Consider the following 114,400-nt stretch of genomic DNA (forward strand, 5'->3'; position numbering starts at 1 on the left):
CCCCTGCTCTTCGTCGTCCTCGGCATCGTGCTGGTGCTCTTCAGCCTCGGCTACGCCGAGATGAGCCGGCACGTCCACAACGCGGGCGCCTTCTACGCGTACATCTCCCGCGGGCTCGGCGGCACCGCGGGCGCGGGCGCCGCCCTGGTCGCGCTCGTCGCCTACAACTCCCTCCAGGTCGGCATCTACGGCATCTTCGGCTTCGAGGTCTCCGGCCTCCTCGCCACCTACGCCGACCTCGAGGTCGCCTGGTGGATCCCCTCGCTCCTGGCCGTGCTCGCGGTCGGCGCGCTGGGCTGGCTGAAGATCGACGTCAACGCGCGCGTCCTCGGCGTCCTGCTGGTCGTCGAGGTCCTGCTGGTCGTCGTCTTCGACATCGCCGCCGTCGCCGACCCCGGCCCGGAGGGCCTGTCGCTGCACGCATTCAACCCGGACACGCTCACCGGCGCCGGCGTCGGCACAGCCCTGTGCTTCTGCATCGCGGCCTTCCTCGGCTTCGAGCAGGCCCCCGTGTACGCGGAGGAGACCAGCAAGCCGCATGTGCTCGTGCCGCGCGTGATGTTCCTCGCGGTCACCGGCGTCGCCGTCTTCTTCGCCCTCAGCAGCTGGGCGCTCACCGTCGCCACCGGCCCCTCCGAAATCGTCGCCACCTCCCAGGAACAGAGCGCCGGCCTGCTGTTCTTCCTTACGGAGGAGCGGCTGGGCTCCACCTTCACCGACGTCCTGCACGTCCTGTTCGTGACCGGCATGTTCGCGGCGATGCTCAGCTTCCACAACGTCGTCGCCCGGTACGCCTTCGCCATGGGCCGCGAGGGCCTGCTGCCCGCCGCCTTCGGCCGCACCACCGGCACCAGCGGTGCCCCCGGCACCGGCTCCCTGCTGCAGACCGGCATCGCCGCGGTGCTGGTCGTCGCCTTCGCGCTCACCGACGACAAGCCGACCGGCGACCCGACCGCGCCCGTCCTGCACCTGTTCACCTGGGGCGGCAACATCGGCGCGCTCGGCGTGATCGTGCTGATGGCCATCGCGTCCCTGTCCGTCGTCGTCTTCTTCGTCCGGCGCGGCGCCGCGGGAGCGCAGGCCTGGCGGCTGGTCACCTCGGCACTGGCGGGCATCGCCCTGGTGGTGATCGCGGGCTACACGGTCAAGGACTTCGACGTGCTGGTCGGGGCCGGCCCCGACTCCTCCCTGAGCTGGATCCTGCCGGGCGTCATCGGACTGGCCCTCGTCGTCGGCCTGGTCCAGGGAGCGGTCCTGCGCTCCCGCGCCCCCCGGACGCACGCCCGCATCGGGCTCGGCAACGAGGCGTTCCAGCTCGAGAGGGAGGCCGAGCGCGCCTCGTAGCACCCATCTACGCGGCCTGGATCGCGGGCGCCACGCTGGTGATGCTGGGCACGGGCCTGCTGATGTGGTTCGCCGGTCTCACCCCGCTGGCCCGGCGCACCGGCGCGACGTTCGTGCACGACTGGCTGGCGCTGACCGTCGGCATCGTCCTCGCCGGGCACATCGGCATGGCCCTGGCGGACCCCGAGGCCCGCCGCGGGATGCGCACGGGCTCGGTCCGCCGGGAGTGGGCGCGGCGGGAGCACCCGTTGTGGCGCCCCTGACACGACGGGCCCGCCCGCTCCCCGGCGGGGAGCGGGCGGGCCTCGGATGCCGTGCGCCGTACGGGCCGGCTAGATGATCAGTGACAGCAGCAGGACGAACGCACCGGCGACCACGGAGATGATCGTCTCCATGACCGACCAGGTCTTGATCGTCTGACCGACGTCCAGTCCGAAGTACTCCTTCACCAGCCAGAAACCGGCGTCGTTGACGTGGCTGAAGAACAGCGAACCGGCACCGATCGCCAGCACCAGCAGGGCGGCGTGGGTGGTGGACATGTCGGCCGCGAGCGGCGCCACCAGACCGGCCGCCGAGACGGTGGCCACCGTCGCCGACCCGGTCGCCAGCCGGATCGCCACCGCGATGAGCCAGGCCAGCAGGAGTGCCGGGATCGACCAGTCCTCGGAGATGTCCAGGATCATCCGGCCCACGCCCGTGTCGATGAGCGTCTGCTTGAAACCACCACCCGCCCCGACGATCAACAGGATGCCCGCGATGGGCGCGAGCCCCTTCTCGACCAGGGACGAGATGCGCTCACGGCTGAACCCGGCGGGCCGACCGAGGGTGAAGATGCCGACCAGCACGGACGCGAGCAGGGCGATCAGCGGCGAGCCGATCACATCGAAGACGCGCTGCACGCCGTTCTCGGGATCGTCGACGACGATGTCGACGAGCGCCTTGGCGAGCATCAGCACGACCGGCAGCAGGATCGTGGCCAGCGTCGCGCCGAAACCGGGGCGCTTCGCGAGGTCCTCGGACGGCCGCTGCGGGATCATCCGCTCCGGGGCCGGGACGTCCACCCAGCGGGCGGCGTACTTGGAGAACAGCGGGCCGGCGATGACCACCGTCGGTATCGCGACGAGCACGCCCAGGGCCAGCGTGACGCCGAGATCGGCACCGACGGCGTCGATCGCGATCAGCGGGCCGGGGTGCGGCGGGACCAGACCGTGCATCACGGACAGGCCGGCGAGCGCGGGGATGCCGATGCGCATCAGGGAGTAGTTGCCGCGCTTGGCGACCATCAGCACCACGGGGATCAGCAGCACCACGCCGACCTCGAAGAACAGCGGCAGACCGATCACCGAGGCGATCAGCACCATCGCCCACGGCATGGAACGGCCGCCCGCCCGCTCGAGGATGGTGTCGACGATCTGATCCGCGCCGCCGGAGTCGGCGAGCATCTTGCCGAGGATCGCGCCGAGGGCGATCAGGACACCCACACCGGCGACGGTGGAGCCGAGTCCGGCACTGAAGCTGGCGATCACCTTGTCCAGCGGCGCCCCGGCGAACGCGCCGAGCGCCAGGGACCCGATGGTCAGCGACAGGAAGGCGTGCAGCTTGAACTTGGTGATGAGCAGGACGATGACGGCGATGCCCGCCAGGACGGCGATGCCCAGCTGAGCGTGGCCGGCCGAGGTGATCGGCTCGGGTGCGTCCGCTGCCAGCATCTCAACGCCGAGTCTGGTCACGGTGGTTCCCTTGTGTGTACGGGGACGGGGAGCGACCGGGGCGGTGGGGGCGCCCCGGGGGGAGGGTTCGGTCAGGGACCTACGGGGTGGGTCCCGGGAGCGTCTCCAGGGCGGTGACCGCCCGTTCGGTGATCTCCTCGGGGCTGCCCGCCACGTCCACGGCGACCCCGGACTCGTCCGGCTCCAGCGGCTGGAGCGTGGCGAACTGGGAGTCGAGCAGTGCCGTGGGCATGAAGTGCCCCTGCCGGTGCGACATCCGGTCCTCGACGAGCGCGCGGTCACCGGTGAGGTGCACGAAGACCACGCCGGGCGCGGCGGCCCGCAGCCGGTCGCGGTAGGCCCGCTTCAGCGCCGAGCAGCTGACCACCCCGCCGTGCCCCGCCCGCCCCTGCGCCCACGCGCCGATGGCGTCCAGCCAGGGGCGGCGGTCGTCGTCGGTCAGCGGGGTGCCGGCCGTCATCTTCCCGATGTTGGCCGGCGGGTGGAAGTCGTCGCCCTCGGCGTACGGGACGTCGAGCCGGGCCGCGAGCAGGGGACCGATGGTGGTCTTGCCGGTGCCCGCGACGCCCATGATCACGACGACATGGGGGGTGTTCATCGCTGCCTCACTGTCTGCTGTCTTCGTCGACGCGTGATGTCGACGGCAACTGAAGCTGATTAATAGGACAACTTCAAGAGTCTGTGACATATAAGTCTGACTTTTTGTTCGGGTGATCCGCCCCGTACTCTGAGTGCATGAGCACCACGGGCCGGGGGCTGCACGGCCGCGTTCTGGACACCCTCGGCCCCGAGATCACCGCAGGCGCGTACCCGCCCGGCAGCGTCCTGCGCACCGACGAGCTCGCACAGCGCTTCGACGTGTCACGCTCCGTGATGCGCGAGGTGGTCCGCGTCCTGGAGTCCATGCACCTGGTGGAGTCCCGGCGCCGCGTCGGCGTGACGGTCCTGCCGGCCCGCGAGTGGAACGTGTACGACCCCCAGGTCATCCGCTGGCGCCTGGCCGGCGCGGACCGGCCCCGCCAACTGCGCTCGCTCACGGTGCTGCGCTCGGCGATCGAACCGGTCGCGGCGGGCCTGGCCGCCCGCAACGCCACGGCCGAGCAGTGCGCCGAACTCACCGAGTGCGCCCTCGGCATGGTCGCCCACTCGCGCGGTCACCGGCTGGAGGGATACCTCTTCCACGACGTCGCGTTCCACCGCGTCATCCTGACCGCCTCGGGCAACGAGATGTTCGCCCGCCTCGGTGACGTCGTCGCCGAGGTGCTGGCCGGCCGCACCCACCACGACGTGATGTTCGAGGACCCCGACCCGGCGGCCGTCACCCTGCACGTCCAGCTCGCCGAGGCGGTCCGCGAACGCGACGCCGCCCGCGCGGAACGGCTCACCCGCGAGATCACCGAGGGCGCCCTCCAGGAACTGGACGTCCTCGCGCCCTAGGGGGCTGACGGCCTCAGCTCAGGAACTCCCCGTCGACGTACACCCATGCCCCGTCGACCCGCTCGAACCGGCTGCGCTCGTGGAGCGAGCCGCCGCGGTAGGACGCCCGGAAGGTCACCGTTCCGGTGGAGTGGAAGGCCGACCCGGCCTCGCCGCCCAGGATCTCCAGCCCGGTCCACCGCATGCCCGGGTCGAAGTCGATCCGTGCCGGCCGCGTCCTCGGATGCCAGGTCCGCAGCAGGTACGCGCCGTCCTGCCGCACGAACGCGCAGTACCGCGACCGCATCAGCCGCTCCGCGGTCGGCGCGGCGGCGGCTCCCGCGTGGAAGCGCCCGCAGCAGGCCTCGTACGCCTCCGGCAGCCCGCAGGGGCAGGAACGAGCGGTCATGGTCACCTCCGCGACAACGCCGTGAGGGCCGCGACCTCGCGGTCGCGGCCCTCACGCTTCATGTGTCCGAGGGGGGACTTGAACCCCCACGCCCGATAAAGGGCACTAGCACCTCAAGCTAGCGCGTCTGCCATTCCGCCACCCGGACAAGGTGTCTGTCGCGCGGGTTTCCCCCCGCGGCGACGACGTAAACATTACCAGGTGTTCCGGGGTGGCCGATCACCCCGCCCGCCCGCGTCGTCGTGTGAACGGCGCGTGACGGGCCGGACCGGGTCTTGGGGCGGGCCCCCGGGGAAGAGAGGATGAGGACGACCCACCAGCGGGACCACCAGCAGCGGGAGGAAGCACGTGAGCGAGACGGACACGGCCAAGGGCGTCACCGGTGAGGACGAGGTCGTGGACCTCTGCCGCGAGCTGATCCGGATCGACACCAGCAACTACGGCGACCACTCGGGGCCCGGCGAGCGCAAGGCGGCCGAGTACGTCGCCGAGAAGCTCGCCGAGGTCGGACTCGAGCCGAAGATCTTCGAGTCGCACCCGGGGCGCGCCTCCACGGTCGCCCGGATCGAGGGCGAGGACCCGTCCCGGCCCGCGCTGCTCATCCACGGCCACACCGACGTGGTCCCGGCCAACGCGGACGACTGGACGCACCACCCCTTCTCCGGCGAGATCGCCGACGGATGCGTGTGGGGGCGCGGGGCGGTCGACATGAAGGACATGGACGCGATGACCCTCGCGGTCGTCCGCGACCGGCTGCGCAGCGGGCGCAAGCCCCCGCGCGACGTCGTCCTCGCCTTCCTCGCGGACGAGGAGGCGGGCGGCACGTACGGCGCCAAGCACCTGGTGCGCGAGCACCCCGAGCTGTTCGAGGGGGTCACCGAGGCGATCGGCGAGGTCGGCGGGTTCTCCTTCACCGTCAACGAGAAGCTGCGCCTCTACCTCGTCGAGACCGCCGAGAAGGGCATGCACTGGATGCGGCTCACCGTCGACGGCACCGCCGGCCACGGCTCCATGACCAACGACGACAACGCCATCACCGAACTCTGCGAGGCCGTCGCCCGCCTCGGCCGCCACACGTGGCCGGTCAGGGTCACCAAGACCGTCCGCGCCTTCCTGGACGAGCTCTCCGACGCGCTCGGCACCGAGCTCGACCCGGAGAACATGGACGAGACCCTCGCCAAGCTCGGCGGCATCGCCCGCATGATCGGCACCACCCTGCGCAACTCGGCGGCGCCCACCCAGCTCGGCGCCGGCTACAAGGTCAACGTCATCCCCGGCCAGGCCACCGCGCACGTCGACGGCCGCTTCCTGCCCGGCTACGAGGAGGAGTTCCTCGCCGACCTCGACCGGATCCTCGGGCCGCGCGTGCGGCGCGAGGACGTCCACTCCGACAAGGCGCTGGAGACCGACTTCGACGGCCGGCTCGTCGACGCCATGCAGACCGCGCTCAGCGCGGAGGACCCGATCGCGCGGGCGGTGCCGTACATGCTCTCCGGCGGCACCGACGCCAAGTCCTTCGACGACCTCGGCATCCGCTGCTTCGGGTTCGCGCCGCTGAAGCTCCCCCCGGAGCTGGACTTCGCGGGCATGTTCCACGGGGTCGACGAGCGGGTTCCGGTGGACGGTCTGAAGTTCGGCGTGCGGGTGCTCGACCGCTTCCTGGACGCGTCCTGAGGCGATTGACCGATGAACCCGATAATCGTGCAGGCGTGCGGAGTTGACCGGGAAGGGTGAATGCGACCATAAGCTCGTAGCCTCATTACTTCCTCCTCGTTACCCGTGATGTGATCCGCGACTTTGGATCGCTTTGCCAACAAGGAGGAACAATGCTCAAGAAGGTCGTCGCTGTCGCGGCCGCCACCGGTGGTCTGGTTCTCGCGGGTGCGGGCATGGCCGCTGCCGACTCGGGTGCCCAGGGTGCCGCTGTGCACTCCCCGGGTGTCGTCTCCGGCAACGTCATCCAGGCTCCGATCCACGTCCCCGTGAACGTCTGCGGCAACACGGTCTCCGTGATCGGTCTGCTGAACCCCACCTTCGGCAACACCTGCATCAACGCGTGACGTCGTGTCTCGCCCTCTAGGGCATGCCCGCTGAGGGCTCGAGCCCGTCGGCCCCGGAGCGCGCGCCATGCGCTCCGGGGCCGACCGGTCTTCCGGAAACGTCGAAGCACCGGGAATCCGGCGGAACGCCTTTCCCGGAACCAGGTCGAAGGCAGGGAATTCAGCAATGCGACAGGTCACCCGCAAGGGCCTGATGACCATGGCGGCCGCCACCGGTGTGTTCGCCGCCGTGGGCGGGGCCGCCCACGCCGACTCCGGCGCGGCGGGCGCCGCGACCGGCTCGCCCGGCGTGCTCTCCGGCAACACGGTCCAGGCGCCCGTGCACGTGCCGGTCAACGTCTGTGGCAACACGGTCGACGTCGTCGGTCTCCTCAACCCGTCCGTGGGCAACGCCTGCGCCAACGAGGGCGGCGCGTCGTCCGAGGAGGGGCACGGCGGCTCCGGCGGCTCGCACGCCGACGGCCGCACGAGCGACTCGCCGGGCGTGGGCTCCGGCAACCAGATCCAGGTCCCGGTCCACGTCCCGGTGAACGTCTGCGGAAACAGCGTCGACGTCGTCGGCGCCGGCAACGCCACCGAGGGCAACGACTGCGCGAACGGCGGCCCCGGCCACGAGGAGCCGGGACAGCCCGGCACCCCCGAGCGGCCGGACACCCCGGGCGACGAGCCGAGCACCCCGGCCACTCCGGGCGACACCCCGCGCGGCAACCAGCCGGACACGCACCCCGTCACCCCGCCCCGGGCCGACGCGCAGCTGGCACAGACCGGCAGCGAAGTGCCGATGGGACTCGTCCTGCCGGTCGGCGCGGGCGCCCTGCTCGCCGGCGCGGTCCTCTACCGCAAGGCCCGCGGCGCCGCGTGACTCCGGACACACGGAGTGGGCCCCGCGACCGCGGGGCCCACTCCGTCGTGTGATTCCGGTCGGGTGCCCGGACTCACCAGGTGGCGCGCACCTGGCGGATGATCCGCCGCCGCAGCCGCACCCTGCGGCTGCCGTCACGCATCAGCGTCAGGCGGTACAGCTCCCAGTGACCGTACTCTGCGTGGTCCGTCAGCAGACGTGCCGTCTCCTTGCGGGACACCCCGCGCGGCACGTACACGTCGGCAAATTCGTATTCCGGCATCGCATCTATTGTGCGGGCCGGGCCCCGGTACGGATAGCGTCTGCACTATGTCTGATGCTGCGCAGCCCACCGCTGCCGAGGTACGCGCCGCCGCCGAGGCGGTGAAGACCGCGCTCGACCGCCACCTGGCCGCGGTCGAACGCCGGTCGGGGGAGGACGACCCGGCCGTCTACGAGGCGTTCAACCAGCTGGCCGCGGCCGCGGAGACGTACGACGAACTGCTCTACGACCGCTACGACGAGGTCACACCCTTCGAGATCCCCACGGCCGAGGACACACCGCCGTACACCGGCCCCGAGGAACCCAGCGCGGTCAGCGTGCTGATCCGCCGCGACTACGCCGTCGCGGAACCGCAGCGGCTGCTGGGGCACGCCCAGCGCATCGAGGCGGCGGACGGCGAGGGCCCGGGTGCGTCCGGGACCGTCCACGGCGCGCTCGGCCTGCTGTTCGGCGAGTTCGAGCCCGACGAGATCGCCTCCCGGCACAAGGAGTTCGGCCTGGAGGAGGGCGACTCCACCCTGTGGGTGACGGCATCGGACGAACCCGCGGACCCCGGCGAGTGGCTGGAGGCCCCGTTCGAGCAGGTGGACCCGCAGCACGTGGTCTGCCGCTTCGACGTCAGCGCCGTCTTCGACGACGACTCCGACGACGACCTGGAGGACGACCCTCTCCCCGGCCTCGACGAGGACGAGGACCTGGAACCACTCGACGCGGACCGCTGACCGCACCCGACGACGGCGGCGCCACCGGTGCCGCCGTTCGTCAGCCGTCCGCGCCGGCCGGGACCTGCGGCGCCAGCAGTGCCGGCAGCCGGGTCGTGCGCGGCTCGGCGGCCACCTCGGCCACGGCGCGCGGCAGCGCCTGCTCCACCCCGTGCACCACGGACAGGTGCCGGCCGGCCCGGCCGAAGGCCGTGTACACCCAGGGCCGGCTCAGTGCCTGGGCGGCGTCACCGGGCAGCACGACGACGACCGCGGGCCACCGGCAGCCCACCGCCTGGTGCGCGGTCAGCGCCCATCCGTGCCGCACGGAGCGCTCCACCCGCTCCGGCGGTACGACGATCTCCCCGCCCCCGCACGCCAGGTGCAGCCCGTCGCCGTCGGCCCCCACGACACGACCCGGCAGCGTGCGTCCCGGAGCGGGGGAGTAGGCGACCCGGTCACCCGGGTCGAACCCGCCGAAGCGCCCCGGTCCCGGATTGAGCCGTTCCTTGAGCGCCGCGTTCAGCACGCGCGTACCGGCGGCACCGCCGTGCCCGGGGGTGATCACCTGGGTCTCCTCCACCGGCACCCCGATCGCGCGCGGTACCGAGTCCGCCACCAGCTGCACGGTCCGGTGCACGGCCTCTCCCGCGTCCCGCACCGGCACGATCACGACCTCCTTGCCGGGCGCCGCCACCTGGTTCAGCTCGCCGACGCCGATCCCGGAGACCAGCTCACCGAGCGGCCCGGGGTCCGGCCGCCGGGAGGCGATCTGCGGACAGATCCGGGCGGCCAGCAGGTCCGCGAACACCCGCCCGGGCCCCACCGACCACAGCACCCCGGGATCACCGGCCAGCACCAGCCGCGCCCCGTCCGCCAGCGACTCCGTCACCAGCGCGGCGGTCTCGACGTCCAGCTGCGGAGCGTCCAGCACGACCAGCAGGTCGACGTCCAGCGCACCGTCGGCGTCACGTCCCGGCCCCTCGGCACCGGACAGCAGACCGGTGACGGTGGCGACACCCGGACCCTCGACCAGCGCCGCGAACCCGGCACGCCGGAGCGGACTGTGCGTGGCGGCCCAGACACGCAGCCCCAGGCCGTGCGCGGCGTTCAGCAGCGCCGCGGGGTCGGCCAGCGAGGCCTCCCCGCCGGTGTGCAGCACCAGTCCGTGCCCGGCGACCGCGCGGATCAGCTCACCGGCGGAACCCCCCGCCGTGGCGGCCGCGCGCTCCCACTCCTCACCCGTACCGTCCTGCTTGGGCACGGAGTCGATCAGCCGGGCCAGTCCGTCGGCGAGGCTCTCCTCGGCCATCGCGAAGCGCTCCAGCCCCACCTGCACCCGGACGGGCTGGTCCTCGTCCTCCTCGAGGGCGTCCTGGAAGACGAGTACGTCACCCTCCGCGATGGCGTTCTGCACGGCCTCGTCGGGATCCGGCACCCCCTGCCGCCCCAGCGCGTCGGTCAGCCCGGCCGTCCCGAGAACGGTGTGTCCGGCCTGCGCCGCCTGCTCGAGCAGCCACACGGTGATCGCGCGCCCCCGCCGCTCGTCGCCCGGCCCGGCCTCGGCACCGAGCAGCGCCCGGGCGAACCCGTCGGCCTGCTCGGGCCACACCCCGGCGATCCGCAGCAACTGCCAGGGATCGGCGCGCAGCACCTCCGCCGCCCCCTCGCCCAGCACGCCGGCGGCCTGCACGGCGAGCCCTTCCGGAGCGCCCCCCCGGACCAGCACCCCCCGCACATCCTCGACGGCGCCGGCGGCAGGAACGCCCGGAGGCACGGCCGGGGCCCGCCGCACGGGCTCGGGAGCGGCCCGCCGCGGCGCGGGCCGGGCCTCCTCGAACACGGCGGCGGCCGGCTTCTCGCCGCTCTCCACGGCCCGCACGGCGGCCAGCAGATCGGCGGCCGTGCCGCTCAGCTTGGCACCGGCCTCGATCGGCCCCTGCCGCTCCGCCCTCCGCCTCTCGATACGCTCCCGCTCCAGGCGCTGCGCGGCCAGTTCGGCCTCCGCCTCGGACACCTGCGCGCCCTCGGCGGGCGTGCCGTCCGCGCGCTCCGGCTCGGCGTCCTCCGGCGTCTCGGTGCTCACAGCGTGCTCCAGTCGTGATCGGGATAGCGGTGCACGGGCGCCGACACATCGTCCAGCGCCCGGCAGATCTCGTCAGGAAGACTAAGGGCCTCCACTGACAACGCCGCCGTGAGCTGCTGCGCGTTGCGCGCGCCGACGATGGGGGCGGCGACACCGGGCCGGTCCCGCACCCACGCGAGCGCCACCTGCAGGGCGGTCACGGCGAGCCCGTCCGCCGCCGTCGTCACGGCGTCCACGATCCGGCTCGCCGTGTCGTCGAGGTACGGCGCGACGAACGGGGCGAGGTGCTCCGAGGCGCCCCGGGAGCCCGGCGGGGTGGAGTCATTGCGGTACTTGCCGCTCAGCACACCCCGGCCGAGCGGCGAGGACGGCAGGAGCCCGATCCCCAGATCCAGTGCCGCGGGCAGCACCTCGCGCTCCACGCCGCGCTGCAGCAGCGAGTACTCCATCTGCGTACTCGCCAGCCGGGTCCGCGTCCCCGGCACCGCGAGCTGCCAGGTCGCCGCCTTGGCCAGCTGCCAGCCGCAGAAGTTGGAGACACCGGCATAGCGCACCCGCCCGCTGCCGACGGCGATGTCGAGCGCCTGGAGCGTCTCCTCCAACGGGGTGGCGGGGTCGTAGGCGTGCACGTGCCACACGTCGACGTGATCGGTGCCGAGCCGGGCCAGCGAGGCGTCAAGCGCCGTGAGCAGATGACCCCGCGAGCCGTCGAACCTGCGGTCCGGGTCGGGCACGCTGCCGGCCTTCGTCGAGATGACCAGATCCTCTCGGGGCACGAGCCCGTCCATCAGCCGTCCGAGCAGATACTCGGCCTCTCCGTCGCCGTACACGTCGGCGGTGTCGACGAGGGTCCCGCCGGCTTCCCAGAACGTCTTCAGGAGGTCCGCCGCGTCGTGCTCGTCGGTGTCCCGACCCCAGGTCAGCGTCCCGAGCCCGATCCGGGACACACGCAGGCCGGTACGGCCGAGATGCCTCTGCTCCATGAACGCCGAGATTACTGGCCGGAGGCGGAGGTGTGGGGGCCTGTGGACAACCGACTTCCGCGGGGCCCGCCGGGGGCTGCGCAGGGCGGGGTGCCCTTCCTGACGGGGTACGCGCCGCACGCGCCCGGAGCTTCCGGGAGGCGGCCCGCGGGAGCGGCGGGACGCCGACGGGAACGACGTGGCAGCCCGCGGTGTGCCGCCTACGGCGCGGAGGGGGCGGGGCGGGGGTGTGCGCCCGCAGCGGCCGGTGCGAACAAACGCCCCGCACCTCCACCGGCCGACCCGGTCGCGCCAGTCCGAGGACGGACACCCCCGACCCGACCCCGACCCACCCACCACCCGCAAGTGCCACGCGCACCCCCACCGGAGGGACAGGTGCGCCGCGGGCATCCCCCCATCCACCGGAGGTATAGGGTCGCCGCACAAGCGACGTTACTCATCGGTAAGGGGAGACGGCCATGCAGCTAGGGATCAACCTCGGCTACTGGGGTGCCGGAATGGACGCGGACAACCTCGCCGTGGCCCAGGAAGCCGACCGCCTCGGATACGCGGTCTGCTGGGCCGCGGAGGCCTACGGCTCCGACGCCGCCACCGTGCTCACCTGGGTCGCCGCCCAGACCCGGCGCATCGATGTCGGCTCCGCCATCTTCCAGATCCCCGCCCGCCAGCCCGCGATGACCGCGATGACCGCGGCCACCCTCGACTCACTCTCCGGCGGCCGCTTCCGCCTCGGCCTCGGCGTCTCCGGCCCCCAGGTCTCCGAGGGCTGGTACGGCGTCAAGTTCGACAAGCCCCTCGCCCGCACCCGCGAGTACGTCGAGATCGTCCGCAAGGCCATGACGCGCGAGCGCCTCTCCTACGAGGGCGAGCACTGGACCCTCCCCCTCCCCGACGGCCCCGGCAAGCCCCTCAAGCTCACCGTGCACCCGCAGCGCGAGCACATCCCCCTCTACATCGCCGCGATCGGCCCGAAGAACCTCGAGCAGACCGGCGAGATCGCCGACGGCGCCCTGCTGATCTTCCCCTCCGCCGACCACCTCGAGGACACCGCCGTCAAGCACCTCCGCGCCGGCCGCGAGAAGGCCGGCAAGACCCTCGACGGCTTCGACGTCTGCCCCACGCTTCCCCTCGCCGTCGGCGACGACAAGGACGTCACCACCCTCGCGGACACCTTCCGCCCCTACACCGCGCTGTACGTCGGCGGCATGGGCAGCCGCAAGCAGAACTTCTACAACCAGCTCGCCCAGCGCATGGGCTACGAGCGCGAGGCCGCCGACATCCAGGACAAGTACCTGTCCGGCGACAAGCAGGCCGCGGCCGCCGCCGTCCCGCACGACCTGATCGACAAGACGACCCTCCTCGGTTCCGTCGACCGCATCGCCGACCGCATGAAGGCCTACGCGGCCGCCGGAGTCACCACCCTGACCCTCGCCCCGGCCGGCTTCACCCTCGACGAGCGCCTCGCCTCGCTCCGCGCCGGCACCGAGGCCCTGGAGCGCGCCGGCCTCGCCTGACGGCCGCGCACCGCCGGGCGGCCCACCAGGGCCGCCCGCGCGCGTCCGCCCACGTACTCCTTTTGGCGGAGTTGTCCGGCACCCCCTGTTGCCGCACCCGGTCTCTCGGACTTGACTCGTTCTTTGCGGAACCGCAGCAGTGCGGCACCGCGAAGCCCGCGGAGAGGTGGTCCACCATGCTGTCGGCCAAGAGCCTTTTCCAGGAGATCATCGACAACGACGAGTCGTTCGCCCTCTTCTGCTCCATCGCCGCGAGCGGCGAGTCCCAGGGTGGGTGGGAGAACGCCCGCATCGCCGCGCTGGTCCCCGAAACCCAGCGCGAACTCGCCCCCAAGATCATCCGGCACGGCGCCGACGAGGACAAGCACGGCCGCATCTTCAACGCCTTGCTGAGGAAGCGCGGCCTGCGGCCCGTCCCGGTCCCTCCGGAGACCGACTACACGATGCTGCTGGAGCGGCACGGCATCGGCCTGGCGCACGACCGGCTCAGACGCGACGAGCCCCTCACGGTGCAGGACGTCGTCACCTACCTCGCCCACAGCAGGGTCACCGAACAGCGCGCCTCCGAGCAGATGGAACTGCTCCGCAAGCACTTCGCCGACCACCCGGACCTGGGGCGCGCGATCAGGATGATCTCGGACGACGAGGACAACCACCTCGCCTACTGCCACGAGGAACTGCTGCGCTTCGCGTACGCCGGACACGGCCGCGCCATCCAGCGCACCCTGCGCGAGTGCGCGCTGGCGGAGATCCGGGTCCACCGGGACGTGAGCCTCGCGGTGATGACCCACATGGGCCGCATCCTGGGCTGGCCCAGGTCCAGGGCGGCGGTGCTCGCCGCGGGTATCCACGCGGTGTACGCGTACGAACGCCTGGCAGGCTGGCGCCGCATGGTCTCCCTCAGCATGCCCGAGCGCCGCAACGCCCTGGCCGGCCCGGCCACCCCGGAACCCGAACTGGCCTGACCGGGCACGCCCGCACCCCGACCGACCACCCTCACTGACCACCTGCCCACCCCAAAACCGCCGGCCTACATCCACCCCCGCCGCTTGAACAGCCGGTACAGCAGCACCTCCAGCACCGCCATCACCACGATCACCACCGGGTACGACCACTCCCACCGCAACTCAGGCATGTGCTCGAAGTTCATCCCGTAGATCCCCGCGAGCATCGTGGGGACCGCGGCCATCGCCGCCCACGCGGAGATCTTCCGCATGTCGTCGTTCTGCCGCACGCTCATCTGCGCCAGGTGCGCCGAGAGGATGTCCGAGACCAGCCGGTCCAGCCCCTCCACGGACTCGTTCACGCGGGTGAGGTGATCGTGCACGTCACGGAAGTAGGGCCGCGCCCCGTCCTTCACGAACGGCACGGGCGCCCCGAACGTGCCCGCCCCCGCCAGCCGTGTCATCGGCAGCGCCAGCGGCCCGGTCGCGCGGCGGAACTCCAGGATCTGCCGTTTGAAGTCGTAGATCCGGGAGGCGGTGTTGCGCGACCCCCCGTCCGGGGTGAAGACCTCGGCCTCCAGCTCCTCCAGATCGGTCTGCAGCTCGGTCGCCACCTCCAGGTAGTGGTCGACGACGGCGTCGGCGACCGCGTACAGCACGGAGGTCGCCCCCTCGCCCAGCAGGTCGGGCTCCCGCTCGAGCCGGTCGCGCACCGCCTTCAGCGGGGCGCCCTCCCCGTGCCGCACCGTCACCGCGAACGAGTCACCGAGGAAGATCATGATCTCGCCGGAGGAGACGGTGTCGCTCCGCGGCTCGTACACCACCGGTTTGAGCACCACGAAGAGCGAGTCGTCGTACACCTCGAGTTTGGGCCGCTGATGGGCCTTGAGCGCGTCCTCCACCGCCAGCGGGTGCAGCGCGAACTCCTGCGCGACCAGGTCGAACTCGTCGGCCGACGGCTCGTGCAGCCCGATCCAGACGAAACCCCGCGCCGACCGCGCCTCGTCCAGCGCGTCGGAGAAGTCCTGGGGCCCCTCCGACCGTTTTCCCTCCCGGTAGATGGCACAGTCGACGATCACGAAGCGTCTTCTCCCTCCACAGCACGGACACCGCACACACGGGTGCGCCTACCCTGGTCCGCATGCCCACATTGCTCCTGGTCCGGCACGGACGTTCCACCGCCAACACCGAGGGACTGCTCGCCGGCTGGACGCCCGGCGTCGCCCTCGACGACCGCGGGGCCGCGCAGGCCGCCGCACTGCCGGACCGGCTCGCCGGACTGCCGCTGGCCGAGATCGTCACCAGCCCGCTCCAGCGCTGCCGGGAGACGATCGGCCCGCTGCTGGACGCCCGCCCGGGCCTGACCCCGCACACCGACGAGCGGATCGGCGAGTGCCACTACGGCGACTGGTCGGGCCGTAAACTCGCCGAGCTCAAGGACGAGCCGTTGATGGAGGTGGTGCAGGCGCACCCGTCGGCGGCGGCGTTCCCCGGCGGGGAGTCCATGCGCGCGATGCAGACGCGCGCCGCCGAGGCGGTGCGCGAGTGGAACACGCGCGTGGAGCGTGATCACGGTGCCGACGCCGTGTACCTCATGTGTTCGCACGGCGACATCATCAAGTCTCTGGTCGCCGACGCGCTGGGACTCCATCTCGACCTCTTTCAGCGGATCACCGTGGAACCGTGTTCCATCACCGCGATCCGCTACACACGGTTGCGTCCGTTTCTCGTCCGTCTCGGCGACACCGGCGACCTCGCCTCCCTGGCGCCGCGCGAGGAGACGCCCGCCGACGACGCGACGGTCGGGGGCGACGCGGGCGCACCGTGATCGTCGGCCGCAGTAGGGTGAAGCGACCGCAGCATGCGCTCCCGTTCGAACAGCCGCCCGTTCCCACGACTCTCAATGGAGACAGGACGTGTCCCGTCAGGTGTTCCTCTACGACCAGCCGGAACGTTTCGTGGCCGGCACGGTCGGACTGCCAGGGCGCCGTACGTTCTTCCTCCAGGCCTCCGCCGGCTCCCGGGTGACCAGCGTGGCCCTGGAGAAGACCCAGGTCGCCGCGCTCGCCGAGCGCATGGACGAACTGCTCGACGAGGTCGTACGCCGTAGCGGCGGCAGCGCGGCGGTGCCCGCCATGACGCCGACCGAGGTCGCCGACACCGCTCCGCTGGACACCCCGGTCGAGGAGGAGTTCCGCGTCGGCACCATGGCGCTCGCCTGGGACGGCGAGGACCAGCGCATGATCGTCGAGGCGCAGGCGCTCGTCGAGCTGGACGCCGACTCCGAGGAGGACCTCGCCGAGGCCGAGGAGCGGCTGCTCCAGGACGAGGAGAACGGACCCCCGATGCTCCGCGTCCGGCTCACCGGCGCGCAGGCGCGAGCCTTCGCCAAGCGCGCCCTGGACGTCGTCAACGCGGGGCGGCCGCCGTGTCCGCTGTGCAGCCTCCCGCTCGACCCGGAGGGACACGTATGTCCGCGCCAGAACGGATACCGCCGCGGAGCGTGAGCGTGACGGCCGCAGGCCCGGCCGCCGCGGCGCTGCTCGCGCGGGGCGAGCTGACCGTGCGCGGACGCATCCGCGAGGCCTCGAACGCGGCGCTGTACTGCACCGTCACCCACGAGGGGCACGAGGCCGCCTGCGTCTACAAGCCGGTCGCCGGGGAGCGGCCCCTGTGGGACTTCCCCGACGGGACGCTCGCCGGGCGCGAGGTCGCCGCCTACGAGGTCTCCCAGGCGACCGGGTGGGGCCTCGTGCCGCCCACCGTGCTGCGGGACGGCCCGTACGGCGAGGGCATGTGCCAGCTGTGGGTCGAGATGGCACCGGGTGCGGAACTCCTCGCCCTGGTGGACGGGGAGGAGCCCGGGCCGGGCTGGAAGGCCATCGGTCCGGCGGAGGTCGGTGAGGGCCGCACCGCGCTGCTCGTGCACGCCGACGACGAGCGGCTGCGCCGGCTGGCCGTGTTCGACGCCGTGATCAACAACGCCGACCGCAAGGGCGGCCACCTGCTGCCCACCGCGGAAGGGCTGCTGTACGGCATCGACCACGGGGTCACCTTCAACGCCGAGGACAAGCTGCGCACGCTGCTGTGGGGCTGGGCGGGGGAGCCGTTGACCCAGGAGGCCCTGGGGGTCCTGGAGGGCCTCAGGAGCGCCCTCACGGCCGCCGGCCCCCTCACCGCCGTCCTGGCCCCCTTGATCACCCCCGCGGAGATCGACGCCACCCGCGCCCGTGTCGACTCCCTGCTCACCACGGGTGTCCATCCGCGACCTGGCACCGACTGGCCGGCCATCCCCTGGCCCCCGGTCTGACGAGGGCGAAGGGCCGTCCGGCGCGCGACGTCGGCGCGGCGGAACCCGCCGCACGCCGCGCGGCGACGCGCAAGAGGGCCTTCTCGGTCATCCGGCCCGCTCCGGTTCGTATCCGGAACTCCGGTCCGGTTAGGCTCAGGGCATGCATGCCTGGCCCGCTTCCGAGGTCCCCGCCCTGCCCGGTCAGGGCCGCGACCTGAGGATCCACGACACCGCGACCGGAGGCACGATCAGCCTCGACCCCGGTCCCGTCGCCCGTATCTACGTCTGCGGCATCACGCCCTACGACGCCACCCACATCGGACACGCGGCGACCTACAACGCGTTCGACCTCGTGCAGCGCGTGTGGCTCGACACCAAGCGGCAGGTTCACTACGTCCAGAACGTCACCGATGTCGACGACCCGCTGCTGGAGCGGGCCGACCGGGACGGCCTCGACTGGACCGCGCTCGCCGAGCGCGAGACCGCGCTGTTCCGTGAGGACATGACGGCCCTGCGCATGCTGCCCCCGCGGCACTACATAGGCGCCGTGGAGGCGATACCCGGCATCGTGCCGATCGTCGAACGTCTGCGCGATCTCGGTGCGACCTACGAGATCGACGGCGACGTCTACTTCTCCGTCGAGTCGGACCGGCACTTCGGCCAGGTGTCGCACCTCGACGCCGCCGCCATGCGCCTGCTGTCCGCCGAGCGCGGCGGCGACCCGGACCGCCCGGGCAAGAAGAACCCGGTCGACCCGATGCTGTGGATGGCCGCCCGCGAGGGCGAGCCGAGCTGGGACGGCGGTTCGCTCGGCCGGGGCCGTCCCGGCTGGCACATCGAGTGCGTTGCCATCGCCCTCGACCACCTCGGCATGGGCTTCGACGTCCAGGGCGGCGGCTCCGACCTGGTCTTCCCGCACCACGAGATGGGTGCCTCCCACGCCCAGGTGCTCACCGGCGAGTTCCCCATGGCCCAGGCGTACGTCCACGCCGGCATGGTCGCCCTGCACGGCGAGAAGATGTCCAAGTCCAAGGGCAACCTGGTGTTCGTGTCCCGGCTGCGGCGCGACGGCGTGGACCCGGCGGCGATCCGGCTGGCGTTGCTCGCCCACCACTACCGCTCCGACTGGGAGTGGACCGACGGGGTCCTCCAGGACGCCGTGACGCGTCTGGAGCACTGGCGCGCCGCCGTCTCCCGTCCCGACGGCCCGCCCGCCGAGGCACTGGTCGAGGAGATCCGCGAGGCCCTGGCCGACGATCTGGACGCCCCGGCCGCGCTGGCGGCCGTCGACCGCTGGACGGTGCTGCAGGAGCAGAGCGGCGGCACCGACCCCGGCGCGCCGGGCATCGTCTCCCGCGCGGTGGACGCGTTGCTCGGCGTGGCGCTGTAGGAGCGCTGCGGCAGAGCGGCACACGACGGAGGGCGCCCCTTCCCGGGAGGGAGGGGGCGCCCTTCGCGTGGCTCAGTCCTCCGGCGGATCCCCGCCGTCCGCGTCGGACTCCGGCGTCGGCGGCTTGGGCGGCCGGGCCCGGCCGCCCGGGCTGTCCCGCCGGTACGACGTGCCGTCCGAGCCGTCCGCGGTGGCGTGCCCGCCGGACGGCCCCGACGCCCCGTCACGACGCCGCAGATACCGCTCGAACTCGCGGGCGATCGCCTCGCCCGACGCCTCCGGCAGCTCGGCCGTGTCCCGTGCCTCCTCCAGCGTCTGGACGTACTCGGCGACCTCGCTGTCCTCCGCGGCCAGTTGGTCCACTCCCACCTGCCAGGCACGCGCGTCCTCGGGCAGTTCGCCCAGCGGGATCCGCACGTCGATCAGGTCCTCCAGACGGTTGAGGAGGGCCAGCGTGGCCTTCGGGTTCGGCGGCTGCGAGACGTAGTGCGGGACCGCCGCCCACAGCGACACCGCGGGCACGCCCGCGTGGGTGCACGCCTCCTGGAGGATGCCGACGATGCCGGTGGGACCCTCGTACTTGGTCTCCTCCAGGCCCATGCGGCGGGCCAGGTCCGGGTCGGAGGTGGTCCCGCTGATCGGAACCGGACGGGTGTGCGGGGTGTCGCCGAGCAGCGCGCCCAGCACGACCACCAGCTCCACGCCGAGTTCGTGGGCGAAGCCGAGGATCTCGTTGCAGAACGAGCGCCACCGCATGGACGGTTCGATGCCGCGGACCAGCACCAGGTCGCGCGGTTTCTCACCGCCGACCCGGACCACCGACAGCCGCGTCGTCGGCCAGGTGATCTTGCGGACCCCGCCGTCCATGAACACCGTGGGGCGGTTCACCTGGAAGTCGTAGTAGTCCTCGGCGTCCAGCGCCGCGAACACCTCGCCCTTCCACTCCCTGTCCAGGTGCGCGACCGCGGTGGATGCGGCGTCACCGGCATCGTTCCAGCCCTCGAACGCGGCCACCATGACCGGGTCGATCAGCTCGGGAACCCCCTCGAGCTCGATCACCCAGCGCCTCCTTCCGACGTGCCCTCGCGTACGCCCCAACCTTACGGCGTGCCCACGGGGGCGCCCGCAGCCCCCTCACAGGGGGAGTGCCCCATCACTGCCCCGCGGGACACCGGGAAACACTACGGCAGCGAACTCCGGTCCCGTGGCGCCGCGGTGGGGCGGCGGCGGTGGCGGCGCGTTGTCTGAGGGCCCCTCAGGCGGGCACCCCCGAGCGGCGTGGAAGAGGGGCGGCCCCGCCGGCGCGGAACCGCCCCTCTCCCCGGGCCGGCTCCCGTGCGGGGGAGCCGGGGGACCGGCCGTCACTTCTTGTCGAGCAGCTCCTGGACGTCCGCGCGGACCTCGTCCGTGGCCAGGCCCCGGATCGTCAGCGTGGTGCGGCGGCGCAGCACGTCGTCCGCGGTCTCGGCCCACTCGTGGTCCCGGGCCCAGACGACCTGCGCCCGGATCTCCGGGGCGTCCGGGTGGACGCGCCGGCCCAGCGCCGGGTCCTCGTTGGCCAGCCGGGCGATGTCGAAGGCCAGCGAACCGTAGTGGGTGGCCAGATGCCTGGCGGTGTCCGCCGCCATCCGCGGGCCGGGTGCCGGCCCGTCGACCAGCAGCCGGTGGGCCACCGCGCGGGGGTTGGCCACACCGGGCAGCGGCAGCTTCTTCGGCAGCGAGGAGACCGGCTCGAAGTCCTCGCCGAGCGGGTGGCCCGGCAGCGCCTGGAGCTTCTGCATCACCGTGCGGCCGATGTGGCGGAACGTGGTCCACTTGCCGCCCGCGACGGACAGCATCCCGCCGCGGCCCTCGGTGACGACCGTCTCCCGCTTGGCCTTGGCCGTGTCGCCGGGGCCGCCCGGCAGCACCCGCAGACCGGCGAAGGCGTAGGTGATCAGATCACGGTCGAGCTGCTGGTCGCGGATGGAGAACGCGGCCTCATCGAGTATCTGCGCGGTGTCCTTCTCGGTGACCGCGACGTCCGCCGGGTCGCCCTCGAACTCCTCGTCGGTCGTGCCGAGCAGCAGCATGTCCTCCCAGGGGAGGGCGAAGGTGATCCGGTACTTGTCGATCGGCGTGGCCAGCGCGGCCTTCCAGGGGCTGGTCCGCTTCAGGACCAGATGCGCGCCCTTCGACAGCCGGATGGACGGCGCGGCGCCCGGGTCCTCCATCCGGCGCAGGTGGTCGACCCAGGGGCCGGTGGCGTTCAGCACGAGGCGGGCGTCGACGCCGAACTCGTCGCCGGAGATGCGGTCGCGCAGCTCGGCGCCGGTGACCCGGCCCTTGGTGAAGCGCAGGCCCGTCACCTCGGCGTGGTTGAGGACGACCGCGCCGGACTCGGCCGCCGCGCGGACCGTCATCAGCGCCATGCGGGCGTCGTTCATCTGGTCGTCGCCGTACACGGCCACGGCCCTGAGGTTGTCGGTGCGCAGCTCCGGCACGTCCTGCGCGGCCTTGGCGGGCGAGAGCAGGTGGCCGACGCCGTCGCCGAACGCCGAGAGCGCGGAGTAGGCGAAGACGCCGGCCCCGAGCTTCGCCGCGCCGTGCGGCCCGCCCTTGTACACGGGGAGGTAGAACGTGAGCGGGTTCGACAGGTGGGGTGCCACCTGGCGGGAGACCGCACGGCGCTCGAAGTGGTTCTCCGCCACCAGCTTCACCGCGCCGGTCTGCAGGTAGCGCAGACCGCCGTGGAGGAGCTTGGAGGAGGCGGAGGACGTGGCACCGGCGAAGTCGCCGGCGTCCACCAGAGCCACCCTGAGGCCGGACTGCGCGGCGTGCCAGGCGGTGGAGATGCCCAGGATGCCGCCGCCGATCACGAGAAGGTCGTACGACGCCTTGGAAAGCTGCTCCCTGGTCTCGGCCCGGCTCGGGTTGGAGCCGGAGGCCGGGTGCGTCCCCAGGGCAGGCACGGACTGCAGGGTGGACTGAGTGGTCATGCTGTTTCTTACTCCTCGTCCTCGAGCCAGCCCATGGTCCGCTCGACGGCCTTGAGCCAGCTCTTGTACTCACGGTCGCGGGTGTCCGCGTCCATGCGGGGGGTCCACTCGGCGGCCCGCCGCCAGTTGGCGCGCAGGTCGTCGGTGCTGTTCCAGAAGCCGACGGCGAGACCGGCGGCGTAGGCGGCGCCGAGGCAGGTGGTCTCGGCGACCATCGGGCGCACCACGGGAGCGTCCAGGAAGTCCGAGAGCGTCTGCATCAGCAGGTTGTTGGAGGTCATGCCGCCGTCGACCTTGAGGGCGGTGAGCTCCACGCCGGAGTCCTTCGTCATGGCGTCGGCGATCTCCCGCGTCTGCCAGGCGGTGGCCTCCAGGACGGCCCGGGCCAGGTGCGCCTTGGTGACGTACCGGGTCAGGCCGGCGATCACACCGCGGGCGTCGGAGCGCCAGTACGGGGCGAACAGGCCGGAGAAGGCGGGCACGAAGTAGGCGCCGCCGTTGTCCTCGACGGAGAGCGCGAGGGTCTCGATCTCGGCGGCGGTGGAGATCAGGCCCATCTGGTCGCGCATCCACTGCACCAGCGAACCGGTGACGGCGATCGAGCCCTCCAGGGCGTAGACCGTGTCCTGGTCGCCGATCTTGTAGCCGACCGTGGTCAGCAGGCCGCTGTAGGAATTGATGATCTTGTCACCGGTGTTCATCACCATGAAGGTGCCGGTGCCGTACGTCGACTTGGTCTCGCCCTCGGAGAAGCAGGTCTGACCGAACAGGGCCGCCTGCTGGTCGCCGAGCGCGGAGGCGACGGGGATGCCGCCGAGCAGGTCACCCAGCTTGCCGCCCTTGATCTCGCCGTAGACCTCGGCGGAGGAGCGGATCTCCGGCAGGACCCGCTTGGGGACGCCGATCGACTCGCAGATCCTGTCGTCCCACTGCATGGTGTGCAGGTTCATCAGCATCGTGCGCGACGCGTTGGTGACGTCCGTGACGTGCTTGCCGCCGTCGACACCACCGGTCAGGTTCCAGATGACCCAGGTGTCCATGGTGCCGAAGAGGATGTCGCCCGCCTCGGCGCGCTCCTTGAGGCCGTCGACGTTGTCGAGCAGCCAGCGGGCCTTGGGGCCGGCGAAGTAGGAGGCGAGGGGGAGGCCGGTCTCGCGGCGGAAGCGGTCCTGGCCGACGTTGCGGCCGAGCTCGCGGCACAGGGCGTCGGTGCGCGTGTCCTGCCAGACGATGGCGTTGTGGACGGGCTCACCGGTGTTCCTGTCCCACAGGACGGTGGTCTCGCGCTGGTTGGTGATGCCGATGGCCTTGATGTCGTCGCGGGTGATGCCGGCCTTGTCGATGGCCCCGGCGACGACCTCCTGGACGTTGGTCCAGATCTCCGTGGCGTCGTGCTCGACCCAGCCCGGCTTGGGGAAGATCTGCTCGTGCTCCTTCTGGTCGACGGAGACGATGCGGCCGTCGCGGTCGAAGACGATGCAGCGGGACGAGGTGGTGCCCTGGTCGATGGCGGCGATGAAGGGGCCGGCGGTGTGGGCGTCGGTCACTGTGTGCTCCTGCGAGTTCCTTGGTTACGGGGCTGTCTGTACGGCGCTTCTACAACGTTCGCGGTTTTCGGCCACCTGGTCACCTATGCGAAGGCGACGTTGTAGATACCGGCCGCGAGGGCACCGCCGATCAGCGGACCGACCACCGGGATCCAGGCGTACGACCAGTCGGAGCCGCCCTTGTTGGGCAGCGGCAGCAGGGCGTGGACGATGCGCGGACCGAGGTCGCGGGCCGGGTTGATCGCGTAACCGGTCGGGCCGCCGAGGGACAGACCGATCGAGACGACCACGAGCGCCGTGATCAGACCGCCCAGCACGCCGAGGCCGTTTCCCGCGTCGTTCAGGCCCTGGGTGAGCACGGCGAGCAGCAGCACGACGGTGCCGATGATCTCCGTGGCGAGGTTCTGCACCGTGTGCCGGATCTCCGGACCCGTGGAGAAGACGCCGAGCACGGGGCCCGCGCCCTTCTCCTGCGCCTCGACCGACTTCGCGGCGGTGGACTGCGCGCCCGGGCCGCCCACGATCTCCTTGTCGGTGAGGTGGGCCTGGAACTGTCCGTAGTACGCCACCCAGACCAGGGCCGCGCCGATCATCGCGCCGAGGAACTCTCCGGCGAAGTAGGTCGGGACGTTGCTCCAGTCGCCGTCCTTGACGGCGAGGGCCACGGTCACGGCCGGGTTGAGGTGGGCGCCGGAGAGCGGCCCCGCGATGTACACCGCCGTCATGACGGCGAAGCCCCACCCGAAGGCGATGGCGAGCCAGCCGGCGTTACGGGCCTTGGAGGCCTTGAGCGTCACGGCGGCACACACACCGCCGCCGAGCAGGATGAGTATGGCGGTACCGATGGTCTCGCCGATGAAGATGTCGGAGCTGGACACCCGCGACTCCTTTGTCCTTCGTCCAGGGAGCCGACCCCCGGGTCCCACCGGGGATTGGCGCCCTCAGGGGTGAGAGCGATGCCGGCCCTTGGCGTTGTCACACTCTAACGCGTATTGCCGTTAAGTGTTCGACAATGCCGACCGGTGGACGGGAGTCTTGCCCGGCGCCCCGCATGCGTCAAGGGTTTGGTAATCGAAAACGCGATCGTTATTGATCGCCCCGAGTCATCGATCTTCGCGGCGTTCCGTCGCCACGCGTACGGTGTGTGCATCCCCGGGCGTCACCCCGGGCACACCTGTGACCGGAACGCCGTACGGCACCCCGGTCCCTGTCCGTCCCCCTCAGAAGCGGCCGGCGCCCAGGTCCCGCGAGACCGCGCGGGCACAGTCCCGCACCGCCGCGACCAGCTCGGGCCGCAGCTCGCCGTCGCGGCGCAGCCGCTCCACGGCCCCCGCGATGCCGACGGCACCCACGGGCATGCGCCGCCGGTCGTGAATGGGGGCGGCGACGGAGGCGACGCCCTCCCAGGTCTCCTCGACGTCCGCCGCGTACCCGCGCGCGCGGGTGAGATCGAGAATGTGCTCGAAGGCGTCGAGGTCGCACACGGTGCGGTCGGTGAAGGCCTTGCGGTCGGCCTCCAGAGCCTCGCTGTGCGCCACCGGGTCGTACGCCGACAGCACCTTGCCCAGGGCCGTGGAGTGCAGCGGCTGCATGGCCCCGATCTCCAGGACCTGCCGGCTGTCGTCGGGCCGGAAGACGTGGTGCACGATGAGCACGCCCTGCTGGTGCAGCACCCCGAGGTAGACGCTCTCGCCGCTGGAGCGGGCCAGGTCGTCCGTCCACACCAGGGCGCGCGCCCGCAGTTCGTGCACGTCGAGATAGGTGGTGCCCAGGCGCAGCAGCTCGGCACCGAGCTGGTAGCGCCCGGAGGCGTCGTCCTGCTCGACGAATCCCTCCTGCTGGAGGGTGCGCAGGATGCCGTGGGCGGTGCCCTTGGCGAGACCCAGCGAGGAGGCGATGTCCGACAGGCCGAGCCGTCGCTCGCCACCCGCGAGCAGCCGCAGCATCGCTGCCGCCCGTTCGAGCGACTGGATGTTCCGTGCCATCGCCGTACTGCCTCCGTCCCCTTCGCCCGTCGACCCACGACGCGCCGCTGCCGCTGTTCGGCAATGCCGAACACTACCGGTCCATGTCGACCTCTCGCTAATGGTCGACCGTGATCGGTTCCGCAACTCCTCCTCCGAACAGCACCAGTCGGCCATCTTCGTCCGTCCCGTGGACGCCCTGAACATCGGGGCGCGGTCCCGGATACCCTGACGGCGTGCGCCCTGCCGGGAAGCACGCACCAGGAGCTTCCCGGGCAGCCGCAAAGCCGACAGCCGTCGCATCCAGAGGGAGCCCCTTCCATGGCCTCGTTGCCGCTGAACCCTTCCGCCGACAGCCGGACCCGTGCGTCCGCTCTCCGCGAGGCGCTCGCCACCCGCGTGGTGGTCGCCGACGGAGCGATGGGCACCATGCTCCAGGCCCACGACCCCACGCTCGAGGACTTCCAGAACCTCGAGGGCTGCAACGAGATCCTGAACCTGACGCGCCCGGACATCGTCCGTTCGGTCCACTCCGAGTACTTCGACGCCGGAGTCGACTGCGTCGAGACCAACACCTTCGGTGCCAACCTCACCGCCCTCGGCGAGTACGACATCCCCGAGCGCGTCACCGAGCTGTCCGAGGCGGGCGCGCGCATCGCCCGCGAGACCGCGGACGAGTTCGCGGCGCGGGACGGCCGGCAGCGGTGGGTGCTCGGCTCGATGGGCCCCGGCACCAAGCTGCCCACCCTCGGCCACACCACCTTCACCGCCATCCGCGACGCCTACCAGCAGAACGCCGAGGGCCTGCTCGCGGGCGGCGCGGACGCCCTGCTGGTGGAGACGACGCAGGACCTGCTGCAGACCAAGGCCTCCGTCATCGCCGCCCGCCGCGCCATGGAGACCGCGGGCTTCGAGGTCCCGCTGATCGTGTCGGTGACGGTGGAGACGACGGGCACGATGCTGCTCGGTTCGGAGATCGGTGCGGCACTGACCGCGCTGGAGCCCCTCGGCGTCGACATGATCGGCCTGAACTGTGCCACCGGGCCGGCCGAGATGAGCGAGCACCTGCGCTACCTGTCCCGGCACTCACGCGTCCGGCTGTCGTGCATGCCGAACGCCGGCCTGCCGGAGCTCACCAAGGACGGCGCGCGCTACCCGCTGAGCGCGGGAGACCTCGCGGACGCCCAGGAGACCTTCGTACGGGACTACGGCCTGTCCCTCGTGGGCGGCTGCTGCGGCACGACGCCGGAGCACCTGCGGCAGCTCGTGGAACGGGTGCGGGGCGTGTCCCCGGCGGAGCGCGACCCGCGTCCGGAGCCCGGCGCCGCCTCCCTCTACCAGACGGTCCCCTTCCGGCAGGACACCTCCTACCTGGCGATCGGTGAGCGGACGAACGCCAACGGGTCGAAGAAGTTCCGGGAGGCCATGCTGGAGGGCCGCTGGGACAACTGCGTGGAGATCGCCCGCGAGCAGATCCGCGAGGGCGCGCACATGCTGGACCTGTGCGTCGACTACGTCGGCCGCGACGGTGTGGCCGACATGCGGGAGCTGGCGGGCCGGTTCGCGACGGCGTCCACGCTGCCCGTCGTGCTGGACTCCACCGAGGTCGACGTCATCCGGGCCGGACTGGAGAAGCTCGGCGGGCGTGCGGTGATCAACTCGGTGAACTACGAGGACGGGGCCGGCCCCGAGTCCCGCTTCGCCCGCGTCACCCGGCTGGCGAAGGAGCACGGGGCCGCGCTGATCGCGCTGACCATCGACGAGGTGGGGCAGGCCCGGACCGCCGAGAAGAAGGTGGAGATCGCCGAGCGGCTGATCGACGACCTGACCGGCACCTGGGGCATCCGCGAGGAGGACATCCTCGTCGACTGCCTGACCTTCACCATCTGTACCGGCCAGGAGGAGTCCCGCAAGGACGGCCTGGCCACCATCGAGGGCATCCGCGAGCTGAAGAAGCGCCACCCCCGTGTCCAGACCACCCTCGGCCTGTCGAACATCTCCTTCGGTCTCAACCCGGCCGCCCGCATCCTGCTGAACTCCGTGTTCCTCGACGAGTGCGTCAAGGCGGGTCTGGACTCGGCGATCGTCCACGCCTCGAAGATCCTGCCCATCGCGCGGTTCAGCGAGGAAGAGGTCACCACGGCCCTGGACCTGATCTACGACCGCCGTCGTGAGGGCTACGACCCGCTGCAGAAGCTCATGCAGCTGTTCGAAGGGGCCACGGCGAAGTCGCTCAAGGCGGGCAAGGCCGAGGAGCTGGCCGCGCTGCCCCTGGAGGAGCGGCTGAAGCGGCGGATCATCGACGGCGAGCGCAACGGGCTGGAGCAGGACCTGGACGAGGCGCTCCGGGAGCGCCCGGCGCTGGACATCGTCAACGACACCCTGCTGGACGGCATGAAGGTGGTCGGGGAGCTGTTCGGTTCCGGGCAGATGCAGCTGCCGTTCGTACTGCAGTCCGCCGAGGTGATGAAGACCGCGGTGGCGCACCTGGAACCGCACATGGAGAAGACCGACGAGGCCGGCAAGGGCACCATCGTGCTGGCCACGGTGCGCGGGGACGTGCACGACATCGGCAAGAACCTGGTCGACATCATCCTGTCGAACAACGGCTACAACGTGGTCAACCTGGGCATCAAGCAGCCCGTCTCCGCGATCCTGGAAGCCGCCGACGAGCACAAGGCCGACGTCATCGGCATGTCCGGCCTGCTGGTCAAGTCCACCGTGATCATGAAGGAGAACCTCGAGGAGCTCAACCAGCGGGGGCTGGCCGCCGACTACCCCGTCATCCTGGGCGGCGCCGCCCTCACCCGCGCCTACGTCGAACAGGACCTGCACGAGATCTACCAGGGCGAGGTCCGCTACGCCCGTGACGCCTTCGAGGGCCTGCGCCTGATGGACGCGCTCATCGGCATCAAGCGCGGCGTTCCCGGGGCGCGCCTGCCCGAGCTCAGGCAGCGCCGGGTCCGCGCGGCCACGGTCGAGGTCGAGGAGCGCCCCGAGGCGGGGCACGTCCGCTCCGACGTCGCCACCGACAACCCCGTCCCCGAGCCGCCGTTCCGGGGCACCCGCGTGATCAAGGGCATCCAGCTCAAGGAGTACGCGAGCTGGCTGGACGAGGGTGCGCTGTTCAAGGGCCAGTGGGGCCTGAAGCAATCCCGCACCGGTGCGGGCCCGACGTACGAGGAGCTGGTCGAGACCGAGGGCCGGCCGAGGCTGCGCGGGCTGCTGGACCGGCTGCAGACGGAGAACCTGCTGGAGGCGGCCGTGGTCTACGGCTACTTCCCGTGCGTCTCCAAGGACGACGACCTGATCATCCTGGACGAGCAGGGCAACGAGCGCACCCGTTTCACCTTCCCGCGCCAGCGCCGCGGCCGCCGTCTGTGCCTGGCGGACTTCTTCCGCCCGGAGGAGTCGGGCGAGACCGATGTCGTGGGGCTGCAGGTCGTCACCGTCGGTTCCCGCATCGGCGAGGAGACCGCGCGGATGTTCGAGGCCAACGCCTACCGGGACTACCTCGAACTGCACGGGCTGTCCGTGCAGCTGGCCGAGGCGCTCGCCGAGTACTGGCACGCGCGCGTGCGCTCCGAGCTCGGCTTCTCCGGGGAGGACCCGGCGGAGATGGAGGACATGTTCGCCCTGAAGTACCGGGGCGCCCGCTTCTCCCTCGGCTACGGCGCCTGCCCGGACCTGGAGGACCGCGCCAAGATCGCCGACCTGCTCCGGCCGGAGCGCATCGGGGTCCACCTCTCCGAGGAGTTCCAGCTGCACCCCGAGCAGTCCACGGACGCCATCGTCATCCACCACCCGGAGGCCAAGTACTTCAACGCCCGCTGAGGCGTCCGCGACCCGCCGCGACCCGCGGCACGCGCCACATCAGGCATTCCGGGGGCGTACCACGTACACTGGTCGGTCCACCGCAGGCCGGTTCCCCTCGTGGGAACCGGCCTGATCGTCCCTCAAGGAGGTATGTGGATGACCAGTACGGTCCCCGCGCTCGGAACTCTCACGGCCGAAGGCTCGGCCCTCCAGGCCGTGCTCCTCGACATGGACGGCACCCTGGTGGACACCGAGGGCTTCTGGTGGGACGTCGAGGTGGAGGTCTTCGCCTCCCTCGGCCACACCCTCGACGACGCCTGGCGCCATGTCGTGGTCGGCGGCCCCATGACCCGCAGTGCGGGATTCCTCATCGAGGCGACCGGTGCCGACATCACCCTCGCCGAACTGACGGTGCTGCTCAACGACGGCTTCGAGGACCGCATCGACCACGCCCTGCCGCTGATGCCGGGCGCCGCGCGGCTGCTGGCCGAGCTCGCCGAGTACGAGATCCCGACGGCGCTCGTCTCCGCCTCCCACCGGCGGATCATCGACCGGGTGCTGCCCGTGCTGGGGCCGCAGCACTTCGCGCTGTCGGTCGCCGGTGACGAGGTGCCCCGCACCAAGCCGCACCCCGACCCGTACCTGGCGGCCGCCGACGGTCTGGGCGTGAACCCCGTGCGGTGCGCGGTCGTCGAGGACACGGTGACCGGTGTCACTGCCGCCGAGGCCGCCGGCTGTCACGTCGTCGCGGTGCCGTCGGTGGGCCCGATCACGCCGGCCGCCCGGCGGACGGTCGTGCACTCCCTGGAAGTCGTGGACCTGACATTCCTGCACGGTGTGATGACGGAAATGCGCTAGGCCTTCACCCAGCGTACGGCGGTGCGAGAAACGGAATTGACGCCACTCGGCCACCGGTGACGAGCTGTCGCCCGAAAGAATTCGTTCCGGTTGCCGGTGGCTGAATTTCGATACCACCGAACCCGTTTTCACATGTGAGGTTCACCACATGTAAGGGGGTCGACAACGATGTCCGGGTGTGCCGTCCGTCCGTTTTCTGACCTCATCGGTGCGCCCTTGTGTCCCGATTGGTGAGAACCTGCACTAATCCTTCCCCAGTCACCTTCGCCGATCCGTTCACACCCGGTTCCACTGCGTGATGAGCGGTCAACTCCGGCGGCCGCGAGCCCTCCTGCGGGCGCGGACTAATGTCTTCGCGAGAACCTCGCCCCATCCATGTCATCCGCTGCGGCAACCCTGCATGCCGGATACACGGAGTCGACAGTCCTGGAGAAACTCGAGCATGAACCGCAAGACTTTGGTGCTGGCGGCCGCGATGGGCCTGCTCGCGCCGGTGCTCGCCGCTTGCGGCGACACCGACAGCGGGAACGGCGACGGCGATGCGATCGTCGTGGGCACCACGGACCGGTTCACCGCATCGGAGGAGGACGGCCTCGCGCCCCTCGACCCGGCCTTCGCGTACGACGTCGGTACCTGGAACATCCTGCGGCAGACCGTGCAGACCCTGATGGTCCAGCCGCGCGGCGACGGCGAGCCGGTGCCCGATGCCGCCGAGTCGTGCGGATTCACCGACGCCGGCAACGAGCGGTACAGCTGCAAGCTGCGCGACGGACTGAAGTTCTCCAACGGCGACGCGGTCACCGCGGCCGATGTGAAGTTCTCCATCGACCGTGCCCTCGCCATCAAGTCCGACAGTGGCGTCTTCGCGCTGCTGTCCACCATCGACACCGTGGAGACGCAGGGCGACAGCGAGGTGATCTTCCACCTCAAGGCCGCCGACGCCACCTTCCCGTACAAGCTGTCCACCCCGGTCGCGGGCATCGTCAACCCGGACGACTACGAGAAGAACAAGCTGCGCGAGGGCTTCGACATCGGCGGTTCCGGGCCGTACACCCTCGACGCCGAGGTCGAGGACAACGAGATCGTCCGGGCCACCTTCACCAAGAACCCCTCCTACAAGGGTGCGTTGGAGGTGAACAACGACAAGGTCGAGCTGGTGTCCTTCGAGAGCTCCGAGTCCATGGGCGAGGCGCTGGAGAAGGGCGACATCCAGGTCATGACCCGCAACATGTCGCCGGAGCAGGTCCAGAAGCTCGGCAACGCCGGCGGCGGTGAGATCGAGCTGGTCGAGTCCCCGGGGCTGGAGATCCGGTACCTGGCCTTCAACACCAAGGCCGAGACCGTCGAGGACAAGGCCGTCCGCCAGGCGATGGCCCAGATCATCGACCGCAGCGAGCTGGTCGGCAAGGTCTACGGCTCCCAGGCCGAGCCGCTGTTCTCGCTGGTCCCCGCCGGCGTCACCGGCCACAACAACGCGTTCTTCAACAAGTACGGCGACCCGAGCCTGGCCAAGGCTCGCACCCTGCTGGAGAAGGCCGGCGTGACCACGCCGGTCAAGCTGACGCTGCACTACACGACCGACCACTACGGCCCGGCCACCAAGGCCGAGTTCGAGCAGCTGAGCAAGCAGCTCAACGACAGCGGACTGTTCGAGACGGACATCGAGGGCGTCCCCTGGAAGAAGTTCAGCCCCGACGGACGCAAGGGCAAGTACGACGTCTACGGCATGGGCTGGTTCCCGGACTACCCGGACGCCGACGCCTTCATCTCGCCCTTCCTCGACGAGGACAACTTCCTCAACTCCCCCTACGCCAACAGCGAGATCCGCAAGGACCTGATCCCGCAGTCGCGGCGCCAGGCCGACCGGCTGTCCGCCTCCGACAGCTTCACGGAGATCCAGGACATCGTCGCCGACGACGTCCCGGTGCTCCCGCTGTGGCAGGGCAAGCAGTACATCGCCACCCGCGACGGCATCACCGGAACCGCCTACGCGCTCAACTCGTCCTCGACGCTCCAGCTCTGGGAGCTCGGACGCGGCGTCAGCGGCTGACGCACCGGCAAGACCCCGGACCGCCCGGCGGTCCGGGCACACGGAACGACAAGGCAAGTGCACGTGAACCTGCGTAACCAGTGGCCGGTCCTGCCGATCGTGGCGGGGCTGGCCTCCGGCCTGTTGACCGGCTGTGGCACCGAGAACGGCGCGACCGGGGCCGACGCCTCCCACGTCGTGGTGGGGATGTCCGACGACGTCCTGGCCACCGACCCCGCCTCCGGCTACGACCCCGGCTCCTGGCTGTTGTTCAACAACGTCTTCCAGTCGCTGCTCAGCTTCCCCAAGGGCGCCACCGAGCCCCAGCCGGATGCCGCCGAGAGCTGCGCCTTCTCGGGAACCGGCGCCAAGGTCTACACCTGCACCCTGCGGGACGGGCTGAAGTTCAGCAACGGAAACCCGCTGACGTCGAAGGACGTGAAGTTCTCCTTCGACCGCATGCTGACGATCAACGACCCCGACGGCCCCGCGGTGATGTTCCCGACGCTGGAGAAGGTCACCACGCCCGACGAGAGGACGGTCGTCTTCCGGCTCAACACGGCCGACGCCACCTTCCCCAGCAAGATCGCCTCCGGTGCCGGCTCCATCGTCGACCACCGCTCGTACGACGCGAACGGACTCCGCGAGGACGGCGAAGCGGCCGGCTCCGGCCCGTACACGCTGGACTCGTTCGGCAACGACCGTGCCGTGTTCTCCGTCAACGAGCACTACGCGGGCACCGCCGAGCCCCGGAACTCCGGCGTGACGCTGGAGTTCTTCCACGGTGACCAGAAGGCCCTGAAGGAGGCCCTGCAGGACGCCGAGGTCGACATCGCCTACCGCGGCCTCACCGCCCGGGCCGTCGCCGACATCGACGAGGCCGACCGCGGCGCCGGCGGCATCGAGGTCGTCGAGGGCAGCAGCGCCGAGGTCCAGCACCTCGTCTTCAACATGGACGACCCGGTCGCCGGCAAGCTCGGCGTGCGCAGGGCCATCGCCCACCTGATCGACCGCGACGCCCTCATCCGGGACGTCTACGAGGGCACGGCCACCCCGCTGTACTCGATCGTCCCGGCCGGTGTCGCCGGCCACAACACGGCCTTCTTCGACACCTACGGCGCCCGCCCGTCCAGGACGAAGGCCGCCGCCGCGCTGCGGAAGGAGGGCGTCAGCGGCAAGGTGGAGCTGACCCTGTGGTCCACCCCGTCCCGCTACGGCCCGGCCACCGACCAGGAGCTGGAGGCGATCGCCGGGCAGCTCAACGCCAGCGGGCTCTTCGACGCCGACGTCAGGTCCGTCCCGTTCGCCCAGTACGAGAAGGACATCGCGGCCGGCAAGTACGGCGTCTACGTCAAGGGCTGGGTCCCCGACTACCCGGACGCCGACAACTTCACCGGGCCCTTCTTCGGCGAGGGCAACGTGCTGGGCAACAACTACGACAACAGCACGATCACCGAGTCGCTCCTCCCGCGCACGGCCGCCCAGGGCGACCGCGCCGCCACCGACAAGGACTTCGGCCGGATCCAGGACATCGTCGCCGAGGACGTCCCCGTCCTCCCGGTCTGGCAGGCCAAGCAGTACGCGGTCGTCCAGGACGGCGTGTACGGTCTGGAGTACTGCCTCGACGCCTCGACCGTGTTCCGGTTCTGGGAGCTCAGCAAGGACTGACGCCGTCACCACACGAGGAGGGCGCCCACCCCGCCGGGTGGGCGCCCTCCTCGTGCCGGTGGAACCGGGCTACTGCGCGCCGGGACGCACCAGCCCGCTCTCGTAGGCGTACACCGCCGCCTGGACCCGGTCGCGCAGGCCCAGCTTGGTCAGCACGTGACCGACGTGCGTCTTGACGGTGGTCTCGCTGACGAACAGATCCGCGGCGATCTCCGCGTTGGACAGCCCGCGCGCCACCAGCTTCAGCACCTCCACCTCACGCTCGGTCAGCGTGTGCAGCGTGTCCGGCACGGGCTCGTCACCGGACGGCAGATGGGTGGCGTACTTGTCCAGCAGCCGGCGCGTGATGCTCGGCGCGAGCATCGCCTCCCCGGCGGCCACCACGCGGATCGCCTGCACCAGCTCGTTGGCCGGTGCGTCCTTCAGCAGGAAGCCGCTCGCCCCGGCCTTCAGCGCCTCCACCACGTACTCGTCGAGATCGAACGTCGTCAGCACCAGCACCTTCGCGGGCCCGTTCCGTTCGGGCCCGGTGATCTGCCGGGTCGCCTCCACCCCGTCCATCCGCGGCATGCGGATGTCCATCAGCACCACATCGGGCTGCAGCGCCCGCACCTGGTCCAGGGCCTGGAGGCCGTCTCCGGCCTCGCCGACGACCGCGAGGTCCTGCTCGGCCTCCAGAATCATCCGGAAGCCGGTACGCAGCAGCGGCTGGTCGTCGACCAGTAGGACGCGGATGGCCACGTAAGTCTCCTTCGCTAGTCCGGCCCCATTCTGCCCTGACGGCCTCCGCCGGACTCGGCCGCCCTCACGGGGAGGGGGTACGGCGGGGGAGTGCCGCCGAACTCCGGACAGTGGGCCCGGTGGTCGCACCAGCCGCACAGCTTCGTCGGACGCGGACGCCAGTCGCCCGTCTCGGTCGCCAGCCGGATCGCGTCCCACAGGGCCAGCAGCTTGCGCTCCACCCGCTCCAGATCGGCGAGCACCGGGTCGTAGGTCAGCACGTCACCGCTGCCCAGGTACACGAGCTGGAGCCGGCGCGGGACCACCCGCTTCAGCCGCCACACCACCAGCGCGTAGAACTTCATCTGGAACAGCGCGCCCTCGGCGTACTCCGGGCGCGGGGCCTTGCCCGTCTTGTAGTCGACGATGCGCACCTCGCCGGTGGGCGCCACGTCCACCCGGTCGATGATGCCGCGCAGCCGCAGTCCGGACTCCAGCTCCGCCTCGACGAACAGCTCCCGCTCGGCGGGCTCCAGCCGGCTCGGATCCTCCAGCGCGAACCAGCGCTCGACCAGCGTCTCCGCCTCCGCGAGCCAGCGCGCGAGCCGCTCGCCCTCCGGGTCGTCGGCGAACAGCTCCACGACCTCCGGGCGGGACTCGCGCAGCCGGTCCCACTGGCCCGGGACGAGCGCCTTCGCCCGCGGCGGCGTGCGCTCGGCCGCGGGGGCGTCGAAGAGCCGCTCCAGCACCGCGTGCACCAGCGTGCCCCTGGTCGCCGCCTCGCTCGGCTTCTCCGGCAGCCGGTCGATCACCCGGAACCGGTACAGCAGCGGACACTGCATGAAGTCGCTCGCACGCGAGGGGGACAGCGACGCGGGCGGTGCGGCGGAGGCCTCGGTCACCACGGCCGTGTCCGTCGCCGCCTCCGCCGTGACCGGGCTGCTGTCGGGCGGTGCCGCGCCCTCGGTGCTCGTCTCCATGACCACAGACCTTACGGCCCGCCACCGACAGCACGGCGTGAGTGAAGGGAGAGAAGGGGAACGAGGGGGTAGGGACAGGGGTGCCGGGGCGGAACGGACGGCGATCGCCGCATACCATCGACTCGAGACCTCCCGTCCGGCAGGCGCGGGATCCGCAGCGAACGAGGGGACACCGGTGGACGTAAGCGGCGGGCGCGGGCAGCCGCGGCCCGGCAACGACGAGTCGGCCGAGCACGCGGGGCCCGGGGCCCCGGACGCCGGCGACGCCCTCCCCGGGACCGGTGCGCGCCCCGTCCCTCCGGCCGGACCCACCGACGACGGCGCCCGCACGCCCGGGCCCGCAGCACCGCCCGCCGCACCGGACGACACCGCCCGGGACACGGGCACCCCCGCGGACCAGGACCCGGAGCCCGCACGGCCGTCCGACCGCACGGCGCCCGGAGCCGGCCGGCAGGACACCGAGGGTCCCGCTCCCGCGGACCGGGGTGCCCGGCCGTGGCCACCGTCCGACCGCGACCCGGATGCCGAGCCCGCACCACCGTCCGACCGCACGGCGCCCGGAGCCGGCCGGCACGACGCGTCCGGCCCCGGCCCGGCGCCCGGTGCGTGGAGCGCTCCGCCCGCCGGGCAGGGCACCGGCGGGCACCCCGCCCACGACCGCCCGCTCGCCCACTCCGGCGGCGGCCGGGGACCCGGCCCGCAGCGACCCGAGGAGCGGCAGCGGGGCGGGCTGCTGATGGGGCGGCCGTTCGGGGTGCCGGTGTACGTGGCGCCCAGCTGGTTCCTCGTGGCCCTCCTCATCACCTGGGTGTTCGGCGGACAGATCGACCGCGTCCTGCCCGGGCTCGGCGCCGCCAGCTATCTGGTCTCCCTGTTCTTCGCGGTCGCCTTCTACGCCTCCGTGCTCGTCCACGAGCTCGCGCACACCCTCGCCGCCCTCCGCTTCAAGCTGCCGGTGCGCCGCATCCAGCTGCAGTTCTTCGGTGGTGTGTCCGAGATCGAGAAGGAGGCCGAGACACCCGGCCGGGAGTTCGTGCTGGCCTTCGTCGGCCCCTTGCTGTCCCTCGTGCTGTCGGGCCTCTTCTACCTGGCCCTGCTGGCCGTCGACCCCAGCAGTGTCCCCGGCGTCCTGCTGGCCGGTCTGATGATCTCCAACCTCATCGTCGCCGTCTTCAACCTGCTGCCCGGCCTCCCCCTCGACGGCGGCCGCATGCTGCGCGCCGTCGTCTGGGCGGTCACGGGCAAGCCGATGACCGGCACCATCGCCGCCGCCTGGGTGGGCCGCGCCCTCGCCGTCTCCGTCCTGATCGGCCTCCCACTGCTCACCCAGTCCGGCGCCCTCGGCTCCGACGCCGTGGACAACGTGGGCATGGACACCGTCCTGGACGCCCTGCTCGCCGCCATCCTCGCCGCGATCATCTGGACGGGCGCCGGCAACAGCCTGCGCATGGCCCGTCTGCGCGAGCACCTGCCCGAGCTGCGCGCCCGCGCCCTCACCCGCCGCGCGGTGCCCGTCGAGAGCGACACCCCCCTCTCCGAGGCCCTGCGCCGCGCCAACGCCGCGGGGGCCCGCGCCCTGGTGGTCGTCGACCCGGACGGCGCGCCCCTCTCCCTGGTGCGTGAGGCCGCCATCGTCGGCGTGCCCGAGCACCGCCGCCCCTGGGTCCCGGTCAGCGGGCTGGCCCAGGACCTCACCGACGGCATGCGCGTCTCCGCCGAGCTCGCCGGAGAGGACCTCCTCGACGCCCTGCGCGCGGCACCGGCCACCGAGTACCTCGTGGTCGAGGAGACGGGCGAGATCTACGGCGTGCTGTCCGCGGCCGACGTCGAGCGCGCCTTCGTGAAGGCCATGGCCCGGCCCAGCTGATCGCGCGGGCCGTGGTCGGCGGCCCCTCCGGGGACCGGTAGGCTGGTCACATGTCCGAACCGACCGGTGCCGCCCGCAGGCGCGGGCCCTTCAAGGTCGGGGACCAGGTTCAGCTGACCGACCCCAAGGGCCGCCACTACACGTTCACGCTCGAGGCCGGGAAGAACTTCCACACCCACAAGGGTTCCTTCCCCCACGACGAACTGATCGGTGCTCCCGAGGGCAGCGTTGTCCGCACCACCGGGAACGTCGCCTACCTCGCGCTGCGCCCCCTGCTCCCCGACTATGTCCTGTCCATGCCCCGCGGGGCAGCCGTCGTCTACCCGAAGGACGCGGGGCAGATCCTGGCCTTCGCCGACATCTTCCCCGGCGCGCGCGTCGTGGAGGCCGGCGTCGGCTCCGGCTCGCTCAGCAGCTTCCTGCTGCGCGCCATCGGCGACCAGGGCATGCTGCACTCCTACGAGCGCCGCGAGGACTTCGCCGACATCGCCCGGCAGAACGTGGAGCGCTACTTCGGCGGACCGCACCCCGCCTGGCAGCTCACCGTGGGCGACCTCCAGGACAACCTGTCCGACGCCGACGTCGACCGCGTCATCCTGGACATGCTCGCCCCCTGGGAGTGCCTGGAGGCCGTTTCCAAGGCGCTCGTGCCCGGCGGCATCCTGTGCTGTTACGTCGCCACCACCACCCAGCTGGCCCGGACCGTCGAGTCCATCCGTGAGATCGGCTGCTTCAACGAGCCGACCTCCTGGGAGACGATGATCCGCAACTGGCACATCGAGGGCCTGGCCGTCCGCCCGGACCACCGGATGATCGGCCACACCGGTTTCCTGCTCACCGCCCGCCGCCTCGCCGACGGCGTCGAGCCGCCCATGCGTCGCCGCCGCCCCGCCAAGGGCGCCTACGGCGAGGACTACGCAGGCCCCAACGCCGACGGAGGCGCCGGCCGCTGACGCGGTCCCGCCACTGGTGCAACGCACGGGCGCCGTGGCGCAGTTCCCCCGAACCGCTCGGAACTGCGCCACGGCGCTCCGTCATTGACACGGCGACACGTCGACACATCGACACGAGTGCGGCGACCGCAGCCCTTCCCGGTTCCCGCGCACCGCACCCGTACACCCCCCGCCGTTCCCTCCGTCCTGTGACGTGTGGCACGATGCTGGCCACCCCCACCGGCACAGCCCTCACAGGAGACACTCCTAGTGCAGCCTTCCGCCGTTCCGGAGCTCGCCCACACGCACGCCCGCCCGATCCACTGGGTCGCCACCGCCACGGCCCTCGCCGGTGTCGTGGCCCTGTCCTCGGTCCTGGGGCCCGACGCCGCGACCGCGGCCCCGCCCACCGGACCGCACACGAGGAGCGCCCCGGCCCGGATCGCTCCGCCCGACCCTGCGGCCGTGGAGTTCCCCCTCGAGTGCGGCCCGGTGGAGGCGGTGGTGAAGAGGAAGGCGTCAGGCGACCTCGACGGCGACGGGCGGCCGGAGACGGTGGCGGTGGTGCACTGCGACGCTCCCATGGGCACCCCGCCCGACGGTGTGTACGTCGTCACCCAGGGCGCCGGGAGCACGCGGCCGCGCGTGGTCGCCACCCTGGCCGACCCCGAGGACCGCACCAACGTCGACGACTTCGCCGTACGGGACGGCGAAGTGACCGCCACCCTCCTCGGCTATTCGTCGGAGGCCGTGCCCAGTTGCTGCCCCGATGTGCGCGAGAGCGTGAAATGGCGGTGGGAGGACGGTGCGTTCGTGCGGTCGGCCCCGTCCGGCGCCAGGAGCGTGTGAACCGCGCGCGGGGCGTGCGTCGAGCCGCGCACCCCGGAGTGTGACGAATCAGACAGCCGTGACGCGGCGTGCGGCGGCGGTCACCCGGCGTCCGGTCCGTACACCTCGGCCCTGTCCGAAACCCGGCGGACGTGGATGCACTCGCCCGGACACTCCTTCGCGGAGTCGATCACGTCCGTGAGGAGCGGCAGCGGTACGGGCGTTGTCGCCCCCTTGTCCTGCAGCAGCTCGTCCTGCGGGCTCTTCACATAGGCCAGACCGTCGATGTCCAGCTCGAACACCTCGGGCGCGTACTGCGCGCAGATGCCGTCACCGGTACACAGGTCCTGGTCGATCCAGACCTCCAGGGCCTCGCCACCGACTCCGGCCTCCTGCTGCACGCTCATCTCTCCTACCGATTCCTGCGCCGAGCCGAACGGGAATCCGGCCAGCTCTGACGGGTGTTGAACACTTCGACCCTACCTTCGCCTGGGTTCCAATCATCTTCGGTGGGTATTCCCCTGGCGTGAGGGAGAGCGCAAGGGTGAAGATCGGACACACCCCGACCGTCTTTGTGATCTAGGGGTTTCAATCGACACCCGCCCAGGTAGGGTCTGGAAGCGTCCAGCTCCCCTTGGAGGAGGTGAGGACCGTGGCAGCCCACGACGACGACATGAACCGCGGCATCCGCCCGGGACGCGGGTCCGACGACCCGGCCGGGCAGATCGCCTACCTTGAGCAGGAGATCGCCGTCCTGCGACGCAAGCTCGCCGACTCTCCGCGACACACGAGGATTCTCGAAGAGCGGATCGTCGAGCTGCAGACCAACCTGGCCGGCGTGTCCGCCCAGAACGAACGACTCGCGGGCACGCTCCGTGAGGCCCGCGACCAGATCGTGGCCCTCAAGGAGGAGGTCGACCGGCTCGCACAGCCCCCGGCCGGCTTCGGTGTCTTCCTCGTGGCGAACGAGGACGGCACGGCCGACATCTTCACCGGCGGCCGCAAGCTGCGGGTGAACGTCAGTCCCGGCGTCGAGCTCGAGGAGCTCAGGCGCGGCCAGGAAGTGATGCTCAACGAAGCGCTCAACGTGGTCGAGGCCATGGAGTTCGAGCGCGTCGGTGACATCGTCACCCTCAAGGAGATCCTGGAGGACGGCGAGCGGGCCCTGGTGCTCGGGCACACCGACGAGGAGCGGGTGGTGCGGCTCGCTGAGCCGCTGCTGGACGTCACCATCCGCCCCGGCGACGCCCTGCTGCTGGAACCCCGCTCGGGATACGTCTACGAGGTCGTCCCCAAGAGCGAGGTCGAGGAGCTCGTCCTCGAGGAAGTCCCCGACATCGGATACGAGCAGATCGGCGGTCTCGGTGGCCAGATCGAGGCCATCCGCGACGCGGTCGAGCTGCCCTACCTCTACCCGGACCTGTTCAAGGAGCACGAACTGCGGCCGCCCAAGGGCGTGCTGCTGTACGGGCCTCCCGGATGCGGCAAGACGCTCATCGCCAAGGCCGTCGCCAACTCGCTGGCCAAGAAGGTCGCCGAGGTCACCGGCCAGGCCGCAGGCAAGAGCTTCTTCCTCAACATCAAGGGCCCCGAGCTGCTGAACAAGTACGTCGGTGAGACCGAGCGGCAGATCCGCCTGGTCTTCCAGCGGGCCCGGGAGAAGGCCAGCGAGGGCACCCCCGTCATCGTCTTCTTCGACGAGATGGAGTCCCTCTTCCGCACCCGTGGGTCCGGTGTCAGCTCGGACGTGGAGAACACCATCGTCCCGCAGCTGCTCGCCGAGATCGACGGCGTGGAGGGCCTGCAGAACGTGGTCGTGATCGGCGCCTCCAACCGGGAGGACATGATCGACCCCGCCATCCTGCGTCCCGGCCGGCTGGACGTGAAGATCAAGATCGAGCGTCCGGACGCCGAGGCGGCCAAGGACATCTTCGGCAAGTACCTCACCGAACGCCTCCCGCTGCACTCCGACGATCTCACCGAGCACGGCGGCGACAAGTCCATGACGGTCCAGAGCATGATCCAGACCGCGGTGGAACAGATGTACGCCGAATCCGAGGAGAACCGCTTCCTGGAAGTCACCTACGCCAACGGCGACAAGGAAGTCCTGTACTTCAAGGACTTCAATTCCGGCGCCATGATCGAGAACATCGTGGGCCGCGCCAAGAAGATGGCGATCAAGGACTTCCTGGAGAAGAGCCAGAAGGGTCTCCGCGTCTCCCACCTGCTCCAGGCCTGCGTGGACGAGTTCAAGGAGAACGAGGACCTGCCGAACACCACCAACCCGGACGACTGGGCCCGCATCTCCGGAAAGAAGGGCGAGCGGATTGTTTACATCCGTACGCTCATCACCGGAAAGCAGGGCGCGGACACCGGACGCTCCATCGACACGGTGGCGAATACCGGTCAGTACCTGTAAAAGCCAGGGCGGCTGCGGGTGCCCTCAGCGGGTACCCGCAGCCGACTGTTTTTCGGTGCCACGGCTGGAGCACAGCAATGACGCAAATGATCTCCCCACCAGCGCAAAGGCGTTCTAGGCTCTCTGGTACCGCCGAGTCGCGCAGTGCGGGGACGGGCACCGCACACGCACCGGAGCGCCAGCGGTACAGCAGCGCCCCCGACCGGGGACGCCGCCGGGCAAGGAGGGCCGCATGACCGTACGGCGAGTAATGGGCATCGAGACGGAGTACGGAATCTCCGTCCCCGGCCACCCCAACGCCAATGCCATGCTCACCTCGTCCCAGATCGTGAACGCCTACGCGGCGGCGATGCACCGGGCCCGCCGGGCCCGCTGGGACTTCGAGGAGGAGAACCCGCTGCGGGACGCGCGAGGCTTCGACCTCGCCCGTGAGGCCGCCGACGCCAGCCAGCTCACGGACGAGGACATCGGTCTGGCCAACGTCATCCTGACCAACGGCGCACGGCTCTACGTGGACCACGCCCATCCGGAGTACAGCGCGCCCGAGGTCACCAATCCGCGCGACGCCGTGCTCTGGGACAAGGCGGGCGAGCGGATCATGGCCGAGGCGGCGGAGCGCGCGGCCCAGCTTCCCGGCGCCCAGCCGATCCACCTGTACAAGAACAACACCGACAACAAGGGCGCGTCCTACGGCACGCACGAGAACTACCTGATGAAGCGGGAGACCCCCTTCTCGGACATCGTGCGCCACCTGACCCCGTTCTTCGTCTCCCGCCAGGTCTTCACCGGCGCCGGCCGTGTCGGCATCGGCCAGGACGGCCACGAGCACGGCTTCCAGCTCAGCCAGCGCGCGGACTACTTCGAGGTCGAGGTGGGCCTGGAGACGACGCTGAAGCGCCCGATCATCAACACCCGGGACGAGCCGCACTCCGACGCGGAGAAGTACCGGCGGCTGCATGTGATCGTCGGCGACGCGAACCTGTCCGAGATCTCGACGTACCTGAAGCTGGGCACGACGGCGCTGGTGCTGTCGATGATCGAGGACGGATTCATCGCGGTGGATCTCGCGGTGGACCAGCCGGTGCGGACGCTGCACCAGGTGTCGCACGATCCCTCCCTGAAGCGGCTCGTCACGCTGCGCAGCGGACGGACGCTGACCGCGGTGCAGCTCCAGATGGAGTACTTCGAGCTGGCTCGCAAGTACGTGGAGGAACGCTTCGGGGCCGATGCCGACGAGCAGACCAAGGACGTCCTCGCGCGCTGGGAGGACACCCTCACGCGGCTGGAGAACGACCCGATGAGCCTGGCCGGTGAGCTGGACTGGGTCGCCAAGCGGGAGCTCATGGAGGGCTACCGGCGCAGGGACGGTCTGGACTGGGACGCGGCCCGGCTGCACCTGGTGGACCTGCAGTACGCCGACGTGCGCCCCGAGAAGGGCCTGTACAACCGCCTGGTGGCCCGCGGGCGGATGAAGCGGCTCCTGGCCGAGGAAGAGGTCGAGCGGGCCCGTACGGCGCCTCCGGAGGACACCCGCGCCTACTTCCGCGGGCGGTGCCTGGAGCAGTACGCGGACGACGTCGCGGCGGCCTCCTGGGACTCGGTGATCTTCGATCTGCCGGGCCGGGACTCGCTCCAGCGGGTACCAACCCTGGAACCGCTTCGCGGAACGCGTAATCACGTCAAGGAGCTCCTGGACCGCTGCCGGACGGCGGAAGACCTGGTCAGGGTGTTGTCCGGGGGGTGAGCCCGGTCGGAGCGGGTACCTGCGGGTACCCGGAAGGACCGGCCGGGCAGGGTGGAAAATGCCCGGCCAGGGAATCATCGAGGTGGTCCCCGTACGTTGGAGCAACTGCGGGGGCATTGTCGGACCCGGCTTGTAGGGTCTGATCTTGACCGAGCAAGTGTGTCGGGCGAACCGAGCGGGGTGAGGGTGATGGCGACCAAGGACACCGGCGGCGGACAGCAGAAGGCCACCCGGTCCACCGAGGAGGTCGAGGAGCAGGCGGCGGAGACGCAGGCTTCGGAGGACCTCAAGGAACGTCAGGAAAAGCTGAGCGAGGACGTGGACGACGTCCTCGACGAGATCGACGACGTGCTCGAGGCCAACGCCGAGGACTTCGTGAGGTCCTTCGTTCAGAAGGGCGGCCAGTAGCTCTCCGACCGGAGGCTGCGGGGGCGCCCGGGGTGAGGGACGAGGACGGTGTGAACGCTGTTCGCGGTGCGGGCTGGGCCGGCCGCGGGCAGCGTTCGTGCTGCGGGGCGGCGAGGGCCGCCGTGCGAGGCGCCCCGAAAGCCCCCGCCGGATATGTGGATCATTGCCGTGAGGCGGGTAGGGTCCGTGGCGTACCGTGCTTCAACTGCAATTCGGCCATCGGCAAGTTGGGAGATGATCCCGACGCTGTTCGTCGGGCAGCTGCCTACCTGGAAGGAACTTCGTGGAAGCCAACACTCACGGCACCGGGCGTCTGCCGGCTGCCTTCCTGACGCCCGGCTCTTCCTCCTTCATGGACTTCCTCTCCGAGCACCAGCCGGAACTGCTGCCGGGCAAGAGGTCGTTGCCGCCCGTCAAGGGCGTGATCGAGGCGCCGCACGGCACGACGATCGTGGCCGTCACGTTCCCCGGCGGGGTCGTGCTCGCCGGTGACCGGCGGGCCACCATGGGGAACGTCATCGCGCAGCGGGACATCGAGAAGGTCTTCCCCGCCGACGAGTACTCGGCCGTGGGCATCGCCGGCACGGCCGGGCTGGCCGTGGAGATGGTGAAGCTGTTCCAGCTGGAGCTGGAGCACTTCGAGAAGGTCGAGGGCGCGCAGCTCTCGCTGGAGGGCAAGGCGAACCGGCTCTCCACGATGATCCGTTCCAATCTGGGCATGGCCATGCAGGGACTGGCCGTGGTCCCGCTGTTCGCCGGGTACGACGTCGACCGGGAGAAGGGACGGATCTTCTCCTACGACGTCACGGGCGGGCGCTCGGAGGAGCAGGGGTACGCCGCCACCGGTTCCGGTTCGATCTTCGCGCGCGGTGCGATGAAGAAGCTGTTCCGGGATGATCTGAATGAGGCCGAGGCCACCACGCTGGTGGTGCAGGCCCTGTACGACGCGGCAGACGACGACTCGGCGACCGGTGGTCCCGATGTCGCCCGCCGGATCTACCCCATCGTCACCGTGATCACCGAGGACGGCTACCGCCGGCTCACCGAGGACGAGGCGTCCGGCATCGCCCGGTCGGTGCTGGAGCGGCGGCTGGAGCAGCCGGACGGTCCGCGGGCCTCGCTGCTGTAGGCCGCGCGGGCGGGTTGTTCGGTTGTTTCAGGGTGGTCCAGTGACTTCGACAGAAAGGGACGGATAACCGGTGTCGACGCCGTTCTATGTCTCACCTCAGCAGGCGATGGCCGACCGGGCGGAGTACGCCCGCAAGGGCATCGCCCGTGGCCGCAGCCTTGTCGTGCTGCAGTACGCCGACGGGATCGTGTTCGTCGGCGAGAACCCGTCCCGGGCGCTGCACAAGTTCAGCGAGATCTACGACCGGATCGGGTTCGCCGCCGCCGGTAAGTACAACGAGTACGAGAACCTGCGGATCGGGGGCGTGCGGTACGCCGACCTGCGGGGGTACACCTACGACCGGGACGACGTGACCGCCCGGGGTCTGGCGAACGTGTACGCGCAGACTCTGGGGACGATCTTCTCGAGCGTGGGGGAGAAGCCGTACGAGGTGGAGCTGGTGGTGGCCGAGGTCGGGGAGACCCCGGAGCAGGACCAGATCTACCGGCTGCCGCACGACGGGTCCATCGTGGACGAGCACGGCTCGGTGGCGGTGGGGGGCAACGCGGAGCAGATCAGCGGGTACCTCGATCAGCGGCACCGGGACGGTATGACGCTGGCGGAGGCGCTGAAGCTGGCGGTGCAGTCGCTGTCGCGGGACACCAACGGCAGTGAGCGGGAGATTCCCGCGGAGCGGCTGGAGGTGGCCGTGCTGGACCGCACGCGACCGCAGAAGCGGAAGTTCAGGCGGATCGGCGGGCGGCAGCTCGCGCGCCTGCTGGAGGCGGGCGGCGCGGAGACGGCCTCCGAGGCGGAGGGCGACACGGATTCCGGCGGAGACGTCGAGTAGGTGGGGGTTCGCGTCCCCTGCCTGCGGTGCGGCTGACCCTCCGGTGGGCCTCGGGCAGCGCCTTCGGTCGTGGGTGGGTCGGGGCCGGGGCGGGGGTGTCCGTCCCCGGACCGGTGCGATGCGGTTCGCGGGAGGGGTGCGGTGAGCGGACGCGCCGGCCACGGCGGGCGGAACACCCCCGCCCCGTCCCCTCCACGCCGTGGGCGGCATACTCCGCGCCCAGCCGCGCCACCGCCGGTGGTCACGCCCGGCGCCCGGCCGCGCCGCGCCCGTGGTTCCCTGCGCTGTGTCGCTCCGCGCCCGCCGTGACAGCGGGCCATCGCGCCGCGCCCGCCGTGACAGCGGGCCATCGCGCCGCGCCCGCCGTGACAGCGGGCCATCGCGCCGCACCCGTCATGGCTGCGGGCCATCGCGCCGCGCCCGCCGTGACAGCGGGCCATCGCGCCGCACCTGTCATGGCTGCGGGCCATCCGCCGCGCTCGCCGTTCCCGCGGGCAGTCGTGCCTCCCTCAGTTCGTTGTGGGCCTGCGAGGTACCCCCAGGGGCGATGACGGTACCTCCCGCTCATGGGCGTCCCCCCCCGGCTCGGGCGAAGCCGAGAGAGGGGAGGGTGGGCGCGACGGCACCGGCGGCGCCGGGCTGCGCCATCTTCCTCCGGTCCGTACCGGCGCCGGGTTCCTGTGGGCGCCCGGCGCGTACACTCCCCGGCCGGCGCCACCCGCGCACGTCAGCCGGCCGGCACCCGTGCCGTCGACCCCCGCACCACCAGGTCGACCGGGATGTCGCCCTCCGAGGGATCGCGTCCCTCCAGCACCGCCAGCAACGCCCGCATCCCCCGCTCCCCGAACAGCTCCGCGTCCAGCCGCACCGTCGTCAGCTCCGGATCGATCGCCGTCGCCAGGGCCAGATCGTCCAGCCCGGTGACGGACAGGTCCTCCGGCACCCGCAGTCCCAGCCGCCGCGCCGCCTTGTACACGCCCGCCGCCAGCTGGTCGTCGTCACAGACCACCGCGGTGGGCCGGTCCCGCTCCCCGGTGAGCGCGGCCTGGGCCGAGGCCTCCGCACCCCTGATGGAGATCGGCGCCCGCGCCGTGCGCAACGACGTCCCCGAAGCCGCCCGCAGCCGCCCCGCCAGCTCCCGCGCGCGCGCCTCGAAGGTCCAGGACGGCACGTCCGCCGCCAGGTGCAGGAAGCGGCGGTGCCCCAGGCCGAGCAGGTGGTCCGTGACCTGCCGGACCCCGTCGGCGATGTCCAGGTTGACCGTGGCCGCGCCCACACTCCCCTCGGGGTCGCTGTCCAGCATCACCAGCGGCAGCTGGTCGCCGCGGATCGCGGTCAGGGCCTCCGCCGCCATCGAGGAGGCGATCACGCCGTCCAGGGCCGCCTGGGCGGAGGCGAAGGGGTCGCGAGCGGGGCCGATGCCCTCCGGGGAGGGGTAGAGGACCACGCCGAAGCCGTGCTGGGAGGCCACCCGGGCGGCACCGGTGTAGACGCCCGCGAAGAACTCCGTGGTGAGGGCGGGGACGACCAGGAGGACCGTGCGGGTACGGCCCAGGCGGAGGTTGCGGGCGGCGAGGTTGGGCCGGTAGTCCAGGGTGCGCGCGGCCTCGCGCACGCGCTCCGCCGTGGCCTCGGAGACCCGGCCGCGCCACTTGTCGCCGAGGACCAGGGAGACCGCGGCCTGGGAGACGCCGGCGACCTGGGCGACGTCCCTGCTCGTGGGGCGGGTACCGGCTCCGGGCATCGGCGGGCCGCTCCTTCGTCTGGACTGGTGAACAGCGGCCATGGTACGTATGGACGACTTAGTTATACGTAAAACTTCCAGTGGAGGAGCCGGAATGGCCACGGGATACCTGGAGATACTCCGGGCGCGGCACGCCACCCGGCTGCTCGTCGGCACGCTGGTCGGGCGGCTGCCCAACGCGACCGCGGCCATCGCGATCGTGCTGTTCGTGCGCGCGGAGGGCGGTACGTACAGCCTGGCCGGAGCCCTGGCCGCGGTGTACGGCGTCGCCAACGCCGTCGGGCAGCCCGTCCTGGGGCGGCTGGTGGACCTGCGGGGGCAGCCGCGGGTACAGCTGCCCGCCGCCGTGCTGTCGGCGCTGGCGATGGCCGTCTTCGCCTTCGTGGGCATCGGGCCCCTGGCGCTCGCCTACGGCGCGGTCGCCGCTGCGGGCCTCTTCACTCCGCCGCTCGAGGGCGGGCTGCGGGCACTGTGGTCCTCGGTGCTGCCGAAAGAGGACCACGTGCACCGGGCGTACGCCATGGACGCCGTGGCGCAGGAGGTGATGTTCACCGTCGGACCGCTGCTGGTGACCGTGTGTGCCTCGTTGTGGTCGGCCCAGGCGGCACTGCTCGTGCTGAACGTCATCGGGGTGCTGGGCGCGCTCTCCGTGGTGGTGTCGCGGCCCTCACGCGCGTGGCGGTCGGCGCCGCGCGAGGCGCACTGGCTGGGGGCCCTGCGCTCACCGGGGCTGCTCGCGCTGCTGGGCGCCTTCCTGGCCGTGGGGATGGCGCTCGGGTCGATCACCGTGGCGGCCATGACGTACGCGGACGCGCACGGCGGTGACCACGTGTACGGCTGGCTGATGGCGGGGATCGGGCTGGGCGCCCTGGTCGGCGGTGTGGCGTACGGGGCCCGGCAGTGGGCCGGTGAGCCCGCGCGGCGGCTCCAGGTGCTCGTGGCCCTGCTGGCGGTGTGCTACCTGCCGCTGATGCTGATGCCCGGCCCCGTGGCCATGACGTTGCTCACCGTGGTCTCCGGGTTCTTCCTGGCGCCGGCGATCGCCTGTGCGTTCGTGCTCGTCGACCGGCACGCGCCGCGCGGGACCGTCACGGAGGCCTTCTCCTGGCTGGTGACGACCTTCACGGTGGGCGCGTCGGTCGGAACGGGTGTCACCGGTGTGGTGGTCGAGGCGGGCGGGGCGCTGTGGGGGTTCGCCGTGCCGGGCGCCGCGGGCGGCGTGTCGCTGGTGGTTTTGATCGCCACCGGACGGGTATTGGCAGCTCCCGCCGGGAGGGCCGTGGTCGCGGCCCGATCGGAAAATGATCCGAACCGTGCCGTCGAACCTCGTTTCAGCTCGGGGGATCGGGCGTAATGTTCCCTCATGGACCGCCGCATTTTCGGGCTGGAGAACGAGTACGGCGTCACGTGCACGTTCAGGGGACAGCGCCGCCTGTCGCCTGACGAGGTGGCGCGGTACCTCTTCCGCCGTGTCGTGTCATGGGGCCGGAGCAGTAACGTCTTTCTGCGAAACGGCGCCCGCCTCTATCTCGACGTGGGGTCACATCCGGAATACGCAACGCCGGAATGTGACAACGTGACCGAGCTGGTCACCCACGACAAGGCCGGCGAGCGCATTCTCGAAGGACTCCTGGTGGACGCCGAACGACGCCTGCACGAGGAGGGAATCGCGGGCGACGTCTACCTCTTCAAGAACAACACCGACTCCGCCGGCAACTCCTACGGGTGCCACGAGAACTATCTCGTCGCCCGGCACGGGGAGTTCTCCCGGCTGGCGGACATCCTCATCCCGTTCCTGGTGACGAGGCAGTTGCTGTGCGGTGCGGGCAAGGTGCTGCAGACGCCGCGCGGTGCCGTGTACTGCGTCAGCCAGCGGGCCGAGCACATCTGGGAGGGCGTCTCCTCCGCGACGACCCGCTCCCGGCCGATCATCAACACGCGGGACGAGCCGCACGCGGACGCCGAGCGCTACCGCCGGCTGCACGTCATCGTGGGCGACTCGAACATGTCCGAGACGACCATGCTGCTCAAGGTCGGCGCCACCGACCTGGTGCTGCGCATGATCGAGGCGGGCACCGTGATGCGCGACCTCACCCTGGAGAACCCCATCCGGGCGATCCGCGAGGTCAGCCACGACATCACCGGGCGCAGGAAGGTGCGCCTGGCCAGCGGCCGGGAGGCCTCCGCGCTGGAGGTGCAGCGCGAGTACTACGAGAAGGCGCTGGACTTCTGCGAGCGCCGCGGCATCCGCACCGGCACCGTCGAGCAGGTACTGGAGCTGTGGGGCCGCACGCTGGACTCGATCGAGTCCGAGGACCTCGACCGCATCGGCACCGAGATCGACTGGGTCATGAAGTACAAGCTGCTCGAGCGGTACCGGGCCAAGCACAACATGACCATGTCGCACCCCCGGGTCGCGCAGATAGACCTCGCCTACCACGACATCCACCGCCGGCGGGGCCTGTACTACCTGCTGGAGAAGAAGGGACAAGCCGCCCGGATCTGCAACGACTTGAAGATCTTCGAGGGCAAGTCCGTACCGCCGCAGACCACTCGGGCCCGGCTGCGCGGCGACTTCATCCGGCGGGCCCAGGAGCAGCGCCGCGACTTCACCGTCGACTGGGTGCACCTCAAGCTCAACGACCAGGCCCAGCGCACCGTGTTGTGCAAGGACCCGTTCCGCTCGGTGGACGAGCGGGTGGAGAAGCTGATCGCCGGAATGTAAGAAACACGTTCTGTCGGGGGATCCCAAAATTCCCGGAACGTCACACGGGCGCCGTACGTTACACCGTGCGGCGCCCTTCTCACGCCGTAGAGTTGCGCGGACGCCATCCACAAGATCGATGATTACGAGGCCCCCACCGTGCGCCGACGCTCACTTCTCATTGCCGTTCCCGCTGGACTGGCCACCCTCGCCGCGTGCGGCGACGACAAGTCCGACTCGGGCAGCGTCGGCGACAGCGCGTCGCCCTCGGCGCCCGAGACGTCCGCCGCGCCGCCGCCGAAGATCGTCGACGGTCCGCTGCCGGCGATCACGGCGGGCACGAAGTTCGGTGAGAAGCCGACGGTCGCCAAGGGCACCGGCGAGCCCTCCAAGGACCTCGCGGTCAAGACCGTCATCGCGGGCGGCGGCAAGACGGTCGCCGAGAACGACTTCGTCGTGGCCAACTACCTGGGGCAGGTGTGGAGCACCGCCAAGGTGTTCGACAACTCCTACGACCGCAAGACCCCGCTGGCCATCCAGCTCGCCCAGGGCACCATCATCGACGGCTGGCGGTACGCGCTCACCGGCAAGAAGACCGGCAGCCGCGTCCAGATGGCCGTACCGCCGAAGTGGGGGTACGGCGAGCAGGGCAACGAGCAGGCGGGGATCAAGGGCACCGACACGCTGGTGTTCGTGGTCGACGTGCAGGACACGTTCAACGCCAAGAGCTCAGCCAAGGGCTCCGAGGTGGCCCAGGACAACAAGGACCTGCCCAAGGTCGGCACCAACACCGACGGCAAGGCGCCCTCCATCGAGGTGCCCGAGACGGACGCCCCCAAGAAGCTCGTGTCGAGCTACGTCATCGAGGGCGACGGCGAGGAGGTCGGCGCCGACAGCAGCGTCCTCGTGCAGTACAAGGGCGTGCTGTGGGACGGCGGCAAGGAGTTCGACTCCACCTACGGCCGGGGGCAGCTGACGTCGTTCTCGCTCCAGCAGGTCGTCAAGGGCTGGGCGCAGGGGCTCACCGGCAAGAAGGTCGGCAGCCGGGTCCTCATCGTCATCCCGCCGGAGCTGGGCTACGGCGACAACCCGCCGCAGGGCAGCGAGATCAAGAAGGACTCCACGCTGGTCTTCTCGGTCGACATCCTCGCGAAGCTGTGAGGCCGTGGGGATGTAAGACTGTGCGTGTTCGCCTTTCCGCAGACAAGCAGGAGCGTTAGACGTGAGCATCGACAAGCCCGAGATCGACTTCCCGGGCGGCGAGCCCCCGGCGGACCTCGAGATCAAGGACATCTGGGAGGGCGACGGCGAGGTGGCGCAGGCGGGTCAGACCGTCACCGTTCACTACGTCGGCGTGGCGTTCAGCACGGGCGAGGAGTTCGACGCCAGCTGGAACCGCGGCACCCCCTTCCGCTTCCCGCTGGGCGGCGGCCGGGTCATCAAGGGCTGGGACCAGGGCGTGCAGGGCATGAAGGTCGGCGGCCGCCGTCAGCTGACCATCCCGGCCCACCTCGCCTACGGCAACCAGAGCCCCACCCCGGCGATCAAGCCCGGTGAGACCCTGATCTTCGTCGTCGACCTCCTCGGCGTCTGATCCGACCGGAGTCGATCGTCTGGGGCCCATGCCTGTCCGGGCATGGGCCCTCGGCTTTTACCGCGCCACCCCGGGGCGGTACGGTCATCGCTCGTAAGCACCATAGGGAGGCGAAGCGCGTCGATGGCCATTGCCAAGGCCGAGCGGCTGATGAATCTGGCGCTGTGTCTGCTCGGGACCCGGCGGCCGCTCAGCAAGCGCGAGCTGCGCGAGTCCATCGAGGCCTATCTGGAAGCCGGGTCCGACGACTCCTTCAACCGCATGTTCGAGCGCGACAAGGACGATCTGCGCGAACTCGGACTGGTGATCGAAACCGTCGAGAACCTCGACGGCGACACCGGCTACCTCGCCCGCCGCGACAGCAACCGGCTGCCGCCCATCACCCTCGACGCCGAGGAGGCCGCCGCCCTCGGGCTCGCCGCCAAGGTGTGGCAGCAGGCCCGGCTGGCCGGAGCGGCCAGCGGTGCCCTGCAGAAGCTGCGCGCGGCGGGTCTCCCGGAGGACGTCGACCCGTACGGCGCCCATGGTGCGCTCGAACCGCGCATCCCCGTGCACGAGGCGGCGTTCGAGCCGCTGATGCTGGCCTGTCGCGACCGCCGGCCGGTCGTCTTCGACTACCGCAAGGCGAACGCTGCCCAGCCCGAGTCCCGGCACGTCGAACCGTGGGCGCTGGAGTGCTGGCGCGGCCACTGGTACCTGGCCGGCTGGGACCGTGACCGGGGTGCCGAGCGGGTCTTCCGGCTCTCCCGGATCACCGGCAAGGTGCGTTCGCGCGGCGGCCGGTTCACCGTCCCGGTGCCGGACGTCGTCACGGTGCGGGAGACCGTGGCGAGCTGGGCCGGGGAGACCGCCGACCGCTCGGCGCGGATCCGGCTGCGCTCCGACGCCGGATACCCGCTCCGGGCGAAGGCCACCGCGGTACGGGAACTCGGGGACGGCTGGGACGAGTTGGAGATTCCGTACGGACACGGCCTGGATGCCTGGCTGGTGGAGTTCGGACCCGACGTGGTGGTCCTGGAGCCCGCCGAGCTGCGGGCCGACGTGGTGGACCGGCTGCGTGCCGTGGCCAAGGGCTGAGGGGGAGCGGACAAGAACGTGGCAGGCAAACCGGTCAGGCCCGTCAACGCCATCGACCAGACCCGGCGGATGCTCTCGCTGGTGACGTATCTGCGCGAGCGCCCCGGAGCCCGGATCGAGGACGTGGCGCGCGCCTTCGGCATCACCGAGGACGAGCTGGTCTCCGACCTCGATGTGCTGCCCATGTGCGGCACCAGCTTCCGCGGCGGTGACCTGCTGGACATCGACACCGACGGTGAGCGCATCTGGTGGCACAACCCGGCGGCCCTCGGCGCGGAGGCCGCCGAGCCGCTGCGGCTGGCCGCCGACGAGGCCACCGCCCTGCTGGTCGCCGCCCGTGCCGTGGCCACCCTGCCCGGACTGCGTGAGAGCGACCGGCAGGCGCTGCTGCGCGCCACCGCCAAGGTCGAGACCGCCGCAGGTGAGGCCGCGGGCGCCAGCGCCCGGCTGTCGGTGACCTTCGAGTCCGAGGGCGGGGTCTTCGCGGACGTCGACCGGGCCATCGCCGAGCGCCGCAGGCTGTGGATCCGCTACTACTCGCCCGCGCGCGACGAGGTCACCGAGCGCGAGATCGACCCCATCCGTCTGGTCAGCGTCGGCCACACCTACGTAGAGGCCTGGTGCCGCCGCTCCGAGGCCCGCCGCACCTTCCGGCTGGACCGGGTCGCCGAGATCAAGATTCTGGACGAGCCGTCCGCGCCGCCCGAGGTGGAGCTGCGGGACCTGTCGGAGGCACTGGTGCAGCCCGCCGCCGAGGACCCGGAAGTGGTGGTCGAGGTCGCGCCGGGCGGGCGCTGGGTGGCCGAGTACTACCCGCACGACAGTGCGGATGAGCTTCCCGACGGCGGGCTGCGTATCACCCTGCGCACGCCCGACCCCGCCTCACTCAGACGGCTGGCGCTGCGGCTCGGCCGTGACGGCCGCATCGTCGAGCCGTCCGAGCTGTCCGAGAGCGCCCGGCAGGCGGCGCGCGAGGCGCTGGCGGCGTACCACGGGGCCGAGGCGGCCGGATGAACGCGCCGCACACGGCGGGGGACCGGCGGCCGGTGCGGTACAGGCAGGACGACAGTCAGGAGCGAGGGCTTTGAGCGAGTCGGCGACCCCTGGAGTGCGGGGCATGACGGCGGCGTCCGCGTTCGCCGGGATGAGGAGCGTGGCCCCGGTGATGTTCCGGGCGGGCTGCCCGGACTGCCGGGAGCGCTTCGAGCTCTCCGCCGGCGCGCTGCGCCTGGCCATCGGGGCCAGCAGTCGCACCACCTTCTACTCCTTCACCTGTCCCGGGTGCGGCGCCGCCGTGCGCAAGCCGGCGGGGGAGCGGATCGTCGAGCTGCTGACCGGCGGCGGGGTCCGGACGCTGCGGCTGCACTCGACCGTCTAGGCTCGCTCCCATGTTCTGGCCGATGTTCGCGGTTGCCGTGGGGTTCCTGGGTCTTCTGGTGCTCGGGGTGCTTGCCGTCCGGGTCTTCGTCGAGGCGGAGCGGCTCGGCCGGCAGGTCACGGAGTCGGCCCGCCGCATCGGCCGCGCCGCCGAGGACCTGGAGAGCGCGGCGGCCGGCGCGGCGCGTTCGGCCGAGGCGCTCTGAAAACAGGTCTCTGCCCCCTGCGCGGGGCGACCGCCCGCGGGGGCGCGCGCTGTCACCCGGCGGGGCCCGGCAGGTACGCTGCCTATCGCGGCCCGGAGAACGAGGCCCGGATCGCGGACGGGAGTACGCACAGGAGCTGCCGGACGTTCACCCCTGGGCGTTACGATCGCTGCCAGCACCGTCGTTCGGACACATGTCCGACCGGTCGGACAGCCACCCACCCACCCGCCTCGGTGAGAAGGTAAAGACTTATGGGACGGCTCGGACCTACCGAGATCATTCTGATCCTCGTCGTCATCATCCTGCTGTTCGGTGCGAAGAAGCTCCCGGACATGGCGCGGTCGCTCGGCAAGTCCGCGCGCATCCTCAAGAGCGAGGCGAAGGCGATGAAGGACGACAACAAGTCCTCCGCCCCTGCCGACCCGCCGGCCCCCGGCGAGCAGCCCCCGGCGCAGCGCACCATCCAGGCGGCCCCAGGCGACGTGACCAGCTCCCGCCCGGTCACGGAGCCGACGGACACGACCAAGCGCTGACGCAGGGCCGGTGATCTCCGGCCCGCCGCACGAGATGGGAACGTGGGTTGCTCAAGTCTGCCCGCAAGCAGGAGAGGGATCCCGAGGGGCGGATGCCCCTCGTGGAACACCTGCGTGAGCTGCGCAACCGGCTCGCCAAGGCCGTCGTCGCGATCGTCGTGGTGATGATCGTTGCCGCGTTCTACAGCGAGCAGCTCATGCAGTTCCTCGCGGAGCCGGTGCCCAAATGCGAGGACCTGGCGAACAGTGACGGCGGCAACTGCGCCATCGTCTCCTTCAACACACTGACGTCGCCGTTCACCACGACGATCAAGGTGAGCCTCATGGCGGGCCTGATCGTCTCCAGCCCTGTGTGGCTCTACCAGCTCTGGGCCTTCGTCGCCCCCGGGCTGCACAAGCACGAGAAGAAGTACACGTACTGCTTCGTCTCGGCCGCCGTTCCGCTGTTCGTCGGCGGCGCCTACCTGTCGTACGTCATCCTCCCCGTCAGCATCAAGGTGCTGCTCAGCCTGACGCCCGGGGGATCGGCCAACATCCTCTCGCTCGACGAGGTCCTCGACTTCACCATCCGCATGGTGCTGGTCTTCGGCCTGGCCTTCGAGCTGCCCCTGCTGCTCATCATGCTGAACCTGGTCGGCATCGTCTCCGGCCGCCGCATGGCCGGCTGGTGGCGCGGTGTCGTCATGGGCGTCTTCGTCTTCGGTGCCGTCGCGACGCCCACGACCGACCCGGTGGGAATGATCGCGCTGTCCGGGCCCATCGTCGTCCTCTACTTCGTCGCCGTGGCGTTCTCGCTGCTCAACGACAAACGGCGCGCCCGCAGGGAAGCCGCGGGGCCCGCCGACGACGAGGCCTCCGAACTGGACCTCACACCGGAGTCGATCGAACCGGTGGAGCCGGTGGCCGCCCTGCCCGAGCAGGCGGCCAAGGACCGGGTCAACGGTTATGACGACGTGACCTGAGGACCGGCCCGCAGCTCATAGGGTCACTCCCGTGACCAGCGAGATCACCCTCTTCGTCAATCCCACCGCGGGCGGCGGCCGGGGCGCCCGCGCGGCGCTGCCGGCCGCTTCGGCCCTGCGGGACGCCGGCTTCTCGGTGCGGACCGTGCTCGGTGACGACCCCCGGGACGCCCTGGTCCGGGCACGCGCCGCGATCGAGAAGGGCACCGGCGCCCTGATCGCCGTCGGGGGCGACGGCATGGCGAACCTGGCCCTGCAGGCGGTCGTCGGCACGGGCACCCCGTTCGGCCTGGTCGCCGCCGGAACCGGTAACGACTTCGCCCGCGCGCTCGGCATGCCCCTGCGGGACCCGGCCGCGGCCGGCCGGATGATCGCCGACGCCCTCAGGAGCGGCCGGGTCCGCGACATCGATCTGGGCCGGATCGGCGACCGCTGGTTCGGCGCCGTGCTCGCCTCCGGGTTCGACTCCCGCGTCAACGACCGCGGCAACCGGATGCGGATGCCGCTCGGACGTTTCAAGTACGACCTCGCGATGGTCGCGGAACTGGCCGCCTTCCGGCCCCTGCCGTACCGGATCACCCTCGACGGCGGGGAGGTCCGCGAGGTCGAGGCGACGCTGGTGGCCGTCGGGAACGGGCCGTCGTACGGCGGCGGTATGCGGATATGCCCCGGAGCGGATCTCACCGACGGGCTGTTCGACGTGACGGTCGTGGGCGAGTGCAGCCGGGCCACGCTGCTGCGGGTGTTCCCGCGGGTGTACCGGGGGACGCACGTCGGCCATCCCGCGGTCACCGTGCTGCGCGCGGCGAGCGTCGGGCTGGCCGCCGAGCACGTCACCGGGTACGCGGACGGGGAGCCCGTGGGGCCGCTGCCGCTGACCGCGCGATGCGTGCCGGGGGCCCTGCGGGTCGTGGGCCCCTGATCCGGACGGCCCCCGCCGCCCACCGGGACGGTTACGGATAATGATCGTCCTGTTGTCGGTGCGGCCCGGTACGCTCGAAAGCACGATGACAGAGGATCTCTCTCCGGCCGAGCGGTACGCGGCAGCACGCAGGCGCGCTGCCGAGCAGGCCACCGCGCTCGCCTCCTTCCGCGAGATGTACGACTTCGGCCTCGACCCCTTCCAGATCGAGGCCTGCCAGGCGCTCGAGGCGGGGAAGGGTGTGCTGGTCGCGGCGCCCACCGGCTCCGGCAAGACGATCGTGGGCGAGTTCGCCGTCCACCTCGCCCTCCAGCAGGGCAAGAAGTGCTTCTACACGACACCCATCAAGGCCCTGTCGAACCAGAAGTACGCCGATCTGTGCCGTCGCTACGGCACCGGGAAGGTCGGCCTGCTCACCGGTGACAACAGTGTCAACTCCGACGCGCCGGTGGTCGTGATGACCACCGAGGTGCTGCGGAACATGCTGTATGCCGGGTCGCAGACCCTCCTCGGCCTCGGCTACGTGGTGATGGACGAGGTGCACTACCTCTCCGACCGTTTCCGCGGTGCCGTCTGGGAGGAAGTGATCATCCACCTCCCCGAGTCCGTGACCCTGGTGTCCCTGTCGGCGACGGTGTCGAACGCGGAGGAGTTCGGCGACTGGCTGGACACGGTCCGCGGCGACACCCAGGTGATCGTCTCCGAGCACCGGCCCGTGCCGCTGTTCCAGCACGTGCTCGCCGGCCGCCGGATGTACGACCTGTTCGAGGAGGGGGAGGGCCAGAAGAAGGCCGTCAACCCTGATCTCATGCGCATGGCCCGTCTGGAGGCCAGCCGCCCGTCCTACGCGGACCGCAGACGCGGACGGGGCGCCATGCGGGAGGCGGACCGGGAGCGGGAGCGCCGGCAGCGCTCGCGGGTGTGGACGCCGAGCCGGCCGGAGGTCATCGAGCGGCTCGACTCCGAGGGCCTGCTGCCCGCCATCACGTTCATCTTCAGCCGCGCCGCCTGCGAGGCCGCCGTCCAGCAGTGCCTGTACGCGGGGCTCCGGCTCAACGACGAGGAGGCGCGGGCCCGGGTCCGCGCGCTGGTCGAGGAGCGCACCGCCTCCCTCCCGTCCGAGGACCTGCACGTCCTCGGCTACTACGAGTGGCTGGAGGGCCTGGAGCGCGGCATCGCGGCCCATCACGCCGGCATGCTGCCGACGTTCAAGGAGGTCGTGGAGGAGCTGTTCGTCCGCGGGCTGGTGAAGGCCGTGTTCGCGACCGAGACCCTCGCACTCGGCATCAACATGCCCGCCCGGTCGGTGGTCCTGGAGAAGCTCGTCAAGTGGAACGGAGAGCAGCACGCCGACATCACCCCCGGCGAGTACACGCAGCTGACCGGCCGGGCCGGCCGTCGCGGCATCGACGTCGAGGGCCACGCGGTCGTGCTGTGGCAGCGCGGCATGAACCCCGACCACCTGGCGGGGCTGGCCGGCACCCGCACGTACCCGCTGCGCTCCAGCTTCAGGCCGTCGTACAACATGGCGGTCAACCTGGTCGAACAGTTCGGCCGGCACCGCTCGCGGGAACTGCTCGAAACGTCCTTCGCGCAGTTCCAGGCGGACAAGTCGGTCGTGGGCATCTCGCGGCAGGTGCAGCGCAACGAGGAGGGTCTGGAAGGCTACAAGGCCTCCATGACCTGCCACCTCGGCGACTTCGAGGAGTACGCGCGGCTGCGCCGCGAGCTGAAGGACCGGGAGAACGAGCTGGCACGGCAGGGCGCGGTGCAGCGCCGTGCGGAGGCCGCCGTCGCACTGGAGAAGCTCAAGCCCGGTGACGTCATCCACGTCCCCACCGGCAAGTACGCGGGGCTGGCGCTGGTGCTGGACCCCGGCCTGCCCGCGGGCCGTTCCAACGGGCACCGCGGCGTGGAGTACCACGACGGTCCGCGCCCGCTGGTGCTGACCGCCGAGCGGCAGGTCAAGCGGCTGGCGTCGATCGACTTCCCGGTGCCGGTGGAGGCGCTGGAGCGGATGCGGATCCCGAAGTCCTTCAATCCGCGCTCCCCGCAGTCCCGTCGGGACCTCGCCTCGGCGCTGCGCACCAAGGCCGGGCACATCACGCCGGAGCGGCACCGCAAGAAGCGTGCCCAGGCGGCCGACGACCGGGAGATCGCGCGGCTGCGCAAGGTGCTGAGGGCGCACCCGTGCCACGGCTGCCAGGACCGCGAGGACCACGCCCGCTGGGCCGAGCGCTACCACCGGCTGCTGCGCGACACCTCGCAGCTCGAGCGCCGGATCGAGGGCCGGACGAACACCATCGCCCGCACCTTCGACCGGATCGTGGCGCTGCTGACCGAGATGGACTATCTGCGCGGCGACGAGGTCACCGAGCACGGCAAGCGGCTGGCCCGGCTGTACGGCGAACTCGATCTGCTGGCGAGTGAATGCCTGCGCGAGGGCGTCTGGGAGGGGCTCGCCCCCGCCGAACTCGCCGCGTGCGTCTCGGCGCTGGTCTACGAGGCGCGGCTCTCCGACGACGCCATGGTCCCCAAGCTGCCCTCGGGCAGGGCCAAGGCGGCACTGGGCGAGATGGTCCGCATCTGGGGCCGGCTGGACGCCCTGGAGGAGGACTTCCGGATCAGCCAGACGGAGGGCGTGGGCCAGCGCGAGCCCGATCTCGGCTTCGCCTGGGCCGCCTACATGTGGGCCTCGGGCAAGGGCCTGGACGAGGTGCTGCGCGAGGCGGAGATGCCGGCCGGTGACTTCGTGCGCTGGTGCAAGCAGGTCATCGACGTGCTCGGCCAGATCTCCGCGGCGGCACCGGCCGTCGAGGGCTCGACCGTCGCCAGGAACGCCCGCAAGGCGGTCGACGGGCTGTTGCGCGGCGTGGTCGCCTACTCCTCCGTGGGCTGACCCCGCCCCGTCCCGGCACCACGCCGAGACCGGTGCGCCCTCCGCGCGCCGGGCTCGTGCGTTCCGTGCGCCCTCGCCCGGCCGCATCACCGGCGGGTCCCGTGGGCAGGATCCCACGGGCTGTTCCCCGCCCATGACGGTGAGTGGTTCTCGCACGCCCGTACGTCGTGACGGAATGTGTTCGATCGGAAGCGCACCGTGCAAATGACCCGAGCGTACTCCTGCCCCAGAGGTCATTTCCGGCACTTGCTGAATATGACATAGCGATGATCCCGTCGGACTAGGCTCGCCCGCAGCGCACCGAGTTGGGATGAATTCGTGCGCTTGTTCCCCTATGTGCACGTTCCCCGACCGTCAGTCGATTCGCTTAAGGGCTCACATGGCGAGTGTCCACCTTCCTCATGCACGCGTGCTGTTGCTGCCGTCCATAGTGATGGCCGCGGCGACCGGAGCCGCCGTCGCGCTGGTGACGGAGCCCGCCAGGACCGCCGTCGGTGTGTGCGGTGCCGTCGCGACCCTGTTCGTGACCGCGGCCGCGGCCGAGGCGGTGCGCCGCGGCCGCGTACTGCGGGAGACAGCAGCCGGGTACGGGCGTCACCGTGCGTATCTGGAGGCCCGGATCGCCGCCCACGACACGGAGACGCAGTACTTCACCCAACAGGTCGTTCCCGCGGCCCTGGATCACCTGCACGCCGGCAACGACCCCGACGAGGTGATCCGCGCCCTGCCCCGGCTCGACCCGGCCTGGGGGGACCTGCCGGCGTACCAGATCAGCCTGCTCAGGACGATGCTGAAGATCATCGACGACGAGGAGAACCTGCGCGACTCCTCCCAGCGTTCCTTCGTCAGCATCGCCCGCCGCGTCCAGGCGATCGTCCACCAGCAGGCCAAGGAACTGCGGGAGATGGAGGAGGACCACGGCCGCAACCCCGAGGTCTTCGACGACCTGCTCCGCATCGACCACGGCACCGCGCTGATCGGCCGCCTCGCCGACTCCATCTCGGTCCTCGGCGGTGGCCGTCCGGGACGCCAGTGGCCCCAGCCGGTCGCGCTCTACAGCGTGCTGCGCGGCGCCATGTCCCGCATCCTCGAGTACCGCCGCATCGACCTGAAGGCGATCGCCAAGATCAACATCAAGGGCATCCACGTCGAGCCGGTCATCCACGCCGCCGCCGAACTCCTCGACAACGCCACCCGCTACTCCCCGCCGACCAGCAAGGTGAGCGTCACCGCCACGGAGGTGCAGACCGGCGTCGCCATCGAGATCGAGGACGCCGGCGTCAGCCTCGACGAGCAGGCCCGGGCACGCATCGAGGGCATTCTCGAGCAGGCCCAGCGGGGCGTCGACCTCCAGGAGATCGGGGCCAACCCGCGTCTCGGACTGGCCGTCGTCGGGCGGCTGTGCACCGCTTTCGACATGAAGGTCTCGCTGCGCGCCTCCGCCTACGGAGGCGTCCGGGCCGTCCTCGTCGTACCGAGCGAGATGATCACCGACCAGCCCGGTGTGGGCCTCGCCCACGGCATCGGGGCGACCGCCGTGCCCCGCCCGGTCGACGCCCTCCCCGGCCCCGAGCGCACACCCAAGAAGCGCCGCCCCACCAGCCCCCGCGTTCCTGACGCGGTGGCCGTGGAGGACGACGTCCCCGAGGTCACCGAGTGGACCGCCGGCGGCCTGCCGCAGCGCCGGAGCCGGGTGAAGACCCCGCTGGCCCAGCGGTACGCCGAGCAGGCGGCCGCCGAACGGGCCGAGCGCGGGGCCAGGGAACGCGGCGAGGAGTACCACGACATCTGGGCCGCGCCGGAGCCCGTGAAGAAGAAGCAGAACGACCGCGAACCCGGGCTGTGGGTCGACGCCTTCTGGGAGGGCCTGAAGAAGGACCTCGACCCGGGGGTCCACCCCACCGACTTCACCCGGAACCCGACCGCCTACCTGCATCTCATCAACGAACCGGCCCGCACCGAGGCCGAGGACGAGGGGGACCTCACGTGATCCAGCAGCGAGCCAACTTCGACTGGATGCTCAAGGAGCTCGCCGACGGTGTACCCGGCGTCGAGATGATCGTGGTGCTGTCCGCCGACGGTCTGCGCATCGCGCGCTACGGAGGCGAGCCGGACGCCGCCGACCGGGTCGCCGCGGCCTGCGCGGGCGTCCAGAGCCTCGCCGGGGCCGTCGCCCAGGAACTCCCGCACGGAGACGGCGAGATGAAGATGGTGCTCATCGAGATCGACGAGGGCTACTTCTATCTGATGGCGGCCGGCGCCAACGCCTATCTCGCGGTGCTCTCGGACATGACCTGCGAACCCGGCCGCATGGGCGGCATGATGCGCGACCTCGTCGTCCGCATCGGCGCCCATCTGACCAGTCCGCCGCGACGGAACGGGCAGACCGTATGACTCCTCCGCAACGCCAGAGGCGCTCCCCCCAGGCCGGGCCTGCTCCGCGACCGGCCGGACCGGCCGGTGACAGGGAGGGCCGGGGCGGCAATCCCGAGCGGCTGTACGTCGTCGCCGGCCGCGACGGCGAACGGGCGGACATCGATCTCGTGACGCTGATCGTGGCCCGCTCCCCGGACCCCCCGCCCGCGGCCACCCCCGAGCAGGCGGCGCTGCTCAGGCTCTGCGTCGCCCCCCTGTCCGTGGCCGAACTGTCGGCCTACCTCAGCCTGCCGTTCAGCGTGGTGACCGTGCTGCTCACCGAGCTGCTGACGGCGGAACTGGTCCAGGCGCGCTCGCCGGTCGTCCGCAAGGCGCTCCCCGACCGTTCCCTTCTCGAAGCGGTGATGCATGGACTTCAAAGGCTCTGAGACCATCCCGGGACCCCGGGCCGAGGATCAGTTGCCGCACACGGCCCGGGCCGCGGTGAAGATCGTCGTCGTCGGCGGGTTCGGCGTCGGCAAGACGACCATGGTCGGCTCGGTCAGCGAGATCAAACCGCTGACCACCGAGGAGACCATGACGCAGGCCGGCATCGGGGTCGACGACAACTTCGGTTCCCCGTCCAAGACGGCCACCACCGTCGCCATGGACTTCGGCCGCATCAAGATCACGGACCAACTGGTGCTGTACCTGTTCGGCACCCCGGGCCAGGAGCGCTTCTGGTTCCTGTGGAACGGACTGTTCGAGGGGGCGCTCGGCGCGGTCGTGCTCGTCGACACCCGCCGCCTCGAAGTCAGCTTCGACGTCATGGGACGGCTCGAGGAACGCGGCGTGCCGTTCGTGGTCGCCGTCAACTCCTTCCCGGACGCCCCGCGTTATCCCATCGCCGACCTGCGGTCCGCCCTCGACCTGTCGGAGCGGATCCCCATCATGGAGTGCGACGTGCGGCGCCGCGCCTCCAGCCGGGACGTCCTGATGACCCTGACGCGGTTCCTGCACTCCCTCGCCATGACGGGCTCACTCACCTGACTCCCGGGATCCGTCCTCTCCCTTCTCCTGCCCAGCCCCCTGCCTCCCCCCTCCGGAGCGACCACTGTGACGCCTGAATCCCACTCCCTGACGGGTGATTCCCCGACCGGCACGGACGGTCCCCGGCCCGGACCGCCCCCCGGATGCCCCGCGCACGGCCCGGGCCCCGGCGGACCGGCCCGGCTGCACGAGTCGGAGGACCTGAGGACGCTGTACGAGGAGCTCCGGGACCGGCACGGTCCGGTGGCGCCCGTGCTGGTCCACGACGACGTGCCGATGTGGGTGGTGCTCGGTCACGCCGAGAGCCGGCAGCTGGTCCGCACGCCCGCGCAGTACTGCAAGGACAGCCGCATCTGGTCCCCGCTCCGGGACGGCCTGGTCAAGCCCGACCATCCGCTGATGCCGCACATCGCCTGGCAGCCGATGTGCGCGCACGCCGAGGGCGACGAGCACAAGCGGCTGCGCGCCGCCATCGACGCGGCCGTGGCGGCCACCGACTTCCGCGGCCTGCGCCGGCACGTCAACCGCAGCGTGCAGCGGGTCGTCAACCGGTTCTGCGAGGCGGGCGAGGCCGACCTGGTCGGCCAGTACGCCGAGCACCTTCCGATGGCCGTGATGTGCCACGTGCTGGGCATGCCGGACGAGTACGGCGACCGGATCGTCGAGGCCGCCCGCGACATGATCCGGGGCACCGAGACCGCCATCGCCAGCAACGCCTACGTCATGGGGGCCCTGGAGCGTCTCACCGCCCGCCGCCGTGCCGAGCCGATGGACGATTTCGCGGGCCGTCTCATCGCCCACCCGGCCGGGCTGACCGACGAGGAGGTCAGCCAGCACCTCAGGGTGGTACTGATCGCCGCCTTCGAGGCCACCGCCAACCTCCTCGCCCATGTGCTGCGTCAGGTGCTGATCGACCCCCGCTTCCGCTCCCAGCTCAACGGCGGACAGATGACCGTGCCTCAGGCGGTGGAGCAACTGCTCTGGGACGAGCCGCCGTTCAGTACCATCTTCGCCTACTTCGCCAAGCAGGAGACGGAACTCGGCGGCCAGCGCATCCGCAAGGGCGACGGACTGCTGTTCGCGCCCGCGCCGGCCAACGTCGATCCGCGCGTGCGTCCCGATCCGACCGCCGACATGCAGGGCAACCGCTCGCACCTCGCCTTCGGCGGCGGCCCGCACGAGTGCCCCGGCCAGGACATCGGCCGTACCATCGCCGAAGTCGGCGTCGACGCCCTGCTCATGCGGCTGCCCGACGTGGAGCTCAGCGTCGACGAGGCGGAGCTGTCCTTCACCGAGTCCATCGCCTCGCGGCACCTGGTGGAGCTGCCCGTCCACTTCACGCCCCGGCCGCAGCAGGACGAGACACAGCGGCCCAGCCACGAGAACGACACGCCCCGGCAGCAGGACTGGCACATCGGCGCCGCCCGCCCGCAGCCCGGGCCGGCCGGCGCCGCCCCCGTGCGGCCGGAGCCGCGCGTCCAGCCGCCCGTGCCCGTGCCGCCGCTCCCGCCGGTGACGGAACCCGCCCCGCCACGGAACGCCTGGCAGCGCTTCCTGCGCTGGTGGCGCGGCTACTGACCGGTCGCCCAGTCCTCGTACGACGTCCAGGCCGCGAGCGTCCGGCCGCTGGTGAACCGGTGCTCCACGCCCGTCACCGGGTCGGTGAACTCCAGCCTCCGGGCGAGCAGTTGCAGCGGACGCCGGAAGTCACCGGCCGGGACGGGACCGGTCACCGCCGGATACAGCGGATCGCCGAGTATCGGCACGCCCAGGGCGTTCATGTGGACCCGCAGCTGATGGGTCTGCCCGGTACCGGGCACCAACCGGTACCGGCCCAGACCGTCCGGGCGGTGGGCGGCGAGCTCCACACGCGTCACCGCGTTCGGCTCACCCCCGACCTCCCGGGCGGTCAGCGTCCCGCGCTCCTTCACGATCCGGCTGCGCACGGTACGAGGGAGCTCCAGCGCCGGGTCGTACGGCGCGACGGCCTCGTACTCCTTGTGCACCAGACGGTCGCGGAACAGCGTCTGGTACGCGCCCCGCTCCCCGGGCCGCACCGTGAACAGCACCAGCCCCGCGGTGAGCCGGTCGAGGCGGTGTGCCGCGCCCAGCTCCGGAATGCCCAGTTCACGGCGGAGCCGGGCGAGCGCGGTCTGGGTGACGTGGCTGCCGCGCGGGGTGGTGGCCAGGAAGTGGGGCTTGTCGGCGACGACGATGTGCTCGTCCCGGTGGACGACCTCCAACGGGAACGGCACGGGCACCTCGGCGGGCAGCTCCCGGTGGAACCAGAGGAACATGCCGGGCGCGTACGGTGTGTCCGCCGGTACGGCCCGCCCGTCCGCCCCGACGATCAGCCCCGCCGCGAACATCGCGTCCACCGTGCCGGGTCCGGCCGACAGCCGCTGCACCAGGTGCTCCCGCACCGTGGACCACTCCTCCCCGGCGGGCAGCCGCACCCTCACGGGGTCCACACCGTCGCGCTGCGGCAGGGGAGAGGGCGGGAGGGTGCGTCTACGTCTCACACCGAGCAAGCGTACGAGGCGGCGGGCGCCTGTCGGCTCCCTAGGGCAGTCGTCCGCCGTCCCGCCCCTCCGGCCCGGGTGGTTCCCCGGGCCGGACCGCACGTGCCAGCTCGGTCTCGATCTCGTGGCGCGGCCTGCCCTCGGCCCGGGCGTACTCGGCCACCGCGACGCGGACGTCACGGGCGAGGTCGCGCCAGGCCCTCCAGGCGGTCTCCCAGGTGGAGGTCTGGTGCCCGCTCCACCGGGCGCGGGCGCGCGGATCGTAGGCCTCCCGGAGCTGTCGTACCCGGGCGTGTGCCTCGTCCGCCGCGCGCTGCTTGGCCACGAGCTCGTCGAAGGTGTGTGCCACGCGCCCGGATCCTGGGGCAGCGGCCGGTCCGGACGGGCTCGCCACGCCGTCCGGGACGGGGGGTGGTGCCGTCGTTCACCCGGTCGGCGCCCCGAGGGGGGCCGGAGGAGTGCTCGGGGGACCGGGTCAGGCGGGAGCCGCCGTGCCTTCCTGCTCGGCCTCGATACGGGCATTCCAGTCCCGCTTGGAGGCCTGCCAGCCGTCCTCGTTGTGGCCGAGCCGCCAGTAACCGGAGATCGACAGGTCCTCGCGCGGGACACCGCGCTCGATCCGCAGCAGACGGCGCAGTTGCTTCACGAAGTGGGCCTCGCCGTGCACGAAGGCGTGCACCCGGCCCTCGGGGAAGTCGAGATCGCGGACCGCCTCCACCAGTGCCTCGCCGACGCGCCGGCCGCCCCGGTGCAGCCAGCGCACCTCCACGTCGGAGTCGATCTTCTGCTCCTCCTCGGGGCCCGAGACCTCCACGAAAGCGAACGCCCGGGCGCCGTGCGGCAGTGTCTCCAGGGCGCGGGCGATCGCGGGCAGTGCGCTCTCGTCGCCGACGAGCAGGTGCCAGTCTGCGGCCGGGTCCGGGGCGTAGGCGCCGCCGGGGCCCAGGAAACGGACGACCTCGCCCGGCCGCGCGTTCACCGCCCAGGGACCGGCCAGGCCCTCGTCGCCGTGGATCACGAAGTCCAGGGTCAGCTCGCGGTGCTCGGCGTCCCACTGGCGCACGGTGTACGTACGCGTCACCGGCCACTGCTCGCGAGGGAACTCCTCGCGGATGCGCTGGAGGTCGAAGGGCTCCGGATAGACCGCGCCCGCGGGCGGGAACAGCAGCTTCACGTAGTGATCGGTGCAGGTGTCCGCGGCGAGGCCGGCGAGGCCCTCGCCGCCGAGCACGACGCGCTGCATGTGGGGGGTCAGCCGCTCGGTGCGGATCACCTCGGCGGTGTGCGGTGTGCGCGGTGCGCGTCCCGGTCGCTCTGCCATGAGGTGCCTCCCAGCGGTCACGGTTAGGGTTACCTAAGTTACCACCTCGGGGTCTACGCCGAGAGCGTCGTCAGCAGACGCTGCAGCGAACCGCCCAGACCCCAGCGGACGGCCAGGGAATCGACCCCGGCCGGGTCGCGCGGCGCCCGCGGCAGCGCCGTGTCCACGTCCGGCAGCGGGACGTCCTCCGCGACCCTGACGACCTTGGGGGCGACCGCGAGGTACGGACGCGCCGTGTCGAGACGCTTGCGCTGCGTCGGTGTGAGTCCGGCCCGCCGGTCGTCCACCGCCGCCAGGATCCCGGCCAGGTCGCCGAACTCGGCCAGCAGCTTGGCCGCCGTCTTCTCCCCGACGCCGGGCACGCCCGGCAGGCCGTCGCTCGGATCACCGCGCAGCAGCGCCAGATCCGCGTACCCCTTGCCGTCCACCCCATACTTCTCGCGCAGCACGGCCTCGTCGGTGACCTGGAGCGTGCCGACACCCTTCAGCGGATACAGCACGCGCACCCCTCGCGCGTCGTCCACCAGCTGGTACAGGTCGCGGTCGCCGGTGACGATGTCGACCGGCCCCGTGGCCCGGGCGGTGAACGTCCCGATCACGTCGTCCGCCTCGTACCCGGCGACCCCCACGCGTGCGATGCCCACCGCGTCGAGCACCGTCTCGATGACCGGCACCTGCGGCGTCAGCGTGTCGGGCACCTCCTCCTCGTCAGGGCCCTCCCCGCGCTCCTCCGCGACCCGGTGCGCCTTGTAGGAGGGGATCAGTTCCACCCGCCACTGTGGGCGCCAGTCGGCGTCCATGCAGGCCACCAGGCGGTCCGGCCGGTGGTCCCTGACGAGCCGGTCGATGAAGTCCAGCAGTCCGCGCACGGCGTTCACCGGCGTGCCGTCGGGGGCGCGCACGGACTCGGGGACCCCGAAGTAGGCGCGGAAGTACAGGGAGGCGGTGTCGAGGAGCATCAGTCGTCCGGTCACGTCCCGCATCATGCCGCACGGCACCGACAGCGCCCGGCAGGAAGCACGCCGTCGCGCACAGCGCAACCAGTTGCGCGATGCGCTACTCCTGTGAGGCGGCACACGAACACGTTTGCCCTGTGCAAAACCGGGGAGGCGCCGCCCCGGAGCGATACCGGTTACAGATTCAACTGTCGTGGGCCGTGTGAGCCGTCCGCCGGACACCGCTCCTGTCCTTTGCCGTCGAGACAAGAGGTACGCGTGTCATCCAGGCTTGAGGCCGAGCATCTGTTCAAGGTGTTCGGCAGACGACCGGACCAGGCGGTCGAACGACTGCGCCAGAAGAAGGCAGACCGGGAGGAGCTGCGCGCCGACGGCGTCACCGCGGCCGTCATCGACGCCTCGTTCACGGTGGAGCCGGGCGAGATCTTCGTCGTCATGGGCCTGTCCGGCTCGGGCAAGTCGACCCTCCTGCGGATGCTCAACGGCCTGCTGGAGCCGACCGCCGGACACGTGCGCTTCGACGGCCAGGACCTGACCGCGCTGTCCGACCGGGAACTGCGCCAGGTCCGTTCCAGGAAGATCAGCATGGTCTTCCAGCACTTCGCGCTGTTCCCGCACCGCAGCGTCCGTGACAACGCTGCCTACGGCCTGGAAGTGCAGGGCGTGCCCCGCGCCGAGCGCGAACGCCGCGCCGACGAGGCGCTCGCCCTGTGCGGCCTGGCCGGCTGGGAGGCGTCGTGGCCCGACGAGCTGTCCGGCGGTATGCAGCAGCGCGTCGGCCTCGCCCGCGCGCTCGCCACCGACGCCGACCTGCTGCTGATGGACGAGTCCTTCAGCGCGCTCGACCCGCTGATCCGCCGGGACATGCAGGACCAGCTGATCGAACTGCAGAAGAAGCTGAAGAAGACGATCGTCTTCATCACCCACGACCTCAACGAGGCCATGCGTCTGGGCGATCGCATCGCGGTGATGCGCGACGGCCGCATCGTGCAGATCGGCACCGCGCGGGACATCCTGATCCGGCCCGCCAACGACTACGTCGCCTCGTTCACCCAGGACGTCGACCGCTCCCGCGTGCTCACCGCCGGCGCCGTGATGGACCGCGAGGTGCGCGGCGACGAGGCCGACTGCGGCTGCGAGACCGCCTCGCCCGACACACCGTTCACCGATCTGTGCGCGATCAGCGCCCGCGTGCCGCACCCCGTCGCGGTGCTCGACACGCAGGACGCGCTCGTCGGGGTCGTGCCCCGGCAGCGCCTCGTCGGCTTCCTCGGCGACGAGGAGTCCGACCCCGGGGTCTGCGACACCCCGCGCGACAAGGGCGGCGAGAAGGTGATGGCCCGTGCCTAGGATCCCGCTCGGCGACTGGGTCAACAGCACCGTCGACTGGCTGCTCGCCAACGTCAGCTGGCTCTTCGACTTCTTCAAGGCCCTCTTCACCGGCGCCTACGACGGCGTCAACGCCGTCCTCCAGGCCCCCGAACCGCTGATCCTCTGCGGCATCTTCGCGGTCGTCGCCTTCTGGCTGCGCGGCACCTTCGCCGGTGTCCTCACCTTCGTCGGCTTCGCCTTCCTGGACTCCCTCGAACTGTGGGAGGACTCGATGGTGACGCTTGCGCTGGTCATCGTCGCCACCGTCATCGCACTGGTCATATCGGTGCCCCTGGGCATCTGGGCGGCCCGCTCCGACCGGGTCAGCGCCGCCGTCCGGCCGGTCCTCGACTTCATGCAGACGCTGCCCGCGATGATCTACCTCATCCCGGCGATCCTGTTCTTCGGCACCGGATCCGCCCCCGGCATCGTCGCCACCCTGATCTTCGCGCTCGCCCCGGGCGTGCGCATGACCGAGCTGGGCATCCGCCAGGTCGACAAGGAACTGGTCGAGGCCGCCGAGGCGTTCGGCACCACCCCCCGCGACACCCTGTTGCGCGTCCAGCTTCCGCTGGCCCTGCCGACGGTCATGGCGGGCGTCAACCAGGTCATCATGCTCGGCCTGTCCATGGCGGCGATCGCGGGCATGGTCGGTACCGGCGGCCTGGGCGGCGCGGTCATCGAGGCCATCGGCCAGCTGAACATCGGCCTCGGCGCCGAGTCCGGCATCGCGATCGTCATCCTGGCGATCTACCTGGACCGCATGACCAGCGCCCTGGGCACCCAGGTCTCCCCGCTCGGCCGGCGCGCCGCGGCCAAGGCACGCGCCGCCCAGGGGCTGAGGATCTGGTCCTACCGGCCCCGCCCGCAGGTCGCCGTGATCGGTGTCGTGGTCCTCGCGCTCGTCGCGGGTGGCATGGGACTGTTCGGCGGCGGATCCAGTGGTTCCGGCAGCACAGCCGACGGCGGGAGGGTCGGTGACGGCAAGAAGATCAGCATCGGCTACATCCCCTGGGACGAGGGCGTCGCCTCCACCTTCCTGTGGAAGGAGGTCCTCGAACAGCGCGGCTTCGAGGTGGAGGCCGAGCAGTTCGAGGCCGGCCCGCTCTACACCGCGCTCGCCCAGGGCAACGTCGACTTCCAGACGGACGCCTGGCTGCCCACCACCCACGAGGCGTACTGGAAGAAGTACGGCAAGCAGCTCGACGACCTCGGCTCCTGGTACGAGGAGACCTCGCTGGAGCTGACCGTGCCGGCGTACATGGAGGACGTCGACTCCCTGGAGGACCTGAAGGGCGAGGCGTCCACGTTCGGCGGGAAGATCACCGGCATCGAGGCCGGCGCCGGCATGATGGGCCTGCTGAAGGACAAGGTGCTGAAGGACTACGGCCTGGACGAGGAGTACGAGGTCGTCGACAGCTCCACGCCGGCGATGCTGGCCGAGCTCAAGCGCGCCTACAGCAAGAAGGAGCCGCTCGTCGTCACGCTCTGGTCGCCGCACTGGGCGTACAGCGACTACGACCTGAAGAAGCTGAAGGACCCCAAGGGCTCCTGGGGCGAGGGCGACGGAGTGCACACCGTGTCGCGCAAGGGCTTCGCCGGTGACAACCCGCTCGTCGGGAAGTGGCTGAAGGACTTCTCGATGACCGAGAAGGAACTGACAGGCCTCGAGGCCGAGATCAACAAGGCCGGCAAGGGCAGGCAGCAGGACGCCGTCCGCGCCTGGCTCGAGGACAACCCGGGCGTCGTCGACCGGATCGCCCCGGTGGGGTCCGGCTCCGGCGACACCCCCGCCGAGGCGAAGCGGACGCTGGACGTGGCCTGGTTCCCCTGGGACGAGGACATCGCCGTCACCTACCTGTGGAAGAACGTGCTGGAACGGCGCGGCTACAAGCTGAACCTCAAGCAGATGGAGGTCGGCCCGGTCTACACCGGCCTCGCCTCCGGGGACCTCGACCTCAACTTCGACGCCTGGCTGCCGTACGCGCAGAAGAACTACTGGGACAAGAGCAAGGACGACCTCACCGACCTGGGCACCTGGTACGAGCCCACCTCGCTGGAGATCGCCGTCCCCTCGTACGTCAAGGACGTCACGTCGCTCGAGGACCTCAAGGGCAAGGCCGACCTCTTCGACGGCAAGATCATCGGCATCGAGCCGGGCACCGGTGAGATGCAGCTGCTGAAGAACGAGGTCATGCCGGGCTACGGCCTTGAGGACGAGTACGAGGTCGTCGACGGCTCCACGCCGGCCATGCTGGCCGAGCTCAAGCGCGCCCTCGCCGAGAAGGAACCGGTCGCGGTCACCCTGTGGTCGCCGCACTGGGCCTACAGCGAGTACGAGCTGACCAAGCTGAAGGACCCCAGGAAGGCCTTCGGTGAGGGCAACACGATCCGCACCATCGCCAGCAAGAAGTTCCCCGAGCAGTACCCGCGGCTCACGGAGTGGATCAAGGGCTGGCACATGAGCGAGGAGGAGCTCGGCAGCCTGGAGGCGGAGATCAAGAACCGCGGCCAGGGCCACGAGGAGGAGGCGGTCGCCGCCTGGCTCCAGGAGCACCCGGACATGGTGGAGCGGATGACTCCGCGCTGACCGCCGCACCGGCCGCCCACGGGGGCGGGCCCGGATCCGCCCCCGTGGGCGGCCGGGCCCGCCCCTCGCGCATGTCCGCGGCCGAACGGGAACACGATAAGAATCCGGACAACCACAGAGCGCAATGCCCTGCCCGAACCTCCCCCGTGACCTTCCGCCTGGTCCGGGGAACAATGGCGGGGACACCCCTTTTCGTGTGCGCGGGGGACCGAGGGGCCCGCCGGGTGGCTGGCGAGAACTGTGAGGTCGGCACCGGTCGCGCGGGACGGCGACGTGACAGGCGCCTGAAACGGTTTGCCGAACATGCGTAGGGTGCAGACAACTCATCAAGGCAATGGGCCGGGGTGGCCGGCACCCGGGGTGCGGGACGATCGGCGAGGAGGGAGCCGAAGCGATGGGCGACCACAAGGAACAGCCCTTGCGGGTGGGCGCGGCCGTGCGGCGCCGCCGCCGTGCGCTGGACCTCACCCTCGCCGTCGTGGCCGAGCGCAGCGGCCTGTCCGTCCCGTTCCTGAGCCAGATCGAGAACGAGCGGGCGCGCCCCAGCCAGAACTCCCTGGAGAAGGTGGCCGACGCCCTGCGCACCACCGCCGTGGAACTCCTCGCCGCCGCGGACCCGGCGTGCAGCGTGGACGTCGTCCGCGCCGAGGGCACGGAACCCTGGGGGGAACCCCGGGTGCGCTCCCTGGTCCGCGGCCACCACCAGATGCACGCCTCCGAGTACACCGGCGACCATGATGCCGGACGTGAACTGCAGTTCCGCAACGACCAGTTGATGTACGTGTCGGACGGCGCCGTGGAGATCGAGGCGGAGGGGCGCGCCTACCGCCTCGGCCGCGGCGACACCCTGTACCTGACCGGAGGCGTCCGGCACCGCTGGCGGGCCACGGTCCCGGACACACGGCTGCTGGTCGTCGCCGTCGCCGAGCACATCGAGGCGCTGCGGGACAAGCCGCGCCGATGAGCCGTCACCTCCGGGTCGTCTCCCTCGTCCCGTCGCTGACGGAGGCCGTGGCCCTCTCCGCGCCCGGCGCCCTCGTCGGCGCCACCGACTGGTGCACGCATCCGGCCGGGCTGGACGTCGTACGCGTCGGCGGTACCAAGAACCCGACGGTGGACCGGATCGCCGCCCTCGCCCCCGACCTGGTGATCGCCAACGAGGAGGAGAACCGCGCGCCCGACCTGGCGGCCTTGCGCGCGGCGGGCCTCGACGTGCTGGTGACGGAGGTGCGGACGCTGCCGCAGGCCTTCGGCGAGCTCGCCCGGGTGCTCGCCGCCTGCGCCGTTGTGGCACGGCCCCGGTGGCTGGACGAGGCGGAAGCCGCCTGGGAGGCCCTGTCCCCGGCCCCGCACCGGCGGACGGCGGTCGTGCCCGTCTGGAGGCGCCCCTGGATGGTGCTGGGCCGCGACACCTTCGCCGGCGACCTGCTGTCGCGGCTGGGCGTCGACCAGGTGTACGCCGCTCACCCCGAGCGGTACCCGCGCATCCCGCTCGGCGAACTGCGCGGGAGGGAACCCGACGTCGTCGTCCTCCCCGACGAGCCGTACCGCTTCACCGCCGACGACGGCCCCGAGGCCTTCCCCGGACTGCCCTGCGCGCTGGTGAGCGGCCGGCACCTCACCTGGTACGGGCCGTCGCTGGCCGAGGCGCCGACGGTACTGGGGCGGGCCCTGCGCGCCGCGAGCCCCACATAAGCTGAACCGATGAGCACCACGGAGGACCACGCCGGCGACCGGCCCGTGAGCCCCGGGTCGCTGACCCACAGGGTGCCGGACCTCGGGGCGCTGGAACTGCTCCTCGCGGTGGCACGGCTGGGGAGTCTGGGCGGCGCGGCGCGCGAACTGGGCATCACCCAGCCCGCGGCGAGCAGCCGCGTCCGGTCGATGGAGCGGCAGCTGGGTGTGGCCCTCGTCGACCGCTCGCCGCGGGGGTCGCGGCTGACCGACGCCGGGGCGCTGGTCACCGACTGGGCGCGCCGGATCGTGGAGGCGGCGGAGGCCTTCGACGCCGGCGCGCAGGCACTGCGGGACCGCAGGGACTCGCGGCTGCGGGTGGCGGCGAGCATGACGATCGCCGAGTACCTGCTGCCGGGCTGGCTGCTCGCGCTGCGCGCACAGCGGCCGGACACGGCGGTGTCGCTGCTCGCGGGGAACTCGGCGGCGGTCGCGGAGCGGCTGCTGGCGGCGGAGGCGGACGTCGGGTTCGTGGAGGGACTGACGGTGCCGTCGGGACTGGACTCCGCGGTGATCGCCCATGACCGGCTGATCGTCGTGACGGCACCGTCGCACCCGTGGGCGCGGCGGCGGCGGCCGCTCGCGGCGGAGGAGCTGGCGGCGACCGAGCTGATCCTGCGGGAGGAGGGGTCGGGGACGCGGCAGGTGCTGGAGGCCGCGCTGGGCGGGCTGGCGCGGCCGCTGATCGAGCTATCCTCGACCACGGCGGTGAAGGCGGCGGCGGTGGGGCGCGCGGGGCCGGCGGTGCTGAGCGAACTCGCGGTGGGGGAGGAGCTGGGGACGCGGCGGCTGGTACGGATTCCCGTGCACGGTGTCGCGCTCGCTCGCGATCTGCGGGCGGTGTGGACCGCGGGGCACCGGCCTGCCGGGCCGGCGCGGGATCTGTTGTCGCTGACGCGGGGGTGAGCCCGGTGCGGGGGGCCGGGCGAGGGTGGGTCGCGCAGCCCGGCGCCCACGGGGTGCCGTCGCGCCCACCCGTGCCGCCCCACGGCACGATCGCCCGCGACTACGGCGGCAGTGACTGCCCGCGGCCGGCGGCAGTGGCGACCAGGGCACGCATCACTCGGACGTCGTCGGCCATCTCCGGGTGCCACTGGACGCCCAGGACCCACGTCGCTCCCGGGAGCTCGATCGCCTCCACCGTGCCGTCCGCCGCGTACGCCGACGGGATCAGGCCGGTGCCCAGGCGGTCCACCGCCTGGTGGTGGTAGGTGGGTACGGAGGCCTGCCCCGGGGCGATGCCGCCGTAGAGCGTGCCGGGGACCGGATCGACCGGGTGCCGGCCGAAGATGCCCGGCACCTCCGCGTGGCCGTCGACGTGCTGGACGAGGGTGCCGCCCAGCGCGACGTTGAGGAGCTGCATGCCCCGGCAGACGCCCAGCAGCGGAAGCCCGCGCTCCAGGGCCGCTCCGATCAGCGCCAGTTCCCACGCGTCCCGGGCCCGGGCGGGCGGCCCCGTGCGCGGGTCGGGCTCGGCGCCGTAGCGGACGGGTTCCACGTCCGGGCCGCCCGCGACGACCAGGCCGTCGAGGCGTGCCACGGTCGCCGCCGCCCGGTCCGGCGCGTCCGGCGGGAGCAGCGCGGCCAGTCCGCCCGCCCGCTGCACCAGCCGCGGATAGCCGGCCGGCAGCAGCACGGCGTCCAGTCGCCACACACCCCAGCGCACCCCGGGCTCCGCGTACGTGCTGATGCCGATCAGTGGCCTGGCCGGCACTCCGGCACCTCCTTTTCCGCTCTCAGTCCCGTGCCAACTCTGCCTCGGCCGCCGCCAGCGCCGCGAATTCCTCCTCCGGCGCCTGCGCCACCAGATGCCTGCGGCTGTACAGGCCGAAGTACGCCACGGCCACGATGTAGACGGCCAGCGCGATGAACGCCGCGGTCACGTCCACCAGGAACGTCGCCACCAGTGCCGCGCACGCGAGCACCAGCGCGACCGAGGAGGTCAGCACCCCGCCCGGCGTCCGGTACGGCCGCGGCAGCTCCGGCTCGCGGCGGCGCAGCACGATGTGGGAGAGGGACATCAACGCGTAGGAGATCGTCGCGCCGAAGACGGCGATGTTCAGCATGCGCGCGCCGTTGCCCGTCCCCGCGGCCAGGGCGAAGCCGATCGCGCCCGGCACCAGCAGTCCGAGGTACGGCGCCCTGCGGCTGCTGGTGAGCGACAGGAACCTCGGCAGGTACCCGGCGCGGGACAGCGCGAACAGCTGCCGCGAACCGGCGTAGATCAGCGAGAAGAACGACGCGACCAGCCCGGCGAGGCCCGCGTAGTTCACGATCCGGCTCAGCACCGTCGCCTCGCCGTCCGGCTGGAGCGCCTCCACCAGCGGGTTGCCCGCGTCCTGGACCGCTGCGGAGCCGCGTGCCCCGGCCGCCGCGACGAAGGTGATCACGGCCAGCACCACCAGGATGCCCATGGACCAGCGGATCGCCCTCGGCAGCGTACGGGCCGGCTCCCTGGTCTCCTCCGCGGCCAGCGGTACGCCCTCCACGCCCAGGAAGAACCACATGCCGAACGGGAACGCCGCCCAGATGCCCAGCAGCCCCATCGGCAGCCAGGAGGTCGCGCCGAGGGCCGAGGAGTCCACCGGGATGTCGTCCAGCGAGGACGCCTCGAAATCGGGCAGCGCACCCAGCGCGAACACCACCAGTGCCGCCACCGCGACGCCCGTGACGACGAAGCTGAACCGCAGCGCCTCGCCCACACCCCACAGGTGGATGCCGATGAAGACGGCGAAGCAGGTCAAGTACACCGGCCAGCCGGACTCCAGGCCGAACAGGCCCAGCGACTCGACGTAGTCGCCGATGAAGATGGAGATCGCGGCGGGTGCCAGGACGTACTCGATCAGGATCGCCGTACCGGTGAGGAACCCGCCCAGCGGGCCGAGCGCCCGGCGTGCGAAGCCGTAGCCGCCGCCCGCCGTGGGCAGGATCGAGGACAGTTCGGCGAGGGCGAAGACCATGCAGGTGTACATGGCGCCCATCAGCACCATGGCGATCGCCAGGCCGCCGAAACCGCCCTCGGCCAGGCCGAAGTTCCAGCCCGAGTAGTCGCCGGACACGACGTAGGCGACACCGAGGCCGGTCAGCAGCACCCAGCCGGCGCTGCCGCGGCGCAGCCTCCTGCGCTCCAGGTAGTCGTCCGCCTCACCGGCGGGTTCACGGGACGTGGGTGGAAGGCTCACAGGGCGACTCCCCAGGGCGATGACGCGGTAAATGGAACGGATCCAGACCTTTGTGGGCCCATACCTTCGTGGCCCGGGCACCGTGAGCGCAAGCCCCGTGCGTCACCCCGAGGTGCCCCGCGTGTCACGTCCTCACGCCAGGAACCCCCGCAGCAGCGCCGCCGTCCCCGCGCAGTGCTCGCGCATCATCTCCCTCGCCCCGTCCGCGTCCCCCTCCAGCACCGCCCCGACCAGCGCCGCGTGCTGCAGCTGGGAGTGCTCCAGGTTGCGCACCAGCAACGGTATGCAGTCCAGCAGGTCGTTCACCGTCGCCCGCACCGCCGCGTACTGCGCCGTCAGCGTCGGTGAGCCGCACAGCTCCGCCAGCGTGAGATGGAACAGGGTGTCGAGGCGCCGGTAGTCGCCCAGCGGAGCCTCCTGCGTCCCGTTCAGCGCCTCGCGCAGCCGGGCCGCCTGCTGGTCCGTCAGCCCGTGCGCCGCGCACAGCCCCGCCGCCCCCACCTCCAGCACCTCCCGGAAGCGCAGCACGTCCTCGATGTCCACCTCGGCGATCCGCCGCCGCAGCTCCTCCTCGCCCGTGTCCGTCGGGCGGGGCAGGACGAACGTGCCGCCGTACCGCCCGCGCCGCGACTCCACCAGACCCTGGTCCTGGAGCACCTTCAGCACCTCGCGCAGCGTCACCCGGCTGATCCCCAGCCGCTCCGCCAGCTCCCGCTCGGCCGGCAGCCGCTCCCCGCCCGCCACCAGGCCCAGCCGCACCACCTGGAGGATCTGCTCCAGCGCCTCCTCGAAGCCGTTGCCCGCGCGGACCTGCCGCAGCACCGGTGCCAGGCGGTCCCCCACCGCGCCGATCTCGTCCTCCGGCATGTCGCCGTGCCCCCTTCCCAAGCAATGGTCCTCAGCAATACCTTATGGCTCCCGGCTGACCGAAGAAGCCCGAGGAGGCTCTCCCGTGGCAGACCGCACACCCCCGCTCTCCGTCGAGGAACTGCACACCCTCGTCGCCGGCGGCGAGATCGACACTGTCGTCCTGGCCTTCCCGGACATGCAAGGGCGGCTCCAGGGCAAGCGGTTCGCCGCGCGCTTCTTCCTCGACGAGGTGCTCAGGCACGGCACCGAGGGCTGCAACTACCTGCTCGCCGTCGACGCCGACATGAACACCGTCGACGGCTACGCCATGTCCTCCTGGGACACCGGCTACGGCGACTTCGCCATGTACCCCGATCTCGCCACCCTGCGCCGCCTGCCCTGGAACGAGGGCACCGCCCTGGCCGTCGCCGACCTCGCCTGGGCCGACGGCTCCCCGGTCGTCGCCGCCCCGCGGCAGGTACTGCGCCGCCAGCTGGACCGCCTCACCGCGCTCGGCCACACCGCCCAGGCCGGCACCGAGCTGGAGTTCATCGTCTTCCGGGACACCTACGAACAGGCCTGGGACGCCGGCTACCGGGGCCTCACCCCGGCCAACCGGTACAACGTCGACTACTCCGTGCTCGGCACCGGACGCATCGAGCCCCTGCTGCGCCGCATCCGCAACGAGATGGCCGGCGCCGGACTCACCGTCGAGTCCGCCAAGGGCGAGTGCAACCCCGGCCAGCACGAGATCGCCTTCCGCTACGACGAGGCCCTGGTCACCTGTGACCAGCACGCCGTCTACAAGACCGGCGCCAAGGAGATCGCCGCCCAGGAGGGCGTCTCGATCACCTTCATGGCCAAGTACAACGAGCGCGAGGGCAACTCCTGCCACATCCACCTCTCCCTGACGGACGCCGCCGGTGACAGCGTGATGCCGGACTCCGCCGAGGAACCGGACGCCATGTCCGAGGTCATGCGCCGCTTCCTCGCCGGACAGCTCGCCGCGCTCCGCGAGTTCTCCCTGCTGTACGCCCCGCACATCAACTCCTACAAGCGGTTCCAGCCGGGTTCCTTCGCCCCGACCGCCGTCGCCTGGGGACGTGACAACCGCACCTGCGCCCTGCGCGTGGTCGGCCACGGCCGCTCGCTGCGGTTCGAGAACCGGCTGCCCGGTGGCGACGTCAACCCGCACCTCGCCGTGGCCGGCATGGTCGCCGCCGGCCTGTACGGCATCGAGCAGGGACTCGAGCTGCCCGAACCCTGCCCCGGCAACGCCTACACCGCCGGTTACGAGCACGTCCCCACCACCCTGCGCGAGGCCGCCGAGCTGTGGGAGAACAGCGCGATCGCCAAGGCCGCCTTCGGCGACGAGGTCGTCGCCCACTACCGCAACATGGCGCGCGTCGAGATCGACGCGTTCGACGCCGCGGTCACCGACTGGGAGCTGCGCCGCTCCTTCGAACGCATGTGAGGCCTCGTTGTCCGAGCACACCCCTGAGCTCCAGGTACGCAACCCCGCCACCGAGGAGGTGATCGCCACCGTCCCGGCCGCCGGCCCCGCCGACGTCGACGCCGCCGTCGTACGCGCCGCACGCGCGCAGACCGCGTGGGCCGCCCTCGCGCCCGGTGACCGGGCGCGGCTGCTGCGCCGGTTCGCCGCCACGGTCGACGCGCACGTCGAGGAACTGGCCCTGCTGGAGGTCCGCGAGGCCGGCCACACCCTCGGCAACGCCCGCTGGGAGGCGGGCAACGTCCGTGATCTGCTCGACTACGCGGCCGGAGGAGTGGAACGCCTGACCGGCCATCAGATCCCGGTGTCCGGCGGGGTGAACGTCACCTTCCTCGAACCGCTCGGTGTCGTCGGCGTCATCGCCCCCTGGAACTTCCCGATGCCCATCGCGGCCTGGGGCTCCGCGCCCGCCCTCGCCGCGGGCAACGCGGTCCTCCTCAAACCGGCCGAGACCACCCCCCTCACCGCCCTGCGCCTGGCCGGGCTCGCCCTGGAGGCGGGGCTGCCCGAGGGTCTGTTCCAGGTGCTCCCCGGACACGGACCCGTCGCCGGCAACGCCCTCGTCGAACACCCCGGCGTCGCCAAGATCGTGTTCACCGGGTCGACGGACGTGGGCAGACAGGTGTGGGCGAAGGGCGCGGCACACCTCAAGCGCGTCACCCTCGAACTCGGCGGCAAGAGCCCCAACATCGTCTTCGCCGACGCCGATCTGGAGGCCGCCGCGGCCGCCGCCCCCCTGTCGTTCCTCGACAACGCCGGCCAGGACTGCTGCGCCCGCACCCGCATCCTCGTCGAGCGCTCCGCGCACGACCGGTTCCTGGACCTGCTCGCCCCGGCGATCGAGGCGGTCAGGGTCGGCGACCCGGCCGACGAGACCGTCCACATGGGCCCGCTGATCTCCCGCACCCAGCTGGACCGCGTCCGCTCCTACGTCACCGACGACCTCGACGGCATCCGCGGCAAGGCCCCCGAGGGCCCCGGCTACTGGTTCCCGCCCACCGTCCTCACCGGCGTCGGGCCCCACGCGCGTGTCGCCGTCGAGGAGGTCTTCGGCCCCGTCGCCGTCGTGCTCCCGTTCGACGACGAGGCCGGCGCCGTACGCCTGGCCAACGCCACCGAGTACGGGCTCTCGGGCTCGGTCTGGACCCGGGACGTCGGCCGCGCCCTGCGCGTCTCCCAGGGAGTGCGCGCGGGCAACCTGTCCGTCAACTCCCACTCCAGCGTCCGCTACTGGACCCCCTTCGGCGGGTTCAAGCAGTCCGGTGTGGGCCGCGAGCTCGGCCCGGACGCGCTGACCGCCTTCACCGAAACCAAGAACGTCTTCATCAGCACGGAGGCCTGAGGGCACATGAGCGAAGAGAACATCTGCCGCCGACTGGTCGGCCGCAGCGCCGTCGTCACCGGAGCCGGCAGCGGCATCGGCCTCGCCACGGCCCGCCGCCTCGCCTCCGAGGGCGCCCACGTCGTCTGCGGGGACGTGGACGAGGCACGCGGCAAGGCCGCCGCGGAGGAAACCGGCGGCATCTTCGTGCACGTCGACGTCACCGACCCCGGACAGGTCGAGGCGCTGTTCCGCGCCGCGTACGACACCTACGGCGGCGTCGACGTCGCCTTCAACAACGCAGGGATCTCCCCGCCCGACGACGACTCCATCCTGGAGACCGGACTCGACGCCTGGAAGCGCGTCCAGGAGGTCAACCTCACCTCCGTCTACCTGTGCTGCAAGGCCGCCATCCCCTACATGCGGCGCCAGGGCAAGGGCTCCATCATCAACACCGCCTCCTTCGTGGCCCGGATGGGGGCGGCCACCAGCCAGATCTCCTACACCGCCTCCAAGGGCGGCGTCCTCGCCATGTCCCGTGAACTCGGAGTGCAGTTCGCCCGCGACGGCATCCGCGTCAACGCCCTGTGCCCCGGCCCGGTCAACACCCCGCTCCTGCGGGAGCTGTTCGCCAAGGACCCCGAGCGGGCGGCCCGGCGCCTGGTGCACATCCCGCTCGGCCGGTTCGCCGAGGCCGAGGAGATCGCCGCCGCCGTCGCCTTCCTGGCCAGCGACGACGCCTCCTTCGTCAACGCCACCGACTTCCTGGTGGACGGCGGGATCTCGGGGGCGTACGTCACACCGCTGTAGGGCTCGTCGTTACAGTGCCCGGATGAGCATGACGCCCCCGCCCGGCTGGTACCGGGACCCGCACGCCCCGCACCTGGAACGCTGGTGGGACGGCACCGCCTGGACCGGGCACCGGCGCGCACCCGGGACGCCCGACGTGCCGCCGGTCCCGCCCGCGGGCGGGACCGGCCGCGCGAAGGCCGTCGCCCTGACCACGGCGGGTGCCGTCCTCGTCGCGGCGGTCGTCACCGGCGCGGTGTTCCTCGGCGGGGACGACGACGAGGCGGAGACGAAGACCGGCCCGACGGCCACCACCAGCAGCTCCGCGACCGGGCTGCCCGCCCCCTCACCTTCCACGTCCGAGCCCGCCACGGGTGTCCCGGACGTCGTCGAGGACGAGCTCAACGGCGTCACCTTCCCGCTCCTCGACGGCTGGGTCCGGCCCGAGCACGTCGCCCAGGACGACGTCGTCATGACCACCGACGGCACCTACGACTGCCCCGGCGAGGGCTCCGTCTGCCGCCACGGCCTCGTCGTCTCCCGCACCGTGACCGCGACCGACCAGACCTCGCCCGAGGCGCTCGCCGAGGAGGACATCCCCGAGGCGGCCGAGGACGCCTTCGGCGAGGACGCCCTCGGCCAGCAGCCGTACGGCGGGCTGGAGTCCCACCGGGTCGTGAAGTCCGGCCCGGTCGCGGTGGCGGGCCGGGCCGGCTACTTCGTGCGCTGGCGCGTCACCACCGCCGAGGGACCCGGCGGCTACGTGCAGTCGCTGGTGTTCCCCTCCAGCGTGGGCACCGAGTCACCGGTCCTCGTCCGGTACGTCTTCGACGCGGGGGAGGACGGCCCGCCCCTGGCCGACATGGACCGCATCACGAAGGGAATCCGCCCGGTCACCGACGCGGACTCCGGCGGCGGCGTCGGCAGCAGCATCGGCCCGGCCCACTGAGCCGCCACCCGGCCCACTGAGCCGCTACAGGAACGTGTGCCCCTCGCCGCGGTACGTCGGCACGGTCTCCGTGACCTCGTCGCCCTGCACCAGACGCAGCGCGTCGAACCGCTCGCACAGCTCGCCCGCCTTGGCGTGCCGGAACCAGACCTTGTCCCCGATCAGCAGATCGTCGGCGGGCGGACCCAGCAGCGGGGTCTGCACCTCGCCGGCCCCCTCCTGGGGGTCGTACCGCAGCCCCTCGGGCAGATACGGCACCGGCAGCCGGTCCGCGCCGGGCGCGCCCGAGGCCGGATAGCCCCCGCCCAGCACCGTGACCGCGCCCACCCCCGGCCGCCGTACGACGGGCAGGGCGAACAGTGCCGCCGGACGCCCGCGGAACGACGTGTAGTTGTCGAACAGCCGCGGCACGTACAGACCCGAACCCGCCGCGATCTCGGTGACCGCGTCCTCCGCGGCGGTGTGCTGCACACTGCCCGTGCCCCCGCCGTTGACGAACTCCAGGTCCGGCACGACCTCCCGTACCGCCCGCACCACCGCGGCCCGCCGCTCGGCGAGCTCACGGCGCGCGGCGGCCTGCATCAGCCGCACCGCCCGGGACCGCAGCGGCCGCCCGGCCACCGCGTCGCCGACACCGGCCACATGACCCTCGTACGCCATGATCCCGACGACCCTGAACCCGGACCGCCGGGCCACCGCGCGCGCGACCTCGGCGATCCGGGCGGGGGAGTGCAGCGGCGAGCGGCGGGCACCGACCCGCACCCGGCCGCCGAACAGCCTCAGCGCGGTGTCCAGCTCCAGGCACACGCGCACCACTTCGCCGCCGCCCGCGCGCGACGCGTCGATCAGGTCCAGCTGTGCCGGATCGTCGACCATCACCGTGACGGCGGCGGCGAGCCCGGGGTCGGCGGCGAGTTCGGCGTATCCCGCACGGTCGGCGGACGGGTAGGCGAGCAGGACGTCGTCGAAACCGGAGCGGGCCAGCCACAACGACTCGGCGAGCGTGAACGACATGATGCCCGCGAACCCGTCCCGGGCCAGCACCCGTTCGAGCAGCGCACGGCAGCGCACGGACTTGCTGGCGACCCGGACCGGCTTGCCTCCGGCCCTGCGGACCAGATCGTCCGCGTTGGCGTCGAAGGCGTCCAGATCCACGATCGCGAGAGGGGCGTCGAGCTGGGCGGTGGCCCGGTCGTAACGGGCCCGGTCGGCGGCGCGCGCAGTCATGACCGCAGCCTGCCAGACGGGATTACCGCAGGGTAGGGGGACGTTCCCGGGCAGATGCCGCGGGCCTGCGGACTGGTTCCCGTTCGGGGGGGACCACGCCGTAGAGTGACGCGCACGCACGGCGGAACGGGGCCGGCCCGGACGCCCGGGCGGGATGACGCGCCGTCCGTGCGGGTATCTGTGCCCGGGACGATTCCGTGCCGGGCCCCTGACAGCGGAACACCGGCCCGCACACGAGGAACGGCCCGGGCACGAGGAAACGGGGGGTGCATGAGCACGGAAGCGCGTCGCGCCTCCCTCCCCCCGCGCCCCGCCGTCCCCCCGCGCCCCGCCCACCCCCCGGCCCCACCCGGCACCGCCCCGGAGGAACCCGCCCCCCGGCGCCGCACCTCGGGCGGCCCGGGCGTCTTCGACACCCGCGAAGCCACCCATGGCACAGCCACCGTCCCCCGCGGACGGACCCCGGACGCGCCCGCGGACCACCGGGAGCCCGCCGGACCCGACCGCGGTGAGCCGGGACACCCGCCGAGCGCCGCCCCGCGTGACGGAGCGCCGGGCGCGGCCGACCGGCGCGGGCGCGCCCCGGAGGAGCCCGGTGCGTCCGAGAGCCGTCGGCCCGAGGGCCCCTCGGCCGGCGAGGGCCACGGCCCGGCCGGCAGCCCGCCCGACCGCCGCCGTGGATCCGCTCCCGCGGGGACCGACGGTTCCGCGTCCCGGCCGCTTTTCCCGCGCCCTTCCGGTGCCGGTGGCCACCCGGGCACCGCATCCGTGCCGCCCCCGCCGCGTGCCTCCGCCCGTTTCCCCGACGCGCCGCCGGCCGCCGGCCGGGACCCGCGCTCCCCGGACGCCGCGCCCTCCGTGCCGCCGCAACCCGCCCACCGGCCCACCGCGGGCCGGCCGGGTGCCCCTGCCGAAACGGCGTCCGAGACCACCACCCGTCTGCGTCCCGTCCCCGCCGAACCCGCCGCCGGGGAGCCGCACCGTTCCGGAGCGGGCCCGGCGCCCGCCCCCGCCGGCCGGCCCGTGCCCGGCGACGGCGCGCCCCCCGGCCGGGAGGGCCGGGGCGGTCCCGACCCCGCGCTGTCCTGGAGCGCCCCCATGGCGCCGGGCGGCGCCCCCGGACCCGCGGCATTCGTGACGTTCGGCGAGCCGGAGGCGTACGACGAGCACGCCCGCCGACGGCCGTCCGGCCGGCGGAGCCGGTCGCAGGTCGTGGCGGCCGCGGCCTGCCTCGTCCTCGGGACGGGGCTCATCGGCGGTGCCGTCACCGGTGCCTGGCTGGCCGGGGACCCCGCGGGACCCGGTGCCCGGCACGGCTTCACCGCCGCGGGAGACATGTGGCACGACGTCCCGGTCGACCAGCTCTTCCCGCCCACCGTGCGGGGCCAGGGCGCGGGACCCGGCGAAGCCGACCGGTCCTGGACGCGCGTCGCCGTCGCACCCGACAGCGGCTGCGAGGGCGCCTTCGACCCCCTGCTGCGCAAGGTCCTCGACCCCGTCGGCTGCGCACGCCTGCTGCGTGCCACCTACACCGACGCCACCCAGAGCCACGTCACCACCGTCGGCCTGCTGTTCACCGAGGCCGACGCCGCCGGCATGGCCTCCCTCGCCCGCCGTTTCGACAGGGAACGCCTGGACCGCCGCGCCGACCTGATGCCCCTGCCCTACGCCGCGAAGGACACCGCCGCCGCCGGCTTCGGCGCCGGACAACGAGCCTCCTGGACGATCTCCGTCCTCACGGACGCCCCCGTCGTCGTCTACGCCGTCTCCGGCTGGGCCGACGGACGCACCGTCGACACCCCGCAACCCGCCGAGGACGCCATGGAGTCAGGAGCCACCACCGCCCCCGCCCAGGCGGGCCTCGGCCACGAGGCGCAGGGCCTCGCCGACCGTGTCGAACGCGGCCTGCGCAAGAGGGCGGGCACCACCACGGAGCAGCCCTCATGAGGCCCGTCACCGGCCGGCGTCCCGCCGCGGCCCTCGGCGCCCTCCTCGCCGCCACGCTGGTGTTCCTGCCCGCCGCACCCGCACACGCCGACGGCATCCGCGTCCGGCAGTGGTCCCTGGAAGCCATGCACACCGAGGAGGCCTGGCGGACCACGAAGGGCGAGGGCGTCACCGTCGCCGTCCTGGACACCGGCGTCGAGGCCGACCACCCCGACCTCGACGGCAACGTCCTCGACGGCAAGGACCTCGTCGGCTTCGGCGCGAGCGAGGGTGACCGCGCCTGGGCCCGGCACGGAACCGCCATGGCCGGCATCATCGCCGGTCACGGACACGGTCCCGGGAACGCGGACGGCGTGATGGGCATCGCGCCCGAGGCGAAGATCCTTCCCGTCCGGGTGATCCTGGAGGACGGCGACCCCTCCCGCGCCAAGGCCCGCAGCACCCGCGGCAACGCCCTCGCCGAGGGCATCCGCTGGGCCGCCGACAACGGCGCCGACGTCATCAACCTCTCCCTCGGCGACGACTCCGCCTCCGCGCACCCCGAACCCGGCGAGGACGAGGCCGTCCAGTACGCCCTGCGCAAGGGCGTGGTCGTCGTCGCCTCCGCGGGGAACGGCGGCGAGAAAGGCGACCGGATCTCCTACCCGGCCGCCTACCCGGGCGTCGTCACCGCCACCGCCGTGGACCGCTACGGCACCCGCGCCCCGTTCTCCACCCGCCGCTGGTACGCCACGGTCAGCGCCCCCGGCGTCGACGTGATCATCGCCGACCCCGACCACAAGTACTACGAGGGCTGGGGCACCAGCGCCGCCGCCGCCTTCGTCTCCGGCGCCGTCGCGCTGGTCAGGGCGGCCCACCCGGACCTGACCCCCGCGCAGATCAAGCGGCTCCTCGAGGACACCGCCCGCAACGCCCCCGCCGACGGCCGCGACGACTCCCGCGGCTTCGGTTTCATCGACCCGGCCGCCGCGATCGAGGCGGCGGGCCGGCTGAAGCCGGACGGCCTGAAGTCGGCGGCCCACGGGGAGAAGTACTTCGGCCCCGGCCCGGACACCGACAGCTCCGACGAGGGCACCGCCGACTGGGCGGCGCCCCTGGCGGGCAGCGCGGGCGGCGTCCTGCTGGTCGCCACGGTGGTCCTGTGGCGCGGCCGCCGCGCGGACCGCGAGGACTTCTAGGAGCGGTCCGTCCGCGAGCGGCGCGGACGCACGTCCAGCGCCGAGAGGGCCGTCGCCACCGCCCCCTCCACCCGTGCCACGCCCCGCTCCTTCGTCACGTTGCCGTCGGACAGCGCCGACACCAGGCACGCGCGCCCGCCCGCCGTGACGCACCCGATGCTGTTCACGACCCACAGACCGGTCGCGTCGCGCGGCAGCCAGCCGTTCTTCACGGCCCACGCCGTACCCGCGTCCGCCGCCGCCGGCACACCCCACGCCTGCTCCGGGACGACCCGCGCCATCAGTCCTCGCACATACGCCCGCGGGGCCTCGCCCAGCTCCGAGTGCCCGCCGAACACCTGTCGCAGCAGCACCAGCTGGTCCTCGGCCGTGGTGCGGGTCACCCCCCACAGCGTGCCCTCGCCGCCCGCGGTCCGGGTCAGCCCGAGGCGGACGTTCGCTGCGTCCAGACCGGCCGCCCGCCCGATCCCCTCCCACAGGGCCGACGCCGCGTCGTTGTCGCTGCGCACGATCATCGCCTCCGCGTACGCCCGCTCCGTCCCGCCGAGCTCCCGTCCCGCGTCCTGCGCGCCGAGCAGCAGCGCCGCGAGGATGCCGACCTTGACGATGCTCGCCGTGACGAACGTCCCGTCGCCGTGCGAGACGGTCACCCCGGAACCGAGGTCCAGCACCGCCACGGACACCCTCGCCCCGTCCCTCACCGTGTCTCCCTCCGCGGATGCCGATGCCGATGCCGCATGCGCGGCCGCGCCGTGCGGGCCGCCCGCGTCCGAGCGTGTCACGGACGGCCGATAGGGTCGGTGACCGTGGCGAACAAGAACATTCCCGACTCCCCGTTCCGCGACGACGACGGCTCCGCCGACCCCCGGCTGAGCGCCGCGCTCGCCGCCTGGGCCGAGGACGGCAACGCGGTCGGTCCCGTGCTGGAGGCCCTCAAGGGCGCCCGCCTGCTCGTTCCCGTCGTGGCCCTGCTCGGTGAGGTCGAGGAGGACGAGCAAGGGCTGCGCCGCGAGAAGACCAGCGACATGGCCGTACCGACCCTGAAGGCCGGTGGCCGCACCGCCCTGCCCGCCTTCACGTCCATCGAGTCGCTCGCCCGCTGGGACCCCGCGGCCCGCCCCGTCGCCGTACCGCTGCACCAGGCCCTGCAGGCCGCCGCCCACGAGAAGGCGGACACGGTGGTCCTGGACATGTCCGGTCCCGTGCCCTTCGAACTGACCGGGCCCACCCTGCTCGCGCTCGCCGAGGGCCGCACCAGCACCGACCCGCTCGCCGACCCGGCCGTGGTCGAGGCGGTACGGGCCGCCGTGGCCGCGGAGCCCGTCGTGCTGCGCGCCCACCTCGGGCCGGGGCAGGCCGACGGGACCCTCGCCCTGGTCCTCGACGCGGACGCCTCCGTCGCCGAGGCCGCCCGCGCCGTGGCCCGGCGGCTCGCGGCCGACGAAACGCTGAGGGCCCGCCTGGTGCGCGGCCTCGACCTGGCAGTCCTGCCGGCCGAGGCGACGCCGCCCGGCGAGCCCCTGTACGTGCGTCCCCCGAGGTCCTAGCCGTAGATCGCCCCGGTGTACTTCTCGCCCGGGCCCTTGCCCGGCTCGTCCGGGACGAGGGAGGCCTCGCGGAAGGCCAGCTGGAGCGACTTCAGGCCGTCGCGCAGCGGCGCGGCGTGGAACGAGCTGATCTCGGTCGCGGACGCGTCGAGCAGACCGGCCAGCGCGTGCACCAGCTTGCGGGCCTCGTCCAGGTCCTTGAACGTGTCGCCCTCCTCGGTCAGACCGAGCTTCACGGCGGCGGCGCTCATCAGGTTGACGGCGACCGTCACGATCACCTCGACCGCAGGGACCTCGGCGATGTCGCGGGCCATGGCGTCGAAGTCGGGGTTGCCGGGGGTCTCGGGGGTCTCCGAGGGGGAGGTGTCACTCATGCCCCACACGATAGGCGCAGACGCGTGTCCCCTTGACAGCAGGAGGCATGGGCGCCGCGGTTAGCGCACGCCTCCCGGAGCTGCTAGCCTTGTGTAACGACCGGTCGGACCCGTATGCCTCGCGGCTAGCGAGCCCGGCCCACAAGTGGAGGCTTCGAACTCCCACCTGGCCGTCCTCAGGGCGGCGGGTCACCGGTCAGGCGGTCCCGTCCCCGAGACGGTGGTCCGCCCGAAATCGCGCCCCGCGGTCGTCGCGGCGGTGCTCCGGTAGTTCGAGGAGCCCCGCCTGTGATCGTCCGGGGCGTTTTCTTTGCCTCGGCGCGGTCAGGTCTAACGAACACAGACGTTACGCGGCTGTCCGCCAGACCGTCGCGTGGTGCTACCGAGGAGGATCCATCAGCGCCGAGCCCCGCATCAACGACCGGATTCGCGTTCCCGAGGTGCGACTTGTCGGTCCCAGCGGCGAGCAGGTCGGGATTGTCCCGCTTGCCAAGGCCCTGGAGCTTGCGCAGGAGTACGACCTCGACCTCGTCGAGGTGGCGGCGAACGCCCGTCCGCCCGTGTGCAAGCTCATGGACTACGGGAAGTTCAAGTACGAGTCGGCCATGAAGGCCCGTGAGGCGCGCAAGAACCAGGCGCACACGGTCATCAAGGAGATGAAGCTCCGGCCGAAGATCGACCCGCACGACTATGACACCAAGAAGGGTCACGTCGTCCGGTTCCTCAAGCAGGGCGACAAGGTCAAGATCACGATCATGTTCCGTGGTCGCGAGCAGTCCCGGCCGGAGCTCGGCTACCGACTGCTGCAGCGTCTCGCGGAGGACGTGGCCGACCTCGGGTTCGTGGAGTCGAACCCGAAGCAGGACGGCCGCAACATGATCATGGTCCTCGGTCCGCACAAGAAGAAGACCGAGGCGATGGCCGAGGCCCGCCAGGCACAGGAAGCCCGCAAGGCGGAGGCGAAGGCCAACCCCGGCCGTTCGATGAACGCCGCGGACCCCGACGCCGCGAACGCCGAGGCTCCGGCCGAGGCTTCCGCCGAGGCGTGACTCCGGGGGACGTGAGTCCCCAGGACGTAACCGACACAAGTACGACGCTCCACCGTGCCCGGTTCTCACGACCGGGCACCGGAGCGCCACCGACGAGGAGAGAACGGCGCTATGCCGAAGAACAAGTCGCACAGCGGTGCCAGCAAGCGCTTCAAGATCACCGGCTCCGGCAAGGTGCTCCGCGAGCGCGCCGGCAAGCGCCACCTGCTCGAGCACAAGTCGTCCCGTGTGACGCGTCGCCTCACCGGCAACGCCGAGATGGCCCCGGGCGACGCCGCGAAGATCAAGAAGCTTCTCGGCAAGTGACGCCCCGGCGCGCGAGCGCCGCACGTACGTCCAACCGGGACCCAATCGATTTCGGGCCGTGTGGGTACAACCACGGCCCCGCTACAAGGAGTTAACAAGTGGCACGCGTCAAGCGGGCAGTCAACGCCCACAAGAAGCGCCGGGCGATCCTCGAGCAGGCCTCCGGCTACCGCGGTCAGCGTTCGCGCCTGTACCGCAAGGCCAAGGAGCAGGTCACCCACTCGCTGGTCTACAACTACAACGACCGCAAGAAGCGCAAGGGTGACTTCCGCCAGCTGTGGATCCAGCGCATCAACGCCGCTGCCCGCGCCAACGGCATCACGTACAACCGCTTCATCCAGGGTCTGAAGGCCGCGAACGTCGAGGTCGACCGCAAGATCCTGGCGGAGCTGGCCGTCAACGACGCCACCGCCTTCGCGGCGCTCGTCGAGGTCGCGCAGAAGGCGCTGCCGGCGGACGTCAACGCGCCGAAGGCCGCGTGAGCACTGCGTTGGCTTGAAGCCGACGTGAGTTTTTAAGGACCCGCAGGCTTGAGAGCTTGCGGGTCCTGTTGTTGCAGGTTCGCCGGCCGCCGTTCGGCCGCGGGTCCGTTGTGGTTGGTCGCGCAGTCCCCCGCGCCCCCGGGGGCGCGTGCCGCGTGCTGAGATCTCCCGAAGGTGACGAAGAAGATGGCCCCCGTCAGCCCCGAGCTGATCTCCCCCCGTTCCTCCCGCGTCGCCGCCGCCCGCCGGCTGGCCAAGCGGAACTTCCGGGGGAAGGAGCGGCTGTTCCTCGCCGAGGGGCCGCAGGCCGTGCGGGAGGCCGCCGCGCACCGGGACGGGGACGCCGCCACGCTCGTCGAGCTGTTCGCCACCCCCGAGGCCGCCGACCGGTACGCCGACATCATCGGCGCGGCACGGGACGCCGGTGCCCGTACGCACCTCGCCTCCGAGCAGGTCGTCGCGGACATCTCCACCACCGTCACCCCGCAGGGGCTGGTCGGGGTGTGCCGGTTCCTGGACACGCCGTTCGAGGAGATCCTCGCCGCCCGGCCCCGCCTCGTCGCCGTCCTCGCCCACGTGCGGGACCCCGGGAACGCCGGCACCGTGCTGCGGTGCGCCGACGCCGCCGGGGCCGAGGCCGTCGTCCTCACCGACGCCTCCGTCGACCTGTACAACCCCAAGGCCGTACGCGCCTCCGTCGGCTCCCTGTTCCACCTGCCCGTCGCCGTCGGTGTGCCCGTCGACCGGGCCGTGACGGGACTGCGGGAGGCGGGCGTGCGGCTGCTCGCCGCGGACGGCGCCGGTGACCGGGACCTGGACGAGGAGCTCGACAAGGGCACCATGGGCGGCCCGACCGCCTGGGTCTTCGGCAACGAGGCCTGGGGGCTGCCCGAGGAGACCCGCGGGCTCGCCGACGCCGTCGTACGCGTTCCGATCCACGGAAAGGCGGAGAGCCTGAACCTGGCCACGGCCGCCGCCGTATGTCTCTACGCGTCGGCACGTGCACAGCGCGCCGCCGGAGGGTGCCGCTCCGTCACCGGGAACTAGTAGGGTGACCAGCTCGGGGACCCTCCCCCAAGCTCTCGGCCGGTCCCGAGCACGGGGCGCCCCGAGGAAGTTCCGAGAGGTGGGGTACGGGGATGAGCGTCGGCACGAGCAGCGCACCGGGGGCACGGCGGACGGCGCGCCCGCCCGCGCCCCGGCCCGGTGATCTCGCCGAACTCGGCATCGATCCCGACCAGCTGCCCGACGGACTCGTCGTCGCCGACGAACACGGCCGTGTGATCTGCTTCAACGCGGCGGCCGAGCGCATCACCGCCGTACCCGCCCGGCGAGCCCTCGGACAGCCGCTGGAGACGGCCCTGCCGTTAGAGGACCTGGAGGGCCGCCGCTGGTGGCAGCTCACCGACCCCTACGGCGGCCTCGCCATCCGCGTGCGCCAGCCCGAACGCAACCTGCTGCTGCCGGGCGGACACGAGGTCCTCGTGTCCGCGCACTACGTCCGCACCCGCCCCACCGGACCCGTCCGCCGGGTCGTCGTCACCCTGCGCGACACCGAGGCCCGGCGCCGCACCGAGCGCAGCCACGCCGAGCTGATCGCCACCGTCGCCCACGAACTGCGGTCCCCGCTCACCTCCGTCAAGGGCTTCACCGCCACCCTGCTCGCCAAGTGGGAACGGTTCACCGACGATCAGAAACGGCTGATGCTGGAGACGGTCGACGCCGACGCCGACCGGGTCACCCGGCTCATCGCCGAGCTGCTCGACATATCGCGCATCGACTCCGGACGCCTGGAGGTGCGCCGTCAGCCCGTCGACATCGGCGCCGCCGTCGGACGTCACATCCAGGCCCACGTCGCCGCCGGGCAGCCGGCCGACCGCTTCCTGCTGCGGGTGCAACACCCCCTGCCCGATCTGTGGGCCGACCCCGACAAGATCGACCAGGTGCTGAGCAACCTGCTGGAAAACGCCGTGCGGCACGGCGAGGGAACCGTCACAATCGACATCACGCCCTCGGCGTCCCCGCGCGAACGCGAGGACGCCGGCACGTCGGTCACGGTGAGCGACGAGGGGCCCGGCATCCCGGAGGAGTCCATGAACCGCGTCTTCACCCGCTTCTGGCGGGGCAGCAAGCGCGGCGGGACGGGCCTCGGGCTGTACATCGTCAAGGGCATCGTCGAGGCCCACGGCGGCACCATCACGGTCGGACGCGCCCCCGGCGGCGGCGCCGAGTTCCGATTTACGTTGCCCGTGGCGGCACCGGCGTATCTCACCTGAGAGGCCGGCGGCCCCCACGGGCGCCTTCGCGTTCCTTCACCCCGTTAGACTCGGCCTTTGGCACCTTTGCGTCCCGACGACTTCAAGCCGCGACGGCGGACAGCGCGCGACGGACGAGTCGTCCACGAGTCGAAGACGGGGACCATCAGCCTGGGGGCACCTCCCAGCGACAGCTGGGGGACAATCGGAAGCACGGGAAGAGATGTCGGCACCGAATAAGTCGTACGACCCTGTCGAGGTCGAGGCGTTGAAACCGGAAGAGATCGAGCGCATGCGGGACGAGGCGCTCGCCGCCTTCGCCGCCGCGGACTCCCTCGACGCGCTCCAGGAGGCCAAGGTCGCCCACACCGGTGGCACCTCGCCGCTGGCCCTGGCCAACCGCGAGATCGGCGCCCTGCCGCCGCACGCCAAGGCCGACGCCGGCAAGCGTGTCGGCCAGGCGCGCGGTGCCGTGAACAAGGCCCTGGCCGCCCGCCAGGCCGAGCTGGAGGCCGAGCGCGACCAGCGCGTCCTGGTCGAGGAGGCCGTGGACGTCACCCTGCCCCACGACCGGGTGCCGGCCGGTGCCCGGCACCCCCTCACCACGCTCTCCGAGCGTATCGAGGACGTCTTCGTGGCCATGGGCTACGAGGTCGCCGAGGGCCCCGAGGCCGAGGCCGAGTGGTTCAACTTCGACGCCCTGAACATCGGCCCGGACCACCCGGCCCGCGGCGAGGCCGACACGTTCTTCGTCCAGGGCCCGGAGGGCGGCAGCGAGTCCGGTGTCGTGCTGCGCACGCACACCTCGCCCGTGCAGATCCGCTCCCTGCTCGACCGGGAGCTGCCGGTCTACGTGATCTGCCCGGGCCGCGTGTACCGCACCGACGAGCTGGACGCCACGCACACCCCCGTCTTCCACCAGGTCGAGCTGCTCGCCGTGGACGAGGGCCTGACCATGGCGGACCTCAAGGGCACCCTGGACCACATGGTCCAGTCGCTGTTCGGCGCGGAGATGAAGACCCGGCTGCGGCCGAACTTCTTCCCGTTCACCGAGCCGAGCGCCGAGATGGACATGCTCTGCTACGTCTGCAGGGGCGCGTCCGTCGGCAACCCCGACCGGCCCTGCCGCACCTGCTCGTCCGAGGGCTGGATCGAGCTCGGCGGCTGCGGCATGGTCAACCCGCGGGTGCTCACCGCCTGCGGCGTCGACCCGGAGAAGTACAGCGGCTTCGCCTTCGGGTTCGGTATCGAGCGGATGCTGATGTTCCGCCACAACGTCGAGGACATGCGAGACATGGTCGAGGGTGACGTCCGGTTCACCCGGCCGTTCGGGATGGAGATCTGATGCGGATCCCGCTTTCTTGGCTGCGGGAGTACGTCGACCTGCCGGCGACGGAGACCGGCCGTGACGTACAGGCCAAGCTCATTTCGGCCGGTCTTGAGGTCGAGACCGTCGAGCACCTCGGCGCCGACCTCAAGGGCCCCCTCGTCGTCGGCCAGGTGCTGACCATCGAGGAACTGGAGGGCTTCAAGAAGCCGATCCGCTTCTGCACCGTCGACGTGGGCCGGGCCAACGGCACCGGTGAGCCGCAGGAGATCGTCTGCGGCGCCCGCAACTTCGCCGTCGGCGACAAGGTCGTCGTGGTGCTGCCCGGCGCCACCCTGCCCGGCGGCTTCTCGATCTCCGCGCGCAAGACGTACGGCAAGACGTCCCACGGCATGATCTGCTCCAGCGACGAGCTGGGCATGGGCGACGACGGCTCCCACGGCATCATCGTGCTGCCGCCGGAGACCGAGGTCGGCAAGGACGCCGTCGAGCTCCTCGAACTGGTCGACGAGGTCCTGGACATCGCCGTCACCGCCAACCGCGGCGACTGCCTGTCCCTCCGTGGTGTCGCCCGCGAGACCGCCATCGCCTACGGCCTGCCGCTGCGCGACCCGGCGCTGCTCGACGTGCCCGGTCCCAACGCCTTCGGCTACCCGGTGAAGGTTTCCGACCCGGCCGGCTGCGACCGCTTCACCGCCCGTACGGTGACCGGTCTCAGCCCCGAGGCGCGCTCCCCCATCTGGCTCCAGCGCCGCCTGCAGAAGGTCGGCATGCGCCCGATCTCGCTCGCCGTGGACGTCACCAACTACGTGATGATGGAGCTGGGCCAGCCGCTGCACGCCTACGACCGGAACCTGGTCCGGGGCACCATCGGCGTCCGCAGGGCCGAGGAGGGCGAGAAGATCGTCACCCTCGACGGCGTCGAGCGGACGCTGCACGCCGAGGACCTCGTCATCACCGACGACCGCGGTCCGATCGGCCTCGCGGGTGTCATGGGCGGAGCCAACACCGAGATCGCCGACCACGGCGCCTCGGGCGACGGCGGCGACGCGACGACCGACGTGGTGATCGAGGCCGCGCACTTCGACCAGGTGGCCGTCGCGCGCACCGCACGCCGGCACAAGCTGTCCTCCGAGGCCTCCCGCCGCTTCGAGCGCGGCGTCGACCCGCAGGCCGCCGCCGCTGCCGCGCAGCGCACCGTCGACCTGCTGGTGCTGCTCGCCGGCGGCACCGCCGACGCCGGTGTCACCGAAGTCGTCGCCCCGGCCGCGCCGCACACCGTCTCCGTCTCCGCCGACCACCCGGACAAGGTCGCCGGTGTGACGTACGGCCGGGAGACCGTCGTACGCCGCCTCCAGGAGGTCGGGTGCGACGTGTACGGCCAGGACGAGCTGATCGTCACCGTGCCGTCCTGGCGGCCCGACCTCACCGACCCGAACGACCTGGCCGAGGAGGTCATCCGGCTCGAGGGGTACGAGAACCTGCCCTCCACGCTGCCCAGGCCGCCCGCCGGCCGGGGCCTGACCGCCCGCCAGCGGCTGCACCGCCGCGTCGGCCGCGCTCTCGCCGGGGCCGGCTACGTGGAGGCACCCAACTACCCGTTCGTCAGCGAGAAGGTCTTCGACCAGCTCGGCCTGGACGCGGACGACCCGGCCCGCCGTGTCGTCAAGCTGGTCAACCCGCTCAGCGACGAGGAGCCCGCGCTGCGGACCTCGCTGCTGCCGGGTCTGCTCGGCGCGCTGCGCCGCAACGACGGCCGGGGCTCGCACGACCTCGCGCTGTTCGAGACCGGCCTGGTCTTCCAGCCGCGCGACGAGCGCGGGATCGCCGAGGACCTGCCCGTCGACCGGCGCCCCAGCGAGGCCGACGTCGCCGCGCTGAACGCCGCGCTGCCCGACCAGCCCCGGCACGTCGCGGTGGTGCTGGCCGGCGCCCGCGAGCAGGCCGGCTGGTGGGGCAGGGGCCGCCCGGCCGACTGGGCCGACGCGGTCGAGGCGGCCCGGACCGTCGCCCGCGAGGCCGGTGCCGAACTCGGCATCCGCAAGGGCCAGTACGGGCCGTGGCACCCGGGCCGCTGCGCCGAGCTGACCGTCACCGTCGACGGCGCCGAGCGCGTCATCGGCCACGCCGGGGAGCTGCACCCGCGCGTCCTGAAGACCCTGGGCCTGCCCGCGCGCAGCTGCGCGATGGAGCTGGACCTGGACGTCCTGGAGCGGGTCGGCGACGACACCCCGCAGGCGCCGGGCATCTCCACCTTCCCGGTCGCCACCCAGGACGTCGCGCTGGTCGTCGACGCGTACGTGCCCGCCTCGGACGTCGAGGCGGCGCTGCGCGAGGGCGCCGGGCCGCTGCTGGAGTCCATCCGCCTGTTCGACGTGTACGAGAACGCCGAGCAGCTCGGCGAGGGCCGCAAGTCGCTGGCGTACGCGCTGCGGTTCCGCGCGAACGACCGGACGCTGACCGTCGACGAGGCGTCGGCGGCCCGCGAGTCCGCGGTCGCCCTCGCGGCCGACCGCACCGGGGCCGTCCTGCGGAGCTAGCTCCTCCGGGTGACGCCGGTGTGGTGGGGGCGTGCGTACACGCCCCCACCACACCGGCACCCCTCTCCCGCCCGCCACCTCACTCGTTCGGGTGACTATTCCGGGCGGTACGTCCGGATCGGGTGAGGCGTCGACAGAATCGGACCGGCCTCTCGAGGCCGGTCTGCGCTGTCCGGGCCTGTATGGGGGCCATCGGCATGTTCCGCTTCACGCCCGGGGCTTCCCGCTGGGTACCATCCCGGCTCCTCTCGCGGGCGCCCACCCTCACCGGTGCCCATCGGCTGGGGCGCCGCCGCGGTCACCTACCGGCTGACCTGCCCGCCGGCCCACGACGACGCCCTCGGCGCCCGTCTGGTCAGCAGCGCCGTCCTGTGCGCGACCGCCGACCGGGGAGCCCGGATCGGCGGCGATCTGTACGAGGTGCTGGCCACCGAGCACGGTGTGCGGGCAGTCATCGGTGACGTCCGCGGGCACGGACTCGGTGCCGTGCGCACCGTGGCCGCCGTCCTCGGCAGCTTCCGCGAGGCCGCCCACGACGAGCCCGAACCGGCCGGGGTGCTGCGCCGGCTTGAGCGTGCGATGGCCCGGCACCTGCGGGAGCGAAAGGACGGCGAGCAGAGTCCGGCGGATGCCGACGCCGGCTTGCCCGCGGGCGAGGAGTTCGTCACCGTACTGCTGCTGGAGTTCCTCCCGGACGGGGAGGTGCGGGCCCTGAACCGCGGACATCCCTGGCCGCACCTGCTGACCGGTGCCCGGGCCGAGCCGCTCGCCCGAACCGGTCCGCTCCCGCCCCTCGGGCCGTTCCCGCTGCCGCCCGGCCTGCCCGTGGTTCCCTGACGCCTGCCGCCCGGCGGCACACTCGTCCTGCACACGGACGGGGCCGAGGAGGCCCGGAACGCCGTGGGCCGCTTCCTCCCGCTCCGGGAGGTCCTCACCGAGGCCGCCCGTACCCGCGCGCCCACGGCCCAGTCGGTGCTGCGCGCGGTCCTCCGTGCGCTCCTGCGCCACTCGCCCGGCCCCCCGAGGGACGACGTGGCACTGCTGGTGCTCAGGAACGAGCGGTACGCGCGGCACCCCGTTCCGCCCCCGCGCCCCCGTGCCACGTCCGGCGCGCCCCCGGCGGACCACCTGTGGTGCCCCGCGTGGTCGCCCGCCGGCCCGGGAGCGGGCCGACCGCCTGCTTCTCCCACGGAGTGACCGGCCGTCGGCTCCCGGGCGGAGCCGGCGGGGCCGTCCGCCCCGCCACGGAGTGTCGGGCAGGTAGCCGGGCGGACGGCGCGGAAACGGGCCGCCGCACTTGTACGAGGGGGAGCCGGCGGCCCGGCCGGCCTCTTTCGAGGCAATTCAGTCAACCGGCTGGAAACTCTCCGCGACAGTGCGCGCACACTACGGATCCTGGCACTCCGTTCACACCCCGTGTGAATCGGCAGCCACTAGTCTGTCCGCACCGAACCACCGGGGGGACCGCATGCAGCCCAACACTCTCCTCGACGCGGTCCTGGACGAGGCCGGGATCTCGCACGCCGGCCTCGCGGCGCACGTCAACCAGGCCGGACGGGCGCGCGGTCTGTCCCTCAGGTACGAACACACCGCCGTGGCGCGGTGGCTGAAGGGGCAACGGCCCCGCGGGCAGGTGCCCGACCTGATCTGCGAGGTGCTCGCCGCCCGGCTGCGGCGTCCGGTGACCCTCGACGACATCGGACTGGGCGTGCCCGGCGAGCCGGCCGCCGCGCACTCCGGATCGCTCTGCGGGTTCGTCGAGCGGGCCACCGCGCTGTGGCGCTCCGACCAGCAGCGCCGCCCGCACACAGTCGGCGCCCCCACGGTCACCGGCACGCCCGCCGTGATGCCGGTGTGGGAGTGGGAGAACCCGCCCGAGGACGTGGACGTCTCCCGCGGCGGCCGGCATCCGGTCACCCCGAACGACCTCGACATGCTGCGGGCGGCCCGCTCCCACTACGAGCAGATGTACCGCAAGGCCGGTGGTGTGGCGACCCGCGCCCGGATCGTCGCCTTCCTCAACGCCGAGGCGGCCCCGCTGCTGCGCGGCAGCTACACCGACGCCACCGGCCGTCAACTGCACCGCGCCACCGGCGGTCTGGTCGCCGTCGCCGGCATCTGCGCCTATGACTCCGACGCGCACGGGCTCGCCCAGCGCTACTTCCACCAGGCGCTCCGGCTGGCGAAGGCCAGCGGGGACCGCGGGCTCGGCGCCTACGTGATCGCGCTGCTCGTCAACCAGTCGCTGTTCCTGCGGGAGTACCGGCAGGCCGTCGCCTTCGCGGAGGCCGCGCTGCGCGCCGCCGGCAGCCGCATCACCCCGGCGCTCGCCTCCGACCTGTACGCGATGCAGGCCAAGGCGTACGCGCACCTGGGCGACGGCACGAGCGCCCTGTCCCGCATCCGGCGGGCCGAGCAGTCAGCGGAACGCATCCGGCGCGGACACGAGCCCGACGAGACCGGTTACGTCCAGCCCGGCCTGGTCAACGTCCAGGTGGCCGAGGCACTGCTGAGCCTGGGTGAGCTGGCGGCCGCCGGGGAGCACGCCGCGGCGGCCGTGGACACCCCCGCGCACGACCGGGGCCGGGTGCACCGGCTGGCCATGCTGAGCACCGTCGAACTCCGCCGGGGCGACGCCGACAAGGCGGTGGCCACCGCGGTGCGGATGGCCGAACAGGCCCGGGGCATGGAGTCGCAACGGCTGCGCGACAGGCTGCGCGCGGTGCGCGGACATCTCGTGCGCAGCGGCTGCCCGGGCACGGCCGAGGCGGCCGAACTCATCGACGGGACCCTGCGCGTCCCGCTCTGAGAACCTGCCCGCATCACCGCGGCCCTCCGGCACCGCGGTCCGCCGTGCGCCTCCGCCGCGCCCTCCGCTGCGCCGCGGGCGGCCTCCCGTGCGCCTGCTGACGGCACCTCTCCTGCTGGGATATTGCCAGGTACTCCGTCGGAAGGTGGCAGAACCGTGCAGTGGACGAAGCAGAACGAACAACGTGTGTACGCAAACCGCTGGTTCAGCGTCAATCTCGCGGATGTCGAACTGCCGGACGGCCGGCACCTCGACCACTTCCTCATACGGCTGCGCCCGGTCGCGGTGGCGACGGTGGTGAACGACGCCAACGAGGTCCTGCTGCTGTGGCGGCACCGGTTCATCACCGACAGCTGGGGCTGGGAACTCGCCGCCGGCGTGGTCGAGGACGGCGAGGACCTCGCCGGGGCCGCGGCGCGGGAACTCGAGGAGGAGACCGGCTGGCGGCCCGGCCCCCTGCGCCACCTGATGAGCGTGGAGCCGTCCAACGGCCTCAGCGACGCCCGGCACCACGTCTACTGGGCCGACGAGGGGGAGTACGTCGGCCACCCCGTGGACGCCTTCGAGTCCGACCGCCGGGAGTGGGTGCCGCTCAAGGTGGTCCCCGACCTCGTCGCCCGCGGCGAGGTCCCGGCCGCCGGCATGGCGGCCGCGTTACTCCTGCTGCACCACCTCAGGCTCGGCCAGGACGGCAGGCCCTGACGCCCAGGGGCCCGGGCACCCGCGGCCGGGTGCCCGGGCCCCAGGGGGAGTCCCTCAGCCGTACGTGTAGAAGCCGGAACCGCTCTTGCGGCCGAGCCGGCCCGCGTCGACCATGCGCTGGAGCAGCGGGGGAGCGGCGTACAGCGGCTCCTTGTACTCCTCGTACATCGAGTACGCGACCGAGGCCACCGTGTCCAGGCCGATCAGGTCGGACAGCTTCAGCGGGCCCATCGGGTGGGCGCAGCCCATCTCCATGCCGTTGTCGATGTCCTCGCGGCTGGCGATGCCCGACTCGAACATCCGGATCGCGGAGAGCAGGTAGGGGATCAGCAGCGCGTTCACCACGAAGCCGGAGCGGTCCTGCGCGAGGATCGCGTGCTTGCCCAGCACCTTCTCCGCGAAGATCTGGGCCCGGCTCAGCGTGCCCTCGGAGGTGGTGAGCGCCGGGACCAGCTCGACGAGCTTCTGCACGGGGGCCGGGTTGAAGAAGTGGATGCCGATGACGTGGTCGGGCCGCGAGGTGGCGACCGCCAGCTTCACCAGCGGGATGGAGGAGGTGTTGGAGGCCAGGATCGCGTCCGGCCGGGTCACCACCTGGTCGAGCACCTGGAAGATCTCGGTCTTGACCTGCTCGTTCTCGACCACGGCCTCGATCACCAGGTCACGGTCGGCGAACTCGCCGAGGTCCGTGGTGAAGCTCAGCCGGGCCTGCGTGGCCGCCAGTTCCTCCTCGGTGATCTTCCCGCGCTCGGCCGCCTTCGACAGGGAGTTGAACAGCCGGGTACGGCCGATCTCCAGGGCTTCGCCGGTGGTTTCGGCGACCTTGACGTCCAGTCCGGCCCGGGCGCACACTTCGGCGATCCCGGCGCCCATCTGACCGCAGCCCACCACTCCGACGCGTTCGATGTCGGTCACATCGTCCCTTTCGCTACTGCTTACGGCTGTGGCAGGGTGCCGGGTCCCGGCGCCTGCTCCGTTCGTGCACGTTACTCCGAAGTATCGATGATCGATCGCGCGGGTGGGGCATCCTGGCCGGGAGACGGTACCCGACCAGCCGGTTCGACGGCACACGAGGGAGCGCGATGGGGCGGGTGTCCCGCAGGGGCTTCACGGCGATGGCGCTGGCCGCGCTGGCGACGATGCCGCAGGCGTCCGCCGCGCCCGGGCGCGGCCGCGGAGCCCCGGGGCCCGGGGCGCGGCGGCGCGGACGGCGAGATGCGCGGCATGTGGGTCGCCACCGTGACCAACCGCGACTGGCCCTCGCGTCCCGGCCTGAGCGCCGCCCGGCAGCGTGCCGAGCTCACCGCCCACCTCGACGCGGCCGTCCGCGCCCGCCTCAACACCGTGGTCCTCCAGGTACGGCCCACCGCCGACGCCCTGTGGCCCTCGCCGTACGAGCCGTGGTCGCAGTACCTCACCGGCGTCCAGGGCGCCGACCCCGGCTGGGACCCGCTCGGCACGGCCGTGGAGGAGGCGCACGCCCGTGGTCTGGAGCTCCACGCCTGGTTCAACCCGTACCGCGTGGCCATGCACGCCGACCCCGCCCGGCTCGACCCCTCGCACCCCGCCAGGCGCCACCCCGACTGGATCGTCCGGTACGGGGACAAGCTCTACTACAACCCGGGGCTGCCCGAGGTCCGCGCCTTCGTGCGGGAGGCGATGCTCGACGCGGTGCGCCGCCATCCCGTCGACGCCGTGCACTTCGACGACTACTTCTACCCGTATCCCGTGGCCGGCCAGACCTTCGACGACGACCGCGCCCACGACACGTACGGCGGCGCCTTCCCGGACCGCGCGGCCTGGCGGCGGGACAACGTGGACCGGCTGGTGCGCGAGACGGCCGCGGGGATCAAGGCGATCCGGCCCGGCACCCGCTTCGGCATCAGCCCGTTCGGGGTGTGGCGCAACGCCGAGGTGGACGAGCGGGGCTCCGCCACGCGCGCGGGCGTGCAGACGTACGACGATCTGCACGCCGACACCCGCAGGTGGGCCCGGGAGGGATGGATCGACTACATCTGCCCACAGCTCTACTGGCACATCAGCCACGCCCCCGCCGACTACGCGGAACTCGTCCGGTGGTGGGCCGACGTGGTCCGGGACTCCGCCACGCGCCTCTACGTCGGTGAGGCGCTGTACAAGGCCGGCGACCCGGCGCAGCCCGCCGCCTGGCGCGACCCGGCCGAGCTGTCCCGCCACCTCACGCTGGCCGGGACGTATCCGCAGGTGCGCGGACACGTCTTCTTCGCCGCCCGTGAGGTGGCGGCCGATCCGATCGGGGCGATGGCGCGGGTGGTCGCGGACCACTACCCGCCGCCCTCGTGACCGCCGCGCCGGCCGGGTTCCTAGTGCTGCGGGGTCCGGTGGCGGATCTCGGTGTCGGGGCCGGGTGAGCACACGCCCTCGTGCCCGTCCTCGAAGCGGACGCGGTAGGGCGGGTTCCCCTCCTGGCCCATCACTTCGACGATCTCACCCACCTTGTCGTGCTGGCCGACCACCCTGCCGTGCTGGACAAGCTGGTCACCCTCGGTTGCGCGCATCGGGGCCTCCTCTCCACCGCGTGCCCGCTGGGTCACGGCGATGCACACGAGCACCGCCGCGGCCGTCAGCGGGGCGGCCGTCGTCAGGTGCTCGTTCAGCAGCAGCACCGACCACACCAGTGTGAGCAGCGGCTGGGCGAGCTGCAACTGGCTGGCCCTGGGGATGCCGATGGCCGCCATGCCCCGGTACCAGACGATCAGCCCGAGGAACTGCGAGCCCGCCGCCACCCACAACAGGCCGGTCACGGCGTGGGCGGTCGGCCGCACCGGCTCGACGGTCAGCGCGACCGCGGCGGCGGGCAGGGCGAGGGGCAGGCAGAGGACCAGCGCCCAGCCGATCACCTGCCACCCCGGCATCACGCGGGCCAGCCTGCCGCCCTCGGTGTAGCCGGCCGCGCAGACCAGCAGTGCCCCGAAGAGGTACAGGTCGGCCGTGGTCAGCGCGCCGCCGCTCTGCCGCACGGTGAACGCCACCACCGCGGCCGCACCGGCGAGGGCCGCCGCCCAGAAGGCTCGCGGGGGCCGGGACCCGACGCGCAGGGCGGACAGCAGCGCCGTGGTCAGCGGGAGCAGACCCACCACGACGGCCGCGTGCGCGGTGGTCGACGTCTGCAGCGCCAGTGTGGTCAGCATCGGGAAGCCGAGCACCACTCCGGCACCGACCACCGCGAGGCCGGGCCAGTGCCGCCGGGCGGGCGCCGGGATGCGCAGCGCCAGCAGGCACCCGCCCGCGATCAGCGCCGCGAGCACACTGCGCACGGCCACCAGTGACCACGGACCGAAGCCCTCGAGACCCCAGGCGGTGGCCGGGAAGGTGAGGGAGAAGGCGATGACGCCGAGGGCGGCCTGGACGGTGCCGAGGCGGCTGCGGTCCCGGGGGGCGGCAACTGCTATCGCAGGTGCGGTAGTAGCGCTACTCTCTGCTCTCATGCAAGAGCGTAGCAGTGTCGGTGACCTGGCGGAACGGCTGCGGCGGGAGGTGAACCGCTACCCTCCTGGTGGAAAGCTCCCGTCCAGCCGCGTCCTCGTGGAGCGGTTCCGCGTGAGCCCGGTGACCGTCTCCCGGGCCCTCGCGGTGCTCGCCGCCGAGGGACTGGTGGTCACCCGGCCCGGTGCCGGGGTGTTCCGCGCGCAGCCCCGCGCCTCGGCCGCCCTCGCGGGCGACACCTCCTGGCAGGAGGTCGCCCTCAGCGCCGACGGCGCCGAGGGCCTCGTACCGCGCTCGGTGGACGCCTCCGGTGTGCTCGTCTCGCTGGCCGCGCCGCCGCCCGGGGTGATCGAGTTCAACGGCGGCTATCTGCACCCTTCCCTGCAACCCGAGCGGGCGATGGCGGCGGCCCTGTCCCGGGCCGGACGCCGGCCGGGCGCCTGGGGACGGCCGCCCATGGAGGGGCTGCCGGAGCTGCGCGAGTGGTTCGCGCGCAGCGTCGGCGGCTCGGTGTCGGCGGCCGGGGTGCTGGTCACCGCGGGCGGGCAGTCCGCGCTGACCACCGCCCTGCGGGCCCTCGCCCCGCCGGGCGCCCCCGTGCTCGTCGAGTCGCCCACCTACCCCGGGATGCTGGCCATCGCCCGCGCGGCCGGACTGCGCCCCGTGCCCGTACCGGTGGACGCGGACGGCGTACGGCCCGTGCTGCTCGCCGACGCGTTCCGGGCGACCGGCGCCCGCGTCTTCGTCTGCCAGCCGCTGTTCCAGAACCCCACCGGCGCCGTGCTCGCCCCGGAGCGGCGTGCCGAGGTGCTGCGCATCGCCCGTGAGGCGGGCGCGTTCGTCGTCGAGGACGACTTCGTCCGGCGGCTGGTGCACGAGGACGCGGGCCCGCTGCCCCGTCCGCTCGCCGCCGACGACCCCGACGGAGTGGTGGTGCACGTCTGCTCGCTGACCAAGGCGACCTCGCCCAGCTTCCGGGTGAGCGCCCTGGCCGCGCACGGCCCGGTGCTGGAGCGGCTGCGGGCCATCCAGGTCGTCGACACCTTCTTCGTGCCCCGCCCGCTCCAGGAGGCCACGCTGGAACTCGTCGGCTCGCCCGCCTGGCCGCGTCACCTGCGCGCGATCTCCGCCGATCTGCGGGCCCGCCGGGACGCGATGACCGCCGCGCTCCGCCTGCGGCTGCCGGAACTCGCGCTGCCGCACGTCCCTTCCGGCGGCTACCACCTCTGGCTGCGGCTGCCGGAGGGCGCCGCGGAGTCCGCCCTGGCCTCCGCCGCTCTGCGCGCGGGCGTCGCCGTCACCCCCGGCCGCCCCTACTTCAGCGCCGAGCCCCCGGCAGGACACCTCCGGCTGAGCTTCGCGGCGGTGGCCGGCGTGGGCGAGATCGCCGAGGGCGTACGGCGCCTGCGCACCGCCTGCGACGAGGTGCTGGGATAACGGTTCGACGCCGTCCCGCCCGGCCTGCGAACATCCCGCCATGACCGACACCCCGCGCCTGCCCGAGGGCTACGAGATCTCCACCGACCCCGCCAGGATCGACGCGGCCCGTGTGCACGGCTGGCTGTCCACCGACGCGTACTGGGCCCTGGGCCGCCCCCGGGAGAAGCAGGACCGGGCGATCGAGGGCTCGCTGAACTTCGGTGTCTACGACAGCGCCTCGCGGGACCAGGTGGCGTACGCCCGGGTCGTCACCGACCGGGCGACGTTCGCCTGGCTGTGCGACGTGTACGTCGACCCGTCGGTACGGGGCAAGGGGATCGGCACCGCGCTGGTGGCGGCCGTGCGGGAGGTACTGCGGGCGTTCGGGCCGAAGCGCGTCATGCTGGCCACGCACGACGCGCACGGCGTCTACGAGAAGCTGGGGTTCCGCCCGCTGGAGCGGCCGGACCACTGGATGGCGCTCGTCTTCGAGTGATGGGTGGCGCAGAGGTGTCCCGGGTGCCCGCCCGGTGCGTTCTTACCGGCGAGTAAGGTCACGGACACCCGGAGTCACGGCGTGGCGGCACCCCTTGACCTGTCCACTCCGGCGACTGACGATCGCGGCATGGCACTTCGGGTCACGTTCGTCGCCGCCGCGGGGAGCTCCCCGGTGCTCGCCGAGCGCTTCGAGGACGACCGGCCGCTGGACCAGGCCGGGTGGGGCGAGGTGCAGCGGGTCGCGCACGAACTGCTGCCGCTCGCGGCGGCCGATCTGCGCTACTGTTCCCCGGCCCCGCGCAGCCGTGCCACCGGGGAAGGGCTGGGATACGCGCCGCTGGTGCAGCTCGCCCTCCGCGACTGCGACATGGGCCGCTGGCGGGGGCTGACCCTGGGTGAGGCGATGGCCCGGGAGCCTCAGGCCGTGGACGCCTGGCTGGCCGATCCGCGGGCCACACCGCACGGCGGGGAGTCGCTCCTGGACTTCGTCGGCCGGGTCGGCGGCTGGCTCGACACCCGGCCGGTCGAGGACGGCTGCCGGATCGTCGCCGTGGCCGAGCCGTCGGTGATCCGCGCAGCCCTGGTGTACGTACTGAAGGCGCCGCCCGCCACGTACTGGAGCATCGACGTCCGCTCGCTGTCGACGGTCGGCGTGAGCGGCCGGGCGGGCCGCTGGAGCCTGCGCCTGGAAGGGACCTGCGCTCAGTCCACGCGCGCGTAGCCGGTGGTCAGCTCCAGATCCTTGGCGGGACCGCGCACCCGCCGGACCGTCCGCCAGTGGCCGGCGTCGCGGACGGTGGACTCGTCCCGGTAGAGGTCGGCGGAGCACGGGTGGTCGGCGACGTGCCGGCCCGCGGTGAGATCCAGGTCGTGGAACCGGCGGCCGTCCGCGAACCGGACGTCCGCCGTGCCGCCCGGCCCGGGCAGGAAGCGCAGGGTCCGCCCGGCGGGCCGGGTGACGCCCCGCCCGGTGAAGGCGCCGGACTCCCGGTGCAGCAGACCCCCGCACTCCAGCGGGCCGGACACGACCGTGCCGGCGAACCGTCCCTCGTCGCCGCTCGCCAGGTCCCGCACGGTCCGTTCCGCCCGCCAGTGGCCGGCGAGGTAGGTCAGTGCGTCGGGTACCGGCCAGAACTCGCCCATGGCGCCCCGTTCCCGCGTGGTCCGCGCCCTCGCGCGACCCATTGACGTGCTTCTGTCTCCTCCCCATCCTGCCGCCCGACGTGCTGACACCGGTCGCCGGAGCCGCGTTCATGACCGCCAGGTCGTCACCCGCGCCCCGGCGTCCGGTGCGCTGCGGCCCTGGGCGGGAAGGAGCCGGGCGGCGTCGACGTGGTGGAAGTGGACGAGCAGGTCCGAGCTCATCAGCAGCGACGTGTCGGCCTCGGGGACGGGCCACACGGTGCCGATCTCCGTGGTCGGACGTGACGCGGTCAGCCACTGCCTGGCCGGTTCCCGCACGGTGCGCAGGTCCAGCAGGTAGACCGGGTGGGGCACGGCATCAAGGGTGTACTCGTTGGTGCCCGGCTCGGGCGGTCCGGTGGTGAAGGTGCCCAGCGGCAGGGGCTCCCGCGTGCTGAGGCCGTCGTACGCGACGAAGGATCCCTCGCCGAAGCTCGTGCGGACGCTGAGGTACCCCGCGCCGAACCGGTCGCGCAGGAAGGCGCCCTGCGGCCGGGGGTAGTCGGGACTGTTGCTGACCAGGGCCACGTGGCCGTCGTGCGCGGCGAGCACGGTCCTGCTGCCCGTGTGCTCGTACCACCAGGTGAGGTTCTCGGCCATCTGCTGGTCACGGTACAGATCCTGCTGCGTCCCTTCGGTGGCGTTGTCGAACGCGTAGAAGCGGGCGCTCTGCGCGATGACCCGGGCGTGCTGGACGTTCCAGTCGAACTCCTCGCGGTCCCGGCCCGGCGCCTGCGAGCGGAGCAGCTCGTACGCCTGCCGGGTGCGGCGGGCCATGTCCAGCCGCTCGTCCTGCGGCCGGTTCCTGAACTCGCGCGTGGCGGCCAGTACCTCACCGGTGGGGCGGTCCCGGTACAGCTCCGCGAACCGCGCGCGCAGCTCGGGGAACCGGCGGTCGACGTACCGCAGGACCCGGTCGTACAGCCTGGGTTCGACCGGGACGATGTCGTCACCCACGAACTGCAGAGGACGGCTGCTGCGCGCGTTGTGGGCGCGCATCCACTCGAACAGATGCAGATACTCCTGGTTGTTCCACAGCCGGTCCTCGCTCTGGAAGACCTCGCGCATGATCCGGCGGATGTCACCCCTGCCGGTCAGCAGCCACTCGTTGATACGCAGGCCGGCGTCCCAGCCGGCCTCCCGGGCGAGGGAGGTGAAGCCCTTCTCCTCGGCCAGGTACCGGAAGACCCGCTCCTGGAGCGCGAAGAACTGATGGGAGCCGTGCGTGGCCTCTCCCACCCCCACGATCACGGCACCGTCCACGGCCCGGCCCAGCGGCCGCAGGTCCCCGAGGGTGTCCATCGGCTCGCCGGGAGCCAGTGCGGACGCCGCCCGGGTCAGCTCGGCGACGACCGGGTCGGGTGTGCGGCCGCCGGCGCGGGCGGGCGCCGCGGGAAGAACAGCCGTCAGCAGCACTGCCAGCAGGACCGGCAGGACGGGCAGGGCGGCACGACGGCGGCGTGACAGGTGGGACGCGGAACGCATGGGCTGGTTCTCCTCACGTCAGCCCCCCGGAACAGCATCGTCGGCACGCTGCCGGTCCGCCCGCACAGCAACCCCACGCTGGGCCGATCGGGGGACGGACGGCGGGCCACGTGGCGTTGCATAAACGTGCAGCGAAACGTATAGTCATGCCATCAAGGAGGAGGTTGTCATGGCGGTACGTGCGGCGGTGGCCGGAGCGAGCGGGTACGCGGGCGGTGAGCTGCTGCGTCTGCTCCTGACCCACCCCGGCATCGAGATCGGTGCCCTGACCGGCAACTCCAACGCCGGCCGGCGGCTCGGCGCGCTCCAGCCGCACCTGCTGCCGCTCGCCGACCGCGCCCTGGAGCCGACCACCCCCGAGGTCCTCGCCGGGCACGACGTCGTGTTCCTCGCGCTGCCGCACGGAGAGTCCGCCGCCGTCGCCGAGCAGCTCGGCGAGGACGTGCTCGTGATCGACATGGGCGCCGACTTCCGGCTGAGGGACGCCACCGACTGGCAGCGCTTCTACGGGTCGCCGCACGCCGGCACCTGGCCCTACGGTCTGCCCGAACTGCCGGGTGCACGCGCCGCGCTGGAGGGGTCCAAGCGCGTCGCGGTGCCCGGCTGCTACCCCACCGCCGTCTCCCTGGCCCTGTTCCCGGCCTACGCCGCCGGCCTCGCCGAGCCCGAGGCGGTGATCGTCGCCGCCTCCGGGACCTCCGGCGCGGGCAAGGCGCCCAAGCCCCACCTGCTCGGCAGCGAGGTCATGGGCTCCATGGCGCCGTACGGTGTGGGCGGCGGGCACCGGCACACCCCGGAGATGATCCAGAACCTCAGCGCGGCGGCCGGCGAGCGGGTCTCCGTCTCCTTCACGCCGACCCTCGCGCCGATGCCCCGCGGCATCCTCGCCACCTGCAGCGCGAGGGCGAGGCCCGGCGTCACCGCCGAGTCCGTGCGCGAGGCCTACGAGAAGGCTCTCGCCGACGAGCCCTTCGTCCACCTCCTCCCCGAAGGGCAGTGGCCCGCGACCGCGTCCGTGTACGGCTCCAACGCCGTGCAGGTCCAGGTCGCCCATGACGCGGCCGCCGGGCGGATCGTCGCGATCAGCGCCATCGACAACCTGACCAAGGGCACCGCGGGCGGTGCCGTCCAGAGCATGAACATCGCCCTGGGGATCGACGAGACCACCGGGCTGACGACGATCGGAGTTGCGCCGTGAGTGTGACGGCAGCGAAGGGATTCACGGCGGCGGGCATCGCCGCCGGGATCAAGGAGAACGGCAACCCCGACCTGGCCCTCGTGGTCAACAACGGCCCCCGCCGCGCCGCCGCCGGCGTCTTCACCTCCAACCGCGTCAAGGCCGCGCCGGTGCTCTGGTCGGAGCAGGTGCTCAAGAGCGGGCAGCTGTCCGCCGTCGTCCTCAACTCCGGCGGCGCCAACGCCTGTACCGGGCCGAAGGGCTTCCAGGACACGCACGCCACCGCGGAGAAGGCCGCCGAGGTGCTCGGCATCGGAGCGGGCGAGGTCGCCGTCTGCTCGACGGGACTCATCGGCGTCCTGCTCCCCATGGACAAGCTGCTCCCCGGCGTCGGTACCGCCGCCGCCCAGTTGTCCGAGCACGGCGGCGAGAAGGCCGCCATCGCCATCAAGACCACCGACACCGTCCACAAGACGTCCGTCGCCACCGGGGACGGCTGGACCGTCGGCGGCATGGCCAAGGGCGCCGGGATGCTCGCCCCGGGCCTCGCCACCATGCTCGTCGTCCTCACCACCGACGCCGACCTCGAGTCCGACGTGCTCGACAAGGCCCTGCGCGACGCGACCCGGGTCACCTTCGAGCGCGTCGACTCCGACGGCTGCATGTCCACCAACGACACCGTGCTGCTGCTCGCCTCCGGAGCCTCGGCCGTCACCCCGGGGTACGACGAGTTCGCCGAGGCCGTACGGGCCGTCTGCGACGACCTCGGCCGACAGCTCATCCGCGACGCCGAGGGCGCCGGCAAGGACATCAAGGTGGAGGTGGTGGGCGCCGCGACCGAGGACGACGCCGTCGAGGTCGGCCGCTCCATCGCCCGCAACAACCTCCTCAAGTGCGCCGTCCACGGCGAGGATCCCAACTGGGGCCGGGTGCTCTCCGCCATCGGCACCACGAAGGCCGCCTTCGAGCCCGACGAGCTCAACGTCGCCATCAACGGCGTCTGGGTCTGCAAGAACGGCGGCGTCGGCGAGGACCGCGACAAGGTCGACATGCGCTACCGCGAGGTGCACATCGTCGCCGACCTGGCCGCCGGTGACGCCACCGCCACCATCTGGACCAACGACCTCACCGCCGACTACGTCCACGAGAACAGCGCGTACTCGTCATGACCGGCACCCGCAAGCACACCGCGCTCCCCAAGGCGCAGATCCTCATCGAGGCGCTGCCCTGGCTGACCCGGCACCACGGCAGGACCGTCGTCATCAAGTTCGGCGGCAACGCCATGGTCGACGAGGACCTGAAGGCCGCGTTCGCCCAGGACGTCGTCTTCCTGCGGCACGCCGGCCTCAGACCGGTCGTCGTGCACGGCGGCGGCCCGCAGATCAGCCGGGCGCTCGACCGGCACGGCATCGTCAGCGAGTTCAAGGCCGGCCTGCGCGTCACCACCGAGGACGCCATGGACGTCGTGCGCATGGTGCTCGCCGGACAGGTGCAGCGGGAACTGGTCGGACTACTCAACCGGCACGGACCCCTCGCCGTCGGCCTCACCGGCGAGGACGCGCACACCCTCACCGCCACCAAGCACCAGCCCGAGATCGACGGCGAGTTGGTCGACATCGGGCGGGTGGGCGAGATCACCGAGATCGACACGGGCGCGATCGAGGCACTGCTCGCCGACGGCCGCATCCCGGTCGTCTCGTCGATCGCCCGCAGCCAGGACGACCACCATGTCTACAACGTCAATGCTGATACGGCGGCTGCGGCACTCGCTGCTGCACTGGGCGCCGAGACCCTCATGGTCCTCACGGACGTCGAGGGACTCTACGAGGACTGGCCGAACAGCGACGAGGTGATCAGCCGCCTCACCGCCTCCCAGCTCGAGAAGCTCCTGCCGGAACTGTCCTCGGGCATGGTGCCGAAGATGGAGGGCTGCCTGCACGCCGTACGCAACGGCGTGACCACCGCCCGCGTCATCGACGGCCGGGTCCAGCACTCGATCCTGCTGGAGATCTTCACGGACGAGGGCATCGGCACCATGGTCGTGCCCGACGAACAGGGGGAGTCGTGAGCAACGCAGAACTGACCGCGCGGTGGCAGGGCGCCCTGATGAACAACTACGGCACCCCGCGCCTGCCGCTGGTACGCGGTGACGGCACGAAGGTCTGGGACGCCGAGGGCACGGAGTACACCGACTTCGTCGGCGGCATCGCCACCAACGCCCTCGGCCACGCCCACCCGGCGGTCGTCGAGGCCGTGAGCCGGCAGATCGGCTCCCTCGGCCACATCTCCAACTTCTTCATGGCAGAGCCGACCGTCGCCCTCGCCGAGCGGCTGCTCCAGCTCTTCGGCCGGGCCGGCCGGGTCTTCTTCTGCAACTCCGGCGCCGAGGCCAACGAGGCCGCGTTCAAGATCGGCCGGCTGACCGGACGGACCCACGTCGTCGCCACCGAGGGCGCCTTCCACGGCCGCACGATGGGCGCCCTCGCGCTCACCGGCCAGCCCGGCAAGCGCGAGCCGTTCCAGCCGCTGCCCGCCGAGGTCACCCACGTGCCCTTCGGTGACGCCCAGGCGCTGGCCGCCGCGGTCACCGAGGAGACGGCCCTGGTCGTCCTCGAACCCATCCAGGGCGAGCTCGGCGTGGTCGTCCCGCCCCCCGGCTATCTGAAGGCGGCCCGCGCCATCACCGCGGCCAAGGGCGCGCTGCTCGTGCTGGACGAGGTGCAGACCGGCATCGGCCGCACCGGGCACTGGTTCGAGTACCAGGCCCACGAGGGCGTGCTGCCGGACGTCGTCACCCTGGCCAAGCAACTCGGCGGCGGCCTGCCACTGGGCGCCACCGTCGCCTTCGGCCGCGCCGCCGACCTGCTCGGGCCCGGCCACCACGGCACCACCTTCGGCGGCAACCCGGTCGCCTGCGCCGCCGGACTCGCCGTTCTCGACACCATCGAGAGCGAGGGGCTGCTGGAGAACGTCAAGCGGCAGGGCGAGAGGCTCCGCGACGGAATCGAGGGGTCCGGCCACGCTGTGATCGACCATGTCCGGGGTGCGGGGCTCCTCCTGGGTATCGTGCTCACCGAGCCGCTCGCGCCCCAGGCGCAACAGGCGGCTCAGGACGCCGGATTCCTCGTGAACGCGCCGGCCCCCGATGTCGTGCGGCTCATGCCGCCGCTGAACCTCGGGGACGACGCGGTGGACGCCTTCCTCGGGGCGCTGCCCGGCATCCTGGACCAGGCCGGTACGCCGGCGGGCGGGGAAGGACGAGCCGGAGAATGAGACGACGATGAGCCAGGAGCAGCAGGACCAGGGTCAGCAGGCCGGACCTGCCGTGCCGCAGACGCGCACCGCACGCCACCGCCGGATCGTGGACATCCTCAACCGGCAGCCGGTGCGGTCGCAGAGCCAGTTGGCGAAGCTGCTCGCCGACGACGGGCTGAGCGTCACCCAGGCGACGCTCTCCCGCGACCTGGACGAGCTGAACGCGGTGAAGATCCGCAACAACGAGGGCGACCTGATCTACGCGGTGCCGAGCGAGGGGGGTTTCCGTACCCCGCGGGCACCGCTGGGGGAGTCCGCCAAGGAGGAGCGGATGCGGCGGCTCTCGCAGGAGCTGCTGATCTCCGCGGAGGCCTCCGCGAACCTGGTGGTGCTGCGTACCCCGCCGGGCGCCGCGCAGTTCCTGGCCTCGGCGATCGACCAGGCGGAACTGCAGGACATCCTCGGCACGATCGCCGGCGACGACACGCTGCTGCTGATCAGCAGGGAGCCGACGGGTGGCCAGGCCCTGGCGGACCATTTGCTCCGGTTGGCCCAGAACGGCCACTGAGCCGCGGGGCGGCGGGGACATGCTGGTGCGGCGACCGCGGGCCGTCGGTGGCCGCTCATGCAGTTCCCCGCGCCCCTGGGGGGCGACCCCAGCCGCGGGCAGTCGTGGAGCCGCGGGCGCTGGGGGCACCCCCTCTGGGGGAGGCACCCGCCGGCGCGGTGAGTGTGACGCCCGTACCTCAGCCGCGGCGCCGGTCACCCCGGAGCGCCGGTCACCCCAGCCGGCCCGCCAGCCCACCCGTGCACCGCACCTCGTCGCCCGCCGTGATCAGCAGCGCCTCGGCGTCCGGAAGCGACTCCAGCCAGGCGAGCGCCTGCCGGGAGCCCATCGCGAACGCCGCCGTCGCCCAGCAGTCCGCCCACGTCAGCCGCGGCGCGACCACCGTCACGGCGACCAGGTCGGTCACCGCCGACCGCCCCGTACGGGGATCGACGATGTGGTCCCCCCGCTCCGCGGTACCGGACGTCGCCACGGCCAGTTCGTCCGCACCGGCCGCGGAGACCACGGCGGCGAGCCCGCCCGGTCGCAGCGGATCCGACACCCCGACCCGCCACGGCCGCCCCGCCCCCGGCGCGCCCAGCACCTGCACGTCGCCGCCCCCGTTGACGCTCACCCCCGTCGCCCCGGCCGCCGCGAGCCGCCGTGCGGCCCGCTCGGTGGCCCAGCCCTTGACGATCCCGGTCGGGTCGAGACGCCCCTGGTAGCACGTGCTGAACCAGCCGTCGCTCACCCGCTCCGCCTCCGCCGCCAGCTGCAGCACCTCGGCGACCTCGGCATCGCACTCCCCGACGCCCAGCTCACCGCGCGCCAGCCGCGAGATCTGGCTGTCGTCGCGGTAGGTGCTGAACACCTCGTCGACCCGGCGCAGCCCGGCGACGGCCTCGTCCAGCGCCGCGCGCACCGCGTCGGGTTCCCCGCCGCGGACGTCCAGGGAGAAGACGGTCCCCATCGTCTCCTCCGTACGACGCACCGCGGCGGGAGCCTCCGCCGGCTCGGCCACCGCGTCAGCCACCGGCCTTGTCCAGCGCCGACTGGAGCGACTGCTTGTACCCCGCACTCGTGTACGTGGCCCCGGACACCGCGTCGATCTCCGCGCCGCCGGCCGCGACCGCAGCCTGGTTGAGCCGGGGTACTGCGCTGGAGGTGATCTGGTCGCTCTGCCCGCCCTTGGGCGTCTGGACGGCCTCGGCCCTGGTGATCCTCCCGCCGCTCACGGTGATCCGGACCTGCACCGGCCCGTACTGCGTCTGTGCCGCGTCCCCGGTGACGGTCCGGGCCCGCTCGCTCCCGGCGTTCCCGCCGCTCCCCGAACCGGAGGACTCCGGGGCCCCGGCGGCCCGCGCCTTGTCCAGCGCCGACTGGAGCGACTTCTCGTACCC

General features: G+C 72.1%; 104 protein-coding genes, 1 tRNA gene and 3 pseudogenes (2 of these 108 running past the window's edge). 74 read left to right on the forward strand and 34 right to left on the reverse strand.

Features of this window, described 5'->3' with window-relative positions; all coding sequences use genetic code 11:
* On the forward strand, positions 1-1,344 hold the 3' portion of the coding sequence (locus BU52_RS11520; RefSeq protein ID WP_037932294.1) for an APC family permease. It extends 198 nt beyond the left edge of the window; the window shows 1,344 of its 1,542 coding nt (coding positions 199-1,542); its start codon lies beyond the left edge, outside the window; the stop codon is at positions 1,342-1,344.
* Between the two features lie 5 nt (positions 1,345-1,349).
* Positions 1,350-1,607 (forward strand): annotated as a pseudogene (locus tag BU52_RS11525) (cytochrome b/b6 domain-containing protein); the annotation flags it as partial.
* A gap of 69 nt (positions 1,608-1,676) precedes the next feature.
* Here the strand turns inward: BU52_RS11525 and BU52_RS11530 are convergent.
* Both BU52_RS11530 and BU52_RS11535 read right to left on the reverse strand, forming a co-directional pair.
* Complete coding sequence (locus tag BU52_RS11530) at positions 1,677-3,074, reverse strand: GntP family permease (protein ID WP_037932297.1); 1,398 nt, start codon at positions 3,072-3,074, stop codon at positions 1,677-1,679.
* 79 nt (positions 3,075-3,153) lie between these two features.
* Positions 3,154-3,672: a gluconokinase gene (locus BU52_RS11535; protein ID WP_037932299.1), complete on the reverse strand. Its 519-nt coding sequence runs from the start codon at positions 3,670-3,672 to the stop codon at positions 3,154-3,156.
* 137 nt (positions 3,673-3,809) lie between these two features.
* Here BU52_RS11535 and BU52_RS11540 point away from each other — a divergent pair, with 137 nt between their 5' ends.
* On the forward strand, positions 3,810-4,511 hold the full coding sequence (locus BU52_RS11540; RefSeq protein WP_037932301.1) for a FadR/GntR family transcriptional regulator: 702 nt from the start codon (positions 3,810-3,812) through the stop codon (positions 4,509-4,511).
* A 13-nt stretch (positions 4,512-4,524) separates the two neighbouring features.
* Here the strand turns inward: BU52_RS11540 and BU52_RS11545 are convergent, their stop codons facing one another.
* Positions 4,525-4,899, reverse strand: coding sequence for a YchJ family protein (locus BU52_RS11545; RefSeq protein ID WP_037932303.1), 375 nt, complete (start codon positions 4,897-4,899; stop codon positions 4,525-4,527).
* Positions 4,900-4,962: 63 nt separating this feature from the next.
* Positions 4,963-5,047, reverse strand: a tRNA-Leu gene (locus BU52_RS11550).
* 200 nt (positions 5,048-5,247) lie between these two features.
* Between BU52_RS11550 and BU52_RS11555 the strand changes: the two genes are divergently transcribed.
* The 3 genes from BU52_RS11555 to BU52_RS36980 all read left to right on the forward strand — a co-directional run bounded on the left by BU52_RS11555 (position 5,248) and on the right by BU52_RS36980 (position 7,821).
* A complete protein-coding gene (locus BU52_RS11555) occupies positions 5,248-6,573 on the forward strand; it encodes a M20/M25/M40 family metallo-hydrolase (RefSeq protein WP_037932305.1) in 1,326 nt (441 codons plus the stop codon).
* Between the two features lie 152 nt (positions 6,574-6,725).
* Positions 6,726-6,959 carry a chaplin ChpH gene (gene chpH, locus BU52_RS11560; RefSeq protein ID WP_037932306.1) on the forward strand — a complete coding sequence of 78 codons (234 nt, stop codon included), beginning with the start codon at positions 6,726-6,728 and terminating at the stop codon, positions 6,957-6,959.
* A gap of 166 nt (positions 6,960-7,125) precedes the next feature.
* Positions 7,126-7,821 (forward strand): chaplin, encoded by a 696-nt coding sequence (locus BU52_RS36980; protein WP_037932308.1) that lies wholly within the window; start codon positions 7,126-7,128, stop codon positions 7,819-7,821.
* Positions 7,822-7,894: 73 nt separating this feature from the next.
* Here BU52_RS36980 and BU52_RS11570 read toward each other — a convergent pair whose 3' ends face one another.
* The gene (locus tag BU52_RS11570) at positions 7,895-8,083 is read right to left on the reverse strand and encodes a DUF5703 family protein (RefSeq protein WP_030225438.1); all 189 of its coding nucleotides are present in this window, start codon (positions 8,081-8,083) and stop codon (positions 7,895-7,897) included.
* Positions 8,084-8,130: 47 nt separating this feature from the next.
* Here BU52_RS11570 and BU52_RS11575 point away from each other — a divergent pair, with 47 nt between their 5' ends.
* Positions 8,131-8,805: a hypothetical protein gene (locus tag BU52_RS11575; RefSeq protein ID WP_037932309.1), complete on the forward strand. Its 675-nt coding sequence runs from the start codon at positions 8,131-8,133 to the stop codon at positions 8,803-8,805.
* Between the two features lie 40 nt (positions 8,806-8,845).
* On the opposite strand, the gene BU52_RS11580 is transcribed toward BU52_RS11575, so the two are convergent.
* Complete coding sequence (locus BU52_RS11580; protein WP_407702037.1) at positions 8,846-10,882, reverse strand: helix-hairpin-helix domain-containing protein; 2,037 nt, start codon at positions 10,880-10,882, stop codon at positions 8,846-8,848.
* Positions 10,867-11,853, reverse strand: a complete 987-nt coding sequence (locus tag BU52_RS11585) for an aldo/keto reductase (protein ID WP_037932311.1) — start codon at positions 11,851-11,853, stop codon at positions 10,867-10,869. Before BU52_RS11585 ends, BU52_RS11580 begins: the two co-directional genes overlap by 16 nt.
* A 458-nt stretch (positions 11,854-12,311) precedes the next feature.
* Between BU52_RS11585 and BU52_RS11590 the strand changes: the two genes are divergently transcribed.
* Positions 12,312-13,367: an LLM class F420-dependent oxidoreductase gene (locus tag BU52_RS11590; protein WP_037932312.1), complete on the forward strand. Its 1,056-nt coding sequence runs from the start codon at positions 12,312-12,314 to the stop codon at positions 13,365-13,367.
* Between the two features lie 176 nt (positions 13,368-13,543).
* Entirely contained in the window at positions 13,544-14,332 is a 789-nt protein-coding gene (locus BU52_RS11595) for a ferritin-like domain-containing protein (protein WP_037932313.1), read from the forward strand.
* Between the two features lie 65 nt (positions 14,333-14,397).
* On the opposite strand, the gene corA is transcribed toward BU52_RS11595, so the two are convergent.
* Positions 14,398-15,390 carry a magnesium/cobalt transporter CorA gene (gene corA / locus BU52_RS11600; protein WP_037932315.1) on the reverse strand — a complete coding sequence of 331 codons (993 nt, stop codon included), beginning with the start codon at positions 15,388-15,390 and terminating at the stop codon, positions 14,398-14,400.
* A 62-nt stretch (positions 15,391-15,452) separates the two neighbouring features.
* Here corA and BU52_RS11605 point away from each other — a divergent pair, with 62 nt between their 5' ends.
* The 4 genes from BU52_RS11605 to mshC all read left to right on the forward strand — a co-directional run bounded on the left by BU52_RS11605 (position 15,453) and on the right by mshC (position 18,993).
* Positions 15,453-16,139 carry a histidine phosphatase family protein gene (locus BU52_RS11605; RefSeq protein WP_037932317.1) on the forward strand — a complete coding sequence of 229 codons (687 nt, stop codon included), beginning with the start codon at positions 15,453-15,455 and terminating at the stop codon, positions 16,137-16,139.
* An 88-nt stretch (positions 16,140-16,227) separates the two neighbouring features.
* Complete coding sequence (locus BU52_RS11610) at positions 16,228-16,818, forward strand: DUF3090 domain-containing protein (protein ID WP_037932319.1); 591 nt, start codon at positions 16,228-16,230, stop codon at positions 16,816-16,818.
* The gene (locus BU52_RS11615) at positions 16,782-17,621 is read left to right on the forward strand and encodes an SCO1664 family protein (RefSeq protein WP_107061144.1); all 840 of its coding nucleotides are present in this window, start codon (positions 16,782-16,784) and stop codon (positions 17,619-17,621) included. The genes BU52_RS11610 and BU52_RS11615 overlap by 37 nt, the downstream gene beginning before the upstream one ends.
* A 142-nt stretch (positions 17,622-17,763) precedes the next feature.
* Positions 17,764-18,993, forward strand: a complete 1,230-nt coding sequence (mshC, locus tag BU52_RS11620; protein WP_037932322.1) for a cysteine--1-D-myo-inosityl 2-amino-2-deoxy-alpha-D-glucopyranoside ligase — start codon at positions 17,764-17,766, stop codon at positions 18,991-18,993.
* Positions 18,994-19,065: 72 nt separating this feature from the next.
* Here the strand turns inward: mshC and BU52_RS11625 are convergent, their stop codons facing one another.
* From BU52_RS11625 to BU52_RS11645, 5 genes are all read right to left on the reverse strand, one after another.
* Entirely contained in the window at positions 19,066-20,052 is a 987-nt protein-coding gene (locus BU52_RS11625) for a PAC2 family protein (RefSeq protein ID WP_037932324.1), read from the reverse strand.
* Positions 20,053-20,354: 302 nt separating this feature from the next.
* A complete protein-coding gene (locus BU52_RS11630) occupies positions 20,355-21,971 on the reverse strand; it encodes a glycerol-3-phosphate dehydrogenase/oxidase (protein WP_037932328.1) in 1,617 nt (538 codons plus the stop codon).
* A gap of 8 nt (positions 21,972-21,979) precedes the next feature.
* A complete protein-coding gene (glpK, locus tag BU52_RS11635) occupies positions 21,980-23,518 on the reverse strand; it encodes a glycerol kinase GlpK (protein ID WP_037932329.1) in 1,539 nt (512 codons plus the stop codon).
* Positions 23,519-23,601: 83 nt separating this feature from the next.
* A complete protein-coding gene (locus BU52_RS11640) occupies positions 23,602-24,396 on the reverse strand; it encodes an MIP/aquaporin family protein (RefSeq protein WP_037932330.1) in 795 nt (264 codons plus the stop codon).
* Between the two features lie 342 nt (positions 24,397-24,738).
* Complete coding sequence (locus tag BU52_RS11645; protein ID WP_037932331.1) at positions 24,739-25,503, reverse strand: IclR family transcriptional regulator; 765 nt, start codon at positions 25,501-25,503, stop codon at positions 24,739-24,741.
* Between the two features lie 300 nt (positions 25,504-25,803).
* Here BU52_RS11645 and metH point away from each other — a divergent pair, with 300 nt between their 5' ends.
* The 4 genes from metH to BU52_RS11665 all read left to right on the forward strand — a co-directional run bounded on the left by metH (position 25,804) and on the right by BU52_RS11665 (position 33,853).
* A complete protein-coding gene (gene metH, locus BU52_RS11650; RefSeq protein WP_037932333.1) occupies positions 25,804-29,316 on the forward strand; it encodes a methionine synthase in 3,513 nt (1,170 codons plus the stop codon).
* Positions 29,317-29,454: 138 nt separating this feature from the next.
* A complete protein-coding gene (locus BU52_RS11655; RefSeq protein WP_037932544.1) occupies positions 29,455-30,156 on the forward strand; it encodes an HAD family hydrolase in 702 nt (233 codons plus the stop codon).
* Between the two features lie 442 nt (positions 30,157-30,598).
* Positions 30,599-32,206: an ABC transporter substrate-binding protein gene (locus BU52_RS11660; RefSeq protein ID WP_037932334.1), complete on the forward strand. Its 1,608-nt coding sequence runs from the start codon at positions 30,599-30,601 to the stop codon at positions 32,204-32,206.
* Positions 32,207-32,269: 63 nt separating this feature from the next.
* Complete coding sequence (locus BU52_RS11665; RefSeq protein WP_037932546.1) at positions 32,270-33,853, forward strand: ABC transporter substrate-binding protein; 1,584 nt, start codon at positions 32,270-32,272, stop codon at positions 33,851-33,853.
* Positions 33,854-33,922: 69 nt separating this feature from the next.
* On the opposite strand, the gene BU52_RS11670 is transcribed toward BU52_RS11665, so the two are convergent.
* Positions 33,923-34,594 carry a response regulator gene (locus tag BU52_RS11670; protein WP_037932336.1) on the reverse strand — a complete coding sequence of 224 codons (672 nt, stop codon included), beginning with the start codon at positions 34,592-34,594 and terminating at the stop codon, positions 33,923-33,925.
* Between the two features lie 14 nt (positions 34,595-34,608).
* Positions 34,609-35,553, reverse strand: coding sequence for a RecB family exonuclease (locus tag BU52_RS11675; protein WP_037932337.1), 945 nt, complete (start codon positions 35,551-35,553; stop codon positions 34,609-34,611).
* 175 nt (positions 35,554-35,728) lie between these two features.
* Between BU52_RS11675 and BU52_RS11680 the strand changes: the two genes are divergently transcribed.
* The 3 genes from BU52_RS11680 to BU52_RS11690 all read left to right on the forward strand — a co-directional run bounded on the left by BU52_RS11680 (position 35,729) and on the right by BU52_RS11690 (position 39,201).
* Positions 35,729-37,420 carry a site-2 protease family protein gene (locus BU52_RS11680; protein WP_037932338.1) on the forward strand — a complete coding sequence of 564 codons (1,692 nt, stop codon included), beginning with the start codon at positions 35,729-35,731 and terminating at the stop codon, positions 37,418-37,420.
* A 50-nt stretch (positions 37,421-37,470) separates the two neighbouring features.
* Complete coding sequence (locus tag BU52_RS11685) at positions 37,471-38,373, forward strand: tRNA (adenine-N1)-methyltransferase (RefSeq protein ID WP_037932340.1); 903 nt, start codon at positions 37,471-37,473, stop codon at positions 38,371-38,373.
* A 249-nt stretch (positions 38,374-38,622) separates the two neighbouring features.
* Positions 38,623-39,201 (forward strand): hypothetical protein, encoded by a 579-nt coding sequence (locus BU52_RS11690; RefSeq protein WP_037932341.1) that lies wholly within the window; start codon positions 38,623-38,625, stop codon positions 39,199-39,201.
* Positions 39,202-39,281: 80 nt separating this feature from the next.
* Here BU52_RS11690 and BU52_RS11695 read toward each other — a convergent pair whose 3' ends face one another.
* On the reverse strand, positions 39,282-39,587 hold the full coding sequence (locus tag BU52_RS11695; protein ID WP_037932343.1) for a ferredoxin: 306 nt from the start codon (positions 39,585-39,587) through the stop codon (positions 39,282-39,284).
* 245 nt (positions 39,588-39,832) lie between these two features.
* On the opposite strand from BU52_RS11695, the gene arc reads away from it, so the two are divergent.
* From arc to prcA, 6 genes are all read left to right on the forward strand, one after another.
* Positions 39,833-41,599 (forward strand): proteasome ATPase, encoded by a 1,767-nt coding sequence (gene arc / locus BU52_RS11700; protein WP_037932345.1) that lies wholly within the window; start codon positions 39,833-39,835, stop codon positions 41,597-41,599.
* 232 nt (positions 41,600-41,831) lie between these two features.
* A complete protein-coding gene (gene dop, locus BU52_RS11705) occupies positions 41,832-43,343 on the forward strand; it encodes a depupylase/deamidase Dop (protein WP_362266907.1) in 1,512 nt (503 codons plus the stop codon).
* Between the two features lie 189 nt (positions 43,344-43,532).
* Positions 43,533-43,751 (forward strand): ubiquitin-like protein Pup, encoded by a 219-nt coding sequence (locus BU52_RS11710; protein WP_037932349.1) that lies wholly within the window; start codon positions 43,533-43,535, stop codon positions 43,749-43,751.
* Between the two features lie 122 nt (positions 43,752-43,873).
* Positions 43,874-44,083 (forward strand): endonuclease domain-containing protein, encoded by a 210-nt coding sequence (locus BU52_RS33455; protein ID WP_407702038.1) that lies wholly within the window; start codon positions 43,874-43,876, stop codon positions 44,081-44,083.
* Positions 44,035-44,880 (forward strand): proteasome subunit beta, encoded by an 846-nt coding sequence (gene prcB / locus BU52_RS11720; RefSeq protein WP_037932351.1) that lies wholly within the window; start codon positions 44,035-44,037, stop codon positions 44,878-44,880. Before BU52_RS33455 ends, prcB begins: the two co-directional genes overlap by 49 nt.
* 70 nt (positions 44,881-44,950) lie before the next feature.
* Positions 44,951-45,709, forward strand: a complete 759-nt coding sequence (prcA, locus tag BU52_RS11725) for a proteasome subunit alpha (RefSeq protein ID WP_037932352.1) — start codon at positions 44,951-44,953, stop codon at positions 45,707-45,709.
* 727 nt (positions 45,710-46,436) lie between these two features.
* Here the strand turns inward: prcA and BU52_RS11730 are convergent.
* On the reverse strand, positions 46,437-47,453 hold the full coding sequence (locus BU52_RS11730; protein ID WP_037932354.1) for a LacI family DNA-binding transcriptional regulator: 1,017 nt from the start codon (positions 47,451-47,453) through the stop codon (positions 46,437-46,439).
* Between the two features lie 94 nt (positions 47,454-47,547).
* Between BU52_RS11730 and BU52_RS11735 the strand changes: the two genes are divergently transcribed.
* From BU52_RS11735 to BU52_RS11815, 17 genes are all read left to right on the forward strand, one after another.
* Positions 47,548-48,807 carry an MFS transporter gene (locus BU52_RS11735; protein ID WP_037932356.1) on the forward strand — a complete coding sequence of 420 codons (1,260 nt, stop codon included), beginning with the start codon at positions 47,548-47,550 and terminating at the stop codon, positions 48,805-48,807.
* Positions 48,808-48,816: 9 nt separating this feature from the next.
* On the forward strand, positions 48,817-50,178 hold the full coding sequence (gene pafA, locus BU52_RS11740; protein ID WP_037932358.1) for a Pup--protein ligase: 1,362 nt from the start codon (positions 48,817-48,819) through the stop codon (positions 50,176-50,178).
* A gap of 138 nt (positions 50,179-50,316) precedes the next feature.
* Positions 50,317-51,318 (forward strand): FKBP-type peptidyl-prolyl cis-trans isomerase, encoded by a 1,002-nt coding sequence (locus BU52_RS11745; protein WP_037932359.1) that lies wholly within the window; start codon positions 50,317-50,319, stop codon positions 51,316-51,318.
* Between the two features lie 61 nt (positions 51,319-51,379).
* Complete coding sequence (locus BU52_RS11750; protein ID WP_030835713.1) at positions 51,380-51,751, forward strand: FKBP-type peptidyl-prolyl cis-trans isomerase; 372 nt, start codon at positions 51,380-51,382, stop codon at positions 51,749-51,751.
* Positions 51,752-51,874: 123 nt separating this feature from the next.
* Positions 51,875-52,828: a helix-turn-helix transcriptional regulator gene (locus tag BU52_RS11755; RefSeq protein WP_037932360.1), complete on the forward strand. Its 954-nt coding sequence runs from the start codon at positions 51,875-51,877 to the stop codon at positions 52,826-52,828.
* A gap of 18 nt (positions 52,829-52,846) precedes the next feature.
* Entirely contained in the window at positions 52,847-53,842 is a 996-nt protein-coding gene (locus BU52_RS11760) for a helix-turn-helix transcriptional regulator (RefSeq protein WP_037932361.1), read from the forward strand.
* 103 nt (positions 53,843-53,945) lie between these two features.
* Positions 53,946-54,206, forward strand: coding sequence for a hypothetical protein (locus BU52_RS11765; protein ID WP_037932362.1), 261 nt, complete (start codon positions 53,946-53,948; stop codon positions 54,204-54,206).
* 10 nt (positions 54,207-54,216) lie between these two features.
* Positions 54,217-54,411, forward strand: coding sequence for a hypothetical protein (locus BU52_RS11770; protein ID WP_037932364.1), 195 nt, complete (start codon positions 54,217-54,219; stop codon positions 54,409-54,411).
* 251 nt (positions 54,412-54,662) lie between these two features.
* Positions 54,663-54,944, forward strand: a complete 282-nt coding sequence (gene tatA, locus BU52_RS11775) for a Sec-independent protein translocase subunit TatA (protein WP_037932365.1) — start codon at positions 54,663-54,665, stop codon at positions 54,942-54,944.
* Between the two features lie 92 nt (positions 54,945-55,036).
* Positions 55,037-55,906 carry a twin-arginine translocase subunit TatC gene (gene tatC / locus BU52_RS11780; protein ID WP_051858118.1) on the forward strand — a complete coding sequence of 290 codons (870 nt, stop codon included), beginning with the start codon at positions 55,037-55,039 and terminating at the stop codon, positions 55,904-55,906.
* Between the two features lie 31 nt (positions 55,907-55,937).
* Positions 55,938-56,828, forward strand: coding sequence for a diacylglycerol kinase (locus BU52_RS11785; protein ID WP_037932369.1), 891 nt, complete (start codon positions 55,938-55,940; stop codon positions 56,826-56,828).
* Positions 56,829-56,868: 40 nt separating this feature from the next.
* Positions 56,869-59,727 carry a DEAD/DEAH box helicase gene (locus BU52_RS11790; RefSeq protein WP_037932370.1) on the forward strand — a complete coding sequence of 953 codons (2,859 nt, stop codon included), beginning with the start codon at positions 56,869-56,871 and terminating at the stop codon, positions 59,725-59,727.
* 379 nt (positions 59,728-60,106) lie between these two features.
* Positions 60,107-61,717, forward strand: coding sequence for a sensor histidine kinase (locus BU52_RS11795; RefSeq protein ID WP_200881182.1), 1,611 nt, complete (start codon positions 60,107-60,109; stop codon positions 61,715-61,717).
* The gene (locus BU52_RS11800; RefSeq protein ID WP_024885160.1) at positions 61,714-62,121 is read left to right on the forward strand and encodes a roadblock/LC7 domain-containing protein; all 408 of its coding nucleotides are present in this window, start codon (positions 61,714-61,716) and stop codon (positions 62,119-62,121) included. The genes BU52_RS11795 and BU52_RS11800 overlap by 4 nt, the downstream gene beginning before the upstream one ends.
* Positions 62,118-62,531 carry a DUF742 domain-containing protein gene (locus BU52_RS11805; protein ID WP_037932375.1) on the forward strand — a complete coding sequence of 138 codons (414 nt, stop codon included), beginning with the start codon at positions 62,118-62,120 and terminating at the stop codon, positions 62,529-62,531. The genes BU52_RS11800 and BU52_RS11805 overlap by 4 nt, the downstream gene beginning before the upstream one ends.
* Positions 62,512-63,132 (forward strand): GTP-binding protein, encoded by a 621-nt coding sequence (locus tag BU52_RS11810; RefSeq protein ID WP_037932377.1) that lies wholly within the window; start codon positions 62,512-62,514, stop codon positions 63,130-63,132. Before BU52_RS11805 ends, BU52_RS11810 begins: the two co-directional genes overlap by 20 nt.
* 66 nt (positions 63,133-63,198) lie before the next feature.
* On the forward strand, positions 63,199-64,710 hold the full coding sequence (locus tag BU52_RS11815; RefSeq protein WP_037932378.1) for a cytochrome P450: 1,512 nt from the start codon (positions 63,199-63,201) through the stop codon (positions 64,708-64,710).
* Here BU52_RS11815 and BU52_RS11820 read toward each other — a convergent pair.
* The 4 genes from BU52_RS11820 to BU52_RS11835 all read right to left on the reverse strand — a co-directional run bounded on the left by BU52_RS11820 (position 64,704) and on the right by BU52_RS11835 (position 67,958).
* Entirely contained in the window at positions 64,704-65,654 is a 951-nt protein-coding gene (locus BU52_RS11820; protein ID WP_037932550.1) for an RluA family pseudouridine synthase, read from the reverse strand. The two genes, BU52_RS11815 and BU52_RS11820, sit on opposite strands and share 7 nt — an antisense overlap.
* A gap of 40 nt (positions 65,655-65,694) precedes the next feature.
* The gene (locus tag BU52_RS11825; protein ID WP_037932380.1) at positions 65,695-66,003 is read right to left on the reverse strand and encodes a hypothetical protein; all 309 of its coding nucleotides are present in this window, start codon (positions 66,001-66,003) and stop codon (positions 65,695-65,697) included.
* Positions 66,004-66,129: 126 nt separating this feature from the next.
* Positions 66,130-66,975, reverse strand: a complete 846-nt coding sequence (locus BU52_RS11830; RefSeq protein WP_037932382.1) for a siderophore-interacting protein — start codon at positions 66,973-66,975, stop codon at positions 66,130-66,132.
* A 53-nt stretch (positions 66,976-67,028) separates the two neighbouring features.
* Positions 67,029-67,958: a 5'-3' exonuclease gene (locus tag BU52_RS11835; RefSeq protein ID WP_235216317.1), complete on the reverse strand. Its 930-nt coding sequence runs from the start codon at positions 67,956-67,958 to the stop codon at positions 67,029-67,031.
* Between the two features lie 231 nt (positions 67,959-68,189).
* Here BU52_RS11835 and BU52_RS11840 point away from each other — a divergent pair, with 231 nt between their 5' ends.
* From BU52_RS11840 to BU52_RS11860, 5 genes are all read left to right on the forward strand, one after another.
* Positions 68,190-69,281 carry a quaternary amine ABC transporter ATP-binding protein gene (locus tag BU52_RS11840; RefSeq protein ID WP_037932386.1) on the forward strand — a complete coding sequence of 364 codons (1,092 nt, stop codon included), beginning with the start codon at positions 68,190-68,192 and terminating at the stop codon, positions 69,279-69,281.
* Positions 69,274-71,892 (forward strand): ABC transporter permease/substrate binding protein, encoded by a 2,619-nt coding sequence (locus BU52_RS11845; protein ID WP_037932388.1) that lies wholly within the window; start codon positions 69,274-69,276, stop codon positions 71,890-71,892. The genes BU52_RS11840 and BU52_RS11845 overlap by 8 nt, the downstream gene beginning before the upstream one ends.
* 394 nt (positions 71,893-72,286) lie before the next feature.
* Positions 72,287-72,856 carry a helix-turn-helix domain-containing protein gene (locus BU52_RS11850; protein WP_037932390.1) on the forward strand — a complete coding sequence of 190 codons (570 nt, stop codon included), beginning with the start codon at positions 72,287-72,289 and terminating at the stop codon, positions 72,854-72,856.
* A complete protein-coding gene (locus BU52_RS11855; RefSeq protein WP_037932393.1) occupies positions 72,853-73,587 on the forward strand; it encodes a helical backbone metal receptor in 735 nt (244 codons plus the stop codon). The genes BU52_RS11850 and BU52_RS11855 overlap by 4 nt, the downstream gene beginning before the upstream one ends.
* Before the next feature lie 9 nt (positions 73,588-73,596).
* The gene (locus tag BU52_RS11860) at positions 73,597-74,532 is read left to right on the forward strand and encodes a LysR family transcriptional regulator (protein ID WP_037932395.1); all 936 of its coding nucleotides are present in this window, start codon (positions 73,597-73,599) and stop codon (positions 74,530-74,532) included.
* A 100-nt stretch (positions 74,533-74,632) separates the two neighbouring features.
* Here the strand turns inward: BU52_RS11860 and BU52_RS11865 are convergent, their stop codons facing one another.
* The 3 genes from BU52_RS11865 to BU52_RS11875 form a co-directional block, all read right to left on the reverse strand.
* A complete protein-coding gene (locus BU52_RS11865) occupies positions 74,633-75,340 on the reverse strand; it encodes a gamma-glutamyl-gamma-aminobutyrate hydrolase family protein (protein WP_037932396.1) in 708 nt (235 codons plus the stop codon).
* A gap of 22 nt (positions 75,341-75,362) precedes the next feature.
* The gene (gene eat, locus BU52_RS11870) at positions 75,363-76,808 is read right to left on the reverse strand and encodes an ethanolamine permease (RefSeq protein WP_037932398.1); all 1,446 of its coding nucleotides are present in this window, start codon (positions 76,806-76,808) and stop codon (positions 75,363-75,365) included.
* Between the two features lie 132 nt (positions 76,809-76,940).
* Complete coding sequence (locus BU52_RS11875) at positions 76,941-77,675, reverse strand: FadR/GntR family transcriptional regulator (RefSeq protein WP_037932400.1); 735 nt, start codon at positions 77,673-77,675, stop codon at positions 76,941-76,943.
* Between the two features lie 85 nt (positions 77,676-77,760).
* Here BU52_RS11875 and BU52_RS11880 point away from each other — a divergent pair, with 85 nt between their 5' ends.
* Genes BU52_RS11880 through BU52_RS11895 form a run of 4 tightly spaced genes read left to right on the forward strand, consistent with a single transcriptional unit; the run spans position 77,761 to position 82,229 of the window.
* The gene (locus tag BU52_RS11880) at positions 77,761-79,131 is read left to right on the forward strand and encodes a glutamine synthetase family protein (RefSeq protein ID WP_037932402.1); all 1,371 of its coding nucleotides are present in this window, start codon (positions 77,761-77,763) and stop codon (positions 79,129-79,131) included.
* A 7-nt stretch (positions 79,132-79,138) separates the two neighbouring features.
* Complete coding sequence (locus BU52_RS11885) at positions 79,139-80,512, forward strand: aldehyde dehydrogenase family protein (protein ID WP_037932404.1); 1,374 nt, start codon at positions 79,139-79,141, stop codon at positions 80,510-80,512.
* A gap of 6 nt (positions 80,513-80,518) precedes the next feature.
* Complete coding sequence (locus BU52_RS11890; protein WP_037932406.1) at positions 80,519-81,301, forward strand: 3-oxoacyl-ACP reductase; 783 nt, start codon at positions 80,519-80,521, stop codon at positions 81,299-81,301.
* A 28-nt stretch (positions 81,302-81,329) separates the two neighbouring features.
* Positions 81,330-82,229: a DUF2510 domain-containing protein gene (locus BU52_RS11895; protein WP_037932407.1), complete on the forward strand. Its 900-nt coding sequence runs from the start codon at positions 81,330-81,332 to the stop codon at positions 82,227-82,229.
* A 24-nt stretch (positions 82,230-82,253) separates the two neighbouring features.
* On the opposite strand, the gene BU52_RS11900 is transcribed toward BU52_RS11895, so the two are convergent.
* Entirely contained in the window at positions 82,254-83,456 is a 1,203-nt protein-coding gene (locus tag BU52_RS11900; protein ID WP_037932409.1) for an amino acid deaminase/aldolase, read from the reverse strand.
* Positions 83,457-83,726: 270 nt separating this feature from the next.
* Between BU52_RS11900 and BU52_RS36260 the strand changes: the two genes are divergently transcribed.
* Both BU52_RS36260 and mycP read left to right on the forward strand, forming a co-directional pair.
* Positions 83,727-85,403 (forward strand): hypothetical protein, encoded by a 1,677-nt coding sequence (locus BU52_RS36260; RefSeq protein WP_235216315.1) that lies wholly within the window; start codon positions 83,727-83,729, stop codon positions 85,401-85,403.
* Positions 85,400-86,581, forward strand: a complete 1,182-nt coding sequence (gene mycP, locus BU52_RS11910; protein WP_037932411.1) for a type VII secretion-associated serine protease mycosin — start codon at positions 85,400-85,402, stop codon at positions 86,579-86,581. Before BU52_RS36260 ends, mycP begins: the two co-directional genes overlap by 4 nt.
* Here the strand turns inward: mycP and BU52_RS11915 are convergent.
* Positions 86,578-87,282 carry a serine hydrolase gene (locus BU52_RS11915; RefSeq protein ID WP_037932413.1) on the reverse strand — a complete coding sequence of 235 codons (705 nt, stop codon included), beginning with the start codon at positions 87,280-87,282 and terminating at the stop codon, positions 86,578-86,580. The genes mycP and BU52_RS11915 overlap by 4 nt on opposite strands.
* Positions 87,283-87,387: 105 nt before the next feature.
* On the opposite strand from BU52_RS11915, the gene BU52_RS11920 reads away from it, so the two are divergent.
* A complete protein-coding gene (locus BU52_RS11920) occupies positions 87,388-88,128 on the forward strand; it encodes an SseB family protein (protein WP_037932554.1) in 741 nt (246 codons plus the stop codon).
* Here BU52_RS11920 and BU52_RS11925 read toward each other — a convergent pair.
* Positions 88,125-88,502: a DUF1844 domain-containing protein gene (locus tag BU52_RS11925; RefSeq protein ID WP_037932414.1), complete on the reverse strand. Its 378-nt coding sequence runs from the start codon at positions 88,500-88,502 to the stop codon at positions 88,125-88,127. The two genes, BU52_RS11920 and BU52_RS11925, sit on opposite strands and share 4 nt — an antisense overlap.
* Before the next feature lie 395 nt (positions 88,503-88,897).
* Between BU52_RS11925 and infC the strand changes: the two genes are divergently transcribed.
* The 10 genes and pseudogenes from infC to BU52_RS11975 all read left to right on the forward strand — a co-directional run bounded on the left by infC (position 88,898) and on the right by BU52_RS11975 (position 99,972).
* On the forward strand, positions 88,898-89,551 hold the full coding sequence (gene infC / locus BU52_RS11930; protein WP_078903207.1) for a translation initiation factor IF-3: 654 nt from the start codon (positions 88,898-88,900) through the stop codon (positions 89,549-89,551).
* Positions 89,552-89,662: 111 nt separating this feature from the next.
* On the forward strand, positions 89,663-89,857 hold the full coding sequence (gene rpmI, locus BU52_RS11935) for a 50S ribosomal protein L35 (protein WP_003977225.1): 195 nt from the start codon (positions 89,663-89,665) through the stop codon (positions 89,855-89,857).
* Between the two features lie 98 nt (positions 89,858-89,955).
* The gene (gene rplT, locus BU52_RS11940) at positions 89,956-90,339 is read left to right on the forward strand and encodes a 50S ribosomal protein L20 (RefSeq protein WP_004933571.1); all 384 of its coding nucleotides are present in this window, start codon (positions 89,956-89,958) and stop codon (positions 90,337-90,339) included.
* A gap of 186 nt (positions 90,340-90,525) precedes the next feature.
* Complete coding sequence (locus tag BU52_RS11945; protein ID WP_037932556.1) at positions 90,526-91,386, forward strand: TrmH family RNA methyltransferase; 861 nt, start codon at positions 90,526-90,528, stop codon at positions 91,384-91,386.
* A gap of 92 nt (positions 91,387-91,478) precedes the next feature.
* On the forward strand, positions 91,479-92,615 hold the full coding sequence (locus BU52_RS11950; RefSeq protein ID WP_037932419.1) for a sensor histidine kinase: 1,137 nt from the start codon (positions 91,479-91,481) through the stop codon (positions 92,613-92,615).
* A 202-nt stretch (positions 92,616-92,817) separates the two neighbouring features.
* Positions 92,818-93,939 (forward strand): phenylalanine--tRNA ligase subunit alpha, encoded by a 1,122-nt coding sequence (gene pheS, locus BU52_RS11955; protein WP_037932421.1) that lies wholly within the window; start codon positions 92,818-92,820, stop codon positions 93,937-93,939.
* A complete protein-coding gene (gene pheT, locus BU52_RS11960) occupies positions 93,939-96,461 on the forward strand; it encodes a phenylalanine--tRNA ligase subunit beta (protein ID WP_037932423.1) in 2,523 nt (840 codons plus the stop codon). The genes pheS and pheT overlap by 1 nt, the downstream gene beginning before the upstream one ends.
* Positions 96,462-96,731: 270 nt before the next feature.
* A pseudogene (locus tag BU52_RS33460) lies at positions 96,732-97,658 on the forward strand (PP2C family protein-serine/threonine phosphatase).
* Positions 97,659-97,929: 271 nt separating this feature from the next.
* Positions 97,930-99,270: a hypothetical protein gene (locus tag BU52_RS11970; RefSeq protein ID WP_037932425.1), complete on the forward strand. Its 1,341-nt coding sequence runs from the start codon at positions 97,930-97,932 to the stop codon at positions 99,268-99,270.
* A 156-nt stretch (positions 99,271-99,426) separates the two neighbouring features.
* A complete protein-coding gene (locus tag BU52_RS11975) occupies positions 99,427-99,972 on the forward strand; it encodes an NUDIX hydrolase (protein WP_037932427.1) in 546 nt (181 codons plus the stop codon).
* 54 nt (positions 99,973-100,026) lie between these two features.
* On the opposite strand, the gene BU52_RS11980 is transcribed toward BU52_RS11975, so the two are convergent.
* On the reverse strand, positions 100,027-100,887 hold the full coding sequence (locus BU52_RS11980) for a 3-hydroxybutyryl-CoA dehydrogenase (RefSeq protein WP_037932429.1): 861 nt from the start codon (positions 100,885-100,887) through the stop codon (positions 100,027-100,029).
* Positions 100,888-101,196: 309 nt separating this feature from the next.
* Here BU52_RS11980 and BU52_RS11985 point away from each other — a divergent pair, with 309 nt between their 5' ends.
* Positions 101,197-102,294 carry a glycoside hydrolase family 10 protein gene (locus BU52_RS11985; RefSeq protein WP_456154820.1) on the forward strand — a complete coding sequence of 366 codons (1,098 nt, stop codon included), beginning with the start codon at positions 101,197-101,199 and terminating at the stop codon, positions 102,292-102,294.
* Positions 102,295-102,314: 20 nt separating this feature from the next.
* On the opposite strand, the gene BU52_RS36265 is transcribed toward BU52_RS11985, so the two are convergent.
* Positions 102,315-102,509, reverse strand: coding sequence for a DUF1918 domain-containing protein (locus BU52_RS36265; protein WP_149550594.1), 195 nt, complete (start codon positions 102,507-102,509; stop codon positions 102,315-102,317).
* 15 nt (positions 102,510-102,524) lie between these two features.
* Positions 102,525-103,439: pseudogene (locus BU52_RS11990) on the reverse strand (DMT family transporter); the annotation flags it as partial.
* Here BU52_RS11990 and BU52_RS11995 point away from each other — a divergent pair.
* The 3 genes from BU52_RS11995 (at position 103,438) to BU52_RS12005 (ending at position 106,075) form a co-directional block, all read left to right on the forward strand.
* Positions 103,438-104,874, forward strand: coding sequence for an aminotransferase-like domain-containing protein (locus tag BU52_RS11995; RefSeq protein ID WP_037932431.1), 1,437 nt, complete (start codon positions 103,438-103,440; stop codon positions 104,872-104,874). The pseudogene BU52_RS11990 and the gene BU52_RS11995 overlap by 2 nt on opposite strands.
* A gap of 40 nt (positions 104,875-104,914) precedes the next feature.
* Positions 104,915-105,352 carry a GNAT family N-acetyltransferase gene (locus tag BU52_RS12000; protein WP_037932433.1) on the forward strand — a complete coding sequence of 146 codons (438 nt, stop codon included), beginning with the start codon at positions 104,915-104,917 and terminating at the stop codon, positions 105,350-105,352.
* Positions 105,353-105,481: 129 nt separating this feature from the next.
* Entirely contained in the window at positions 105,482-106,075 is a 594-nt protein-coding gene (locus tag BU52_RS12005) for a histidine phosphatase family protein (protein WP_037932435.1), read from the forward strand.
* On the opposite strand, the gene BU52_RS12010 is transcribed toward BU52_RS12005, so the two are convergent.
* The gene (locus BU52_RS12010) at positions 106,057-106,497 is read right to left on the reverse strand and encodes a DUF6314 family protein (RefSeq protein ID WP_037932437.1); all 441 of its coding nucleotides are present in this window, start codon (positions 106,495-106,497) and stop codon (positions 106,057-106,059) included. The two genes, BU52_RS12005 and BU52_RS12010, sit on opposite strands and share 19 nt — an antisense overlap.
* 108 nt (positions 106,498-106,605) lie before the next feature.
* The gene (locus tag BU52_RS12015) at positions 106,606-108,021 is read right to left on the reverse strand and encodes an erythromycin esterase family protein (RefSeq protein ID WP_051858120.1); all 1,416 of its coding nucleotides are present in this window, start codon (positions 108,019-108,021) and stop codon (positions 106,606-106,608) included.
* 169 nt (positions 108,022-108,190) lie between these two features.
* Between BU52_RS12015 and argC the strand changes: the two genes are divergently transcribed.
* Genes argC through BU52_RS12040 form a run of 5 tightly spaced genes read left to right on the forward strand, consistent with a single transcriptional unit; the run spans position 108,191 to position 113,021 of the window.
* Entirely contained in the window at positions 108,191-109,219 is a 1,029-nt protein-coding gene (gene argC, locus BU52_RS12020) for an N-acetyl-gamma-glutamyl-phosphate reductase (RefSeq protein ID WP_037932439.1), read from the forward strand.
* The gene (argJ, locus tag BU52_RS12025; RefSeq protein ID WP_037932441.1) at positions 109,216-110,367 is read left to right on the forward strand and encodes a bifunctional glutamate N-acetyltransferase/amino-acid acetyltransferase ArgJ; all 1,152 of its coding nucleotides are present in this window, start codon (positions 109,216-109,218) and stop codon (positions 110,365-110,367) included. Before argC ends, argJ begins: the two co-directional genes overlap by 4 nt.
* Positions 110,364-111,266: an acetylglutamate kinase gene (gene argB / locus BU52_RS12030; RefSeq protein WP_037932443.1), complete on the forward strand. Its 903-nt coding sequence runs from the start codon at positions 110,364-110,366 to the stop codon at positions 111,264-111,266. The genes argJ and argB overlap by 4 nt, the downstream gene beginning before the upstream one ends.
* Entirely contained in the window at positions 111,263-112,471 is a 1,209-nt protein-coding gene (locus BU52_RS12035; protein WP_037932444.1) for an acetylornithine transaminase, read from the forward strand. The genes argB and BU52_RS12035 overlap by 4 nt, the downstream gene beginning before the upstream one ends.
* A 7-nt stretch (positions 112,472-112,478) precedes the next feature.
* Complete coding sequence (locus BU52_RS12040) at positions 112,479-113,021, forward strand: arginine repressor (protein ID WP_037932447.1); 543 nt, start codon at positions 112,479-112,481, stop codon at positions 113,019-113,021.
* A gap of 211 nt (positions 113,022-113,232) precedes the next feature.
* Here BU52_RS12040 and BU52_RS12045 read toward each other — a convergent pair whose 3' ends face one another.
* Entirely contained in the window at positions 113,233-113,970 is a 738-nt protein-coding gene (locus BU52_RS12045; RefSeq protein WP_051858127.1) for an FAD:protein FMN transferase, read from the reverse strand.
* Positions 113,971-114,025: 55 nt separating this feature from the next.
* Positions 114,026-114,400 carry the 3' end of an FMN-binding protein gene (locus BU52_RS12050; RefSeq protein ID WP_037932449.1) on the reverse strand. It continues 402 nt past the right edge of the window, so the window shows 375 of its 777 coding nt (coding positions 403-777); its start codon lies off the right edge, out of view; its stop codon occupies positions 114,026-114,028.

The organism is Streptomyces toyocaensis (genome assembly GCF_000725125.1).
Taxonomy (GTDB): Bacteria; Actinomycetota; Actinomycetes; order Streptomycetales; family Streptomycetaceae; genus Streptomyces; species Streptomyces toyocaensis.

Coding starts and splice junctions, on each gene's coding strand:
- argC (WP_037932439.1), top strand. CDS start 108,191: ATGGCGGTACGTGCGGCGGTGGCCGGAGCGAGCGGGTACGCGGGCGGT.
- BU52_RS11595 (WP_037932313.1), top strand. CDS start 13,544: ATGCTGTCGGCCAAGAGCCTTTTCCAGGAGATCATCGACAACGACGAG.
- BU52_RS11585 (WP_037932311.1), bottom strand. CDS start 11,853: ATGGAGCAGAGGCATCTCGGCCGTACCGGCCTGCGTGTGTCCCGGATC.
- BU52_RS11675 (WP_037932337.1), bottom strand. CDS start 35,553: ATGGAGACGAGCACCGAGGGCGCGGCACCGCCCGACAGCAGCCCGGTC.
- BU52_RS12005 (WP_037932435.1), top strand. CDS start 105,482: ATGGCACTTCGGGTCACGTTCGTCGCCGCCGCGGGGAGCTCCCCGGTG.
- mshC (WP_037932322.1), top strand. CDS start 17,764: ATGCATGCCTGGCCCGCTTCCGAGGTCCCCGCCCTGCCCGGTCAGGGC.
- BU52_RS11830 (WP_037932382.1), bottom strand. CDS start 66,975: ATGGCAGAGCGACCGGGACGCGCACCGCGCACACCGCACACCGCCGAG.
- BU52_RS36980 (WP_037932308.1), top strand. CDS start 7,126: ATGCGACAGGTCACCCGCAAGGGCCTGATGACCATGGCGGCCGCCACC.
- BU52_RS11695 (WP_037932343.1), bottom strand. CDS start 39,587: ATGAGCGTGCAGCAGGAGGCCGGAGTCGGTGGCGAGGCCCTGGAGGTC.
- argB (WP_037932443.1), top strand. CDS start 110,364: ATGACCGGCACCCGCAAGCACACCGCGCTCCCCAAGGCGCAGATCCTC.
- BU52_RS11630 (WP_037932328.1), bottom strand. CDS start 21,971: ATGACCACTCAGTCCACCCTGCAGTCCGTGCCTGCCCTGGGGACGCAC.
- mycP (WP_037932411.1), top strand. CDS start 85,400: ATGAGGCCCGTCACCGGCCGGCGTCCCGCCGCGGCCCTCGGCGCCCTC.
- BU52_RS11590 (WP_037932312.1), top strand. CDS start 12,312: ATGCAGCTAGGGATCAACCTCGGCTACTGGGGTGCCGGAATGGACGCG.
- tatC (WP_051858118.1), top strand. CDS start 55,037: ATGCCCCTCGTGGAACACCTGCGTGAGCTGCGCAACCGGCTCGCCAAG.
- BU52_RS11810 (WP_037932377.1), top strand. CDS start 62,512: ATGGACTTCAAAGGCTCTGAGACCATCCCGGGACCCCGGGCCGAGGAT.
- BU52_RS11660 (WP_037932334.1), top strand. CDS start 30,599: ATGAACCGCAAGACTTTGGTGCTGGCGGCCGCGATGGGCCTGCTCGCG.
- BU52_RS11535 (WP_037932299.1), bottom strand. CDS start 3,672: ATGAACACCCCCCATGTCGTCGTGATCATGGGCGTCGCGGGCACCGGC.
- BU52_RS11900 (WP_037932409.1), bottom strand. CDS start 83,456: ATGACTGCGCGCGCCGCCGACCGGGCCCGTTACGACCGGGCCACCGCC.
- BU52_RS12045 (WP_051858127.1), bottom strand. CDS start 113,970: ATGGGGACCGTCTTCTCCCTGGACGTCCGCGGCGGGGAACCCGACGCG.
- BU52_RS11540 (WP_037932301.1), top strand. CDS start 3,810: ATGAGCACCACGGGCCGGGGGCTGCACGGCCGCGTTCTGGACACCCTC.
- BU52_RS11895 (WP_037932407.1), top strand. CDS start 81,330: ATGACGCCCCCGCCCGGCTGGTACCGGGACCCGCACGCCCCGCACCTG.
- BU52_RS11795 (WP_200881182.1), top strand. CDS start 60,107: ATGGCGAGTGTCCACCTTCCTCATGCACGCGTGCTGTTGCTGCCGTCC.
- dop (WP_362266907.1), top strand. CDS start 41,832: ATGACCGTACGGCGAGTAATGGGCATCGAGACGGAGTACGGAATCTCC.
- BU52_RS11755 (WP_037932360.1), top strand. CDS start 51,875: ATGGCCATTGCCAAGGCCGAGCGGCTGATGAATCTGGCGCTGTGTCTG.
- BU52_RS11685 (WP_037932340.1), top strand. CDS start 37,471: ATGTCCGAACCGACCGGTGCCGCCCGCAGGCGCGGGCCCTTCAAGGTC.
- BU52_RS11545 (WP_037932303.1), bottom strand. CDS start 4,899: ATGACCGCTCGTTCCTGCCCCTGCGGGCTGCCGGAGGCGTACGAGGCC.
- rpmI (WP_003977225.1), top strand. CDS start 89,663: ATGCCGAAGAACAAGTCGCACAGCGGTGCCAGCAAGCGCTTCAAGATC.
- BU52_RS11985 (WP_456154820.1), top strand. CDS start 101,197: ATGTGGGTCGCCACCGTGACCAACCGCGACTGGCCCTCGCGTCCCGGC.
- BU52_RS12040 (WP_037932447.1), top strand. CDS start 112,479: ATGAGCCAGGAGCAGCAGGACCAGGGTCAGCAGGCCGGACCTGCCGTG.
- pafA (WP_037932358.1), top strand. CDS start 48,817: ATGGACCGCCGCATTTTCGGGCTGGAGAACGAGTACGGCGTCACGTGC.
- BU52_RS11735 (WP_037932356.1), top strand. CDS start 47,548: ATGGCCACGGGATACCTGGAGATACTCCGGGCGCGGCACGCCACCCGG.
- BU52_RS12010 (WP_037932437.1), bottom strand. CDS start 106,497: ATGGGCGAGTTCTGGCCGGTACCCGACGCACTGACCTACCTCGCCGGC.
- BU52_RS11605 (WP_037932317.1), top strand. CDS start 15,453: ATGCCCACATTGCTCCTGGTCCGGCACGGACGTTCCACCGCCAACACC.
- BU52_RS11730 (WP_037932354.1), bottom strand. CDS start 47,453: ATGCCCGGAGCCGGTACCCGCCCCACGAGCAGGGACGTCGCCCAGGTC.
- BU52_RS11770 (WP_037932364.1), top strand. CDS start 54,217: ATGTTCTGGCCGATGTTCGCGGTTGCCGTGGGGTTCCTGGGTCTTCTG.
- BU52_RS12015 (WP_051858120.1), bottom strand. CDS start 108,021: ATGCGTTCCGCGTCCCACCTGTCACGCCGCCGTCGTGCCGCCCTGCCC.
- BU52_RS11970 (WP_037932425.1), top strand. CDS start 97,930: ATGCAGCCCAACACTCTCCTCGACGCGGTCCTGGACGAGGCCGGGATC.
- BU52_RS11575 (WP_037932309.1), top strand. CDS start 8,131: ATGTCTGATGCTGCGCAGCCCACCGCTGCCGAGGTACGCGCCGCCGCC.
- BU52_RS11805 (WP_037932375.1), top strand. CDS start 62,118: ATGACTCCTCCGCAACGCCAGAGGCGCTCCCCCCAGGCCGGGCCTGCT.
- BU52_RS36260 (WP_235216315.1), top strand. CDS start 83,727: ATGAGCACGGAAGCGCGTCGCGCCTCCCTCCCCCCGCGCCCCGCCGTC.
- BU52_RS11615 (WP_107061144.1), top strand. CDS start 16,782: ATGTCCGCGCCAGAACGGATACCGCCGCGGAGCGTGAGCGTGACGGCC.
- pheS (WP_037932421.1), top strand. CDS start 92,818: ATGTCGGCACCGAATAAGTCGTACGACCCTGTCGAGGTCGAGGCGTTG.
- tatA (WP_037932365.1), top strand. CDS start 54,663: ATGGGACGGCTCGGACCTACCGAGATCATTCTGATCCTCGTCGTCATC.
- BU52_RS12000 (WP_037932433.1), top strand. CDS start 104,915: ATGACCGACACCCCGCGCCTGCCCGAGGGCTACGAGATCTCCACCGAC.
- BU52_RS11995 (WP_037932431.1), top strand. CDS start 103,438: ATGCAAGAGCGTAGCAGTGTCGGTGACCTGGCGGAACGGCTGCGGCGG.
- BU52_RS11655 (WP_037932544.1), top strand. CDS start 29,455: ATGACCAGTACGGTCCCCGCGCTCGGAACTCTCACGGCCGAAGGCTCG.
- BU52_RS11890 (WP_037932406.1), top strand. CDS start 80,519: ATGAGCGAAGAGAACATCTGCCGCCGACTGGTCGGCCGCAGCGCCGTC.
- BU52_RS11790 (WP_037932370.1), top strand. CDS start 56,869: ATGATCGTCCTGTTGTCGGTGCGGCCCGGTACGCTCGAAAGCACGATG.
- BU52_RS11855 (WP_037932393.1), top strand. CDS start 72,853: ATGAGCCGTCACCTCCGGGTCGTCTCCCTCGTCCCGTCGCTGACGGAG.
- BU52_RS11570 (WP_030225438.1), bottom strand. CDS start 8,083: ATGCCGGAATACGAATTTGCCGACGTGTACGTGCCGCGCGGGGTGTCC.
- BU52_RS11950 (WP_037932419.1), top strand. CDS start 91,479: ATGAGCGTCGGCACGAGCAGCGCACCGGGGGCACGGCGGACGGCGCGC.
- BU52_RS11860 (WP_037932395.1), top strand. CDS start 73,597: ATGAGCACCACGGAGGACCACGCCGGCGACCGGCCCGTGAGCCCCGGG.
- BU52_RS11875 (WP_037932400.1), bottom strand. CDS start 77,675: ATGCCGGAGGACGAGATCGGCGCGGTGGGGGACCGCCTGGCACCGGTG.
- BU52_RS11835 (WP_235216317.1), bottom strand. CDS start 67,958: ATGCGGGACGTGACCGGACGACTGATGCTCCTCGACACCGCCTCCCTG.
- chpH (WP_037932306.1), top strand. CDS start 6,726: ATGCTCAAGAAGGTCGTCGCTGTCGCGGCCGCCACCGGTGGTCTGGTT.
- BU52_RS11710 (WP_037932349.1), top strand. CDS start 43,533: ATGGCGACCAAGGACACCGGCGGCGGACAGCAGAAGGCCACCCGGTCC.
- BU52_RS36265 (WP_149550594.1), bottom strand. CDS start 102,509: ATGCGCGCAACCGAGGGTGACCAGCTTGTCCAGCACGGCAGGGTGGTC.
- pheT (WP_037932423.1), top strand. CDS start 93,939: ATGCGGATCCCGCTTTCTTGGCTGCGGGAGTACGTCGACCTGCCGGCG.
- BU52_RS11850 (WP_037932390.1), top strand. CDS start 72,287: ATGGGCGACCACAAGGAACAGCCCTTGCGGGTGGGCGCGGCCGTGCGG.
- BU52_RS11925 (WP_037932414.1), bottom strand. CDS start 88,502: ATGAGTGACACCTCCCCCTCGGAGACCCCCGAGACCCCCGGCAACCCC.
- BU52_RS11945 (WP_037932556.1), top strand. CDS start 90,526: ATGGCCCCCGTCAGCCCCGAGCTGATCTCCCCCCGTTCCTCCCGCGTC.
- metH (WP_037932333.1), top strand. CDS start 25,804: ATGGCCTCGTTGCCGCTGAACCCTTCCGCCGACAGCCGGACCCGTGCG.
- BU52_RS11645 (WP_037932331.1), bottom strand. CDS start 25,503: ATGGCACGGAACATCCAGTCGCTCGAACGGGCGGCAGCGATGCTGCGG.
- BU52_RS11765 (WP_037932362.1), top strand. CDS start 53,946: ATGACGGCGGCGTCCGCGTTCGCCGGGATGAGGAGCGTGGCCCCGGTG.